Source organism: Vreelandella halophytica (assembly GCF_968193635.1).
This window is the reverse complement of sequence record NZ_OZ309107.1, coordinates 2,849,475-2,964,817: the sequence shown is the minus strand read 5'-3', so window position 1 is coordinate 2,964,817 and position 115,343 is coordinate 2,849,475. Positions and strand designations below refer to the sequence as shown.

Here is a 115,343-nt window from a genome sequence, read left to right as displayed (position 1 = left end):
ATCAAAAGAGCAGCGCGCGGTTGAGAAGAGGGTAAAACGCGGAGCGCCGAAGCGCCCCGCTTTTAAGCCTTACTCGCTCAGGCCCACCTTCTCCATAAACGCGCGCGCATGCACATCCACCGCCTTGATGGCGCTAACCACCTGCTGCGGCGTGAGTTCGTACGCCAGGTTGTGGCTCGACTCGCCTTCTTTCAGCGCGGCCTCGGCGACGCGGAATAAATCGTCGTCACTGGCTTCGTCGAGCTTGAGCGCCTTCAGCGTAACCGGAAGGCCCAGCGCTAGGTACAGGTCCAGGTACTCTTCCAGTTCTGCCTGCGGGGTCTGGTCGAGAATCAACTGCGCCATGGTGCCGTAGGCGACTTTTTCACCGTGGGTCAGGTCGTGGATCTCGCCGTGCAGGGCGGTAAAGCCGTTGTGAATGGCGTGGGCGCCTGCCAGGCCGCCGCTTTCGAAACCGAGACCGCTGAGCAGGGTGTTGGCTTCCACCACGGCCTCGAACGAGGGCGTGACGATCTGCGCCTGGTTTGCCTGGTAGGCGAGCATGGCGTGCTCGAAGAGGATCTCTTCGCACTTCTCGCCAATGGTCGCGCCCAGAAGCGTGGACTTGCCGCCGGCCATGTTGTTGGCGTTGGCACGAATGGCGGCGCGCGCCTCGACCCAAGTGGCCAGCGCATCGGCAATGCCGGAGGCTAAAAAGCGCGGCGGCGCCTTGCAGATGATGCCGGTGTCCACCAGCACCAGGTTGGGGTTCTTGTCGAAAAAGCGATAGGACTCGAACTCGCCTTCATCGTTGTAGATGACCGAGAGCGCACTGGTCGGCGCATCGGTAGACGCCGTGGTCGGCAGTACGGCACAGGCGGCTTTGAGCTCGTCGGCCACGCCCTTGGCGGTGTCGATCGTCTTACCGCCGCCGAAGCCGATAACGACCTGCGCTTGTTGCTGGCGGCCCAGCTCACTGATCCGCTCGATCTCGCGCGTGGAGGCCTCGCCCTCGAACACGACGCGCTCGAAACTCACGCCTTCGTTTTCCAGGCTCTCGCTTAATTGCTTACCGGCAATTTTCCAGACCACGTCGTCGGCGATGAGTAGGGCTTTTTTGCCCAGTGCCGAGACATAATGGCCGGCGCGGGCCGTTACACCTTCACCCTGAACGTAGCGGGCCGGGCTGATGAAGACTTTCTCGTTGGTCGCTTCCATGGTGAATAGTCCTGTACGTAGAGTGAGTTGCATGATCAGTGTAATCGTCTGTGACAGTGATGTACCCACTTCGTTTCGATTCAAAACCGATAGATTGACTCGGGTCATTTCATGGCGAATGGGCAGGCTCCAGGATAAGCTCGCTTTATTAAGTTTAGGTAAAGAGACGATGAACAAATACGCACAGATTGCACGAAAGGCGGTCGATCAATGCCGCTCCGGCGCGCCACCCGCCGAGGCCTGGGCCAAGGCAGCACTCACGATATTTCCCGAGCAAAAGGCCAGTAGAAAAAAGGGATGCCCGCGCTCGGCGTTTTTGGGACTTATAGAGAACGGTATGGTCAAGGGCGTTGCCGGGGAAAACCTGCTGCGTTCCAGCGTGAATAAAGATCATGCGATCGAGGCGGTTTACCTGCTCCGGGAGAGGCCAGCACTCGCGCAAGATGCCGGGGCGCTTTGGAAGCAAGTGATAAAAGGCACCCAAAAAAAGCATAACCAGCAAATGAACGTCGTGATCTCGCTATGGGAGCGCGGAGACCTGCTGGCTTAACCGCCGTGGTGCTTTAATAAGAGCCGTTCGATCTCACAATTAGCCGGTAAAAGGTGGCGCTTGGGAAAACGAAAAGTGAAGGACATTATGTGTTGCTTGGGCTGCCGAGGAAGTGCTGCCTGGGTACTGCCGTGGACGTTTAAAAACATCGTCATTATATTGCTGCGGTGGGCGCTTTTGGTCGGTGGATTCGGTACGTTAATGCTGCACGTATCCAGTACTCTTTTATATGTTCTGGGGGCGGCGCTTTTATTTACCTTCTTTGACCAGACCAAAAGGTTCTATAGAACACGACTGGTTTGCAAGCGTTGTGGGGCGCCCATTACTGACGAAAAATTGGCGTGGTCGCGGTACCGGCGTTTCCCTGGTTTGCTGAAAAACATTCCCTGTTGGCGGCGCATTCACGTCGCCACTGATACGGGTATCGCCGCAGGATTGATGCCTGCCAAATGGTTAAGAAAGATCAGAATCTCTCATCATCAGTTCCTGGCGGCGGGCTTTGAGAATCATGACGAAGCAAGAGCGGTTCGCCACCTTGAAGTGCTGGAAACGCTAGAAGGTGAAAGAGGCCTTATCGATCTAGGGTCCAGGTGCCTGGATGGCATAGGGGTGAAGGAGGACCATGAAAGAGCCTACCAATGTTTCGAGAAAGCGGCGGCCTTGAACGGCAAGTGGTTGATGTATGCAGAGTTCAACCTTGGTTGTATGCACATGGCGGGGCAGTTCGTTCCAGTGAACGATGTAAAGGCCGGCCAGTACTTCGAGAAAGCAGCCAATAAAGGACATCCGGCCGCCCAGTATAATTGGGGGTTGGCCTTGATCGATGGCTGGGCGGGCTACGAAGATTATGCGGCGGGGGCCGAATGGCTCGAGAAAGCGGCCGCTTCCGGCATACCCGAGGCTCAGGAAACACTGGCAATGTTCGAGAACGCTAACCATCACACGGGATCACCATGAACCTGCTTTTTCTTGGCACCTCTGCCGGCGTCCCCACCAAACAGCGCAACGTCTCCGCCGTTGCGCTTTGCGAGCGTAAGGGCAAGGGCTGGTATCTGATCGACTGCGGCGAGGGCACCCAGCAGCAGATCCTTTACACCCGCCTTTCGCTGAATGCGCTGCGCGCTATATTGATCACCCACGTGCACGGCGACCACTGCTACGGGCTGCCGGGGCTTTTGGCGAGCGCGGCGATGAACGGCCGCCAGGCGCCACTCATCGTGGTGGCGCCCGCCGGCATCCAGGCGTGGATGAAGGCAACGTTCGAGACCACGTCGCTCTCGCTGCCTTTTGCCGTGACGTTCATGGACGCCGACGCGCTGCCAGACGTCGAGTTCGAGAACATGGCGGTCGCCACCTCGCGTCTTTCTCACGGCGTGGCTTCCTACGCCTACAGCTTTACCGAAAAGCCCAAGCAGGATTTGAACGTCGAAGCATTGACCGCGCGGGGCATTCCGCGCGGCCCGCTCTGGGGCCAAATTCAGCAGGGCGTGGATATCGAGTGGGGCGGCGAGACGCTGAAAAGCGCGGACTATCGGGTGTTCAAAAACCCGCCCGGCAAGATAGTAATTGCCGGTGACAACGACAGCCCCGAGCTTCTCACAGAAGCGTGCGCGGATGCCCAAGTGCTAGTGCACGAAGCCACTTATACTGCCGCGATGGCCGAAAAAGCGAGTGAGGTAGGGCACAGCTATGCACAACAGGTGGCTGCGTTGGCCGAGGCGGCGGCGCTGCCTAATTTGGTGCTAACGCACTTTAGCCCGCGCTACCAGTCGCATACTCAGTCCTCGTCTTCGATCGAGGAGATCCGCGAGGAGGCCGAGCGTAATTACTTCGGCACGCTTTATCTGGCGCGGGATTTTGCCGAGTTCAGTTTGGATAAGGAAGGCGTGCTATCGCAGCACGGTCAGTCTTGACGATGTTCACCCGTTCGATTTCGAGGTGACCTAAACAGCGCTGGCGCTCAATCAAGCGCCAGCGAGTCAAGCTAAAACCCGTGGCTATCGCTGGCGTCCGTTATCGCCGTTTGAACGGATTCAACCCATTGGCCTGCATCATCATCATGCGCTTGGCAAAGGGCAGGCGCTCGGCCAGCTGCAGGCTAAAATCGCCCAGCTGGCGCAGCGGCTTGGCGCCGGTGAATAGATGATGGAAGCTGTCCGTGGCGGCAATCATCGCCTGGTTGGCCAGGCGGCGCTGCCACTCGTAGCGTTTGAGCGCGGCGCTGTCACCGGCATCGGTGTGGCCCAGAATCAGCTCGGCCAGGGCGTCGGCGTCGTGCAGGCCAATGTTCAGCCCCTGACCCGCCAGCGGGTGTACCACGTGGGCGGCGTCGCCCATTAGCGCCAGGCGTTTGGCGGTGTAGCTTCTGGCGTGCTGGCGTTTGATGGGGAAGCTTGCGCGGGCGACCACGCGGGTAATACCCCCCAGCCGCTTGGGGTACGCCGCTTCAATGGCGGTTTTAAGGGCGGCGTCGTCCATGGCCTCGCGGGCCTGGGTGGCGCCTTCCTGGTCGTACCACACAAGGGAGGCGCGGTGGCCGGGCAGCGGCAGCATGGCAAGCGGCCCGTTGGGCGTGAAGCACTGCCAGCTCACATCTTGCTGCGGAAGTACCGTCTCCACGTTGATGATCATCGCGCGCTGGTGGTAGTCGTGGGTGGCGATCTCGATACCGGCTAGCTCGCGCAGTTTGGAGTTCGCGCCGTCGGCACCGACCACCAGTTCGGCGCTCAGGGTCTGGCCGTTATCCAGCTCCACCATGCGGGTGCTTCCGCTTGCGTAGGTCGCCACCAGCGTGGTTTCGGTATAAAGCGTCACGCAGGCCATGCTTTCCAGGCGCTGCCACAGGGCGTGCTGAAGCGCGATGTTCTCGATGAACAGGCCAAAGCGCTCCATATCGCTGTCCTCGGCCGAAAACAGGCTGTGCCCGGCGCCTTCCTGGTTCCACACTTCGATATGGCGAAACGACGAGGTGCGCTCTAGCGGAAGGTTAGTGTGGCTTGCCTCGATGAAGTCGAGCGAGCGTTTGTTCAGCGACGAGATACGCAGGTCATAGTCGCCCTCGGGGGCCTTGGGGGGCGTGCTGTGTTCGATCAGCGCCACGCGGCGGCCGGCTTGCCCCAGCCGCGCGGCCAGTGCCGCGCCCACCATGCCGCCGCCAATGATGATGATATCGTGATCTCGCTGCATGAAAGGGCTCCTCGTTAGGCCGGGGCGGGCACGTTGTATGCACCGCCACTGTCTTACAGTATCGTTGAGATGTTAACCGCTTTCCTGGGGTGAAGTATTGACGCAGATAAAAAACCTGACGGATGTTGAGCAGGCGGGCGAAGAGTTGGCGGCGTTCATACTTCGCCACCCGCGGCTTTTCATCATTACCGGTGCCGGGGTCAGCACCGACAGCGGCATTCCCGATTACCGCGATGCCAACGGCCAGTGGAAACGCTCGCCGCCGGTGCAGCACGGTGACTTCATGGGAAGTGCCAGTGTGCGCAAGCGTTACTGGGCGCGGGCGCTGATCGGCTTCAAGGCGCTGGGCAGCGCCCAGGTGGGCGGTTCGCACCGGGTGCTGGCCGCGCTCGAAGCCAAGGGCATGGTGGAAATGCTGGTGACGCAAAACGTCGACCGGCTTCATCAGCGGGCGGGCTCAAAACGCGTGGTCGACCTGCATGGCCGGGCGGATACGGTGAGCTGCATGCGCTGCGGTTACAGCATCATGCGCTACGCCATGCACGCGGAAATGGCGCGCATGAACCCCCGCTTTGCGGCAATGGACGCCGCCCACGCCCCGGACGGCGACGCGGATCTGGAAGCCGATTTCTCGAGCTTCAAGGTGTACGACTGCCCACGCTGTAGCGGCATATTGAAGCCTGACGTGGTCTATTACGGCGACGTGGTGCCCATGGCGCGCCGGCTCGAAGCCGAGGCGGCGCTGGCCCGCTCTAGTGCGGTGCTGGCCGTGGGCACCTCGTTGATGGTGTTCTCCGGCTACCGCTTCTGCCGCGAGGCCCACGCCCGGGGCCTGCCGGTGGCGTCACTTTCGCTGGGCGTGACCCGGGCCGATCACCTGCTTACCCATCAGTGGCGCGCGCCGCTCACCCCGGTATTGGCTCACGCGTTGACCTGCCTGGAGCAAACGGGCACTAACGCGCTTTAGAGACCCAGGGGTTATCCACCACCCAAAGCCGCCAGGGTGCGTCGCGATCCGCCGGGGCGGCGTAGTCGATCCCCACACGCGGCCCGCTCGAAATACGCTCAACGGCCTTGCCCTGGGTGACCCAAAGCGTTTCCGGTTGGGTCATGTCTTCACCGTAAAGCGATTTGTCGATTTGCAGTGCCCGGGTGAGCTTGCCAGGACCGTTGCAGAGCGCCTTGCCCTGAATAGGGCGGTAGTAGCGCATGGCCTCTTCGTTGACCGCAGGTTCGACCGCGCGCACCAGCACCGCACAGGGGTTGCCTTCGGGCTGGGTAACGATATTCAAAAGCCAGTGCATGCCGTACACCAGGTACACGTAGGCGTGGCCGGGCGGGCCGAACATCGCCTCGGTGCGCGGCGTTTTGCGCCGGTGCGCGTGGCAGGCGGAGTCCGCAGCACCCCTGTACGCTTCGGTTTCCACGATGGTGGCGGCGACCAGCTCATCGCCCACCCGGCGCACCAGTTGGCAGCCCAAAAGCTCACGAGCGACCAGCAGGGTATCCCGGTCGTAAAAGCGCCGGGGCAGCGGGGTATGAATCGATGGTGAAAGAGGGCTGGAAGAGCGCATGATGTCGCCATAAACTTGAGCAAGATGCTAGGGTATTACCCCAGCCTGACTATTGAAAGTGGAGGCCTTAGTGCTGAACTTCGATCACGAGTACCAAACGCTTCCCGAGCCGCTATGGCGTGCCTGCGAGCCCGCGGGCGTTGCTGCCCCCTCTCTGATCGCCTTCAACGAGGCGCTCGCAAAGACGCTCGGCGCGCGCGCCGTGCCGGATCAAGCAACGCTTGCGCAGTGGTTCAGCGGTAACATAACGCCGGAAGGGGCGCGCCCCGTCGCGCTTGGCTACGCCGGGCATCAGTTCGGCAACTTCGTGCCCCAGCTGGGCGATGGCCGCGCGCTGCTGTTGGGCGAGGTAGTGGATAGTGAGGGCAAGCGCTGGGATGTCCAGCTCAAGGGCAGCGGGCGAACGCCGTTCTCCCGTGGCGGCGACGGTCGCTCGCCGCTCGGGCCGGTGCTGCGCGAATACCTGGTCAGCGAGTTCATGGCCGCTATCGGCGTGCCCACCACCCGAGCGCTGGCGGCGGTGGCCGCAGGCGAGCGCGTGGTGCGTCAAATGCCCGAGCCCGGCGCGGTGTTCACCCGGGTCGCCTCGAGCCACGTTCGCGTGGGCACCTTCCAGTTTGCCGCGCGTCAGGATCAGACCACTTTAAAAGCGCTGGCGGACTACGTCATCCAGCGCCATTACCCCGAGGTCATGACCGAAGACGACCCTTACCTGGCGCTACTCGAGTGCGTGACCCGCCGCCAGGCCAAGCTCGTCGCCCGCTGGATGAGCGTCGGGTTTATTCACGGCGTGATGAATACCGACAACACCAGTATCAGTGGCGAAACCATCGACTACGGCCCCTGCGCCTTCATGGAACAGTTCGACCCGGGTAAGGTGTACAGCTCGATCGACGAAGGCGGGCGCTACGCGTTTAATAACCAGCCCGCGGCGGCCCAGTGGAACCTGGCCCGCTTTGCCGAAACCTTGCTGCCCTTGATGAACGTGCAGGGCGAAGAGGGCGTCGAGCGCGCGGTAGAGGTGATTCGCGGTTTCGACACGCACTTCGATCATGCCCGGCGGCAGTTGCGTATTGCCAAGCTGGGGCTCGAAGAGGACGCGCCGGAGCTTGCCGACACCCTGATGGACGAGCTCGAAACGCTGATGCAGCAAGGGCGCATGGACATGACCGCCACCTTCGATGCGCTGACCCATTACGCCATCGACTTCGACGATGCCAGCCGCGAGGCGCTGCTGGCGCTCTCCCAAACGCCGAATGCACTGGATGGATGGCTCGAGACCTGGCGGGGCAGCGAGCTGGCCGAGCACGCCACGCGTCAGCACACCATGCGCCGCGCCAACCCGGTGGTCATCCCCCGCAACCACCGCGTGAAAGAGGTCATCGACGCCGCGCTTCAGGGGGATTTCGCGCCGTTTCATACGCTGCTGGCGGCGATAACCAACCCGTTCGATGAATCGACGAGCGCGCGCCGCTTGGCCGCCCCGGCTACCAGCAGCGAACAGGTACTGCGCACCTTCTGCGGTACCTAGCCGCTACACGCCATGGCATGGCGTGAGCGCGTCGGGGCTATGCTACACTGTGATTTTTTACAGTTAAGGCGGTGGCTTTTCACGTGGCCCTGCTTTTCGACACGGAGGTAAGCAGGGGCCCGTGCGCAAGATTATTCACTGTGACTGCGACTGCTTCTACGCAGCGGTCGAAATGCGCGATAACCCGGCGCTTGCGGATATTCCTATCGCCATTGGCGGTTCCGTGGAGCAGCGCGGCGTGGTCGCCACGTGCAACTACCCCGCGCGGGAGTACGGCATCCACTCCGCCATGCCCATGGGCCAGGCGCTCAAACGCTGCCCGCACCTCACCATCATTCGTGGCGACATGGCCAAGTACAAGGACGTGGCCCGCCAAGTGTTTGCCATCTACCGCGAGATGACCGAGCTGATCGAACCGCTGTCACTGGACGAAGCGTTTCTGGACGTCTCCCAGGTGACCCAGTTCAAAGGCAGCGCCACGCTGATGGCCCAGGCCATTCGCGAGAAAGTGCGCCGGGAGGTGGGCATTACCGTCTCCGCCGGCGTTGCCCCCAACAAGTTTTTAGCCAAGATCGCCAGCGACTGGAACAAGCCCGATGGCCTGTGCGTGATTCCGCCCGACGACGTCGAGCGCTTCGTCGAGGCGCTGCCGGTCAAAAAGATTCACGGCGTTGGCCCGCGCACGGCGGAAAAAATGGCCAGCCTCGATATCCACACCTGCGCGGACCTGCGCACCCGAGCGCTCACCGAGCTGATCGAGCACTTCGGGCGCTTTGGTAAACGTTTGTTTGATCTAAGCCGCGGCCATGACGAGCGCCCGGTCAAGACCCACCGCGAGCGTAAGTCGATCAGCACCGAACAAACCTACTCCCAGGATTTGCCCACGCTCGAGGCGTGCCGGGGCGAGCTTCCCGAGCTTTTGAGCGATTTGGAGCGGCGCTACGCACGACTGGACCCGCCCCCGGCGGTGAAGGGGCTGATGGTCAAGGTGAAGTTCAACGACTTTACCCAAACCACGGTCGAGCACGCCGACCCCGCGCCGAACATGGCGCAGTTCGAATCGCTTTTGAACGTTGGCTGGGCGCGTGGGGCGCGCCCGGTACGCCTGCTGGGAGTAGGCTACCGGCTGGCCGACGGCGCCCCGGACACCCAGCTTTCGCTGTTTTAAGGGCCCAGGGGCTTGGCCTTGACGCCGGTTCTGGCTTTGATTAAAACAGCTGTATGACCGATAGCGGCCTAATGGCTGCTGCGCCCCGGACCGCCGGACCGTACTATTTCTTATACTGCCAGAGCCTTTATTAAAAAGCCCTTATGACAGAGCCCTTATGACACCTTCACGTCCTCCCCTGGTCTTCGCCCACGCCAACGGCTTTACCGGCGACAGTTACAAAAGCCTGCTGGCGCCTCTGGCCGAGCACTTCGATCTTCAGCCTATCGACCGGGTCGGGCATCACCCGCGCTTCCCGGTGAATCGCAACTGGGCCAACCTGGTCGATGAGCTTTTACATTACCTGCCTACGCACACGAAGGTGCTGGGCGTGGGCCACTCGCTGGGCGGCACGCTGATGGCCATGGCCGCACTGCGCGAGCCCAAGCGCTTTTACGGTGTGGTCATGCTCGACCCGCCCTTGATGATGGGCATCGATGCCTGGGCGTTGAAAGCGGCCAAGCGCTTTGGCTTCGTCGACCGGATCACCCCAGCCGGCAAAACGCGCAACCGGCGAAGCGTGTGGCCCAGCCGCGAGGCGATGACCACTTCGCTCAAACGGCGTGGGCTTTTTCGCACCTTTACCCCGCAGGCGCTTAGCGACTATGTTGAAACAGGCACCCGGCTACTCGAGGATGGCCAGGCCGAGCTGGTGTTCGAACCCGGCGTCGAGGTCGCCATCTTTCGCAACCTGCCGGATCACCTTTCGTTCCGGCTGGCCCGGGTTCAGGTGCCAGTGGAAATCGTCGCCGGCGCGGGCTCTGACCTGATGACACCCAAGCGCATTTGCCGCCTGCAGCGTAAGGGGATGTCGGTCAACCGCGTGCCGGGCGGGCATATGTTCCCGATGGAACACCCGGAGGAGACCCGCACGGCGATCCTCGATGCCTGGCAGCGTATCCAGGCCCATTGAGGGCCTTAAGCCCTATTTATAATGACCAGGAGAGCGACCATGTATCTTTCCGTACAGCTAAGCTACTACCCGCTGACCGACGACTTCAAACCGGTGGTCAAGGAGGTCGTCCAGCGCCTGGAGCAAAGCGGGCTCGAGGTTCACCCCAACCGCATGAGCACCCAGGTGTTCGGCGAATTCGACGCGGTCATGGCCGCCCTTAACGATGTCATGAAATGGTCCTTCGAAACCCACGGCAAAGCGGTATTCACGGCGAATTTTCTCGAAGGGGATCGCCGGCCCAAGGATTAGAGGATTAAAAAAACGCCGCCCGATAGGGCGGCGTTTTTGCGTTCAGGCGGCGTTTGGCTCGGGGATCAGGTCAGCGAATCCAGGCAGGACTCGATGATGTCCAGGCCTTCGTTGAGCACATCGTCTTCGATGGTGATCGGCATCAAAAAGCGGATGGTGTTGCCGTACATACCGCAGGAGAGCAGGATCAGGCCTTTTTCGCGGGCTTTTTTGCAAAGCGCTCCGGCCAGGTCCGGGTTCGGTGCCTTTTTACCTTCTTTCTCGGTGACCAGCTCGAACGCGGCCATGGCGCCCAGATTGCGCACGTTATCGATGCAGTCGAACTTGTTCTGCCACTCGTGGAAACGTTTGACCAGCTTGTTACCCAGCGCCAGGCTCTGCTCGAGAATGTTCTCTTCCTCGAACACCTCGAGTACCGCCAGGGCCGCGGCGCAGGTGGTGGGGCTGCCGGTGTAGGTGCCGCCCAGCGAGTTGGGGCCAGAGGCGTCCATGATTTTATCGGTACCGACGATGGCCGAAATCGGCATGCCATCGGCCATGCTTTTCGCCATGGTCATGATGTCGGGCTCGACGTCGCTGTGCTCGATGGCAAAGAGCTTGCCGGTACGCCCGAAACCCGACTGCACTTCGTCGACGATCATCAGGATACCGAGCTCATCGCAGATGTCGCGAACGCGTTTGAGAAAGGAGGCCGGGGCGGCGTAGAAGCCGCCTTCGCCGAGCACGGGTTCGAGTACGATGGCGGCGGTGTTGGTCGGGCCGGCGTCGGTTTTCAGCGCCATCATCAAGCCACGAATCGCCTCGTCTTCGCTGATGCCGTGGTAGGGCACCGGATAAGGTGCACGGAAAACGGTCCCCGGCATCGGGCCGAAGTCGGTCTGGTAGGGTGCGACCTTACCGTTCATCGCCATGGTGTAGAAGGTACGCCCGTGATAGCCGCCGTCGAAGCAGACCACGTTGGGGCGGCCGGTAGCCGCGCGGGCGATCTTCACGGCATTTTCCAGCGCCTCGGCACCGGAGTTGGCCAGCATCACCTTGGCATGGCCGCGTACCGGCACGACCTGGCTGAGCTTTTCGGCCACCTTCACGTAGCCTTCATAGGGCATGACGGTCTGGCAGGTGTGCATCACCTTGTCGAGCTGTTCCTTGACCGCCGCGACGACCTTCGGGTGGCGGTGGCCAATGTTGAGTACGCCAATGCCGCCGGCAAAATCGATGAAGCGGTGGCCGTCGGCATCCCAAATCTCGGCGTTTTCGGCACGGGCGGCGAAGGCGGTGGCGGGGCTTGCCGCGCCGGCGGCCACGTATTTTTGCTTTAGCGCGTTAAGCTCGGCATTGGTCATGGCGGGTTCCTTTAGCGTTGGGCATGAATCACGGGTAGGGCATTAGCATAGTACGCCTACGCCGCTATTAAAATTCTTCGGATGTCTCTGGCTGAGCCACCACGATCTGGTTACGCCCTTGCTCCTTGGCGCGGTACATGCCTTGGTCGCCGCGCTCGATCAACTGCTCGGCGCAGGAGGCCGGGGTGCTGGCGACCCCGCCGGAGAGCGTGATCGTCAGTGCATGCTCGGTGAAGGTCTGTTCTTCTATGTGCGCGCGAAGGCGTTCGGCGGCGGTTTGGGCTTCGCTACTGCTGGTTTCGGGCATGATGACCAAAAACTCTTCGCCCCCTAAGCGCACCTGAACGTCGGTGTCGCGAAGCATATTATCGATCGCGGCGGAAAGCTCGGTCAGTACCGTATCCCCAGTCGCGTGGCCATAGGTGTCGTTGATGGTTTTGAAGCGATCCAGGTCGAACATCATGACGCTGAGATCGCCCCCATAGCGCCGGCAGCGTTTGAGTTCTTCGCTAAGATGGCAAATTCCAGCGCGGCGATTCAAAAGCCCGGTAAGGCCATCGTGGCTGGCCAGGTGGTCCAGGCGGTCGTTCGCCTCTCGAAGCCGTTCCTCCAGCTGTTTGCGCTCGGTGATGTCGATTACGAAGGTTACTTTGCGCGGGGTGCCATCATCGCCTTCTACCCGTGCGGCTTCGGCAATGATGGTGCGCAAGTCGCCGTTTTTACAAAAAACCTGCCACTCCTGACGCATCTCGGTCAGTTCCGTACCTTGCAGGAACTCATCGTGCAGGGCGCTGGCCTTTTCGCGATACTCCGGCGCTACCATGACGGTGAAGGGCTGACCGATGAGCTCTTTCTCGGTGTAACCGTAAAAGTTGCAGTAAGCTGGATTGACGAGCTCGAAGCAGCCCTGGTCATCGGTGACGCAGATTCCTATGGGCGCGCTAGTCAGTACACTCCACGCATTGCGTTTGGAGCGTTTTACCATTTCTTGTAATTGCTCGGCCGAAATATCAGGCATTCACCACTCCGGGATTTGAACGCGCGAGCGCTTCGTCTCGCAGTGCCACGAGCCGCGGCGTAAGGTCCTCACCCAATGAGTTGATAGCGGGCTTGGCGTAAAAGTAGCCTTGCTGGCGCATAATGCCAGCACGGGCTAGCCACAGCGCTTCGCTGTGGGTTTCGATGCCTTCGGCAATCACCGCGATGTCGAGTTCCTGGGCCAGCGAAACGACCGCTTTGAGCAGGGCCTGGCGGCGCGGGTCGCTATCGCAGTTCATGACGATTTCACGATCGATCTTAAGCTTGTCGGGGTTCAAATCGGTGAGTAGATCCAGATTGGCGTAGCCGTTGCCGAAATCGTCCAGGGCGGTCTGGAACCCCATGTTGCGATACGCATCGATGATATTGGCCAGGTGTTGGCGGTCCTCGACGCGCTCGGTTTCGGTAATTTCGAACACCAGGCGGCTGGCTGGCCAGCCAACGCGCCGGGAAACTTCCAGGGTCGCCTGTATGCAGGCGTGGGGTTCGTACACCGCGTTGGGTAGAAAGTTGATCGACAGGTTGGTCTGCATATTCAGCGCGCTTGCCATCTCGATGGCCTTGACCCGGCAGGCCTGGTCGAAGCGGTAGAGCAAGTCGTCGGTGACTTTGGAAATGATGCTCCAGGCGGACTCGCCGTTCACACCGCGCACGAGCGCTTCATAGGTGGTGACCTGCGCTTTCGATAGATCCACGATAGGTTGAAACGCCATAGTGAAATCGAAGGGGAGCTCGCCATCGCAGCGATTACACCGACCCTCTACCCGAGCGCAGTTACTCATGAAAAATCCTCTGTTAAGCCCTTGGTGTTTTTGAGTATTCAACGCGTCTTGGCGCGTTTTGTGACGTGTGACGTCAATATGACTCGTAGCAGTCTAGTAGCAGAGGGGGGTTGCGTACATGACGGGCGTTAAGGTCCACACGCCCTTTTAATTTATGTTGAAGAAGCTTTCGGGAAAGGGCGAAGTTGGCTTAAGCGCCCGTTGCGGGCGCTCAAGGCTGCGCTAAATGATGCCCGCCTTATAGAGCGCTTCGCGCTGGGCGGCGGTGATACCGATTTCCTCCAGCACGCTGTCGGTATGCTGGCCTAAAAGCGGAGGGGCGGTTTGGGCAGATACCGCGTGGCCGTCGATACGAACCGGGTTGGCCACCAGGTCGACGCTGCCCGCCGTGGGGTGGGGCAGGGTCTGCTTGAGCCCCCGCGCCTTGACGTGGGCATCCTCGAACACCCGGTCCAGGGTATTGATCGGCCCGCAGGGCACGCCGGCGTTTTCCAGCGTCGCAAGCCAATGGTCGATGGGCCTGAGGGCAATCGCCGCCTCTAAAAGCGGCACGAGCGCCTCGCGGTGGGCGACCCGGGCGCCGTTGGTGGCGAAACGGGCATCTTTACAAAGCGCAGGCTGGCCGATCGCTGCGCAAAAGCGCTTGAACTGGGCGTCGTTACCCACCGCGACGATGATATGCCCATCCTGGGTGGCAAACGCCTGGTAGGGCACGATATTGGGGTGGGCGTTACCCAGCCGCTTGGGCACCTGGTGGGAGGTCAGGTAGTTGGTGGCCTGATTGGCCAAAACCCCCACCTGAACATCCATCAGCGAAAGGTCGATATGGCAGCCTTCGCCGCTTTCGCGGCGTGCATAAAGCGCGGCGAGGATGGCGTTGGTGGCGTAAAGGCCGGTGAAAATATCGGTGATCGCCACGCCCACTTTCACCGGGCCGCCGCCGGGCACTTCGTCGGGTTGGCCGGTCAGGCTCATCAAGCCGCCCATGGCCTGGATCATGAAGTCGTAGCCGGCCCGGTGGGCGTAGGGGCTCTGCTGACCGAACCCGGTGATCGAGCAGTAAACGAGCCCCGGGTTGATCGTTTTTAGGCTCTCGAAGTCGAGCCCGTAGCGCTTGAGCCCCCCGACCTTGAAGTTCTCGAGCACCACGTCGGCGTCGCCGGCCAGGGTCTTGATCAGCGCCTGGCCTTCGGGTTTTGCCATATCCACCGTGACCGAACGCTTGCCGCGGTTGGCGCACAGGTAATAGGCGGACTCGAAACTTTCGCCAAGCCAGGGCGGGCCCCAGTGACGGGTGTCGTCGCCGCTACCCGGGCGCTCGATCTTGATGACATCGGCGCCCATGTCGGCCAGGGTCTGCCCGCACCAGGGGCCGGCCAGCACGCGGGAAAGGTCGAGCACCTTGATGCCCTTAAGCGGCGTTGGCGTATCGCTCATAATGGCTCCTTGGGCGCCGTGTAAGAACCTGGCGTGGGCTTAGAAAAACGCCTGTAGGCCGGTCTGGGCGCGGCCCAAAATCAAGGCATGGACATCGTGGGTGCCTTCGTAGGTGTTCACCGACTCCAGGTTCACCATGTGGCGAATGACGCCGTATTCATCGGAGACGCCGTTGCCGCCGTGCATGTCCCGGGAGACCCGCGCGATATCCAGCGCCTTGCCGCAGTTGTTGCGTTTGATCAGCGAGACCATCTCCGGTGTCCAGTTGCCGGTATCCATCAAACGGCCCACCTGCAGCGCGGCCTGAAGGCCGAGGGCGATCTCGGTTTGCATATCGGCGAGCTTTTTCTGGATCAGCTGGTTGGCGGCAAGCGGGCGGTTGAACTGCTTGCGATCCAGGGTGTATTGGCGCGCGGCGTGCCAGCAGAACTCCGCGGTGCCCATCACGCCCCAGGCAATGCCGTAGCGCGCCTTGTTCAAACAGCCGAACGGGCCTTTCAGCCCACTGACGTTAGGCAGCAGGTTCTCTTCGGGAACGAAGGTGCCATCGAGCACGATCTCGCCGGTGATCGAGGCGCGCAGCGACACCTTGCCTTCGATTTTCGGGGTGGAGAAGCCCTCGAACCCGCGCTCGACGATGAAGCCCTTGATCTGGTCGTCGTGAGCGGCGGATTTTGCCCAGACCACGGCGATATCGGCGATCGGGCTGTTGGTGATCCACATCTTGGCGCCGGTCAGCCGGTAGCCGCCGTCGACCTGCTCGGCACGGGTGATCATCGAACCCGGGTCGGAACCGTGGTCCGGCTCGGTCAGGCCAAAGCAGCCGACCATTTCGCCGCTGGCGAGTTTGGGCAGGTACTTCTGCTTTTGCTCCTCAGAGCCGTAGGCTTCGATGGGGTACATCACCAGCGACGACTGCACGCTCATCGCCGAACGGTAGCCGGAGTCGACCCGCTCTACCTCGCGGGCGATCAACCCGTAGGCCACGTTATTGACGCCCGCGCCGCCGTACTCCTCGGCAACGGTGGCGCCTAGAAGTCCCAGCTCGCCCATCTCGGACATGATCTCGCGATCGAAACGCTCCTCACGAAACGCGCTGAGCACGCGCGGCTGAAGATTTTGCTGGCAGTAGTCCCGCGCGGCGTCGCGGATCTGGCGTTCTTCGTCGGTAAGTTGCTGCTCGAGCAGCAGCGGGTCATCCCAGTTAAAGCGTGACATGGCGAAAGCCCTCTTGGTGAGTGCTTGCAATGTATCGCCGTTTAAAAGAAATATCTACATTTTTATAAAACGTCGACTTTAGTCGATGCCCCGCGCTCGTAGCACCTCGGTAATGACCGGTACCGGGGTCATCAGGTGCTCGCGCATCATGCCCGCGGCGCGGTTGCTTTCTCGGGCCAGAATCACCTCGACCAGCGCGCTGTGCTCCTGGTGCTTTTGGGCCAGCGCGCTGGCCGACATCACGGTTTCCTGCAACCAAAGGTGGCGGTAACGCTCGACCTGGTTGAACAGCGCATCGCGCATTTGCAGCAGGTGGGGGGAGTTGCAGCCGCTGGCAATGGCGGTATGGAAGGCCTGGTGGCGCTGGTCCCAGTTATCGAGAAGCTCATCCGGGCTGCTGACGTCGGTGACCTTGCCCAGCCGGTGGGCGGTGGCTAGCACGTCGGCTTCCCAGTCATCGTCGCCACGTTCGATCGCCAACCCCAGCACCAGGCCTTCGAGCTGGGCGCGGGCGTCGTAAATATCGCCCAGTTCGGCAAGCGACATGGGCGCGACGCGGTAGCCGCGCTGGCTAATGGCGACCACCAACCGGTCGGCCACCAGCTGGGAAAGCGCCTCTCGCAGCGGGCCGGTGCTTACCCCGTAATGCGTTTTCAAAAGGCTCATCAAGAGTTTCTCGCCCGGCGGGTAGCGCCCGCGAATGATATCCCGCTTCAAATCGCGGTAGGCGCTAATGGCCAGGTTGGGACGGGGTAGGGGCGGTTCCATCGAATCTCCTGGGGTGGGGGCAAAATAGGCGTCATTATTGCGTAATTTTGAAAATTTATCTCAAGTGACGCTATTTCGTGAAAGGACGCCGCCAGGCGTCGGCCGGTGAGCGCAGCAGGGGGCGAGCGCTTTTACGGCGCCGCAGCTATGGCACTATCGTCCCATTAACGTTTGTTTTGAAACCGTGCTAACGTCATTAAAGCGGCTTTCAAAAACCACAAAGCCGCGTTTACCTTGCGATTCCAATATCAATAACGCACCCATGAGAGAGACAACGCCCATGCGAACGCTAAAATACGCTGCCGCCACGACCATGTTAGCGCTGGCGCTACCCGCCAGCGCACAGCAGCTCTCGATTGCCACCGGGGGCACCGGGGGCGTCTACTATCCGATTGGTGGCGGTCTGGCCGAAATGATCAACAACCATATCGAAGGGGCGCAGGCGACCGCGGAAGTCACCGGCGCTTCGGTCGAGAACATGGGCCTGATCATGCGTGGCGACGCGGACATGGCCACCGCGTTGGCGGACACCGTCTACCAGGCCTATACCGGCACGGGCGACTTCGAAGGCCGTCAGGTCGAAAACACCCGGGCGCTGGCTTCGATCTACCCCAACGCCGTACAACTGGTCACGCTTGCGGAGTCCGATATCCAGAGCATTAGTGACCTGGCCGGTAAGCGGGTGTCCGTGGGCGCGCCGGGTAGCGGCACCGAGCTCAACGCCCGTGCGCTGCTCGAAGCCAACGGCATAAGCTACGACGACTTCACCGCCCAACGGTTGAATTTCAACGAAACCGCCGACGCCATCCGCGATGGCGACATCGACGCCGGGTTCTGGAGCGTGGGCCCGCCGACCAGCTCGATCATGAACCTGGCGGCCACCCGGGATATTCGTTTGATCGGCCTGTCCGATGAAGAGATCAGTAACGCTCAGCAAGAAGAGGAAGTGTTTGCGCGCTACGAGCTGGCTGCAGACCTCTACGACGGTATGGACGAAGCAGTGCAGACCATCGGCATTCCCAACGTCCTGGTGGTCAACGCGGATATGGACGAAGAGCTTGCCTACCAGCTCACCCAGGTGCTTTTCGAGCACACCGACGAGCTGATCGCCGTTCACCCGGCGGCCAACGACACCACCGTCGAGTTCACGATGGAGTCTACGCCGGTGCCGCTCCACCCGGGTGCCATCCGCTACTTCGAAGAGACCGGCGCCGAGATCCCCGATCGTCTGCGCCCTTAAGCCTACCCGAGGCGCTCGATCATGCAGTGGCTAGCTGCGCCGCTGATAGCGCTTTCACTGGTGGCGCTACAAAGCGCCGGTGCCTGGGGACAGGCGCCGGCGCGTTTGACGATTACCAGCGACGCCGGCGCCGTGCTGCTCGATCACCCCATTCCCGATGAAAGCCGCTGGTGCATGGCCTGGAACCACTCGGTGGCGCACTTTACCGTGCTCGACTGCTACCAAAACCGCGGTGGGCAGATGGTGCTGGAGCGTAGCCACCAGCCGGACTTCGCCGCGGGTCTTGGTCATATCGCCGGGCGCGGGGTGCAGGTTTCCGACGGCGAAGGCGGCTATTGGATCAACGCCATCGACGAGGCCGTGCCAGGCAATCGCTACCGGCTACGCGTAGGGGCACTCTCGGTGAACCATCGCATCAGCTGGCCCGATAGCGGCCATGAAACGGTGAGCCTGAGCGAGCGCGCCCCCGGTGAGCGGGTGATCGTCGAACTCACCGCGCCGTGAGCCGGTGTCTGCGGCTATCCCTTGACGTTAAAACTCTTTGCTTGCTAACCCTTTCGAGGACTCCATGAGCGAATCCACTCAACCTGCGGTGGTCATGCCGGGGGCAAACGCGGTGCAGCCCCGCCTGGCACTTTGGGCCATCACGATCGTGGCGGTTGCCCTTTCGCTTTTCCAGCTCTACTCGGCGGGCATTCAGCCGCTGGGGCTTTTCTATCAGCGCAGTATCCACCTGGCGCTGATCATGCTGCTGGCGTTTTTGATGTTTCCCGTGTTCGGCCCGACCCGCGCGCGCGGCGTGCTCGGCTGGGCCCTCGACGCGATCTTCTTTGCCGGCGCTTTGGTCACCGGCGGCTACCTGGTCTTCTTTTTGGATGAGATCATCAACCGGGCCGGGTTCTGGAACCAGACCGATATCACCGTAGCGATCATCGCCACGGTCACGGTGCTGGAAGCCAGCCGGCGGGCGGTGGGCTTTGGCATGACGATCATCGGCCTGATCGCGATCGTCTACGCGCTGGCCGGGCCCCGGGGGGAACTGGCCTGGCTTGGCGAGTGGTTGCCGGGTATTTTGTCCCACCGCGGCTATACGCTCGATCGTGTGGCGGGGCAGCTTTACCTTGGTCAGGAGGGCATTTTCGGCCTGCCGCTGGGGGTGGCGGCCACCTATATCTTCATTTTCGTGCTGTTCGGCGCCTTTTTGGAGAGCACCGGCGCGGGGCGGTTTTTCATCGACATGGCTTATGCGGCCACCGGGCGCCAGCGCGGCGGCCCGGCCAAGGCGGCGGTACTCGCCTCGGCGGGCATGGGCTCGATATCGGGTAGCGCCATTGCCAACGTGGTGACCACCGGCGCCTTTACCATTCCGCTCATGAAAAAGCTCGGCTATCAGCCCAAGCAGGCTGGCGGCATCGAGGCCGCGGCGTCGACCGGCGGGCAAATCATGCCGCCGCTGATGGGGGCCGGGGCGTTTTTGATCGCCGAGTACACCAACACGCCGTACCTGGACATCGTCAAGATCAGCATCCTGCCGGCCATCATGTACTTCGCCACGGTCTATCTCTTCGTGCATATCATCGCGCTAAAGCAAGGCATGCAGGGCATGCCGAGAAGCGAGCTGCCCAAAATGCGTCAGGTGATGAAGGATGGCTGGCACTTCTTGCTGCCGCTGGCGGTACTGGTCTGGCTGCTGGTCATGAACCTTTCGCCCATGCGGGTGGGCTACTACGCGGTGGTGACCATGGTCGCCGTGGCGGTGATTCGCTACGCGCTTTGGTACTTCTTCGTCGCCCCCGGCCAGGGCCAGCCGGTGACCTTCGAGCGCACCAAAAACGTGGTGTGGGCGGGGCTCATCAAGCTGGTCGAAGGGCTGGAGCTTGGCGCGCGCAACGCCGTGGCGGTGTCCATGGCCTGCGCGGTGGCGGGTATCATCGTCGGCGTAGTGGGGCTGACCGGGCTGGGGCTCAAGTTCTCCTCGATGATGCTCGCTTTTTCCGGCGGCAACCTGGTGCTTGCACTGGTCATGGTGCTGCTGGCGAGCCTGGTGCTGGGTATGGGGCTGCCGGTTACGGCGAGTTATATCGTGCTGATCGTGCTGGTCGGGCCGGCGCTCACCAGTGAATTCGGCGTGCCGCTGTTGATCGCGCATCTGGTGGTGTTCTGGTACTCCCAGGACTCCAACGTGACCCCGCCGATCGCGCTGGCCGGGTTTGCCGGGGCGGCGATTGCCGGCAGTAAACCCATGGAAACCGGCTTCCAGGCCTGGAAGTTTGCCAAGGGGCTCTACCTGATCCCGCTGTTCATGGTGTTCAACCCGGAGATCATCCTGGGCGGGCCGGTGCTGGTCGTGGCCTGGAACGCGGTGATCGCGATCTTTGCGCTGTGCGCCTTTGCCGCCTCGCTCGAGGGGTATCTGTTTACGCGCATGGCGTGGCTACCGCGCCTGGCGATAGGGGCGGCGATCTTTGGCGTCTTCTACCCAAGTCTTTGGACCGAAATAGCCGGCGTGGTGGTGATCGCGGCGGTGATCAGCGCCAACTACCTGGCCAGCCGCCGCGAGGTGACCGTCGTGAAGGCGTAACTCACGTATTATGGCCGCACATAAAAAAGCCCGGAACCATGTTCCGGGCTTTTTCGTTGGGCCTTGTCATCGCGGCCTGGCTAGAAGATCGATTCCGCCGCGCCCGAACCCTGGGAGCCGCTGGCCTCCTCGAGCTCGCGGCTAATGGTGCGCGCCTGGTAGGAGGGCAGGTGGCCCTCACGGAAAAGCTCCACGAGCCCGCCGGACTGGCTGTCGTACAAGCGGCGGCCGCTGTCCGGGTCGACCCGTGCGGTGACGATGGAGGCGGGGCGCTCCGGCAGGGCCGAAGGCGTGCCTTCCAGGGCGCCGCCCATGAAGTCGATCCAGATCGGCAGGGCGGCGCTGGCGCCGTATTCCGCGGTGGTTTCGTTGCTGTCCTTACCCACCCAGACCGTCGTGACCAGGTCGCTGTTGAAACCGGCGAACCAGGCATCGCGCTGGTTGTTGGTGGTACCGGTTTTACCCACGATGTCGTCGCGGTTCAGGCTGAGCGCGGCGCGCCCGGTGCCCGAGGTGATCACGTCGCGCAGCATGTCGCGCAGAATATATACTGCGCCGGCATCGGCGACGCGCCGGGCGACCGGATACTCCTTGCCGTCGATCTCGACGCTCTCCTGGCCTTCGGCGCAGCTCGGGCAGGCGATCTGCGGCGTGGCCTCGTCGAGGATCTCCCGGTCGTCGTCGCGGGTGACGCGCTCGATGAACCAGGGCGATACCTGGAAGCCGCCGTTGGCGATCACCGCGTAAGCGTTGGTCATCTCCATAGGCGTGAGGCTCGCGCTACCCAGCGCCAGGGAAAGCCCGCGGGGCAGCCGGTCGACCGAGAAGCCGAAGCCTTCCAGGTAGTTGATGGTCGGGTTGACGCCCATGGTCTGGAGTACGCGAATGGTGACCAGGTTGCGCGAACGTGCCAGCGCCGGGCGCAGGCGCATCGGCCCCTGGAAGTCGCGGCTGGAGTTCATCGGCCGCCACAGCGAGTTGCTGCCGTCGTCTACCACCAGGGGCGAGTCGTTGACCACGCTCGCCGCTGTCATGTCGCCGTCGTCGAGGGCGGCCAGGTAGATGAAGGGCTTGAAGATCGAGCCCGACTGACGCTGGGCCTGAATGGCGCGGTTGAACTTGCTGGCGTTGAAGTCGAAGCCGCCCTGCAGCGCCAGAATCGCGCCGGTGCGCGGGTCCTGAACCACCAGCGAACCTTCGACGTCCGGGCGCTGAGAAAGCCTGAGCGTGTCGTCGTCGTTCTCCACCACGCGGATCAGGTCTCCGCGCACGGCGATCTGGTCGGCACTTGACGGCTCGCCGCCGCGGCTGCGCGGGCTTTGGTAGGCGCGTGCCCAGTTCAGGCCGTCCCAGGCGATGGTTCTAAGTTCGCGGTCGCGGGTCAGCACCTGCATTTCCCGGCCGCTGCTCTGGACCACGATGGCCGGTTGCAAAAGGCCGTAGTTGGGCGTGCGCTCGAGTACCTGCAGCCAGTTGGAAACGTCGCCGTCGATGCCTTCGATCTCGGTCTGGCTGCGCTCCGCGGCCTGGCGCGCGGTCTGGCGAATTTCCGGCGACTCGGAAAGCTCCTCTTCAAGGCCTTGAGTATTGGTTTGCTCCTGGGCTTCGACGAGGCTTGCGGCGATGTCGCGCTGCTCCGCGCCGCGCCAGCCGTGGCGCCGGTCGTACTCGATCAAGCCGTTGGCCAGCGCATTGCGGGCGGCGGGTTGAAGCTCGCTGTCGATGGTGGTGTAGATCCGGTAGCCGCCGGTGTAGGCGGTGTCGCCAAAGCGCTCCACCGCGTACTGGCGCGCCATTTCCGAGACGTAGGAGGCGTCCACTTCGGTTTGGGTGTAGTGGCGACGCGCGGTCACCGGGTCCTGCACCGAGGCCTGGTAGGTATCGTTATCGATATAGCCAAGCTCGCGCATACGGAACAAAATCCAGTTGCGGCGAATCAGCGAGCGCTCGGAGTTGGCCAGCGGGTTGAATGCCGACGGCGCTTTGGGAAGCCCCGCGATCATTGCGGTTTCGGCAAGCGTTAGCTCGGCAAGCGGCCGGTCGTAGTAGGTTTCCGCGGCGGTGGCGATGCCGTAGGCGCGGTTACCCAAAAAGATCTTGTTGACATAAAGCTCGAAGATTTGCTCTTTGGAGAGCACTTGCTCCATCTGCAGCGCCAGCAGGATTTCACGAATCTTACGCGTGAAGGTTTGATCCAGCGTCAGCATATAGTTACGCGCGACCTGCATGGTGATGGTCGAGCCCCCGGACTGGATCGAGCCGCCGCTTCGGGCAAGCTCCACCGCCGCGCGGGCAAGCCCGCGCGGGTCGACCCCGGCGTGTTCGAAGTAGCTCGAATCCTCCGCGGCGACCAGCGCGTTGATCATGTCCTGGGGGATTTCGTCGAAATCGACCACCATGCGCCGCTCTTCACCGAACTCGCCGATCAATCGGCCGTCGTTGGTGAAGATACGTAGCGGGGTATGCAATTCGAAATTTTGCAGCTGGCGAACGTCGGGAAGTCCCGGAGAAAAGTAGATGGCAGCGCCTACCACGGCCAGCACGGCGGCGCCCACCAGGGCGGCAGCCATCGAAACCAGTGACAGGATAAGGGTTCGAAAAAACGTCATGAACAGAGGGCACCCGTGGAGATAAGATAAGTACGGCGTCCAACTGGCCGTATTGCGCAATTGGCGACCATTATAAGAAGCCAGGCCCTCGGCCACCAGTGTTGATATGCCATGATTGCCTCAACGTGTGGCGGCGCCAAAAATAAGGTAACCTCGGACGACGCTCGACAAGACGACAAAATCAACGGGACCACATGCGCCTACCAAAGTCTGGAAAGGGGTTGATCGGGGTCGATATCACCTCGGCCACCGTTAAGCTTTTAGAGCTCAAGCAGCTGGACGGCAATTTTCAGGTTCAGAGCTACGCCGTGCGCCCGCTCAAAGAGGGGGCCGTGGTGGAGCGCCGGATACGCGATATCAGCGATGTCGCCCGCGTGCTTCGAAACGCCGTCGAACACGCCAACCCCTCGACCCGTAAAGCCGCGGTCGCCGTTCCCGCCAGCGCCGCCATTAGCAAAACCCTGAGCTTTCCCGCTTCGCTGGGCGAAGACGAGATCGAGGCGCGGATAATCGAGGAGTACGACCGCCACATTCCTTTTCCGTTCAACGAGGTGGCCTTCGATTTTCAGCGTTTGGGGGTGGTGCCCGATGACGAAAGCCAGCAGCAGGTGGCGCTGGTGGCGTGTCGTCAGCGCGACGTCAGCCAACTGACCGATACGCTGGTACAGGCCGGGCTCGAACCCGCCGCGGTGGATGTCGAAACCTTCGCCGTCGAGCGCTCGTTTGGCGAGCTCCGGCGGGCGCTCAACGTCAGTGACGACCCCAGGGCATGCGTGGCCCTGGTGGATCTGGGCGCTAATATGAACGCGTTTCACGTGCTGCGCGACGGGCGCATTACCTACAGCCGCGACACGGTGTTTGGCGGGCGCCAGTTGACCGATGCCATTCGCGAACGGTTCGACCTGAGCAACGAAGAGGCCGGCCTTGCCAAAAAGCGCGGCGGCCTGCCCGAGGATTATCAGGCCAACGTGCTAACGCCTTTTATCGAAACCGTGGTGCAGCAGGTGGGCCGCTCGCTGCAGCTTTACTATACCGCCGGGCGCAAACAGCGGGTCGAGCACCTGGTACTGGCCGGCGGGTCGAGCGTGATCCCGGGGCTTGCCGAGCGTATCGCCGAAGAAAACGGCCTGGCGGTGACGCTGGCCAACCCCTTTCACCGGATGCACATCTATAAGCGGCTGAACGTCGAGGGCCTGACCAACGACGCGCCGGCCATGCTCACCGCCTGTGGGCTTGCCATGAAGGTGGGCCAATGAATATCAACATCAACCTGTTGGCCTGGCGGGATGCGCGCCGGGAAAAGCGCACCCGGCAGTTCTATAAAGTGCTGGCCCTGGCGCTGGTCGTGGGGGTGTTGATGGCGCTGGCTGTGGGGCTTGTGTATCAGCAAGAGCTCGATGGGCAAGAGATGCGCAACGCCTACATCACCCGCCATGTCGAGCAGTTGGAGCAAGAGATTGCCGACGTGAAGCGCTATCAGGCGGACGCGGCACAGCTCAGTACTCAGCTCGAGCTTTTCAAAACCCTGCAAAGCGAGCGCACCGATACCGTCGAGCTTTTCAACGCGCTTGCCGCGAGCCTGGCCGACGGCGTGGTCTACGAGCAGCTTAGCCGGGAAGGGGAGCGGGTCCGCCTCACCGCGACGGCCAGCGACGAGCGCCAGGTCTCCGAGCAGCTGCGCCGCATTGCGAGTATGTCAGGCTTTGCCGTGCCGGTACTTTCCGAGGTGACCAGCGCCCCGAACCAGCAAGGGCGGCGGTTTGGCTTCGAGGTCGTCCAGACGCTACACGATACAAGCTCTGACGCCGGTCAAGGGGAGGCCGCCCAGTGATGACGCGAGCCCGGGCGCGCCACGAGTGGCAGCGCCTCAAGGAAGTCGACGTACAAAGCCTGGATCTCAAGGAAGCGGGCAGTTGGCCGGTTTTTTTGAAAGCGCTTTGCGTGGTGCTGATGTTCGCGCTCGCCTTTGGTGGGCTAATGGCGTGGCAGGTCAGCGACAAACGCGCCAGATTGGCCGAGGCGCAGCGCGAAGAGGCGCGCCTTTTGAGCGAATACCGGGTCAAGGCCTCGGAAGTGGCGCTTTTGCCCAACGTGCAGAACCAGTTGAACACCCTCGGCGGGCAGATGGACCGGATGCGCGCCATGCTGCCCACCAGCGCCGAGATTCCCTCGCTTTTGGACAGCATCAGCGACGCCGCGGTGGATAACCGGCTGACCATCGAAGTCGTCCGGTTGCGTACGACCGTGAGCAACGAACACTACATCGAGCATCCGTTGGATATTCAGGTGCGCGGGGGGTATCACCAGCTGGGCCGCTTCGTGGCCGACATCAGCCAGCTCGCGCGTATCGTCACCCAGCACGACTTGACCATTACACCGGTCGAGCCGCAAAGCGACGTGCTCAGGCTCTCTTTGGTGGCGCGCACCTACAGCTATATCGACGACCCCGGCCACGAGGAGGCGGCGCCATGAGACAACGCCGCGTGTGCATGATGGCCCTGGTGGCGGCCCTGACCGGCTGCAGCGATGCCCGGCTGGACGAGCTGGACGCCACGCTTGCCGATATCCGCCGCGCCCCCAGTGGGCAGGCTTCCCTTGCAAGCGCGCCTTTTCCCGAGGCGGCATATTTAAACTACCAATATAGCGAGTCGCGCAGCCCGTTTTTGGCGCCTGAGCAGTTGGCGCGAAGTGAGACAATCTCGCCGCGAAACAGCGCCATGGCGCCGGATACCCAGCGCCCCCTGGAGCCGCTGGAAGCCTTTGCGCTTGCCTCGCTGCGCTTGGTCGGTACGCTGCAAATGGGGGGCCAGCGCGTAGCGCTGGTCGCCACGCCGGATGGCAGCGTCGTGAACGTGCGCGAAGGGAATCACATGGGATCCAACTACGGGGAGGTCACCCGTATTTCGCTAGAGGAAGTCACTCTGCTCGAGCGCGTATTCAGCGAGCAGGAGGGCTGGCAGGAGAGCCCGGCCGCGCTGTCACTCGACCCCTAGCCGGCTGTTACTACTTATCGCTTGATAGACGTTGATCCGGGACCCGTTGTTTATGCTCATCACTGCCCGCTATACCGCGCTTTTCCTGCTCGCCCTCTGGCCTGCCATGGCCAATGCCGTGCTGTTGACCGATCTTCAGGTGCGCGAGGCATCCCAAGGGGAGGTGGAGCTTTTGCTCTCCTTCGACGGCCCTCCCGCCGAGCTCACCGGCTACGCGCTGGAGTCGCCGCCGCGTTTGGCGCTGGATTTGCCGGATACCCAAAGCGGGCTCGAAAACCGTAACCTGGTGGTCGACCAGGCGGGGGTCGAGCGGATCACGACCATTGAAGGGGGCGGGCGCACGCGGTTGATCGTCGAGCTGCAGGGGGCGCATACGTTTCGCTCGGCGCCGTCCCCCAGCCGGCTAAGCGTTTTCCTGACTCCGACCGGCGGTACGCCCCCGGCCGCGACGGCTTCTGCATCTACTTCAACCTCTACTGCCCAGGCTGCGACAACGCCGCCGGCGGCCTCTGTTGCCAGCGCTTCAACCCCCGCCAGTGCCAGCGGACCCCAGGTCGAGAACATCGACTTTCGCCGTGGCGCCAACGGCGCCGGGCGGCTGCTGGTCACGTTTAGCCAAAGCGGCGTGAGCGCCACTGTCGAGGAAGCCGACCGCGGCGTCGTGCTGGCCAACCTGGAAGGCGTGACCTTGCCGGATTCGCTCGACCAGATCCTCGATGTCACCGACTTCGCCACGCCGATCAACCGCATCACGCCGCGCGCCACCGCACGGGGGGTGCAGTTGGAGCTTCAAACCCAGGGGGCTTTTGCGATGCTCTCTTCGCAGAGTGGGCGGGTGCTGACCGTGGACGTGGAGCCCGTCGCCGAATCCGAATCGCTTGCCCAGCGGGGCGAGGAGAGCTTCACCGGCGACCGGCTGAGCCTCAACTTTCAGGATATCGAGGTGCGTTCGGTGCTGGCCACGCTTGCCGAGTTCACCGGCCTGAACCTGGTGGCCAGCGACAGCGTGACCGGGCGGGTCACGCTCAACCTGAACGAAGTGCCCTGGGACCAGGCGCTGGCGCTGATTTTGCAAAGCCAGGGGCTCTCGAGTCGCGAACAGGGCAATGTGATCGTCATCGCACCGGCGGGGGAGCTTGCCGATATCGAGCGCCAGGAGATCGAGTCGCGCAATCAGCGCCAGACCCTCACGCCACTGGTCACCGAATTCATCGAAGTGCGCTACGCCCGCGCCGAGGATTTCGCCCAGCTTTTGCGCGGTGGCGACGGCTTCGGGCTTTTGACCGACCGCGGTCGGGTCACCGTCGACCAGCGCACCAATACGCTGTTGGTTCAGGACACCGCCGAGCAGATTCGCGAAATACTCGCCACCCTCGACCGTCTGGACATCGCCGTGCGCCAGGTGCAGATCGAGGCGCGCATCGTCATCGCCCGGGACACCGCCTCGCGCGAGCTGGGCATCAACTGGGGCGTTTCGAGCACCCGCGGTTTTCAGCTCAACGAAGATGGCACGACCTACGGCCGACGCAATATCAACCCGGATGGCATCAACCGCGCCCAGGGCGGGCTTGCCGTCGACCTGGGGGCCGGCGCGGTGGCCGGCACCGGGTTTAGCTTTGGTTATCTCTCCGGCGACGTGCTGCTGGATCTCGAACTCAGGGCGCTCGAAAGCGAAGGCAAGAGTCAGACGATCTCCCAGCCGCGCATCATCACCGCCAACCAGCGCACCGCGACTATCCGCCAGGGCGAGGAGCGCGCGTTTCAGAGCGTGGATGTGCAGGGCAATCCGGATACCCAGTTCAAGGAAGCCGAGCTTTCGTTGGAGGTCACCCCGCAGATCACCCCGGATAACCGCATCATCATGGATCTTGTGATCAAAAACGACAGCTTTCGGGAAAGCGAATTCGGCGGCGAGCCGCCCATCGATACCAATCAGATCGAAACCCAGGTGCTGGTCGACAATGGCCAAACCGTCGTGCTTGGCGGTATCTTAACCACTGAGCAGCTCAGCCAAATTGCCAAAACCCCGTTATTGGGCGATCTACCCTTCCTCGGGCGGCTATTTCGCTACACCCAGGAGAGCAATGAAAAGGTAGAGCTGTTAGTGTTTATAACTCCACGACTACTAGATGATGGTTTGGCGGTTCGCTGATGCAGGATTTACCCAGCCTTTTTTTGGTCGGCCCCATGGGCGCCGGCAAAAGTACGATCGGCCGCTTGTTGGCCGCAGAGCTTTCGCGCACCTTTTATGACAGTGACCACGTCATACAGGATCGCTGCGGTGCGGATATACCCTGGATTTTCGATGTCGAGGGTGAGCTTGGCTTTCGCCAGCGCGAAATGCAGATGATCGACGAGCTGACCCGCCTGCAAGGCGTGGTGTTGGCCACCGGCGGCGGCGCGGTACTACGCGAAGAGAACCGCCAGGCGCTGCGAGAACGTGGCACCGTGGTCTATCTGCTCACGACGGTCGAACAGCAGCTAAGGCGCACCAGCCGGGACAAAAACCGCCCGCTGTTGCAGTGCGCCAACCGCGAACAGGTGCTGCGGGACATGTTCACCGCCCGCGACCCGCTCTACCGCGCCACCTCGGATGTGACCGTGCGCACCGACCGACGAAGCCCGCGGTCGGTGGTCAACGATATTCTCCGCCGTGCCCAGCGCCTCAACGACCCGCTCGAAAGCGCCTACCCGACCGATTCCAAGGTATCGTCATGACGTCAAGCGCCAAGCGCACCCTGAACGTAGCTCTTGCCGAGCGCAGCTACCCTATTCACATCGGCGCTGGTTTGATTGCCGAGCCCGGTCTGCTCGCCCCTTATATTGCGGGTAGCCAGGTGCTCGTGGTGACCAACGAGACCATCGCGCCTTTATATCTCGACACGCTCTGCCAGGCCTTGCCCGAGGCGTGTAGCGTACGCACGCTGGTACTGCCCGACGGCGAGCAGTATAAACGTATCGAGCAGGTCGAGCGCATCTGGGATGCGCTGCTCGGCGCCGGCTTCAACCGGCGCTGTACGCTGGTGGCGCTCGGCGGTGGGGTAATCGGGGACATGGTCGGCTTCGCCGCCGCCGCCTACCAGCGGGGGGTCGCGTTCATCCAGGTGCCCACCACGCTGCTCTCTCAGGTGGACTCCTCGGTGGGCGGTAAAACCGGCGTCAATCATCCGCTTGGCAAGAACATGATCGGCGCGTTCTGGCAGCCTAAAGCGGTGCTGGTCGATACCGATACGCTGACGACACTGCCTGACCGCGAGCTCTCCGCCGGGCTTGCCGAGGTGATCAAGTACGGCCTGATTCGCGACGAGGCATTTTTGAGCTGGCTCGAAGCCAATATGGAGGCGCTTCGCCGCGTCGAGCCCGAGGCCATTAGCGAAGCGATCGCGCGAAGCTGTCAGACCAAGGCAGATATCGTCGCCGATGACGAAACCGAGCAGGGCGTGCGGGCGCTTTTGAACCTGGGGCATACCTTCGGCCACGCCATCGAGGCGCACCAGGGCTACGGTAACTGGCTGCACGGCGAGGCAGTGGGCGCCGGCATGGCCATGGCCGCCGCGCTTTCTCACACGCTTGGCATGCTCAGCGCCGGGGACCTGGCCCGTACCAAAGCGGTGATCGAAAGCGCCGGGCTGCCGCTTGCCGCCCCCGAAGGCATGCAGGTCGAAGACTTTTTGAGCCGTATGCGCCTGGACAAGAAAAACATCGATTCCCGGCTTCGCCTGATACTGCTCGAGGCCCTGGGCCAGGCGGTGATCAGCGACCAGACACCCCCCGCGACCCTCGAAGCGCTGCTCCAGCGCTACCCCCGAGCCGTCAATCAAGGCGCCGCCGACCCGCGTTAGTCGTCTGCTCCCATGTTCAGGACCCGCCAGGATGGCGGGTCTTGTCGTTTCAGGGGCCCCGAATCTGCATTACCCATGTTAATCGGTATGCCGTATGCGCTATCGGCATGGGTTGTTGTGCCATGGTTAGACTAAAGTCTATGCGCCATTTGAGGCTTGTAGAGCGGCGTCGCTTTTGGGGTTAAGTGATTGACCGGGCTATATTTTTTAGTCGGGTGTTAATGCAAATGCAGGATTTGGCAAGGGTTTTGAGAAATTTCAGGCGGTCGGGCGATTGCGCCGGATGGGGGCGAGTGGCTATGCTGAGCGGCCATTTTCCTGCGGCAGCGAACGCATCAGAGCAGGGGGCTCGGGCGGGAAATACGTAGCATAATAAAAAGAAAACCCGCTATTAAAGCATAGAGTCGCTGCCAGTAAAACACCTTGACTAGAGGCACGCCCATGAACAAAGGTCTTCATCAGCCTGGCGAGTTTCGTGATAACTGCGGCTTTGGGCTTATTGCTCATATGCAAGGGGACGCCAGTCACGATCTTTTAAAGACGGCCATCGAGTCGCTGACGTGCATGACGCACCGCGGCGGTATCGCCGCTGACGGCAAAACCGGCGATGGCTGTGGGCTGCTTTTAAAAATGCCCACCCGGTTCATGCGTGAAACCGCCAAAGAGGCGCTGGACGTCGAGCTTGGCGAACACTTTGCCGTGGGCGTGATCTTTCTACCCGTTGACGAAACACGCGCCCAGCGTGCCCGGGAAACCCTGGAACGCGAGCTCGACCAGCGCGGACTCAAGCGCCTTGGCTGGCGCGAAGTCCCCACCGACGCCAGCGTATGCGGTCCCATGGCGCTGGATTGTCTGCCGCGCATCGAGCAGGTTTTCATCGAGCCCGGCGATAGCAGCAATTTCGCCGTGGATCTCTTCATGGCCCGGCGCTACGCCGAGCAGGCGCTCAAGGGTGACGAGGACTTTTACGTCTCTTCGCTCTCCTCTGAGGTGGTCTCCTATAAAGGCCTGGTCATGCCGGAAGATCTGCCGGCGTTCTACAAGGACCTGAACGACCCGCGCCTGGAAACCGCTATCTGCGTCTTCCACCAACGCTTTTCGACCAACACCGCGCCGCGTTGGCCGCTGGCGCAGCCGTTTCGTCTGCTCGCCCACAACGGTGAAATCAACACCATCGAGGCCAACCGCGGCTGGGCCAACTCGCGCAAGGCCAACTTCTCAAGCGAGCACCTGCCGGACATCGCCGAGCTCGACGAAGTCGTCAACACGACCGGTTCCGACTCCTCGAGCATGGACAACATGCTCGAAGTACTGCTCACCGGTGGTATGGAGCTTCATCGCGCCGTGCGTATGATGGTGCCGCCGGCCTGGCAGAACGTCGAAACCATGGACGCGGAGCTGCGCGCCTTTTATGAGTACAACTCCATGCACATGGAGCCCTGGGACGGCCCGGCCGGCGTGGTCATGACCGATGGCCGCCAGGCCGTGTGCATGCTCGACCGTAACGGCCTGCGCCCGGCGCGCTGGGTGATGACCAAAAACGGCTACATTACGCTTGCCTCCGAAACCGGCACCTACGGCTACAAGCCCGAGGACGTGGTCGCCAAGGGGCGCGTGGGGCCGGGGCAGATGCTCGCCGTGGATACCCAAACCGGTGAAGTATTGCACACCGACGATATCGACAACCGCCTGAAGTCTGCCTACCCCTATAAGCGTTGGCTCAAAGAGCAGGCCAGCTACCTGGAGTCGGCGCTGACCGAGCTTGCACGTTTTCAGAGCATGGATGCCGATTCGCTCAACGTGCAGCAAAAGATGTTTCAGGTGACCAGTGAAGAGCGCGACCAGCTGCTGCGCCCGCTGGCCGAAAGCGGCCAGGAGGCGGTGGGCTCCATGGGTGACGACACCCCCATGGCGGTGCTTTCCAGCCGCCCGCGCCTGCTCACCGACTACTTCCGTCAGAAGTTTGCCCAGGTGACCAATCCGCCGATCGATCCGCTGCGTGAGGCGATCGTGATGTCGCTGGAAACCTGCTGCGGCGCGGAGCTCAACGTGTTCAAGGCCACCCCCGAGCACGCGCACCGTCTGATTCTGACCACGCCGATCCTCTCGCCGCGCAAGTTCACCGCGCTGGTCAGTCAGGACGATCCGGCCTTTGCCAGCTGCCCGTTGCCGCTTGGCTATAACCCGGAGGAAACGAGTCTCAAGCAGGCCGTGACCGCGCTTTGCCAAAAGGCCGAAGAGCAGGTCAAGGCGGGCTGCGTGCTGCTGGTGCTCTCGGATGCCGAGCTTCCCAAAGGCGAAGTACCGATCCAGGCGGCGTTGGCCGTCGGCGCGGTGCACAGCCACCTGGGAAGGCTGGCGCTGCGCCCCAACGCCAACATCATCGTGGAAACCGGCTACGCCCGGGACGCCCACCAGATGGCGGTGCTCTTTGGCGTGGGCGCCACGGCGGTTTACCCCTGGCTTGCCTACCAGGTCATGGCGGACATGCACCGGGTCGGCGAGCTGACCGGCAACCCCGCTGATGGTCGCGAAAACTACCGCAAGGGGCTTCAGAAAGGGTTGTTCAAAATCCTTTCCAAGATGGGAATTTCGACGCTCGCCTCCTACCGCGGCTCACAGCTGTTCGAAGCCGTCGGCCTGAATGACGAAGTGATGGACACCTGTTTCGTGGGCATGGCCTCGCGCATTCAGGGTGCGGGCTTTAATGAGCTGCAGATGCAGCAGACGCTGGTGGCCAAGGATGCCTGGACGCCGCGCAAGGGAATCTCCCAGGGCGGCCAGTTCAAGTACGTCCACGGGTTTGAGTACCACGCCTACAACCCGGACGTGGTCATGACCTTGCAAGCGGCGGTGCAGGAGGGCAGCTACGCCAAGTGGAAGAAGTTCGCCCAGCTGGTCAACGAGCGCCCGGTCGCGACCATTCGCGATTTGTTGAAGCTCAAGCTCACCGGCGATTCGATCGAACTCGACGAGGTAGAGTCTGTCGAGGGTCTACTGCCGCGCTTCGATAGCGCCGGTATGTCGCTGGGTGCGCTCTCGCCGGAGGCCCACGAGGCGCTCGCCCAGGCGATGAACGAAGCCGGCGGGCGCTCCAACTCCGGCGAAGGCGGCGAAGACCACGCCCGCTACGGCACCATCAGAAGCTCGAAAATCAAGCAGATCGCCTCGGGCCGTTTCGGCGTTACGCCCTCGTATCTGGTCAACGCCGAGGTGCTCCAGATCAAGGTGGCCCAGGGCGCCAAGCCCGGCGAGGGCGGCCAGCTGCCCGGCGGCAAGGTGAACGAACTCATCGCCCGGCTGCGCTACGCCGTGCCTGGTGTCACGCTGATTTCGCCGCCGCCGCACCACGATATCTACTCGATCGAGGATCTGGCGCAGCTGATTTTCGATCTCAAGCAGGTCAATCCCGAGGCTCAGGTGTCGGTCAAGCTGGTCTCCGAGCCGGGCATCGGTACCATCGCCACCGGCGTTGCCAAGGCCTACGCGGACCTGATTACCGTCTCCGGCTACGATGGCGGCACCGCGGCAAGCCCGGTCACCTCGATCAAGCACGCCGGTTCCCCCTGGGAGCTGGGCCTGCCGGAGGTGCATCAGGCGCTGCGCATCAACGGGCTGCGCGACAAGATCCGCCTGCAGACCGACGGCGGCTTGAAAACCGGTCTGGACGTCGTCAAGGCGGCGATTCTGGGCGCCGAGAGCTTTGGCTTTGGCACCGCGCCGATGGTCGCGCTGGGGTGTAAATACCTGCGTATTTGCCATCTCAATAACTGCGCCACCGGTGTCGCCACCCAGGACGACTACCTGCGCGGCGAGCACTTTCGCGGCACCGTCGACATGGTCAAAAACTACTTCCGCTTCATCGCCGAAGAGGTGCGCGAGCTGATGGCGCTGATCGGCGTGCGCAAGTTGACCGACCTGATCGGCCGTACGGATCTTTTGGAAGTGATCGAAGGGCGTACGCCCGCCCAGCGTCAGCTGGATTTGACGCCGCTTTTGAAAAACGACTACGTGCCCGCGGACGCGCCGCAGTTTTGCACGGTGAACCGCAACGAACCCCATGACCCGGGGGCCAAGAACCAGGAGGTTCTCGATGCGTTGGCGGAAGCGATCGAAAATCGCTCGGGTGGTGAGTTCAGCTTCGATATCACCAACTGCGACCGTAGTGTAGGCGCGCGCTCCTCCGGCGCCATTGCCAAGCGTTACGGCGAAGAGGGTCTCGAAGAGGCACCGGTCACCGCGCGCTTTACCGGCGTTGCCGGCCAAAGCTTTGGCGTATGGAACGCCCGAGGTCTCAACCTTTATCTGGAAGGTGATGCCAACGATTACGTGGGCAAGGGCATGAACGGCGGTCGCATCGTGATCGTGCCGCCCAGGGTGAGCGAGTTCGAAAGCCACAAGACCTCGATCGTCGGCAATACCTGCCTTTATGGCGCCACCGGCGGCACGCTGTATGCCGCGGGCGTGGCCGGCGAGCGCTTTGGCGTGCGCAACTCCGGCGCCATGGCGGTCATCGAGGGCGCGGGCGATCACTGCTGCGAATACATGACCGGCGGTATCGTCTGCGTACTGGGGGAAACCGGCGTGAACTTCGGCGCAGGCATGACCGGCGGCTTCGCCTATGTGCTCGACGAAGAGCGTAACTTCGTGGATAAGTACAATCATGAGCTGGTGGAAATCCACCGCGTGAACACCGAAGCGATGGAAGCGTACCGCCGCCACCTGCGTGAGATGATCGAGGCGTACGTTGCCGAGACCGGTTCAAAACGCGGCGCGGCCATTTTGGAAGACTTTAGCGACTATGCGCGCCACTTCTGGCTGGTGAAGCCGAAGGCGGCGAGCCTGGGTAGTTTGCTGGATCAATCTCGGCGTCAGCCGCAGTAATCCAATGTGTCCATCGCCGAGAGGAGAGAGATCATGCCCAACCGTTTGAACAACGATTTCCAGTTTATCGATGTGGGTCGTAAAGACCCGCAGAAAAAAGAGGCGTACACCCGCGCCAAAGAGTTCGCCGAAATCTACGAGCCGTTCAAGCCCGTGGACGCGGCAAGCCAGGCCCACCGCTGCCTGCACTGCGGTAACCCGTACTGCGAGTGGAAGTGCCCGGTGCACAACTACATTCCCAACTGGCTGCAGCTGGTGGTGGAAGGCAACATCATCGAAGCCGCCGAGCTTTCCCACAAGACCAATTCGCTGCCGGAAGTGTGCGGGCGGGTCTGCCCCCAGGACCGGCTCTGCGAAGGTGATTGCACGCTCAACGACGGTTTCGGCGCGGTGACCATCGGCTCGATCGAGAAGTACATCACCGATACCGCCTTTGCCATGGGCTGGCGCCCGGACATGTCCAAGGTGGTATGGACCGATAAAAAGGTCGCGATCATCGGCGCGGGCCCGGCGGGGCTCGGTGCGGCGGATGTTCTCGCGCGCAACGGCGTCAAACCCGTGGTATTCGACCGCCACCCGGAGATCGGCGGGCTTTTGACCTTCGGTATCCCCGAGTTCAAGCTCGAAAAGAACGTCATGGAGCGCCGCCGCTCGGTATTCGAGGAAATGGGCATCGAGTTTCGCCTGAACGTCGAAATCGGCGTGGACATCGAGTTCGATACGCTGGTGCAAGAGTATGACGCGGTCTTTCTAGGCATGGGCACCTACCAGTACATGGAAGGCGGCTTTCCCGGCGAAGACCTGCCCGGCGTTTACAAGGCGCTCGATTTTCTGATCGCCAACGTCAATCGCCGGCTGGGCTTCGAGAAAGACCCGGCGGACTACATTTCGATGGAAGGCAAGCGCGTGGTCGTACTCGGCGGCGGCGACACGGCGATGGACTGTAACCGCAGCTCGATTCGCCAGAACGCCGAAAGCGTGACCTGCGCCTACCGCCGGGACGAAGAGAACATGCCCGGCTCGCGGCGCGAGGTGGCCAACGCCCGCGAAGAAGGCGTCGAGTTTCTGTTCAACCGCCAGCCCGTCGCGGTGGTGGGGGACGAGCAGGTCGAGGGCGTGAAAGTCGTGCGCACGCGCCTGGGCGAGGCGGATGAAAACGGCCGCCGCCGCCCGGAAATCGTGCCCGGCTCCGAGGAAGTGATTCCCGCAGACGCCGTGGTCGTCGCCTTTGGTTTCCAGGCAAGCTCCATTCCCTGGTTCGAAGGCGCGAGTGTGGACGTCGACGAGCGCCGCCTGGTCAAGGCCCCGGAGCACGGCCAGTACGCCTTCCAGACCAGCAACGAAAAGATCTTTGCCGGCGGCGATATGGTGCGCGGCTCGGATCTGGTGGTCACCGCCATTTTTGAGGGCCGCCAGGCCGCCGAGGGGATGCTGGATTACCTGGGCGTTTGAGTTTGACGTTTTAGTGTGACCAAAAGCGGGCCGTGGCGACACGGGCCGCTTTTTTATGGTGTTTTGAAAATGGTGTCTTGAAAAGGGTGGCACGGCCGGGGAAGGCTGGCGCCTTCCATCGCCCAATGGAATTGGGCTCCTACAAGGACGGCGGTGGCACATTCATCGTGGTGGTCAGCGACCTGTTTGAGGCGGCGGGAGTCCCGCTGACCCGATAGTTCAAATTGAGCCTTTAGGCGTACTCTGTTATTCTGCCATCCCATCCTGGTGTGGCTTTCTGCAACACCCATTGATCACGTTCTTACAGGTTTTCCATGACACGATATATCTTCGTGACCGGCGGCGTTGTGTCCTCTCTTGGCAAGGGCATCGCGTCGGCCTCGCTGGCGGCGATTCTAGAGGCCCGCGGCCTTAAGGTCACCATGCTCAAGCTCGACCCGTACATTAACGTGGACCCGGGCACCATGAGTCCCTTCCAGCACGGCGAGGTGTTCGTCACCGAGGATGGCGCTGAAACCGATCTGGACCTTGGCCACTACGAGCGCTTCATTCGAACCAGGATGACCCAGGGCAACAACTTCACCACCGGCCGGGTCTACGAGCACGTGCTGCGCAAGGAGCGCCGCGGCGACTACCTGGGCGGTACGGTGCAGGTGATTCCGCATATCACCGACGAAATCAAACAGCGCGTCTACGACGGCGGTAAAGGCTTCGACGTGGCGCTGGTCGAGATCGGCGGCACCGTCGGCGATATCGAGTCGCTGCCGTTTTTGGAGTCGATTCGCCAGATCCGTAGCGAGCAGGGCGCCAACCGCGCGCTGTTCATGCACCTGACGCTGGTGCCCTACATCAAGACCGCCGGCGAGACCAAGACCAAGCCGACCCAGCACAGCGTGAAAGAGCTGCGCTCCATCGGTATCCAGCCGGATATCCTGATTTGTCGTAGCGAAGTCGAGCTCGAAGAGAGCGAGCGGCGCAAGATCGCGCTGTTCACCAACGTCGAAGAGCGCGCGGTCGTGCCGCTACAGGATGCCGATACCATCTATCGCATTCCGCTGATGCTTCACGAGCATGGCCTCGACGACATCGTCTGCGACAAGCTGCGCCTGGAAGCCGGGCCCGCCGATCTCACCGAGTGGGTGAAGGTGCTGGACGCCAAGCTCAACCCGCTGAAGTCGGTCAGCATTGCCATGGTCGGCAAGTACATGGAGCTGCTGGACGCCTACAAGTCGCTCAACGAAGCGCTGATTCACGCCGGTATCCAGGGGCGTATCAAGGTCAATATCGACTACATCGACTCCGAAGACATCGAGCGCCACGGCACCGAGCGTCTGGCGGGTAAAGACGCCATTTTGGTGCCCGGCGGCTTTGGCGAGCGCGGTGTGGAAGGCAAGATCAAGACCGCCCAGTTCGCCCGCGAAAACAACGTGCCGTATCTGGGGATTTGTCTCGGTATGCAGGTCGCGGTCATCGAATTCGCGCGCAACGTGGCGGGCTGGACGGATGCCAACTCTACCGAGTTCACCCACGACACCCAGCACCCGGTGGTCGGCTTGATTACCGAGTGGATCAACGCCGAGGGCAAGATCGAGCTGCGCGATGCGGCATCGGATCTTGGCGGCACCATGCGCCTGGGCGGGCAGGTATGCCACCTGGCGCCGAATAGCCGCGCCCGCGAGGCCTACGGCTCGGATGAAATCGTCGAGCGCCACCGCCACCGTTTCGAGGTGAATAACCAGTTCATCGACGAGCTGGAAAAAGCGGGCCTTGTGATCTCCGGCAAGAGCGTGGATCAGTCGCTGGTCGAGATGGTCGAGCTTTCTGACCACCCCTGGTACGTGGCGTGTCAGTTCCACCCGGAATTCACCTCCACCCCGCGGGACGGCCATCCGCTGTTCTCGGGCTTCGTGAACGCCGCGGTCGAACACAAGGCGCAACGTACGCGCGCTCACGCCGCGCCCCACGACCACGATTAAGGGACGATCATGACCTCACACGACTCTTCGCCGTCCACTTCCAGCGAGCGTCATATTTCCGTTGCCGGCCTAACCGCCGGCAATTCTTTGCCGCTGATGCTGTTGGGCGGCATGAACGTGCTGGAGTCTGCCGAGCTTGCCGATGAGGTGGCCGCCGCCTACGTTGAGGCCACCACGGCACTTGCCATGCCCTACGTGTTCAAGGCGAGTTTCGACAAGGCCAACCGTAGCTCCGTGCACTCCTACCGGGGGCCGGGGCTCGAGAAGGGCCTCCAGATCCTGGCCGATATCAAGGCGCGCTATAACGTGCCGATCATTACCGACGTGCACGAGCCCCACCAGGCCGCCGCCGCTGCACAAGTGGCTGATATCATCCAACTGCCCGCGTTTTTGGCTCGCCAGACCGATCTGGTCGTGGCCATGGCCGAAACCGGGGCGGCGATCAATATCAAAAAGCCGCAGTTTCTCGCCCCGCACGAGATGCGCCATATCATCACCAAGTTTCAGGAGGCCGGGAACGACCGCTTGATGCTTTGCGAGCGTGGTTCGAGCTTTGGCTACAACAACCTCGTGGTGGACATGCTCGGCTTTGGCGACATGAAACAGACCGGCTACCCGCTCTTTTTCGATGTCACCCATGCGCTGCAGCGCCCGGGCGGGCGTGCTGACAGCGCCGACGGGCGCCGCGCCCAGGTGGCGGAACTCGCCCGGGCCGGCGTTGCCGTAGGCTTGGCCGGGCTCTTTTTGGAAGCGCACCCGGACCCGGACAACGCCAAGTGCGACGGGCCCTGCGCGCTGCCGCTGGATCAACTCGCGCCGTTTTTGACCCAGCTTTCAAAGCTCGATGCGCTGGTGAAGGGCTTCGAGCCGCTCGCCATTCGCTAACCGGCCGGCCAGGCCCTGATATCAGGTTCGAGTACCTGAACTGACGCACGCGTGCGTCAACGGGAAACATCGCTATTCAGTAAACCGACAATCAAAGGACGCTGTCATGACCAAAATTGTGGATATCACCGCGCTTGAAGTGCTGGATTCCCGCGGTAACCCCACCGTAAGCGCCACGGTGCGTTTGGAAAGCGGCGCGATAGGCCAGGCGTGCGCCCCCAGCGGCGCTTCGACCGGCTCCCGCGAGGCGCTCGAGCTTCGCGACGGCGACAAAACGCGCTACCTGGGCAAGGGTGTTTTGAAAGCCGTGGGCGCGGTCAATGGCAGTATCCGCGAGGCACTCGTCGGTATGGACGCCCGGGATCAGCGCGGCCTGGACAACGCCATGCTGAAACTCGATGGCACCGACAACAAGGCGAACCTGGGCGCCAATGCGATTCTTGCGGTATCGCTGGCGGCGGCCAAGGCGGCGGCGAACGCCAAGGGCGTCGCGCTTTACGCTCACATTGCCGAGCTTTACGGCAAGCCTGGCCACTACAGCATGCCCGTGCCGATGATGAACATTCTCAATGGCGGCGAGCACGCGGATAACAACGTCGATATCCAGGAGTTCATGGTTCAGCCGGTGGGGGCTTCCAGCTTCTCCGAGGGGCTTAAGGTCGGCGCGGAAATCTTCCACGCGCTGAAAAAGGTGCTCGCCGCCAAGGGGCTTTCCACCTCCGTTGGCGACGAAGGCGGCTTCGCGCCAAATCTTTCCTCCAACGCCGAGGCGCTGGCGGTGATCAAGCAGGCGGTGAGTGATGCCGGCTACACCCTGGGCCAGGACGTCACTCTGGCACTGGACTGCGCCTCCTCCGAGTTTTACAAGGATGGCCAGTACAATCTTTCCGGCGAAGGCAAAAGCTTCGACGCCCAGGGCTTCACCGACTACCTGGCAGGGCTTTGCGATGACTACCCGATCGTCTCGATCGAAGACGGCATGGACGAGTCCGACTGGGACGGCTGGAAAGCGTTGACCGACAAGCTCGGCGACAAAATCCAGCTGGTCGGCGACGATTTGTTCGTAACCAACACGCGTATCCTCAAGCGCGGCATCGACGAGCAGATCGGCAACTCGATTTTGATCAAGTTCAACCAGATCGGCTCGCTCTCCGAGACCCTCGATGCGATCCAGATGGCCCAGGATGCCGGCTTTACCGCCGTGATCTCACACCGCTCCGGCGAAACCGAAGACACCACCATTGCGGACCTGGCCGTGGGCACCGCGGCGGGCCAGATCAAGACCGGCTCGCTTTGCCGCTCGGACCGGGTCGCCAAGTACAACCGGCTGCTGGCGATCGAAGCCGAGCTTGGCAATGTCGAGTACCCGGGCTTGAAAGCGATCAAAGGACAGTAAAGTCCAGGCCTCTGGTGTAAGCATTGTCTTAAGAATTTGTAAGAGATCGCTTACTTAGGCCGTCGATATCCGCTTATAAGCGTTAGGATCCGAGCGCTTTTATCGACCGCGATTTATCCAAGCATTTGAAATGTAAGTTTTTTGTCATTGAGGCGGGCCTGCGGGCTCGCTTTTTTTGGGCGGTTGGCGCTTTTTGTGCAGCGCTGAATCTCTGGCACACTGTGATCAGGACAAGGGGAGGCAAGGATGCTTTAGGCAGTATAGAGCGTAATGTTGAAGGTGCGCCGAGTGACCAGACGATCGTGGCCTCGGCAGGGAGAAGTACCCAGGAAGTTCGACACAGGGAGTGGTCAGAGAAAGTGCTTGGAGCGGGCGGCCTATGGGCCGCCTTTTTTATGCCCGTATGAGCACCGGCGGTAGGCTAATCGCTAAATCTATCAGTAGTTATAAGAAAAACGCATTGTTATTCCTTTCCTCTATTAATTACCATTGCGCGCCTGAATTAGCAGACTATCAATTTAGCGCTGCTTTCCCGGTGCGCTTTTGCACCGCACTCGCTATCAGGAGGCGGCTACTATGCCCTGGTTAGTTGTTATCAACGTATTGGTTTTGGCGTTAGCGATCGCGCTTTTGGCGCGCTGGCAGCGCCGCGGAGCGAGTCTTTCCCGTGTGGTGCTGGTGGGTCTGGTCGCGGGTGTCGTGCTGGGCGCCATTTTGCAGGCGCTTTTCGCCGATACCGCCACGCTGGCCGGCACCCTCGACTGGGTAAATCTGGTTGGCGGCGGCTATGTGCAGCTTTTGAAGATGATCATCATGCCGCTGGTACTGGTGACGATCCTTTCGGCGGTCACGCGCCTTCACGACGCAAGCTCGCTTGGCAAGATCAGCTTCGGGGTGCTGGCCGTTTTGATGCTGACCACCGCGATTTCAGCGGTGATCGGTATCGGCATGACGCAGCTGTTCGGCCTTTCCGCGGAAGGTCTGGTGCAGGGCGCGCGGGAACTCGAGCGCGGCCAGGACATCATCGAGCGCAGCGCCCAGGTGTCGGATCTCACCGTGCCGCAGCTGCTGCTGTCGTTCATTCCCAGTAACCCGTTCCAGGACCTGGCCGGCGCGCGGCCCACCTCGATCATTAGCGTGGTGATCTTCGCGACCTTTTTGGGCCTGGCCGCACTGGGCATCAAGCGCGAAAACGCCGCGCTCGGCGACAAGCTGATCGAGGGCATCGACGTGGTGCAGAAGTGGATCATGCGCCTGGTACGTATGGTGATTCGCCTCACGCCTTATGGGGTCATGGCGCTGATGACCCGAGTGGTGGCGACCTCGAATCTCGACGACATCCTGGGCTTGCTCGGTTTCGTGGTGGCCTCCTACGTGGGCCTGGCACTCATTTTGGTCATGCACGCGCTCTTTTTGTCCGGGGCGGGCGTCAACCCGCTGCGCTACTTCAAGAAAGTATGGCCGGTGCTCACCTTCGCGTTCACCTCGCGCTCGAGTGCTGCGACCATTCCGCTCAATATCGAAGCCCAGGTGGACCGCATCGGCGTGCCGCCGGCGATTGCCAACTTCGCCGCCTCCTTCGGCGCGACCATCGGCCAGAACGGCTGCGCGGGTCTTTATCCTGCGATGCTCGCCATGATGATCGCCCCTACGGTCGGGGTCGATCCACTCTCGCTCGAGTTTTTGGGTACCCTGGTGCTGGTGGTAACGCTTGCTTCCTTCGGCATTGCCGGGGTCGGCGGCGGGGCGACCTTTGCCGCGATCATCGTGCTCTCGACGCTGGATCTGCCCATTGCGCTGGCCGGGCTTTTGATCTCCATCGAGCCGCTGATCGACATGGGCCGCACGGCGATCAACGTCAACGGTTCGATGACCGCGGGCACGGTCACCAGCCGCCTGCTCAAGCAGCACGACGGCGCGGTCTTCGCCGCGGACTCCGAGGAGCTTGGCGAGCCCAAGGCGGTCTAAAGCGCTTTCTTTTAGGCCCAAAAAAGCCACCCTCGGGTGGCTTTTTTTATGGGCGATACTCGAACCTAGCGCTCGAGCTTGTCCATCTTGCCGGTTTTGCCGTCCCACTCTTCGGCGTCCGGCAGCGGGTCTTTCTTCTCGCTGATATTGGGCCAGACATCGGCAAGCTCGGCGTTGATCTCGATGAACGGTTGCTGACCCTCCGGAAGCTCGTCTTCCGAGAAGATCGCCTCGGCGGGGCACTCCGGCTCACACAGCGCGCAGTCGATGCACTCGTCCGGATGAATCACCAAAAAGTTCGGACCTTCGTAAAAGCAGTCGACCGGGCAGACTTCTACGCAGTCGGTATATTTGCACTGAATGCAGTTTTCGGTAACGACAAACGTCATCGGTTTATCCCTCTTGCATGGCCACCGCACGGTATGGCCATGGCGTGTCGTGAATGATAGTTAATCGTGAATGGTTATAAATCAGCCGTTTTTTAGAAGCTAAAAAATATGGGCCGTATTCTAGAGGTGCCTATGCCCCGCGGCAAGCGCCAACTGCACCGCTTATAGAAGCTCGCGCCACTGATACAAAAGCTCGAGGGCCTCGCGGGGCGACAGCGCGTCGACCTCCATGCCCTTGAGCGCTTCCACGACCGGGTGCGGCGCACTGGCGAACAGGTCGTTTTGCTGGGGCGTTTGGCTGGCAGCGGGCTGGCGCTCGCCCCCATCAACCGGTTGCCCCTGCACGTTTCGTTGCGGCTCACCTGTATCGCGTTGCTGCTCGTCTATATCGCGTTGCTCAAGGGCCACGAGCTTTTGCCGCGCCCGGGCAATCACCCCGGCGGGCACACCGGCCAGCTGGGCGACCTGCAGGCCGTAGCTTTGGCTGGCCGGGCCGGCCTCGATGCGGTGCATGAACACGATGCTGTCGCCGTGTTCGGTGGCGGTCAGGTGGATGTTGGCCACGCCCTGGGTCTGGTCGGTTAGCCCGGTCATCTCGAAATAGTGGGTGGCAAAGAGCGTCAGCGCTTTGGTCGCGGCCAGCTGCTCGGCGCTTGCCCAGGCAAGGGACAGCCCGTCGAAGGTGCTGGTGCCACGGCCGATCTCGTCCATCAACACCAGACTCTGCTCGGTGGCGTTGTGCAAGATATTGGCGGTTTCGGTCATCTCCACCATGAAGGTGGAGCGCCCGCCGGCCAGGTCATCCGAGGAGCCGATACGCGTGAAGATGCGATCCAGCGGGCCGATTTCCGCGGATTGGGCGGGCACGAAGCTGCCGCTATGAGCGAGCAGTGCGATCAGCGCGGTCTGGCGCATGTAGGTCGATTTACCGCCCATGTTGGGGCCGGTAATGATCAGCATGTGCCGTTGGGGGGAGAGGTCGATATCGTTGGGCACGAAGGGCGCCTGGCTTACGTGCTCGACCACCGGGTGGCGCCCGGCGCTTACGTGAATGCCGGTGTGGGCCGTGAGCGTCGGGCGTACCCAGTCCAGCGCCTCGGCGCGCTCGGCAAAGGCGCACAGCACGTCGAGTTCCGCCAGCGCCTGGGAGGTGCCCTGGAGCTCGTGGAGCAGAGTGTTGAGCTCGCCCAGCAGCCGCTCGTAGAGCCATTTTTCTCGCGAGAGCGCCCGAGACTTGGCCGATAGCGCCTTGTCCTCGAACTCCTTGAGCTCGGGGATGATGAAGCGCTCGGCGTTTTTCAGCGTCTGGCGGCGAATGTACTCCGCCGGGGCCTGTTGGGCCTGGGCGCGGGGTAGTTCGATGAAGTAGCCGTGAACCCGGTTGTAGCCCACCTTCAGGTGGGAAAGGCCGGTGCGTTCGCGCTCGCGCCGTTCGAGCTCGATCAAATAATCACCGGCGTTCTCGGCAAGCCCCCGGTGCTCGTCGAGCTCGCTATCGAAGCCCTGGGCGATGACACCGCCGTCGCGAATCACCACCGGCGGGTTGGTGATGATCGCCCGGCTCAACGTATCGGCCATCTCCGGGTAGGGGCGAATATGCGGCTTGAGGCTATCGATGGCGCTGCCGCTCTCGACTTCTTCTAAAAGCCCCTGCAGCGTGGGCAGGGCATTGAGCGCGTCGCGCAGCTTGGCCAGATCGCGGGGGCGGGCGCTGTAGAGCGCCACGCGGGCCAAAATACGCTCGATATCCCCTAGTTCGGAAAGCGCTTCGCGCAGCGCCATATAGGCGCCGTCCAGGGTAAGCAGTGCCACGCCCGCCTGGCGGGCCTGAACGACTTGGGTTTGGCGCAGCGGGCGGTTGAGCCAGCGCTTTAAAAGCCGCGAACCCATGGCGGTGGCGCAGGTGTCCAGAACGCTTGCCAGGGTATTATCGGTGCTGCCGCCCAGATTGAGGTCGATTTCCAGATTGCGCCGGCTGGCGGCGTCGATCACCACCGCGTCGTCCCGGTTTTCCACGGTAATGGCGGTCACGTGGGGCAGGCGCGAGCGCTGGGTGTCCCGGGCGTAGTCGACCAGCACGCCGGCGGCGACCAGCGCGGTGGTCAGGTGGGCGCAGCCGAAGCCGCGCAGATCCTGCACCTCGAACTGATCACAAAGGCTGCGCGTGGCGCTTTCCAGATCGAAAAGCCACTCGCCCTGGCGGCGCAGGCTGCGCTTTTGCGACCACGCCTCGGGCAGGGTCAGGTTCTCCGGCACTAAAAGCTCCGCCGGCGCCAGGCGGGTCAACTCGGCCAGCATCTCCGCTTCGCTTTCGACTTCGAGCACGTTGAAGCGCCCGCTGGAGAGCTCGAGCCAGGCCAGGCCAAAGCGCTCCTTGCCCGGGCACAGCGCGACCAGCACGTTGTCGCGGCGGGCATCGAGCAGCGCTTCGTCGTGCAGCGTGCCGGGGGTGACGATGCGCACCACCTGGCGCTCCACCGGGCCCTTGCTGGTGGCCGGGTCGCCGATCTGCTCGCAGATCGCGACCGATTCGCCAGCGCTTACCAGTCGGGCCAAATAGCCTTCGGCGCTGTGGTAGGGTACACCGGCCATGGGAATCGGCTTGCCGCCGCTTTGGCCGCGGGCGGTCAGGGTGATATCCAAAAGCGTGGCGGCACGCTTGGCATCGTCGAAGAAGAGCTCGTAGAAATCCCCCATCCGGTAAAAAAGCAGGACCTCGGGGTGTTCGCGTTTGATTTTGAGGTATTGCGCCATCATTGGCGTGTGCGCGGGGCTGGCCTGTGACATGGGCGTCCTGATTGAGCGTGGCGCAAACGTATTGCGCCATGTTCTATGGGCAAGTGAAACGCAGTATTCTACGCTGAACGGAGCGCTTACATGAAGGAGTCTGCATGGCCGCTGACGCGTCTGGTTTGAAAAATCTCGATCTGGCGCTTCTTTCGAAGCGCCTGGGCAGGCTTTGCCTTGCTCGAAACGTTACGCTGACCACCGCGGAGTCCTGCACCGGCGGTGGGATTGCTACGGCGATTACCGCCGCGCCAGGTAGCTCCGGCTACTTTGAAACCGGCGTGGTCACCTACTCCAACGCCGCCAAGACCCGCCTTCTGGGTGTCGCAGAAGAGACCCTTGGCGCCCACGGCGCGGTGAGCGAGGTGGTGGTCAATGAAATGGTCAAGGGGGCGTGCCGGGAAAGCGGTGCAAGCCTTGGCGTGGCGGTGAGCGGCGTGGCAGGCCCGGGGGGTGGCAGCACCGATAAGCCCGTCGGGCTCGTCTGGCTTAGCGTGGGCGATGAAGCCCGCCAACACGCCCAACGCTTCGTCTTTCCCGGTAGCCGTCAGGCGGTGCGCGAGCAGGCGGTACGCGAGGCGCTGGTGGCCCTGATTTTGCGCCTATCGGACTAACGAAGCGGTCATCGAAAGGCGCTGGAAGTACCCAACATGGCATGGTTTGGCGTAAATAAATAGCGTGTCAGGGATAGGTTTTAGCGCTATTATTTGGCATAATACTGGCTAATTATACAGGTTGTTACGAGGACGCTTTAAATGGCTCAAGATGAAAACCGCACAAAAGCACTGAACGCCGCGCTCGGCCAGATCGATCGTCAGTTCGGCAAGGGCACCGTCATGCGTTTGGGCGATGCGCCGCGGGTGGTCATGCCATCGGTATCGACCGGCTCGCTCGGCCTCGATATCGCCCTCGGCATCGGCGGGCTTCCTTATGGGCGCGTGGTGGAAATCTTCGGGCCGGAGTCCTCGGGTAAAACGACGCTGACGCTGTCGGTCATTGCGCAGGCGCAAAAGCAGGGCAAGGTGTGTGCCTTCGTGGACGCCGAGCACGCCCTCGACCCAAGCTACGCGGAAAAGCTGGGTATCAACCTGGACGACCTGCTGGTGTCCCAGCCGGATACCGGTGAGCAGGCGCTCGAAATCACCGACATGCTGGTACGCTCCGGCGGCGTCGACGTCATCATCATCGACTCCGTGGCCGCCCTTACGCCGCGCGCCGAGATCGAAGGCGAAATGGGCGACACTCACGTGGGCCTTCAAGCCCGCTTGATGTCCCAGGCGCTGCGTAAGATCACCGGCAACATCAAAAACGCCAACTGTCTGGTGGTGTTCATCAATCAGATCCGCATGAAAATCGGCGTGATGTTCGGCAGCCCCGAAACCACCACCGGCGGTAACGCGCTGAAGTTCTACTCCAGCGTACGTTTGGATATTCGCCGTACCGGCTCGGTGAAGTCCGGCGACGAAGTCACCGGTAACGAAACCCGCGTCAAGGTCGTGAAGAACAAGGTCGCGCCGCCTTTCCGCCAGGCCGAGTTCCAGATTCTTTACGGCAAGGGGATCTACCACGCCGGCGAGGTGATCGACCTGGGCGTGCAGTGCAACCTGGTGGATAAAGCCGGCGCCTGGTACAGCTACAAGGGCAGCAAAATCGGCCAGGGTAAAGCCAACGCTTCCCAGTACCTGGAAGAGCATCCGGAGATCATGGAAGAGATCGAAAGCCAGATTCGCGAGCAGCTTCTTGCCAAGCCCGACCCGAAAAAAGAGGAAGAGGTTGCGGCACCGGCGGAAGCCGATGCCGACGGCGAAGATAGCCTGATCTAAGTGCTGGCAATGCAAAGCTTCGGAGACGTCCGTGTTTGGCACTAAAAACGCGACCCCGCGCGGGGTCGCCATGGATCTTCTGGCGCGGCGCGAGTACTCTCGCGCCGAGCTTTTCGAGAAACTCACCCAAAAGAGTTTCGAGGACGGGGAGATCGAAAGCTGTCTGGACGCCCTGCAGGAGCAGGGGCTTCAAAGCGACAGCCGTTTCGCCGAAAGTTTCGTGCGCTCACGCATTCTGCGCGGGCAGGGTCCGGTGCGTATCAAAATGGAGCTTAGGCGCCGCGGTGTGGAAAGCGACCTTCAAGCGGAGGCTTTCGAATCCGTTCAGACCCAGGAACGAATCGACTGGTTCGAGCTTGCCTTCGAGACGCTTTCAAGGCGCTTCAGCGATTCCGGGGCGCCGGCCGGTGAATCGTTCGTTCCCCCTAAAGAGCGCGCCAAACGCGAACGCTTTCTCGCCAATCGTGGCTTCGACTTCGATCAAATTCGCTACGCGCTGTCCCGGCTGGACACTTGAAGCGCGCATTCAGTCCCTCTGTCTTTCCCTAATTCCCTCTGGTTTTCGCCTAATTCCCTCTGTTTGACCCGGCCACGCCCATCGTGGCTTTAGTCGTGGGGCAACTTCGTTATAATAGATGTTTTGCGTGCCCCAGGGTGGTGGCGACAGCGCCCCGAGGCATCACGTTTTATTGTCACGGAACCCCTATGAAAAGCGCAGAGATCAGGCAGGCCTTTCTAACCTATTTCGAGGAGCACGGACATACCGTGGTTCCCTCGAGCTCGCTGGTACCGGGCAACGACCCGACGCTGTTGTTCACCAACGCGGGCATGGTGCCGTTCAAGGACGTGTTTCTGGGTCGTGACCCGCGCCCCTACGTGCGCGCCACCTCGGCCCAGCGCTGCGTGCGCGCCGGCGGCAAGCACAACGACCTGGATAACGTCGGCTACACCGCGCGCCACCACACCTTTTTCGAAATGCTGGGTAACTTCAGCTTCGGCGACTACTTCAAGCGAGACGCCATCCGCTTTGCCTGGCGCTTTTTGACCGAGACCCTGGGGCTGCCCAAAGAGAAACTTTGGGTCACCGTGCACATAAGCGATGAAGAAGCCGAACGGATCTGGAAAGACGAGATCGGCATCGACCCGGCGCGTTTCTCGCGCCTCGACGAAGACAACTTCTGGCAGATGGGCGATACCGGCCCCTGTGGCCCGAGCTCGGAGATCTTCTTCGATCACGGTGCTGACGTATGGGGTGGCCCGCCGGGAAGTCCGGAAGAGGACGGCGACCGCTACATCGAGATCTGGAACCTGGTCTTCATGCAGTTCGACCGTGACGCCCAGGGCACGCTAAACCCGCTACCCAAGCCGTCGATCGACACCGGCATGGGCCTCGAGCGCGTGGCGGCGGTGATGCAGGGCGTGCACTCCAACTACGAGATCGACCTGTTCCAAAACCTGCTCAAGGCGGCGGCCAAGGCCACCGGCTACAGCGACTTGGAAGCGCCGTCGCTGCGCGTCATTGCCGACCATATCCGCTCCTGCGCGTTTTTGATCGCTGACGGCGTACTGCCGTCTAACGAGGGCCGCGGTTACGTATTGCGCCGGATCATCCGCCGCGCGGTGCGCCATGGTCACAAGCTAGGCGCGACCGGCGCGTTTTTCCATACGCTGGTCGCCGCCCTCGACGCCGAGATGGGGGACGCCTACCCGGAGCTTCGCGAATCCAGCGATCAAATCGCCCGGGTACTGCTCAAGGAAGAAGAGCAGTTCGCGCGCACCCTGGATCACGGTATGGGTCTCTTGAATGAGGCGCTCGAGTCTTTACAAGGCGATACGCTGCCCGGCGAGACGGTCTTCAAGCTTTACGATACCTACGGCTTTCCCTTCGATTTGACCGCCGACGTGTGCCGCGAGCGTGGCGTCAAACTCGACGAAGAGGGCTTTCAGCAGGCGCTTGAAGCCCAGCGCGAACGTGCCCGGGCCGCGAGCCAGTTCGGCGCCGATTACAGCGCCAATATCGAGCTCGACGGCACCACGGACTTCACCGGCTACGAGCTTTTGGCCGATGACGCCAAAGTCACCGCGCTGGTGGATAGCGAAGGCAACGCGCTCGCCGCGCTCGAGGCAGGCCAGAAAGGCATCGTGGTGCTGGACCGCACGCCGTTTTACGGCGAGTCCGGCGGCCAGGTAGGCGATACCGGCTACTTGCATGTCGAGGGCGGGCGTTTTCAGGTCAACGATACGCAAAAGCAAAGTGGTCACCATCTGCATCAAGGTGTGATGGTCGAAGGCACGCTCAGCGTGGGGGCGGATGTGCGCGGCGAGGTCGACACTGGCCTGCGTGCTGCCACCGTGCGTAACCACTCTGCCACTCACCTGCTGCACGAAGCGCTGCGTATGGTGCTGGGCGACCACGTCCAGCAGAAGGGGTCGCTGGTTAACGCCGAGCGGCTGCGCTTCGACTTCAGCCACTTCGAAGCGTTGACGGCGGAGCAGCTCAAGGAAGTCGAGCGGCTGGTCAATGAGCAGGTGCTGGCCAACGCGCCGACCAAAACCGAGCAGATGAGCCTCGAGGAGGCGAAAGCCAAAGGGGCTGCGGCCCTGTTCGAGGCGAAGTACGCCGATAACGTCCGCGTGTTGACCATCGGCGCTGACGATTTCTCCATCGAGCTCTGCGGCGGCACCCACGTGGCGCGAAGCGGTGATATCGGCTGCTTCCATATCGTGACGGAGGCGGGCACCGCCGCCGGCGTTCGCCGTATCGAGGCGATCACGGGCGAAAACGCGCTGGCGTACTTCTACCAGCAAGAGGCCGCCCTGGAGCGGCTGGGGGCGCGGCTCAAGACCAAGCCCGAGCAGGTCGAATCCCGCATCGAATCGCTTTTCGAGCGCAACCGCACCCTCGAAAAAGAGCTCGAGCAGCTCAAGGCGAAGCTGGCAAGCTCGGCGGGCAGCGATATGTTGAGCCAGGCGCAGGAAGTCGGCGGCGTGAAGCTGCTGGCCACCCAGCTCGAAGGCGTTTCCGGTAAGGATCTACGCGGTATGCTCGACCAGCTCAAGAACAAGCTGGGTTCCGGGGTGATCCTTTTGGCGGTGGCCGACCAGGCGGCGGGCAAGGTGAGCCTGATCGCCGGTGTCACCGACGACTTGACCCACCGCGTGAAAGCCGGCGAGCTCGTCAATCACGTGGCCGCCCAGGTAGGCGGCAAAGGCGGCGGACGGGCCGATATGGCCCAGGCCGGGGGTAGCCAACCCGATGCCTTGCCGGGGGCGCTTGAAAGCGTACCGGCCTGGTTGGAAAGCGTGCTCTAAGCAAGGGGCCGGTGGCAGCGTTGCCACCGGCCTTTTTTATATTCATCGGCGTAGTAGCTGGCGCGGGTTTCCAACGCCAATGCCGGGCTAGTCTACTATTACTCTTTTACTCCGAACCCATAGGGAAAATGGCATATGGCACTATACGTACAAAAGTTCGGCGGTACGTCGGTCGGCTCGGTCGACCGTATCAAGGCCGTGGCGGAAAAAGTAAAAGGCTTTCGCGACCAGGGCCACCAGGTCGTCGTGGTCGTTTCTGCCATGAGCGGCGAGACCAACCGTCTCACCGAGATGGCCCAGGCCTTGAACGACGACCCGACGCCGCGGGAAATGGATATGCTGCTCTCCACCGGCGAGCAGGTGACCATCTCGCTGCTTGCCATGGCGCTTCAGCAGTTGGGTGTCCCGGCGACGTCGCACACCGGCGCCCAGGTCGGTATCCATACCGATAGCGCCTATACCAAGGCGCGCATTCAGCGCATCGAAACCGACGACCTGAAAAGCGATCTCGATGCCGGCAAGGTGGTGGTCGTGGCCGGTTTTCAGGGGGTGGACGACGAGGGCAATATCACCACCCTGGGCCGCGGTGGCTCGGACACCACCGGGGTGGCGCTGGCGGCCGCGCTCGGCGCCGACGAGTGCCAGATCTATACCGACGTCGATGGCGTTTACACCACCGACCCCCGCGTATGCTCCCGCGCACAGCGCCTTGAAAGCATCACCGTCGAAGAGATGCTGGAGCTTGCAAGCCTGGGCTCCAAGGTGCTGCAGATCCGCGCGGTGGAGTTTGCCGGCAAGTACAACGTTCCGCTACGGGTGCTCTCGAGCTTCGAGGACGGCCCCGGTACCCTGATTATTGCAGATGCTGACCAAGACGAGGATTCCATGGAAGAACCGCTGATCTCCGGTATTGCCTTTACCAAAAACGAAGCCAAGCTGACCCTTTTGCACACCCCGGACGTTCCCGGTGTTGCCTCGCGCATTCTCGGCCCCATTGCCGATGCCAATATCGAAGTCGATATGATCGTGCAGAACGTGGCGCCGGCCGGCGACTACACCGATTTCACCTTTACCGTGGCCAAGGGCGATTACAAGGCGACCAAAAGGCTTTTGGAAGAGACCGTGATCCCGGACCTCGGCGGCGGCGAGCTGCGCGGCGATGACAATATCGCCAAGGTGTCGCTGGTCGGTGTGGGTATGCGCTCCCACGCTGGGGTGGCCTCGAAAATGTTTCGTGTGCTGGCCGACGAGAACGTCAATATCCGTATGGTCTCCACCTCGGAGATCAAAATTTCGGTGGTCATTGACGAAAAGCACATGGAACTGGCGGTCAACGCACTGCATAAGGCGTTCGGGCTGGATAATGCAAATGTAGAATCCGAATAACATTTGTGCTCCAAACCTTCTACGCTAAGAGGTAACTTGCTACCGTAGGTGGTGAGCTTTCTTGCAACGGAAGTTCAAGTGTCATGGAGCCAGAGGCATCAGTCGTTGGTGACTGGTGCCGCTTTGCCGCATAATGGCGGCGTTGACGCCTCTGGCGGACACGAACCGTTGTACAAACGTCTGAGAAGGAGATCAGCCATGCTCATCCTAACGCGCCGCGTAGGCGAGACACTGATGATAGGTGATGAGATCACCGTCACGGTGTTAGGTGTAAAAGGTAATCAAGTTAGAATTGGTGTTAACGCCCCCAAGGATGTCGCCGTACATCGCGAAGAGATTTATCAGCGAATCCAGCGCGAGCGCGATACTGAAAGCGAACCCGAATAAATGGCGCCTTATACCACGTCCACTAAAGGGCGTTTAAGCGCTAACCCAAAGCCGGCGCGAAAAAATTTCTGCTTAAGTCTGGACAAGCCTCAGTATTATCGGTAATATTCGCGCCGTGCCGTTGAGGAGAGGTGGCCGAGTGGCTGAAGGCGCTCCCCTGCTAAGGGAGTATAGGGTTTATAGCCCTATCGAGGGTTCGAATCCCTCTCTCTCCGCCAACCGCATAACCCGTAACATGATTGCTTGAAGAGCAGTTGCTTTAAGATAAGCGCCCGTAGCTCAGCTGGATAGAGTATCTGACTACGAATCAGAGGGTCGGAGGTTCGAATCCTCCCGGGCGCGCCATCTTGTAAGTCTTCAGGGCTTTTAGTTCGATGTTCTGTTCTAACAAGCCTTTCGTTGCCAAGTGATTGATGTTACAATGTTTTTCGTCGATTAACGACAATCAAGCGCCCGTAGCTCAGCTGGATAGAGTATCTGACTACGAATCAGAGGGTCGGAGGTTCGAATCCTCCCGGGCGCGCCAGATTCCAGGAAAACCCGCCTTTTCAAAGGCGGGTTTTCTGCGTTGGTGCCTTGAGTCAGTGCGCGTAACGCGGCTGCTTGGGCGCCGGGTATCGAGTCGGTTCAAAAGGATGGAACCTGACGCAAGAGGGCGGCCCGCGCTCTCTGCGGTCGTTTAAAACGCCTGCCACTTTATGTGGTCAGGCGTTTTTTTTGGCCGGGCGCTTTTGGGTTAGGCGGGGGTGGGGTCGGTGGGTTGTGGCGTCGCCGGGGCGAGCTCGCGCAAGAGCGTATCGAGTTCGGTCACCCGCTTTAAGCGCTGAAAGTGCTGATCGGCCTCGTGGCTTGATTGGCGCATTTGAGCAAGCCACTGCTTCACCAGCGATACGACAACACGGTCCGGTAGCGCTTCGCGCTGGCGCCTGGCGTAGTCGGCAATGACGCCGGCGCGCATCGCCCAGGTCGTCTCGCCCAGGCGCTCCCCGGTGTCGAGCCAGTGGCGAATGCGCGGCGCAAGCCAGGGGTCCGCCAGGGCGCTGCGCCCCAGCATCACATCCTGGCAGCCCGAGAGCGTGCGCGCTTTCCAGTAATCTTCCAGCGTCCAGATATCGCCGTTGGCAACGACGGGGATGCCCAGGCGTGCGCGAATTTTGCCAATCCACTCCCAGTGGGCCGGTGGGCGATAGCCTTCGTCGCGGGTGCGCCCGTGTACGACCAGCCGCGAGGCCCCACCTGCCTCGGCGGCCTGGCCGCAGGCAACGGCCAGGCGCCGGTCCGAAAAGCCCAGACGAATCTTCGCCGTCACCGGTATTTGCCCTTCGAGCGCCTGGTAGACCGCATCGACGGCCTGATAGACGCGCTCGGGGCGGCGCAATAGCGAGGCACCGCCATCGTGGCGGTTGACCAGTTTGGCCGGGCAGCCGAAGTTTAGATCCACGCTGACTGCGCCCAACGAAGCCGCCTGGCGCGCGTTTTCGGCCAGCGCCTCGGGGCTGGATCCCAAAAGCTGCAGATGGACCGGCACGCCGCTGGGCGTGGCCACGTGCTCGAGCTCGAGTTCGGGGCAGTGCTTGTAAAACACGCGGGAAGGCAGGCGGGCATCCACCACGCGGACAAACTCGGTGACCGTCCAGTCGAAACCGGGCTGGCGCGTCAGTAGATCGCGGGTGAGGGCGTCGATCACACCTTCCATCGGCGCCAGGCCGATCTCCCCCTTTTGTAGTAAATTAACAACCATGGCTTCCACTTTAGCGTCATTGCATTCTATTCTGAATGTGGCAGGTTAGAGGATTGTCCTCACTGCGCCAAGCGCCTTTAGAGGCGTTTGGTGTGCCACTCAATGACATGACCAGGCGGGGGAAGTATGCAAGAAGGAGAATTGCTCCAGGAAGGGCTGGCCCTAATGGCGATGGGGATGGGGTTCGTCTTTGTTTTTCTTACCATCCTGGTGATCAGCGTCACGCTGATGTCGGCGGTCATACGGCGCTTTCAGCCCGCCCCACAAGCCGCCACCCAACCCGCCGGGCGCGCGGCCCCACCGGAGCCTGTGGGTCAGGATGACGAAACCCTGGCCGTTATCTCGGCTGCCGTGCATCGTTACCGCACATCAAGTACTCGGTAACGACAGGAAGCCCTAGCGAACTTTACAAAAGCGCAGCGCTGTATTTTGTTAAGTTTACTAACACAACACCCTTTTTTGAGATATAGAGCATGAACGAGAACAAACGCCCTCTAGGGGTTACCGATGTCGTCCTTCGCGATGCCCACCAGTCGCTGTTCGCTACTCGCCTGCGCCTGGACGACATGCTCCCCATCGCCGAAAAACTCGACAACATCGGCTTCTGGTCGCTCGAAACCTGGGGTGGGGCGACGTTTGATTCGTGTATCCGCTACCTGGGAGAAGACCCCTGGGAGCGCATTCGCGCGCTGAAAGAGGCGATGCCCAACACGCCTCAGGCAATGCTGTTGCGCGGCCAGAACCTGCTGGGCTATCGCCACTACGCCGATGACGTGGTCGACAAATTCGTCGAGCGGGCCAAAACCAACGGCGTCGACGTGTTTCGCGTTTTCGATGCGATGAACGACCCGCGCAACCTGGAGCGCGCGATCAAGGCTGTGCGGAAGGTTGGCGGCCACGCCCAGGGCACCATCTCCTACACGGTGAGCCCGGTCCACACCCTGGACAGTTGGGTCGAGCTTGCCAGCACCATCGCGGACATGGGCGCCGACTCGCTGGCGATCAAGGACATGGCCGGGCTTTTGACGCCCTATACCGCTTTTGATTTGGTCACACGACTCAAAAAGACGCTCTCGATTCCCGTGCATTTGCACTGCCACGCGACCACCGGACTTTCGACGTCGACCATTTTGAAGGCGGTCGAAGCGGGCGTGGATAACGTCGATACCGCGATCTCGTCGATGTCGATGACCTACGGTCATAGTCCGACGGAGTCCGTGGTCGCCATGCTCAAGGATACCGACCGCGACACGGGGCTGGATCTGGAAGCGCTCGAGGATATCGCGGGCTATTTCCGTCAGGTACGCAAAAAGTACGCGGCGTTCGAGGGCTCGCTCCGGGGGATCGACTCGCGAATTCTGGTCGCCCAGGTGCCCGGCGGTATGCTGACCAATATGGAAGGCCAGCTAAAAGAGCAGGGCGCCGGCGACAAGCTCGACGACGTGCTCAGCGAAATTCCGCGGGTGCGTGAAGATCTCGGTTTCATTCCGCTGGTCACCCCGACCTCGCAGATCGTGGGCACCCAGGCGGTGATGAACGTGATGATGGGAGAGCGCTACAAGTCGATCTCCAAAGAGGTGCAGGCGCTACTCAAAGGCGAGTACGGTGCTGCCCCCGCGCCGTTTAGCTCGGAGCTGCAAAAGCGCGTGTTGGACGGCGGTGAGCCGATCACCTGCCGCCCGGCGGACAACCTCGCCCCGGAGATGGAGCGCCTGGCCAGTGAGCTTGAAGAAAAAGCCCAGGCCGAGAACATCCGCCTGGCCGAAGGTGAGTCGCGTATCGACGACGTGTTGACCTATGCGCTGTTCCCGCAGATCGGCCTCAAGTTTTTGAAAAACCGCGACAACCCGGACGTCTTCGAGCCCGCCCCCCAGGCCGACCCGCAAAGCGTGGCCGTAAGCGAAGAAAAAACCAAAGCGCCGGCCAAAGGCGCCCCCGCCCAGGGGCCCGAGACCTACACCGTCAAGCTCAACGGCAAGGCCTACGTGGTCGAGGTCGCCGAAGGCGGCGATATCAGCCAGGTAAGCGAAACGCCGGCCAGTGGCGCGCCAGCCGAGCAGCCTGCCAGCCAACCCGCCGCGCCCAGCGGCGAGGGGATCGATGCGCCGCTTGCGGGTAACATCTTCAAGGTCAACGTGAAGGTGGGCGACCAGGTCGCGGAAGGCGACGTGGTGGTGATTCTTGAAGCCATGAAGATGGAGACCGAAGTGCGCGCCCAAAGCGCCGGCACGGTGTCCAGTGTCAACGTAAGCGAGGGCGATAGCGTCGCCGTTGGTGACTCCCTGGTCGAGCTTTAAGGGCATACGGTAATGGATAAATTAATCACCCTATGGGAGGGCTCGGGGCTTTATAACCTCGCGCTCGGCCAGGCCGTCATGATCCTGGTGGCGCTGGTGCTTTTGTATCTCGCCATCTACAAGAAGTTCGAGCCGCTTTTGCTGGTGCCCATCGGCTTTGGCGGCATTTTGGCCAACATCCCCGAGGCGGGCCTTGCGATCTCCGCGCTCGACCAGGCGATCGAAGTAGCGCGTCCGGCGATTTTGCAGCAAATCGGTGCGGCACTTGGCGTGGCGCTCGACCCGGTTGCCGGGGCGGAGGCCTGGCGGGAAGCGCTCAAAGCGGTGGCGCATAACGCCGCGCCAGAGCAGATGCGTGCCGCCCGCGATATTGCCGTGGGGGCGGGTTACAGCAACGGCGTGCTGTATAACTTCTACAGCGTGGCCATTGGCTCGGGCATCGCGCCACTGGTCATCTTCATGGGCGTGGGCGCGATGACCGATTTCGGTCCTTTGCTTGCCAACCCGCGTACGCTGTTTCTGGGCGCGGCGGCGCAGTTCGGCATTTTCGCCACGCTCTTTGGGGCGGTCCTGCTCACCTCGATGGGGGTGATGGACTTCTCGCTCAATCAGGCGGCGGCGATCGGGATCATCGGCGGAGCGGACGGGCCGACCTCGATCTACGTCTCGAGCGTGCTGGCCCCCGAATTATTGGGCGCGATTGCCGTGGCGGCCTACGCCTACATGGCGCTGGTACCGTTGATCCAGCCGCCGATCATGCGTCTTCTGACCACCGATAAAGAGCGCAAGATCGCCATGACGCAGCTGCGCCCGGTCTCGAAACTCGAGAAGATCGTGTTTCCGCTCATGCTGTTGATTCTGGTGGCGCTGTTTCTACCGGACGCCGCGCCGCTTTTGGGCATGTTCTGCTTTGGTAACCTGATGCGCGAGTGCGGCGTGGTCGAGCGCCTGGCGGATACCGCCCAGAACGCCTTGATCAATATCGTCACCATCGTGCTGGGGCTCTCGGTGGGCTCCAAGCTGATGGCCGAAAGCTTTCTGGCCTTCGAGACGCTGGGCATTCTGGGCCTTGGTATCGTGGCCTTCGGGATCGGCACCGCCGCGGGGGTATTGATGGCCAAGCTGATGAACCTGGTCAGCAAAATGCCGATCAACCCGTTGATTGGCGCCGCCGGGGTCTCAGCGGTGCCGATGGCGGCGCGGGTGGCCAACCGGGTGGGGCTCGAGTCCAACCCGCACAACTTCCTCTTGATGCACGCCATGGGGCCGAACGTGGCCGGCGTGATCGGCTCGGCGGTGGCCGCCGGGGTGATGATCAAGTATTTGGGATAGGCGCTGTTAGTAATCAAAACGCCCCGCATGAGCGGGGCGTTTTGGTTTGTCCATGTCTGAAATTTCCACGGTCTCGAGTAGCCCGTAGCGAGGGTCTTTCGCCAGGGATGGCGAAAGTAGCGTACAAGGAGGTATTTACAGCGCCCTCGCGTAGGGCTGCTCGAGACCAGCCCACCTGCTGGCCCATTCAGCTTTAACGCTTTTGAATATCCAGCGTGCTTTTAAGCCGGTTCTCAAGCGTCGTGAAGTCCGCGGCCTCGTCTTTGGGCCAGGCCACGGTGAGCGTGACGCCCTGGCCGTCGTAGTCGGCGGCGGCAATCGGCGCGCGCTGCTCTTCGAAATAGGCGCGGGCCTGGGCTTCCTGGGCGAAAGCGACTTTCAAAAGGTAGTGTTCACGCTCGACGATTTCCCGGGTGGGTAGGGTTTCGAGCGCCTTGTTCACGGCCTGGGCGTAGGCGCGGGCGAGCCCGCCGGTGCCAAGCTTGGTGCCGCCAAAGTAGCGAATCACCACGCAACCGACTTCGCCCAGAGCACTCCCCAGAAGCGCCTGGTACATCGGCCGGCCTGCGGTGCCGCCGGGTTCGCCGTCGTCAGAAAAACCAATCGCGGTTTGCTCGCCGGGCGGGCCGGCAATGAAGGCAGTGCAGTGGTGGCTGGCACCAGGGTGGGCGGCGCGGGCGGTTTTTAGAAGCGCTTCGAACGCATCCGGCGTCGGGGCGTGGCAAAGCCAGGTGATGAACTGGCTTTTTTCGACGACGATCTCGGCCTCGAAGTGCGTGTCCGGGGAAAGATTCGGGGCTCGGTAGCGCAAACGGGGCTCCTGAAGGCGATTAGTGGCGCTTCTCGGCAGCGGCGGGGCTTTTGCCCATTACCATGCCCAGCACCTGGATATCGCCATTATGCAGGAAAACCGCCGGCATCGCCTGGTCCTCGGGGCACAGATGCACGCCGAGCCTGTTGATCGAGAGTTCCTTGAGCACCACTTCGTGCTGGTTGATGGTGGCCGTGGCGGTTTCCCGGTGGGGGCCGCGCTGGTGGCGGTGGATCACGATCACGTCACCGTCGAACAGGTTGTACTGCTGCATGCGATTGCCGCGAACGCGCAGCGCATAGGTATTGCGCCGGGTCACGTCGCGCTCGGTGCTGGCGGCGCGGGGCGTAGCGTACTCTCTGGTGCTCGGGGCGTTGGGGCGCAGAGCGTTCGAGGTCTCAAGCGGTCGTGATGCGATCATTTGTTTCTCTCCAGCAATCGCCCGCTCCCTGGGCGTGAACAAGTGAAAAGCGACGCGGGTGCATGTCTTTTCATACAGTGGTTGGAGTATAAACCTGTTTTTGCATACAGTGCTAGCCCTATATGCAGACTTCTGTGTCGTATCGCGCTCTTCTTTTTGGCAGGGCCCCGTGGCTGTGGGCTTTAGTAAAGGGGGTGATGCTCGAGGCGGCGCTACGCTGGCGAAAAAATGCCTTTTTGTGTAGAGTGCGCGCGATATCCACGCCTTGGGAGACCGCTTTGAGCCTGCGCCTTCAAGCCCGAAAGCTTGCCTGCGAGCGCGATGACCGCTTTCTATTCAAGGGGCTCGATGTCGAGATCAACGCAGGTGAGCTTCTGCGTGTCGAAGGCCCCAACGGCAGCGGCAAAACCACGCTTTTAAAGATACTGGCGGGCCAGCTCAACGATTACGAGGGCACGCTCTATTTCAACGAAAAGCCGCTGGGCCAATGCCGCGATGATTTTCTCGCCAATCTGGTGTATCTGGGCCACGCGCCGGGCGTCAAAGCGGGGCTGACGCCATTGGAAAACCTTGCCTGGTACCAGGCGTTGGATGGCGGGCCGGTAAGCGAGGCGGCCTGCGAGCGCGCGCTGGGTGACATCGGCCTGGCCGGATTCGAAGACGTGCCGGTGGGGCAGCTGTCCGCAGGCCAAGGGCGGCGCGTAGCGCTTGCCCGACTGAATCTGACACCCCGGGCGCTTTGGATACTCGATGAGCCGTTCACCGCGATCGACCGGGAAGGGGTAAAGGCGCTGGAGCAAACACTTTGGGCCCACGCCGACAAAGGCGGCAGCGTGGTGATCACGACCCACCACGCCCTGGCGGAACAAACCCGGGTGCGGCGTATTACGCTTGGCGAGAGGGTGGAACGTGACGCCGGCTGATCAAAAGACGTTACTTCGAGCCGCCCCTGGCGGCGCTTTTCGGGCGTTCAAGGCGACGTTTACCCGGGATCTCACCCTGGCCTTTCGCCGTCGCGGCGAGGCGCTCAATCCCCTGGTGTTTTACGCGCTGGTGATCACGCTGTTCCCAATCGGTATTTCGCCGGACCCCGCGCTTTTATCGGTGATAGCCCCCGGGCTTTTGTGGGTAGCGGCGCTGTTGGCGGCGTTACTCTCGCTCGATACGCTTTTTCGCAGCGATTTCGAGGATGGCAGTCTCGAGCAACTGCTGATCGCCCCGCAGCCGCTACTGGCGCAGGTGCTGGCCAAGGTGGGCGTACACTGGCTTTTAACCGGGCTGCCGCTTGCGCTCATGGCGCCGGTGCTGGGCGCGATGCTGGCACTCCCGGCGGGAAGCTATGCGGTGCTTGCGCTTTCACTACTGCTGGGCAGCGCTACGCTGAGCCTTGTGGGCGCGATTGGCGCCGCGCTAACGGTGGGTCTGGCACGGGGCGGCGTGCTGACCTCGCTTTTGATTCTGCCGCTTTATATTCCGGTGCTGGTGTTTGGGACCGGCGCGGTGCAGACCGCCATCGCACTCGAAAGCGCCGCGCCACAGCTTGCCATGTTAGGGGCGCTGCTGGCGGTGGCGCTTTTGCTGGCGCCGCCGGCGATTGTCGCCTCGCTTCGTATCAGTATCAACGGCTAAGGATGCGCGCCATGTGGGCTTTCATTCATAAGTTTGGTTCACCCAAGTGGTTTTATCGCCTGAGCACCCGGCTCGAGCCCTGGTGCTGGGCGCTTGCGGCGCTCGCGCTTGTCACAGGCTCAGTATGGGGGTTGGCGGTGGCGCCAGCGGACTACCAGCAGGGCGAGAGCTTTCGCATCATTTATGTTCACGTGCCCGCTGCGCTGCTGGCCCAGTCGGTGTTCGTTTCCATGGCGCTGGCAAGCCTGGTGTTCATGGTGTGGAAGATCAAGGTGGCCGACATGGCCGCCAAGGTGATGGCGCCGTTCGGCGCGGCCATGACGTTTACGGCGCTGTTTTCCGGCGCGGTGTGGGGCGTACCTACCTGGGGGACCTGGTGGGAGTGGGACGCGCGGCTGACCTCGATGCTGATTCTGCTTTTTTTGTACCTGGGCGTGATCGCTCTGCGCGGTGCGTTCAATCGCCGGGACAGCGGCGCCCGGGCCGCGGCGCTTCTCGCCATGGTCGGCGTGATCAATATTCCGATCATCAAGTACTCGGTCGAGTGGTGGTACACCCTGCACCAGTCCGCCACCTTTACGCTGACCTCGCGCCCGGCGATGCCGGCGGCCATGTGGCTGCCGCTGCTCGTCATGCTGGTCGGTTTTTATAGCTTTTTCGCCGCGATTACGCTTGCGCGCACGCGCAGCGAAATTCTGCGCCGGGAAGGCGACAAGCGCTGGGTACGCGCGCTCCTAAGCGGAGAGAGATGATGGCGTTCACCTCGCTGACGGAATTTTTCGCGATGGGCGGCCACGGCGTTTACGTTTGGTCGGCCTGGGGCGTCACTGCCTTGCTGCTATTACTGTGCCTTTTACAGGCGCGCCTGGAGCGCCGCGGGCTGGTCAAAGCAGTGAGGCGCCGCGCCCGCCGCGAGCGGGCCCGCGCGCAAAACGGCCCGCGCTCTTCTTCACACCCTGGGGGTAATGATGACGCCTAAACGCAAGCAGCGGCTTTTCGCGCTCATTGGCGTAGTGGCGCTGGCGGGCGTGGCCGTGGGGCTGACCCTCTTTGCGCTGCGCGCCAACATCAATTTGTTCTTTAGTCCGGTGCAAATCGCCCAGGGCCAGGCACCCCTGGAGCGCCAGATCCGCGCCGGCGGGCTGGTCAAGGCGGGTTCCGTCGCTCGCGACCCGCAAAGTCTGGACGTCGCCTTCGTGGTCACAGACTACGTGGACGAGGTGAGCGTTTACTACAGCGGTATCCTGCCGGATTTGTTTCGCGAAGGCCAAGGCGTGGTCGTGGTCGGCGAGTTGCAGGCCGACGGACGCCTGAGAGCGGACAAGGTGCTGGCGCGTCACGATGAAAACTACATGCCACCTGAGGTCGCCCAGGCGCTTGAGGAGGCGGGCTACTCACCGGCGGACTATCAGCAAAAGGCCGAACGGGTCGTCAAACAGTTGGAAGGGCCGGGCCGCCCTCAAACGGACGGGAATTAACGTATGTGGGTAAAGATGATTCCCGAAGTGGGCCATTTCGCGCTGATTCTGGCGCTGATGCTGGCGCTGGTTCAGGCCACGCTGCCACTGGCGGGCACGCTAAGTCGCCGCCCGCTCTGGATGGCCTATGGTGGCCCCATGGCGGCGGGGCAGTTTCTGTTCGTCGGTCTTGCCTACGCCTGCCTGAGCGCAAGCTACCTGCTCGACGACTTCAGCGTGGCCAACGTGGCCAACAACTCCAACTCGATGCTGCCCTGGTACTACAAGGCCAGCGCCGTTTGGGGTAATCACGAAGGTTCGGTGCTGCTTTGGAGCTTGATGCTGGCCGGCTGGGGCTTTGCCGCTTCCCACTTTTCGAAGCCGCTGCCCCGGGATATGGCCGCCCGGGTGCAGAGCGTGATGGGCATGATCAGCGTTGGCTTTTTGGCCTTCATCCTGCTCACCTCCAACCCTTTCGAGCGCCTGTTGCTCAATATGCCAAGCGACGGCGCCGATCTGAACCCGCTCTTGCAGGATTTTGGCCTGGTGATCCACCCGCCCATGCTCTACATGGGCTACGTCGGTTTTTCGGTGGTCTTCGCCTTCGCCATCGCCGCGCTGATCGGCGGGCGGCTGGACGCGGCCTGGACCCGTTGGGCGCGCCCCTGGGCGAATATCGCCTGGGCGTTTTTGACGGTCGGCATTGCGCTGGGCAGCTGGTGGGCTTACTACGAGCTTGGCTGGGGCGGCTGGTGGTTCTGGGACCCGGTCGAGAACGCCTCGCTTTTGCCTTGGCTGACCGGCACCGCGCTTTTGCACTCCCTGGCCGTGACCGAAAAGCGGGGCTCGTTCAAAAGCTGGACGGTGCTTTTGGCCATCACCACTTTTTCGCTGTCGCTGATGGGCACGTTTTTGGTGCGCTCCGGCGTGCTGACCTCGGTGCACGCCTTCGCCAACGACCCGGCCCGCGGATTTTTCATTTTGGTGCTTCTAAGCGTGACGGTGACGCTGTCGCTTCTACTGTTTGCGCTGCGCGCCCCGCGGGTCAGCCACCAGGTCGGCTTTGGCTGGCTATCCCGGGATTCGCTGTTGCTGGTCAACAATTTGCTGCTGGTGATCATGACCGTCACCGTGCTGCTCGGTACCGTTTATCCCTTGATTCTCGATTCGCTGAATCTGGGCAAAATCAGCGTGGGCCCGCCGTATTTCAACGCGCTGTTCGTGCCGCTGACCGTTTTGCTGTGCCTGTTCATGGGCCTTGGCCCGCTGGCGCGCTGGAAGCACATGGGCGCGGGGGAGCTCAAGGCGAAGCTTTGGCTTTCGGGGCTGGCCGCCCTGGTCATTAGCGCGGTGGCGCCGCTTTTGTACGCGGGCGAGTGGAACCTGTGGGTGAGCCTGGGGCTTTTGGCCGCGCTCTGGATCGTGCTGCCGCTGGCCCGGGATGTCTTCGATACCTGCCGCCGGTCAAGTTCGGTCACCCGCGGGCTTGGCAAGCTCTCGCTCGCCTACTGGGGCATGGTGCTGGGCCACGTCGGCATGGCGGTCACGATCATCGGCGTCACGGTGGTCTCGAACTACAACATCGAGCGTAACGTGCGCATGGCGCCGGACACCACGGTCGAGGTGGCGGGTTATCAGTTCACCATGCAGGAACTGATCAGCCGGCGCGGGGCGAATTTTCTGGCCGACACCTCGCTGATCGAGGTGCGCAAGGGCGACGACGGCCGGGCGTTCATGATGCAACCGGAGAAGCGCCTTTACATCGCCACCCGTATGCCGATGACCCAGGTCGCGCTGCGTCCGGGGCTCTTTCGCGACCTTTACGTGGCGATGGGCGAAGACCTGGAGGACGGCAGCTACGCCATGCGCATTCAGTACAAGCCCTTCGTACGTTGGCTTTGGCTGGGGGCGCTGTTGATGGCGGCGGGGGCGGTGCTGGCGGTGATCGACAAGCGCTACCGGCGATCCAAAACACGCCCCCACGCCCTCGACACTCCTGTGGAGGCGCTATCATGAGACGCTGGCTGTTGCTGCTGTTACCGCTTGGTTTTGTCGGTATTGCGCTTTTCTTCTACCAGGGCCTTTCCCGCGACCCCACCCAGCGCGACTCGGCGCTGATGGCCCGGCCGTTCCCCGCGTTCGAAGCGAGCACGCTGCGCGACCCGGCATCCCAGGTGGATGAATCGCTTTTGCGCGGCAAGCTCACGCTGGTCAACGTCTGGGGGGAATGGTGTCCGGCCTGCAAGCAGGAGATGCCCCAGCTCTTGACGCTGGCCGAGCACGGCATTCGCATGGTCGGCGTGAACTACCGCGACACTCGGGAAAAGGGTGGGCAGTTTTTGAGCGAGTACGGCGACCCTTTCGAGGTAAACATTTTCGACCCGGAGGGCCGTTTGGGATTCGACCTTGGCGTTTACGGCGCCCCGGAAACCTTTCTGGTCGACCGCGACGGCGTGATCCGCTATCACCACAAGGGCTACATCGGCCCCGACGATGTCGATGCGCGCATTCTACCGGAGGTCGAGAAATGGCGTTGAGGTCTCTGTTCGTTCTGATGCTGTTACTGGTGAGCCCTTTAGTGCTGGCGGCTATCGAGGTGCGCGAGTTCGACGACCCGGTGCTCGCGCAGCGTTATGCGGACCTGACCGCCTCCATGCGCTGCCCGCTGTGCGAAAACCAGGCCATCGACGATTCCAACGCGCCGATCGCCGCCGACATGCGCCAGCGCGTGTTCGAGCTTCTCCACCAGGGCCAGTCGGACAGCGAAATCGTCAACCATATGGTGGCCCGCTTTGGTGAGTACATTCTTTATAACCCGCGTCTGGAAAACCGCACCTACTTGCTTTGGGGGGTGCCCATTGCGCTGGTGCTGCTGGCGATGGTGATTCTGGCGCTGATCGTGCGCGCCCGGCGCCAGGCCTCGAGCCAGGCGCTGAGCGCGGCGGAGCGCGAACGGCTGGACACGTTGATCAACCGCGAGAGGTCCCCATGACGCCGCTTTGGATTGCGATTGCGCTCGCCGCACTCCCCGCGCTTTGGCTGCTGCTCGCCCCGCTTTGGCGAGCCCGGGCGCTCCATGAGGCCCAGCGCCGCTTCGAGGAAGCCGACGGCGCCAACCAGCAGAACGTGGCCATTTTCAAACGCCGCCTCGCCTCGCTCGAAAACGCGCAGGCGAATGGCGACATCGACCAGGCGCGCTTTGACGAGGCCAAACTCGAGCTCGAGCGCAGCCTGCTCGACGACACCGCTGCAACGCCCCGGCGCGCGCTCAAGGCCCCGGGTTCGGGGCGCTTGGCCATTCCCGTGGTGGTGGTCGCGGCACTGGCGGCGGGGGTTTTTATCTATCAACAAAACGGCGCCGAGGGTGACCTTGCTCTCTACGCGCTGCAGCAGTCGGTGGAAAACGACCCCAACCCCTCCATGGAGCGCTACCTCGAGCGTTTGAAGGGCGAGGCCGAACGCCAGCCTGAAAACGCCAACGTGTGGGGTATGCTGTTTAGCTTTTACCGCCAAAGCGGCGAGCTCGAAAAAGCGGATGAGGCACTGACCCGGCTCATCGAGATCGACGGACGCGCCCCGGCGCTTTTGGGCGAGCTCGCCGAGCTTCGCTTTTTCATGGCCGGGCGCAGGCTCACCCCAAATGTTCGGGCGCTGGCCGACGAAGCCCTGGCGGCCGACCCGCGCCAGCCCAAGGTGCTGAGCCTTCTCGGCGTTCACGCCTTCGACGAAGGCGACTACGCGCTCGCCATCGACCGCTGGCGCCGGGCACTGGCGAGTCTGGAGGACAGCGAAACGGTGGAGGCGCTGCGTGAGGGGATTCGCACGGCAAGCGCCCGGCTGGAGGACGCCGATAGCGCTAACGTTTCGACCGACGGTGTGTTTGAATAGCCCGCTCGATTTTTATCTGCTTTATAAAGAGCCGCAATGCGCTTAACGTCCATACGCCTTACCGGGTTCAAGTCCTTCGTCGACCCCATTACGGTGCCCTTCGATGGCAACATGACCGCGATCGTCGGGCCCAACGGCTGCGGCAAATCCAATATCATCGACGCGGTGCGCTGGGTGATGGGCGAGTCCTCGGCCAAGACGCTGCGCGGTGAGTCGATGGCGGACGTCATCTTCAACGGCTCCACCGGGCGCAAGCCGGTCGGCCAGGCGGCGATCGAATTAAAGTTCGATAACCGCGACGGCAGTATGGGCGGCGCCTACGCCCAGTACGCGGAAATCGTCGTCAAGCGTTTGGTCACCCGGGACGGCCAGTCCAACTACTTTTTCAACGGCCAAAAGTGTCGCCGCCGGGATATCGCGGATCTCTTCATGGGTACCGGGCTTGGCCCGCGCTCCTACGCGCTGATCGGCCAGGGCATGATCTCGCGGCTGATCGAGGCGCGCCCGGACGACCTGCGCGCGACCCTGGAAGAAGCGGCGGGGATCTCCAAATACAAGGAGCGCCGTCGCGAGACCGAAAACCGCATGCGCCGCACCCAGGAGAATCTGGAGCGCCTCGACGATATCCGCGAAGAGCTCGACAAGCAGCTCGAACGCTTGAAGCGCCAGGCCGAGTCCGCCAAGCGCTACCAGACCTTGAAAGCCCAGGAGTACCAGCTCAAGGGCGAGCTTGCGCTGATTCGCGGCCGCGCCTTGCGCGCTGAGCAGACCCGCCAGGAGAGCCGGGTGCGCGAGCTCGAAATCAGCGTCGAAAAAGACGTTTTCGGCGTGCGCGCCTGCGAAACCCGCCTCGAGCAGGCCCGCGCTCAGCACGATGAGCTCTCTGAGGTACTCGAGCGTCATCAGCAGCAGTTTTTCGAAACCACCACGCGCATTGCGCGCCTCGAGCAGGATCAGGCCCACCGCAAAAGCCGCGAAAGCCAGTTAGCAAACGACATCGACACCGCCCGGCGCGACCTTGACGAGCAGCGCCGGGTCAGTGAAGGCGACCAGACCCGCCTTGCCGAGATCGAGGCGCGTTGGGAGACATTACTGCCCGAGCTCGAAGCTCAACAGGAGCAGCTCGAAGTGCTCGAAGAGACGCTGGCGCAAGCCGCCCCGGCGCTCGAGGCCGCCGAGCAGCGCTTCGCCGATATCGATGCGCGCTGGCGCGATGTCAGCCGCGACGCCGAGCGCTGCCAGGACCAGATCGTCGATCTGGAACAGCGTATCAAGCGCCAGCAGGCCGAACGGGCTCGCCGCGAGCAGCAGCGCGGTGAGCTCGACGACACCGCTTCGCTGCAAAAAGAACATGCCCAGAGCCTGGCCGAGCTGCAGGAGGCCGAGCGCCGCGCCGAACACTTTCAAACCGAACGCGAACAGCGCCAGGCCCGCTACAGCGAGGTGCGCACCGCCCATCAAAGTGCTCTGAGCGTGCGCGAAGAAAAGCGCGGCGAGCTCAGCCAGTGCCAGGGCGAGCTCGCCTCGCTCAAGGCGTTGATCGACGCAGCGCTTGCCGACCATGACCCGGATCTGCACACCCACCTCGAAGCCCTGGGGCTCGAAAACGCCCCGCGCCTTGGCGAGACGCTCAGCGCCTCGCCTGGTTGGGAGCCGGTGGTGTCCTGGCTGCTCGCGCCCTGGCTCAATGCCCGCATGGTCAGTGGCGCTACGCTCAAGGCGCTGCCCGAGGCGCTGGCCACCGACTGGTGTTTGATTCAAAGCGAGGCGAGCACCGCCGCGAGCGACGCCCGGCTCGACTGCCTGGTCAGCGGCGCCGGAGCGCTGGGGGAGTGGCTTTCGCGCATTCACTTTGTCGAGAGCGACGACCAGGCCCAGGCACAAGTGGCGCACCTCGCCCCGGGCGAGAGCGTGGTTAGCCGTTCGGGCCTTTGGTGCGGGCGCGGCTGGCTGCATCAAAAGGCCAGTGGTGAAGGCGTCGATGCGCTGTTGATGACCCGGCGACGCTTTGACGAGCTAAGCCAGCAGCGCGAGGCCGTCGAGCAGGCGTTGGCGGAACTCGACGAGCGCTGCGAGACGCTGGCCCGAACCCTCGAAACGCTCGAGAGCGAGCGCGAGCAGCGTGGCGAAGAGGAGCGCGAGCACGGTAGCCTTCGCCAGCAACTGGCGGTGAAGGAGCAGCGCCTGGCCCAGCGTCTGGAGCACCTGCAGGGCCGCGCCGCGGAGATCGACGAAGAGCTTGCCACGCTAAGAGAGGACGAGGAGAGCCTTGCCTTGACCCTCGAGGAGCAGCGCGAGCGCTGGGGTGAAGCGATGACGCGCCTGGAGGAGGCGGCCACCGCCCGGGAAGAGAGCGTCGAGCAGCGCACCCGCGCACGGGAAGAGTCTGACCGCCTAACCCGGGAGCAAGCGCCGCTCAAGGCGAGCCAGCAGGCGCTTGCGTTGGAGCGCGAGCGGCTCAACACCGAGCGCGATAGCCTGCGCGCCCAGCAGAGCCGCTCGAGCGAAAGCGAAGAGCGCTTGAAGCTACGTATCGAAGAGCTCGAAGAGGCGCGCGAAACACTTTTGGAGCCCGACGAGCTGGCCGCCGAAGAGCTCGAGGAGCTTCTCCACGAGCGTGAGCAGCGCCAGGCACGGCTGAGCGAAACCCGAGAGCAAGCCCAGGTGATCTCCGAGCAGCTCAAAAACGACGAGCTCGCTCGGCAAAATCACGAGCGCACCCTCGAGCAAAGCCGGGAGCAGCTGCAAACCCTGCGTATGGAGGTTCAAGCGCTGGCGCTCAAGGCCACCACCCAGGACGAGGCGCTTGCGGAGCTTGGCCACGACGCCGAGGCGCTGGCCGCCGGACTTGCCGATGATGCCGAGGAGTCGCGCTGGCAGTCGCTGTTGGAAGGCACGACCGAGAAGATACGCCGTCTTGGCGCGATCAATCTCGCCGCGATCGAGGAGTACGACCAGCAGGCCGAGCGGCGCGACTATTTAGAGGCGCAGCATGCCGAGCTTACCGAGGCGCTGGAAACCCTGGACCGGGCGATCAAGCGTATCGATCAGGAGACGCGGGTGCGTTTTCGCGAAACCTTCGATCAGGTCAACGCCGGGCTACAGGCGCTTTTCCCGCGGGTATTCGGCGGCGGCGCGGCGTGGCTGACGCTGACCGGCGACGACCTGCTGGAAACCGGCGTTGCCATCATGGCGCGCCCGCCGGGCAAGAAAAACAGCACCATTCACCTGCTTTCCGGAGGCGAGAAGGCGCTAACGGCGCTGTCGCTGGTGTTCGCGATCTTCCAGCTCAATCCGGCGCCGTTTTGTATGCTCGACGAAGTCGACGCGCCGCTGGACGACGCCAACGTCGGCCGCTACGCAAAGCTCGTCAAGGAAATGTCCGAGAGCGTGCAGTTTATCTACATCACCCACAACAAGATCGCCATGGAGGCCGCCGAGCGCCTGATGGGCGTGACCATGCAGGAGCCTGGCGTTTCGCGGCTGGTGTCCGTGGGTATCGAAGAGGCCACCGCGCTAGTCGACTGACCCGTTAATACGAGATCGACCGTTGGCGGCTATTACGCATTGTTCATGATTTTAGCCCGGCGAAGATAAGTGCTCTATGCATCCCTGGGCTTGAATAAGTGTTAGCCAAGCGTGAAATGGGCGCTCTTTTGTCAGTAATCCGGCGCAAAAGGGGCTACAACGCTTGCCGTTGATCGATTAATCGCCGCCTCTTGCTATTCGTTTCAGCGCGACACTTCATAAGCAGCTGGCCGGCGGGCTTCGAGCCGGCCAGGTTCAACCGCCAAAGTCACGCAGGCGCAGTCGAAAGTCTTTGATAACAGGGGATTGCAAACGGGTTATTGGGTCCCGTTACGATTAAGGGGAGCGCTCGACTACTGGAAATACATATAGTAAAAACATTAATGCCACAGTAGAAAACGAAGAGTGTTGTGTGTTCAAACTCGCAAGAACTAACGAACTCCTGTTGCGATAATGCTTAGTTGTGCTTGTTTAATGATCGAATATGGTTGTAAGATTTTGTCATCTAGCGTTAATGCTTCTACAATTGTCGCACTAGTAAGCTTTTCGGCGAACTTTACTTCATTGCTAGCCTAGGGCGTTAGCCATGAATAAAGAAGCGCTGAAGCAAAAGTAAAAGGGCGTTGTTGCACGAAGGTGGCCGACCCAATCAAGCGCCAGGATGGCACTTTTGGCCGTTGGGCTTGTCGAAAAGCGGGGCTTGCTACGTCGATGGCTGGCGAGTAGCGGGGTAAGCTTTATTAGATAGAGCAGCAGGTTGCCCTTTTTTGTAGCAGACGCACTATGCCTGGTGGTAAATATAGCGTTTGGATGGACGCGGATATCATCAGGGGTAGCGCCTTAAATCGGTTAAAATGACCCGTGGAATGCTCGACATGGAATTAAGAGAGTGGTTAATCATTCTAGGATTGGCGTTGGTGTCGCTTATCGTGGTCGATGGAGTGCGAAGGCTCCAGCGTCAGCGTCGGGTACCGCGTCTTGACCAGGCGGTCGACAACCTGCCCAAGGCATCGGTGAACGAGCTCGATGACGAGGCCAAAGAGGCCGAGCTAAGCTGGGAGCTGCCCAACGGCGGTGCCCGGGTCGTCAAGCCCGCCGACTACAGCGGTTTGGGTAAAAAGCCCAAGCTCGAGCGTCAGGACCATCCCGGCCCCTCCAGGGTACTCTCCGATTTCAAACGCTCGTTTTCCAAAGTGGCGGCCCGCTCGAAAAGCGCGGCCACCGGCCAGCGCTTCGCCTATCAGGGCGGTTTCAGCGAGCGTGAAGAAGAAAGCCCCGACGCTTCCCGCGCTGCCCCTAAAGCGAGCGCCCCGACAAGCACCGCCGAACCAGCCCGCCCAGCGAACCCGAGCGAGCGCCCGGCTGGTCAGAGCCCCGTTAAACATGCCCCCGTTGAAGAGCGTCGCGAGCCGAGCCTTTTTGCCGATGAAGCACCGGTCAGTGAAGCGCCTTCGGCGGCCGAGCCTACCAGCGGCGGCGCATCCACACCGTCAGCACCCCGCGATACGCCACCCTCGCCTGGCGTGACGCCCACCGAACTTGGCTTTTCTACTCAGGCGGTTGGCCCTGAACCAGTGGAAGCCGCAGCGCCTAATGAGAGCGAAAAAGGCGATACCGCGACCGACGAGCCCGTGCTGCGCGCCGAGCCCGAAGACGCCGCCTTTGCCAAAACCAGCGAGTCGCGTCAGCGGCGCCAGCTGCGCTCCAACACCGCCGGTGAGCTCGATGACGACGCCATAGACGAGTACCGTCTGGTCGATTTCGAGGGCATGGGCCGCTCCTTCAAGCGCCGCCTGATCGAGCGTCGTCAGGAGCGCGCGCGTAAAAAGGCGGAAAAAGCCGAACGCGTCAAGGCGCTTGCCAAGCAGAAAGCCGAGCGTAAGGCACTGGAAGCCGAGCAGCGCCGCGAGGCCCGGGAAGCCGCCGAAGCCGAAAAGGCGCGTATTGCCCAGGAGCACGCCCGGGCCCGCGAAACCGAGGCCGCCCACGCAACGGCGCAGTACAATGACGACGACCTTTATAGCGCCGAGCCTTCGATGGGGGCGCTGCGCGGCCAAAGCGCGAGAAACGCGCGCTTCGACGAAGACGAGGCAGCGTTCGATGAGGCCTACGATGCACCGGCTTTTGACGAAAACGTCGTTCGCCCCCACCCGGCGCTCGAAAAAGCGCTGCGCCACGATGTATCGGGCGCTCGCGCCAAAGAGACGCTGACCGATGCCTCGGAAATGGTGGTGATCAGCGTGCTCTCGCGGGACGAAGAGGGCTTTGACGGCGGCAAGCTTTTGGAACTGATGATGGCCTGCGGATTGCGCTTTAGCCGCGAAATGGGCGTTTTTCACCGCTTCGAAACCGAAAGTCCGGACAGTGAGCTGCAGTTCTCCATGGTGAACGTGGTCAAGCCCGGCACCTTCCCCATCGAAGAGATGGACGAGTTTGCCACCCCGGGTATCTCGTTTTTGATGCCGCTGCCCGGGGCGCTCGATAGCTCCGCTGCGTTCGAAGCGATGGTCGAGACCGCCATGGTGGTCGTACGTCACATGGGCGGCGAGCTCAAGGACGAAAACCACAGCGTCATGACGGCGCAGACCATCGAGTTTGCTCGCCAGCGCGTGCACGAGTTCGAGCGCCGCCACCGCCTGCAGCGCCACACCGCCCGCTAATCGGCTTTTTAAGCGTCTCAAAACACCCGCCTCGCCAGGCGGGTGTTTTTGTTACTAGAGCCTAACGCCGCCAGGCTTTAGGATAGCGCCACTACGTACTGTTTTACGGAACCCTATTGCATGAGCCAGCCTTCCCCCCAGGTGCGTGAGGAAATCGCCGCGCTGCGCGCCGAGCTCGACGACGCCAACCACCGCTACTACGTACTCGACGAGCCCGCACTGACCGATGCCGACTACGACCGCAAGCTCCAGGCGCTCAAAAACATCGAAGCGGACTACCCGGAACTGGTGACGGTCGATTCGCCCACCCAGCGCGTCGGCGCTGCCCCGGCGGAGGGCTTTCCCGCGGTGACCCACGCGCTACCCATGCTCTCGCTGGACAACGCGTTCAATCGCGACGACGTCGTCGCTTTCGCCGAGCGCGTGGCCGAGCGTTTGGAGCGAACCCCTGACGAGCTCGAGTTCAGTTGCGAGCCCAAGCTCGACGGCGCGGCGGTGTCGCTGGTCTATGAGCAGGGCGTATTGGTAAGCGGCGCCACCCGGGGCGACGGGCGCACCGGCGAAGGCATTACGTCGAATTTGCGCACGCTGCGCTCGGTGCCGCTCAAATTGCGCGGCGACCATGTTCCCGAGCTTTTGGAAGTGCGTGGCGAAGTCATCATGCAGCACAAAGGCTTCGAGGCGCTCAACGAGCGCGCCCGGGAAGAGGAGAGCCGCGTGTTCGCCAACCCGCGCAACGCCGCCGCCGGGAGTCTTCGTCAGCTCGACCCGCGGATTACCGCCAAGCGCCCGCTGGAGTTTCACGGCTATCAGGTGGCCAGGTTAGAGCCGGATAGCGGCGATACCACCCACAGCGCGCTGATGGAGCGGCTGAAAACGCTCGGGTTTCGCTCGAGCGCGGAGCTTGCCACGCTCAAGGGCCCCCAGGCGGTCGCCGACTACTGCGAACGGCTCGGCGAGAAGCGCCTGACCCTGGGGTTTGATATCGACGGCGTGGTGATCAAGGTCAACGATCTGCGCGCCCAGCGTGAGCTTGGCTTCGTGGCTCGCGCCCCGCGCTGGGCGGTGGCGTTCAAGTTTCCGGCCCAGGAGGAGATCACGACCCTCAACGACGTCGAGTTCCAGGTCGGGCGCACCGGCGCCATTACGCCGGTTGCGCGGCTTGAACCGGTCACGGTGGCTGGCGTGACGGTCTCCAACGCGACGCTACACAACGCCGATGAAATCACTCGGCTGGGCGTCATGATCGGCGACACCGTGGCGATTCGCCGGGCCGGCGATGTCATCCCCCAGGTGGTTCGGGTGGATACCGACAAGCGCCCGACCTCGGCGAAAGCGATCGTGTTTCCCGACGCCTGCCCGGTATGCGGCTCACAGATCGAGCGCGTCGAGGGCGAGGCGGTCGCGCGCTGCTCCGGCGGGCTCTTTTGCCCCGCCCAGCGCAAGGAGGCGCTCAAGCACTTTGCCAGCCGCAAGGCGCTGGACATCGACGGCCTGGGCGTGAAAATCATCGACCAACTGGTCGAGCGCGACTGGGTGCAGACCCCCGCGAATCTTTTCGAAATCGGCGTCGAGCGGCTGGCAACGCTGCCGCGCATGGCGCAAAAGTCCTCGGAAAACCTGGTGCAGTCGCTCGAAAAGGCTAAAAGCACCACCTTCGCGCGCTTTATCTATGCCCTCGGCATTCGCGAGGTGGGCGAGGCCACCGCCGCCAACCTGGCGAGCCACTTCGGCACGCTACAGGCGCTGGCGGGCGCCGAGCAGGCCGCGCTCGAGGCGGTCAAAGATGTCGGCCCGATCGTCGCCGCCCACGTACATACGTTTTTCAAGCAGCCGCATAACCAGAACACCATCGCCGACTTGATCCGGGTGGGCGTTTCTTGGCAAGAGGTGGAAGTCACCCAGGGCCCCAGGCCGCTCGAAGGTCAGACCTGGGTACTGACCGGCAGTTTGGAAACCATGACCCGCGACGAGGGCAAGGCGCGCCTGCAAGCGCTGGGCGCCAAGGTCGCGGGTAGCGTGTCCAAAAAGACCACCGGCGTGGTCGCCGGCGAGGCCGCGGGCAGCAAGCTCGCCAAAGCCGAGGAGCTAGGGGTGGACGTACTCAGTGAGGACGTCTTTATTCAACGACTTGCCGATTGGGAGCAAATGTCATGAGCCGATTCATCGAAGTACCCGCACGGATGCTGCCACCGGAGACCCTCGACGCGCTGCTTCAGACGTTCGTGACCCGCCAGGGCTACGACACCACCGACACCAGCGGTGAAGGCATGCACGGCTGGGTCATCGAGCTCAAGCGCCAGCTCGAGCGCGGCGAGCTCTTGATCGCCCACGATATCGAGCTCGAGCAGACCGAGGTCATGACGCTTGCCCAGTGGCGCGCCTTTGGGCGCGATATCGCCGATGACGAAGAAGAAGGCGACTACTAAGTCACGCGGACTGGGCGCGGATCAGCTCGCTGATCAGTCGCCTTCCCGGGTGTAGATGATCGACGAGCGTATACTCCAGCGGCCGCGGCTCATCGCACATGCTCGAGGCGATCACCTCGGCGCAAAGCGGCGTGCTTGCAAGCCCACGGCTGCCGTGGGCGGCGGTGATCCAAAGCCCCGGGTGGTGGGCACCGGGAATTGGCGCTACGCGGCAGGCGTCCTTGGTGAGCGCGGCGTAGTCGCGGCGCCACTGCTCGAACACCGGCACGGGCCCGGCGTAGGGGGTTTTGTCCGGGCTCGCCGCGCGTACCGCCGCGCGCCCGGTAAGGCGTTCCGGCGTAAGCGGTCCGCTCATTCGTTCGAGTTCATCGACCCACTCGGGCAGGGCCGCGCGTAGCTCATCGATATTGCGCTGGTGATCCGCCAGGCGAATGTCGCGCTCGCCGTCGTTGGGGATGAAACTCGCCCCGAAGGTGAGCACGCCGTCCGCCGGCGGGCAGAGGTAGCCGCCGGCGCACACCACCCGCGTCGGCGCGTTGACGCCGTCGGGCAGCGCCAACGAACTCACCTGGCCACGCACCTGCTGAAAGGGAAGTGTGCGGGTTTGTTCCAGTGCATTGGCCAGGTGGGCGTTGGCGATGACCACCTGGTCGGCCTCGACGCTCGTGGCGTTATCGAGGGCAAGCTGCCAGCCGCCGGGGGTCGGGGTCAGCGCCGTGACCTGGGCCTGGCGGTACTCGATACCCGGGTGCGCCAGTAGCGCCTGACAAAGCGCTGCAGGGCGTACCCAGCCCGCCTGCGGGTAAACCAGGGCGTGCTCGACGCTGCCCGGCACGTCCGTAAGTCCTGCTAGAGGCCCCTCGTGCGCCTTCACCACCGCCTCGCCCAGCGGGTGGCGCTTCAAAAAGCGCCGCTGGCGGCCCGCTTCCTTGTCGCTTTGCGCAATCTGCACCACGCCACAGGGCGCCCAAAACGCGTCGTTTTTGGGCAGCCCGCCCAACCAGCGCGCGCTGTACAAAAGCCCGGCTAAATAAAAACGGCTCTGGTCGTTGGTCTCGGCGGCGAGTTTGACGTAAAGCGCGCCCTGGCGGTTACCCGAGCCGCCAGCGCCGGGCGCCTCGGTCTCGTATACCGTCACCTCCACCCCGCGCCGGGCAAGTGCTGCCGCGACGCTCGTTCCGGCAAGCCCTGCGCCAATCACCGCGACCCGCTCGGCTTTTTGTACCGCGGGCGGGGTAAACCAGGGCGTCGCGGCGCGGCGGTTATCCACCGGGGGGGAGGCGATCTCACCGGCCAGCATCTCGCGCTTACGCCCAAAGCCTGGCACCTTTCTGATCGTAAACCCGGCGGCCTTCAGCCCGCGCTTGACGATGCCGGCGCAGGTAAAAGTGGCAAAGGTCGCGTTGGGGCGCGAGCGCGCCGCCATGGCCTCGAAAAGCGCGGGTTGCCACATTGCCTCGTTTTTCGATGGGGCGAAGCCGTCGAGAAACCAGGCGTCGACCTGGCCATCCAGCAGCGCCAGCCGCTCGGTGGTGTCGCCAAAGTGCAGGTCGAGGGTGACGCGCTCAGACAGGTGCAGCCGGTGGATACCGCTGACCGGCTCGGGCCACTGGGCGCAAAGCACCTTTGCGTGGCGCGCAAGCGAGGGCCAGGCGCTTAGCGCCCGCTCGAGCGCCTCGCGCTCGAGCGGGTACATTTCTGTGGATAACAGATGAAGCCGAGCATTGGGGGCGGCGTGTTCTTCGAAGCAGGCCCAGGCGCAGAGCATGTTGAGCCCGGTGCCAAAGCCGGTTTCGCCGATCACGAAGGGACGACCCGGCGCCCAGCAAGCGAAGCGCTCCGGCAGGCGGTTGGCGTTCAAAAAGACATGCTCGGTCTCGGCGCGGCCATCCTCGCGAGAGAAGTAGACGTCGTCAAAGCGCGTGGAGTGCGGGGCGGCGTCGTCCCAGGTGAGCTGGGGAGCGGTTAACGCTTTTAGGGGTGGTAGAGCAGGGTGGCGCTGGGTCACACGGGTATCCGTTGTCGGGGCGTAGGGGAAAGCGATTAAAAAATGACCAATTTGTTAATACGGGCGTTATCTCTCGCTTTAAGAAAAGCGTCCGCCATGTTTTCACAGAGTTTTCCACAGCCTCTGTGCAAAACCCGGCGTTGCCGCATAGCTGCCTTTGAAAATCAAGGTAATACTTTTTTGAAAGGCTTCACCGTCACGGTAGCGTAGACGCCGGCATCCACGTAGGGGTCTTGATCCGCCCAGGTTTGGGCATCGTCGAGGCTTTCGAACTCGGCAACGACCAGGCTTCCGCTAAAGCCGGTATCCCCCGGGGTTTCGCTGTCGATGGACGGGTGGGGGCCGGCCAGTACCAAACGCCCCTCGTCGCGCAGCGCTTCCAGGCGGGCAAGGTGGTCCGGGCGCGCCGTCAGGCGCTTTTCCAGACTCTCGGACACGTCTTGACTGATAATGGCATATAGCATGGGGCTTCCTTGGACGTAAGCGAATGGGCTGGTTTTCGACCAGGCCTTGATGGATGGGCCCGTTGACCGGGCGGGGCCAAGCGCTCACTATAGCGCGCTTGTAAGCCGCGAACGGGGCACGGCGGCGGGTCGTATGACCGCTGCGCGCCGTGTAACATGCGCTGTGTGAACGCTGCACACGTACTTATACGTGAAGCGCCCCTATTCTGACAAACTCCCCCTGCGACGTCATGCCTATGCCTCGACTGCCCGTCACCGTGCTGCCCACTACCTTCGATGCCGATCACCGCTACCCGGTCGATTTGCACATGCACTCCACCGCCTCCGACGGGGCGCTATCGCCCTCCGAGCTGGTGGCGCTGTGCGCAAGTCGCGGGCTCTCCTTCATGTCGCTGACCGACCACGACACCATGGACGGGGTCGACGAGGCCGCCCGCGCCGCCGAGCGTGAAGGCCTCTGCCTGGTCGCGGGTTGCGAGCTTTCCACCCGCTGGCAGGGCATCAATATTCACGTGGTAGCGCTGATGCCCGGCGGCGTTCAGGGGCCGCTGGTCGAGGGGCTCGAATTTCAGCGCCGGGCGCGCATCAAGCGCGCCGAGGTGATCGCCGAGCGCCTCGAAAAGCTTGGCCTGCGTGACGCCCTGGCCAAGGCCCAGGCCCAGGCCGGAAGCGACCGGCCGCTGGGACGGCCGGACTTTGCCCGGGCGCTGGTGGCCGAGGGCCTGGCGCCGGACTGGGCCGGAGCGTTCAAGCGCTACCTGGGCAGCGGCAAAAAGGGCGACGTCAAAGCGCACTGGCCAGAGATTGGTGAAGCGGTGGAGTGGGTCGTGGCCTCCGGTGGCGTGGCGGCGATCGCCCACCCGCTGCGTTACGGGCTGACCCGGCGCAAGCGCGGCCAGTTGATGGATACGTTTACCGCCGCCGGCGGGCAGGCCGTGGAGCTGGTCAGCGGCCAACAGAACCCGGACAGCACCCGGGATCTGGCCCGCCAGCTCGACGAGCGTGGACTTTACGCCTCGCTCGGCAGCGATTTTCACTTTCCCGGCAGCCACTCTGCCCCCGGCAGCATGAGCGAAATTCCGCGTACCGCGGCGCTACCCATCTGGCAGCACCCCCGGCTTGTCCACATGCACCAGGCGCCCGGCGGGCTGCTCGGCGCAAGCCAGTAGCGTCATCCAGAGCGTAAGGCCTCACTAACCGCTATGCTTGAGGTAGGCCCATCCGGGCATTTCAACAGCCAAGGAGCGAGTAATGAGTCAGTACTTTCAGATACATCCGGAAAATCCGCAAAAGCGCTTGATCGACCAGGCGGTCGAGATCATTCGAAAAGGCGGCGTCGTTGCCTACCCGACGGACTCCGGGTATGCGCTGGGTTGTCACCTGGGCGAGAAAAAGGCGATCGAGAAGATCAAGTGGCTGCGCTCGCTCGATGACAAGCATAATTTTACGCTGATGTGCTCGGATCTCTCCGAGATAGGCACCTACGCCAAGGTGGATAACGCGGTGTTTCGCCTTCTAAAGGCGCACACGCCCGGCCCCTACACCTATATTCTGGAAGCCACCACCGAGGTGCCCCGGCTTTTGCTGCATCCCAAACGACGCTCGATCGGCGTGCGCGTGCCGGATCACCAGATCACCCACGCGCTGCTCGAGGCGCTTGGTGAGCCCATGATGAGCGTAACGCTCATTCCGGTGGACGAAGCGCTCCCGCTGAACGAGCCCGAGGAGATTCGTGAGCGCTACAGTGCCCACCTGGATTTGATCATCGATGGCGGGGCCTGCCACCTGGACCCGACCAGCGTGATCGACCTGCGCGAGCTGCCACCGAAGATCGTGCGGGAAGGGCGCGGCGACACGACCCCCTTTGAAAGCTAGGGTCGGTCGGCCCTGACGAGGGGCGCCGAGCGTTAGGTCCCGGCGCCGTCCTCGTCCCCGTCTCCATTTTCATCTCCATTGCTATCCTTTGCTGGCTCATCGCCCTCACGGTCAGCGTCCTGATGCGCCTTGTCCTTTTTGCGCTTTTTCTCCTCTTTTTCCTCGCGGGGGTCCTCGCTGAATTCGTCGAGCCAGGTGCCGCAGCGCAGACAATAACGGGCGCGCTTTTCGTGGCGGTCGTGGCCGCAGCCCGGGCAGGCCTCTTCCGAGTAGCGGTCCTCACGAATCGAGCGGATCACCTGGGCGGAGAACACCCCGGTGGGCACGGCGATCACCGAGTAGCCGATCAGCATCAAAATCATGGTGATCGTCTTACCCACCGGGGTGACCGGCACGATGTCGCCGTAGCCCACCGTGGTCATGCTCACGATGGCCCAGTACATCGCGATCGGAATGCTGGTAAAACCCGCCTCTTCGGATTCGATGGTGTACATCAGCGCGGCGAAGAGCGTGACCACCATCAGGATGCTGCTGAAAAACAAAAGGATCTGGCGCAGGCTGCGGTGCAGCGCCTCCAAGAGCATACGCCCCTCGCCGACGAACTCCATCAGTCGCAGAATACGGAAAATCCGCAGCACCCGTAAAAGCCGCACGATGACCAGCGCGTGGGCGCCGGGCACCAATAGCACAAGCCAAGTGGGCAAAATGGCGACCAAATCCACTATGCCGTAAAAGCTCTTGATATAGACCGTTGGGCGTTCCAGACAGTAAAGGCGCACCAAAAGCTCGATGCTAAAGGCGGCGGTGAAGCACCACTCCATGTAGAGGAAGATATCGCCATAGCGCTGGGCGTAACCCTCGACGCTGCCGAGCAAAATCACCGAGACGCTCATCAGGATCATGACGATCAGCACCAGGTCGAAGGCCTTGGCGGCGGGCGTGTCGGATTCGAAAATAATGTGGAAAAGCTGCGAGCGGATGCCTTCCGGTCCCGGCGCGAGATGAAAACTCATGGCGATATCCTTAAGTAACGAGCCCGCTTAGCTTAGCGCGCTTTCAAGGGCCAGGCGATGCGCCAGACTCAGCGCGTTATAGCCAAACGTAATGCTGGGCACGTTGGGATCGAGCGCCCGGTAAAGCGCCGCGGCGGTCGGGCGAAGCGTCTCGTCCAGGTCCTTGTGATCGGCCAGGGTTTTGTAGGCGTGCGCGGCGCTTTCGAAATGCTGGCTTTGCCCGCTGTCCTTGTAGGCGTCCAGGGCAACGGTGGCGCGGTGAAGCCACTCGCCGGGCGTTTCGGCTTCGGGGAGCGACCACTGCCCGTGGCCCAACGCATTGCCCCGGGCGGCCTTGCTCGAATCGCTCGGGCGAAGCGCGGTTTGAGCCGAAAGCGACAGCGCCAGCGACCAAAGCGCTGAGGGCGAGCCCGCCTTGAGTTCGAGCTCGACTTCGCAAATGGTGGCGCCGGCGCCGTTGCACTCGATTTGGCCTTCATCGAGCACCAGCTCGATGCGGCTATCGCTCCAGTCGATCAACCAGCTGCGCCGGTCGAAGTCGGTACTCAAGCTCGGTGTCAGCGCAGAAAGCGCCTCGCCCAGTGGGCCTTCGAAAGGGGGAAGGGCCGCAAGCGCCTGGGTATCCAGCCCGTTTTCCACGGCCATCTCCCACTCGTTGCGCGTCGAGAGCCCGCCACCACCGTGGCCCTTGGTTTTCACCGTTTGAAGGGTTTGGGTATCACTCTGGCGAAGCCGCAACGCGATCCCGGCGCCAGCCAAATCCCCTTTGGGGGTATCGAAGTAGGTATTCTTGAGCTTTTTTTTCACCGGCTCCTGGGAAAGGGCCGGAAAGCTTAGAAGGGCATCGATGGACGCCGCAGGCAGCGCTAGCTTAAGCTCGACTTCAAGCGGGGCGTGATTTTCCATGACAATAGCTACCTTGCTTTTGTGAACATTGCGTTAAATTTTGACGTCTTTTATGAACTTTTCATGACGGGGGCGGGCGCACTCTTTATACTGGCGCCGCCATTTTCAGGCTTTCCACACTCAGGATGAAAGGCACTATGGTTACCTCCAATCCTTTTTCCGCCATGTTTGGCCGCTCGCCATTCCAGCCGCTTTTGGCCCATATCGTTAAAGCCAACGAGTGCGCCGACCAACTGTTGCCCTTTTTCGAGGCCTCGCTTGTCGGTGACTGGGAAACGGCCGCCACCCTTCGCGAAAAGGTTACCTGCCTCGAGCACGACGCGGATACGTTGAAAACCGAGCTGCGGCTCAACCTGCCCAACACCATGTTCCTGCCGGTCTCGCGCTCGGATCTACTCGATCTGATCAGCGTGCAGGATAAGATCGCCAACAAGGTGCGTGACATTACCGGCATTATGCTGGGACGTAAAATGCGCGTGCCCGACGAGCTGGCCACGCCCATGCGTGACTACATGATGACCAGCGTTGCCTGCGTGGCCCAGGCACGCCAGGCCCTCGAAGAGCTCAAGGAGCTTTTGGAGTCCGGCTTTGGGCGCAACGTGTCGGATGTAATGCACACCATGATTCGTGAGCTGCATACCCTGGAACACCAGGCGGACGATCAGCAGGTGGCGATCCGTCGCCAGCTTTTCGAGCTCGAAAGCCAGCTTCCCCCGGTCGATGTGATCTTTCTCTACAAGATCATCGAGTGGGTGGGCGAAGTATCGGACCGCGCGGAACGCGTGGGTAGCCGACTGCAGATTTTGACCGCGCGTTAAGGGGACCGCATGCAGATTATTGCCCAATATGGCGATGTATTTATCATTCTCGCCTGTGTTTTTGGCTTTTTCATGGCCTGGGGGGTCGGTGCCAACGATGTCGCCAATGCCATGGGAACCTCGGTGGGGTCCAAGGCGATCACCATCAAGCAGGCCATCATCATCGCCGTGATTTTCGAGTTTTTGGGCGCCTGGCTTGCCGGTGGTGAGGTGACCTCCACCATTCGCGGCGGCATCATCGACCCGAACCTTTTGGAGGCGAATCCGCAGTTTTTGGTTTACGGCATGCTCTCGGCGCTTTTGGCCGCGGGTATCTGGCTAATGGTCGCCTCGGCCCGGGGCTGGCCGGTCTCCACCACCCACTCGATCGTCGGCGCGATCGTCGGCTTCGCCGCGGTGGGCCTGGGGGTGGACGCAGTGGCCTGGGGCAAGGTGGGCCAGATCGCCTCGAGCTGGGTGGTCTCGCCGCTTTTGGCCGGTACCATCGGCTATGTGCTGTTCAAGTCCGTTCATCACCTGATTTTTGAAAACAGCGACCCCTTCACCGCGGCCAAACGCTACGTGCCAGGCTACGTGTTTTTGGTCGGCTTTATCGTCGCCATGGTGACGCTCACCAAGGGGCTTTCCCACGTGGGGCTCGATTTGAGCTTTAGCCAAAGCCTGCTGCTTTCGATTCTGATCGGCGCGCTGATCATGGGCCTGGGGGTCTTGATGCAGCGACGCATCAAGTTCGAGCAAAGTGCCAGCGACCACTTCGGCTACGCCAACGTCGAGCGGGTGTTCGGCGTGCTGATGATCTTTACCGCCTGCGCCATGGCCTTCGCCCATGGCTCCAACGACGTGGCCAACGCGGTGGGTCCGCTTGCCGCGGTGATCAGCGTGGTCAGAAGCCAGGGCGTGATCGACAGCGCCGCGCTGGTGCCCTGGTGGGTGCTGGTACTCGGCGGCGGCGGCATCGTGTTTGGCCTGGTGACCTACGGCCACCGGGTGATCGCAACCGTGGGGACCGGTATTACCGAGCTCACCCCGAGCCGCGGCTTTGCGGCAACACTTGCCGCGGCGAGTACCGTGGTACTGGCCTCCGCCACCGGTCTTCCCATCTCGACCACCCATACGCTGGTGGGCGCGGTGCTCGGCGTGGGCCTGGCCCGCGGTATGGCCGCCCTCAACCTGCGCGTTATCGGCACCATCGTGATCTCCTGGCTCATCACGCTGCCCGCCGGTGCGGGTTTGGCCATATTGTTCTTCTTCACGTTCAAGGGCATGTTCGGCTAAAAGGGCCCCACCCTCTAGCGCGGCACCGTTTTGCCTATCTTGCCCTGCGGCAAGATAGGCAAAACGGTGCCGCGCTTTTTGGGCTCTGGTAAAGTAAGTCCTTTGTCGTGACGCAAGCTTCCCATTCACCTGCTGCCGGAGAGCGGCCCCTTGGATACACGCTTCCCCTTTGTCGACTGGTTCCGCAACGCCTCGCCCTACATCAACGCTCACCGAGGGCGAACCTTCGTTATCCTGGTCGAAGGCGATGCCATGGCCTCCAGTCGCGGCGAGCAGCTGATCCAGGACCTGGCGCTTTTGCACACTCTTGGCGTTCGGCTGGTGGTGGTGTTCGGTGTGCGCCCCCAGGTGCAAAAGGCGCTGAGAGAGAGCGGCATCGAGCCGGTGCACGTGGGCGGGCGCTGGGTCGCCGACCGCGCGGTGATGGCCCAGGTGGAGCAGGTGGCGTCGCACCAGCGGCTTTGGCTGGAGGCGCGCTTGTCGCTTGGTTTGCCAAGCTCGCCGCTGCACGGCGTGGAACTGAGCGTGGTATCCGGCAACCTGGTCACCGCCAAGCCCCTGGGCGTGCGCGAGGGCGTGGATTTCGATCACAGCGGCGAGGTGCGCCGGGTGCGCGGCGGGGCCATCGAGGAGCTTTTGGCCCAAGGGTCGCTGGTGTTGTTGCCGCCGCTGGGGTTTTCCAGCACCGGCGAGGTGTTCGACCTGGACGCCTCGGAAATCGCCCAGCACGCCGCGGTCGCGCTCAATGCCGACAAACTGATTTTATTGGGCGACTCCGAAGGGCTCAAGGACGAGCAGGGCGGCCTTTTGCGCCAGTTAAGCCCGGACGAGGCCGCGCCGCGCTTCGAGAGCGCCGCGCCGGGAAGCGAGCTTGCCCGCCATTTGAGCGCGGCGTGCAGCGCAGCGCGCAAGGGCGTGGCGCGCACCCACCTGCTCTGCTGGCACGACCAGGACGCGTTGCTGGGCGAGCTCTTCACCCGGGATGGCGTGGGCACGATGATTACCGAACAGCACTACGAGCAACTGCGCCCGGCGACGCTTAACGACGTGGGGGGGCTTTTAGAGCTTTTGGAACCGCTTGAGCGGCGCGGCATGCTGGTGGCGCGCTCCCGCGAGCGCCTCGAGCACGAGATCGACGACTACCAGGTGATCGAGCGCGACGGCATGGTGATCGGCTGCGCGGCGCTGCACGTCTTTGCCGATGCGGCGATTGGCGAGCTGGCCTGCGTGGCGGTGCACGAAAACTACCGCGGCGGCGAGCGCGGCGAGCGGCTGGTCGAAGCCGCCGAGCAGCGCGCGCGCCGGCGTCTGCTGGCCTCGATTTTCGTGCTCACCACGCATACCGCCCACTGGTTCGTCGAGCGCGGCTTTCAGAGCGCAAGCCTCGAGGATCTGCCGCCGCTCAAGCGCGACGCCTACAACCACGCCCGCAAATCCAAGGTGCTGATCAAAACACTCACTTAACGCAGGCAAGACGGGGCGGACGAAAAACTGGATAATGGGCGCCATCGCCCAGCCTCGTAAATCGAGTAGGGCACACTCATTGATTCGGACGTCCCCCCATGGAAATCAAAGTTAACTACCTCGATAACCTGCGCCTCGAGGCGAAGTTCGACGACTTTAGCGTCGTCTCCGACCAGCCCATTCGCTACAAGGGGGACGGCTCCGCCCCGGGGCCGTTCGATTACTTTCTGGCCTCGTCCGCCATGTGCGCGGCGTATTTCGTGAAGGTGTACTGCAACGCGCGCAATATCCCCACTGACAACATTCGCCTGTCTCAGAACAACATCGTCGACCCGGAGAACCGCTACAAGCAGATCTTCAAGATCCAGGTCGAGCTTCCCGAGGATATCTCCGAAAAAGACCGCGAGGGCATGCTGCGCTCCATCGACCGCTGCACGGTGAAAAAGGTCGTGCAGACTGGCCCGGAGTTTCAAATCGAGGTGGTCGAGAACATCGACGAGGACGCCCAGGCCCTGCTGATGGGCGCCCCTGAAGGCGGCGAGACGTTCATCGAAGGCAAGGATGCGCCGCTGGAGCAGACCATTGCCCGCATGAGCGGCATTCTCAGTGATCTCGGCATGAAGATCGAGATCGCCTCCTGGCGCAACATCGTGCCCCACGTTTGGTCGCTGCACATTCGCGACGCCGCCGCGCCCATGTGCTTCACCAATGGCAAGGGCGCGACCAAAGAGAGCGCACTCTGCTCGGCGCTTGGTGAGTTCATCGAGCGTTTGTCGTGCAACTTCTTCTACAACGACCAGTTCTTCGGCGAAGAGATCGCGGGCAGCGAGTTCGTCCACTACCCCAATGAAAAGTGGTTCCAGCCGGGCCCGGACGACACGCTACCCGAGGAGATCCTCGACGCGCATACCCTGGCGATCTACAACCCGGAAGGCGAGCTTGCCGGCTCGCACCTTTATGACACCAACTCCGGACGCGTGGATCGCGGCATCGTCTCCTTGCCCTTTACACGTCAAAGCGACGGCGAGACGGTCTATTTCCCGTCGAATTTGATCGAGAACCTGTTTTTAAGCAACGGCATGAGCGCGGGCAACACCCTAGCGGAAGCCCAGGTGCAGTGTCTTTCCGAGATTTTCGAGCGAGCGGTCAAGCGCGACATTCTGGAGCAGGAACTGGCACTGCCGGACGTGCCGCAAGAGGTAATCGCGAAGTACCCGGGCATCAAGGAAGGCATCGCCGCACTCGAAGCCCAGGGCTTCCCGGTGCTGGTCAAGGATGCCTCGATGGGCGGCCAGTTCCCGGTAATGTGCGTCACATTGATGAACCCGCGCACCGGCGGCGTGTTCGCTTCTTTCGGCGCGCACCCGCGCTTCGAGGTGGCGCTGGAGCGAAGCTTGACCGAACTTCTGCAGGGCCGCAGTTTCGAAGGCCTGAATGATCTGCCGCTGCCGACCTTCAACTCCCAGACCGTGGCCGAGCCCAACAACTTCGTCGAGCACTTCATCGACTCCGTGGGCGTGGTGTCCTGGCGCTTTTTCAGCGCCCAGTCGAACTTCGAGTTCGTCGAGTGGGACTTTTCTGAGGGCGGCAGCAAAACCTCGCAACAGGAGGCCGACACGCTTCTCGCTATCTTTGCCGAGCTCGACGCCGAAGTCTACATGGCGGTGCACGAAGATTTGGGCGCGCCGGTGTGTCGTATTCTGGTGCCGGGCTACTCCGAGGTGTACCCGATCGAGGATCTCATCTGGGACAACACCAACAAGGCGCTGGACTACCGCGAGGACATCCTCAACCTGCACCGCCTGGATGACGCGCAGCTGACGGATCTGGTCGAGCGTCTGGAAGAGAGCCAGATGGACGATCACGCCGATATCATCACGCTGATCGGCATCGAGTTCGACGAGAACACGGTCTGGGGCCAGCTCACTATTTTAGAGCTCAAGCTTTTGATCTTTTTGGCGCTGGGCCGCTTTGAAGAGGCGCTGGACTGCGTGGAGATGTTCCAGCAGTACAACGACAACACCGTCGAGCGCGGGCTCTTCTATCAGGCCCTCAACGCCGTGCTCGAAATCGAGCTCGACGACGAGCTGGAACGCGACAACTACCTGCCCAATCTGACCCGCATGTTCGGCGAAGAGACCATGGCGGCGGTGGTTGGGTCGATAACCGGCGATGTACGCTTTTATGGCCTCACGCCGACCAACCTGCAGCTCGACGGTCTCGAGCGCCACCAGCGCCTGATCGAAAGCTACAAGAAACTTCACGCCGCCCGCGCGCGTCGGGCCTCTTGAACCTTATTCACTGACCGGAAATGCCATGACACCGATGAGCCTGACTTCAATCGCTGCCGCCCTGACGCTGGTCTCCGGCGCGAGCTTCGCCCAAAGCGCCGAGCAGAGCCAAAGCGAGGTGCGAAAGCTCTACAGCGGCCAAATGATGCCCGATGAGCAGGTAGAGCTTTCGCGCCATATCGACCGGCTATTCCCGACCCGTACGGTGAAGGCGGCAAGCTCCCCGCATCAGTTCGGCCAGCGCGACGCCTCGTTAGAGAACTTCTCGCTGACCCATGAAGGCGTCACCTACGATATTTATGACTTCATGGCGCTCAACCGGGTGAGCGGCCTGATGGCGGTGCACGACAACGACGTGGTGTTCGAACAGTACGCCCTGGGCAACAGCGCCGAGACGGCCTGGATGTCGATGTCGATCGCCAAGTCGATCTCCTCGACGCTGATCGGCGCCGCCCTCAAGGATGGCCATATCGAAAGCCTCGATGACGCGGTCAGTACCTACGTGCCCGAACTCGTCGGCAGTGTCTACGACGATGTCAGCGTCGAGCATATTCTGCTCATGGCCTCCGGGGTGGCCTGGGATGAAACCTACGCCGACCCGAACTCGGAGCGGCGCCACATGCTCGAGCTACAGCTCGAACAGCGCCCCGGTGCACTGCTGGATTTCATGGGCGGTTTAGAGCGGGCGGGGCCGCCCGGCGAGGTGTGGAACTACAGCACCGGCGAAACCCAGCTGCTCTCGGCGATCATCAACGGCGCGGTGGGTAAAAGCGCCTCCGAATATCTGTCCGAGAAAATCTGGGCCGATTACGGCATGGAGACGGATGCCAAGTGGTGGCTCGATAGCGAAGACGGCCAGGAAATTGGCGGCAGTGGGCTTTTGATCACGCTTGCCGACTACGCTCGCTTTGGCCAGTTCGTGCTGGATGAATATAACGCGCCCAACGTGCTGCCCGAAGGCTGGGTCGCAGAGTCGGCACGGCCCCATGAGATCGGCGGTGAAGAGATTGAATACGGCTACTCCTGGTGGCCGGAAGGCGAGGGCGCGTTTTCGGCGGTGGGGATATTTGGCCAGTGGATCTTCATCGACCCGGACAACGACATGGTGATCAGTATGACCAGCGCCCAGCCCAAGGCGGAAGCCATGGAAATCGTACCGATCACCGAATTCTTCCACGCGCTGAGCGATCATCTGGCCGGCGAGTAGAGTAATCTGGTTGCAACGCCTGGCCCGCTGGGCGAGGCGCAAGCCAGGTAGTTCAACCCACCCGTTCATCCCAAGGAGGCTCCATGTTCATCAAGGAGCAGCAGTTGGAAGGCCAGCACATCGTGCTCGAGCCACTCAATGCCGGTCATATCGAAGGGCTTGCGCGCGCGGTCAGCGACGGCGAGGCCTGGAAACTCTGGTACGCAAGCGTGCCCCACCCGGACGATATGGCCGCCTTTGTGGAGCGCGGGATGGACGCGGCGGCGGCGGGCAACCTCGCCTACGCCGTGCGCCATATTGCCAGCGGTGACATCGTCGGCACCACGCGGTTCTACGAGGTCGATGCCGCCAACCGCCGGGCGATGCTGGGCTACACCTGGTACGCCCAAAGCGTGCGGCGTACGCCGGTGAATACCGAATGCAAGTTGTTGATGCTGGCCAACCTGTTCGAGGCATCGAATGCGGTGGCCGCGGAGTTTCGCACCCACTTTTTCAACCACGCCTCCCGCGCGGCCATCGAGCGTCTGGGCGCCAAGCAGGACGGCATTTTGAGATCCCACCAGATCATGCCGGATGGCTCGCTGCGCGACACCGTGGTCTACTCGATCATCGCCGCCGAGTGGCTGGCGGTGCGCCGCCATCTCGAAAGCAAGCTGGCGCACTTCGCGCCGGCGTAACGAATCGGCCCCGAGCTGGCTTTATCCGCCCAACGAGGCCTTTATCGGGCCAAGCGCGATTTTAGATGCGAACGCGCTCAGACCCTGCCGGACTCAGTACCAGTACCGAAAGCGGCGGCAGGGTGAGTGCAAGGCTCGCGCTCTGGCCGTGCAGCGGCGCATCATCGGCAACGATATGGCCCAGGTTGCCCAGGTTGGAGCCGCCGTAGCACTCGGCGTCGCTGTTGAGCCGCTCTTCCCAGCGACCCGCGACCGGCACGCCCAAACGATAGCCGTGGTGGGGGACGGGGGTCATGTTGGCCACCACCAGCACCGGCTCGCCGCCGGCGCTGGTGCGAAGCCAGGCGAAGACGCTATGGGTCTCGTCGTTGCTCATCACCCAGGTGAAGCCGCGCGGCTCGCTGTCCTGCTCGTGAAGGGCGGGGAGCGTCGCGTAGAGGCGGTTGAGATCGCCCACCAGGCGATGAATGCCGGCGTGTCGTGGCTCATCCAGCAGTGCCCAATCCAGCTCACGGTCGTGGCTCCACTCGCGCCACTGGCCGAACTCGCAGCCCATGAACAAAAGCTTCTTGCCCGGCTGCGACCACATGAGTGATAGATAGGCACGCAGGTTGGCGAACTGTTGCCACTCGTCGCCGGGCATCTTGCCGATCAGCGAGCCCTTGCCGTGCACCACTTCGTCGTGGGAAATCGGCAGCACGTAGTGCTCGGAGAACGCGTACACCATGGGAAAGGTCATCTCATGATGGGCGTGAGAGCGATAGATCGGATCCTTGGCGATATAGGTCAGGGTGTCGTGCATCCAGCCCATGTTCCACTTGTAGGCAAACCCCAGCCCGCCTTCCGCAGTCGGCTGGGTCACCCCCGGCCAGGCGGTGGACTCTTCGGCGATCACGATGGTACCGGGCGCTTCTTCGCTGACCACATCGTTGAGATGGCGCAGGAAATCGATGGTTTCGAGATTCTCCTGGCCGCCGTGGCGGTTGGGGATCCACTCGCCTTCGTTGCGCGAGTAGTTGCGATAAAGCATGGAAGCCACCGCATCCACGCGCAGCGCATCGATATGAAAGTGCTTCAGCCAATGAAGCGCCGAGGCCAGCATGAAACCGTGCACTTCCCGCCGACCCAGGTTGTAGATGTAGGTGTTCCAGTCCTGATGAAACCCTTCAAAGGGGTGTTCGTACTCATACAGGGCGGTACCGTCAAAGCGTGCCAGGCCATGGGGGTCGGTGGGGAAGTGCGCCGGCACCCAGTCAAGAATCACGCCAAGCCCGGCACGGTGGCACGCATCGACGAAGTAGGCGAAGTCGGCGGGTGTGCCAAAGCGGGCGCTGGGGGCAAACTGGCCAAGCGGCTGGTAACCCCAGGAGCCGCCGAAAGGATGCTCCATGATGGGCAGCAGCTCGACGTGGGTAAAACCCAGCTCGAGCACGTAGGGGATCAGGTGCTCGGCCAAGTCCCGCCAGCTGTAAAGTTCGCCGTTGTCGCCACCGTGCTTGCGCCAGGAGGCGGCATGCACCTCATAAATACTCATGGGGGCAGAGGGCGCGTGCGCCTTTTCCCGCTTTTCGATCCACTCATCGTCATGCCAGGTAAACGGCGTGGTATCGGCGACCACCGAGGCGGTGGAGGGCGGGGCTTCGGTGGCCAGCGCCACCGGGTCCGCGCGCAGGCCAAGCGCGCCATGGGCCTCCAGAATCTCGTATTTGTACGCCTCCCCCGGGCCCAGGCGTGGAATGAACAGCTCCCACACCCCGGCTGGGTGGCGCAGGCGCATTGCGTGGCGCCGGCCATCCCAGCTGTTGAAGTGACCCACCACCGAGACCCGCCTTGCATTCGGCGCCCAGACGGCAAAGCGCACGCCCTGGATGTCCTCTACCGTCATGGGCTGGGCGCCCAGGCAGTGCCCCAGGTTGCGATGGTTGCCTTCGCCCAGCAGGTAAAGATCCGTCTCACCCAGGAGCAGGTCGAAGCTGTACGGATCCTCGGTGATCTGCTCGCCCTGGGGCCAGCGGATGTGCAACTGATAGGGCGCGGCGTGGGGCAGCCGCGCGGCGAACAGGCCGGGGATCTGCAGGCCCGTCAGGCAGCAGCGCACGCCGCCATCCCGGTCCAGCACATCCACCCCGACAGCGCCGGGCAGGTAGACCCGCAGGTATTCGCCCTGTTCGTCGGTATGCATCCCCAATACCGAAAAAGGATCGCGGTGGGTGCCTTCGACCAGGGCAGTGGCGTCGTCTTCACTCAGCCGCAGCGTGTCATCCAGCACGGGCCGGGTAGTCGTAACATCATTCATGGGGCTCTCCTGGGCTTAGCTGGTCAACAATGGCCGCCAGGCCGCGCAGCGGCACGCCAAGCCAGGTCGGGCGGTTAGCGGCTTCGTAGGCGATTTCGTAGGCAGTCTTTTCGAGCACGAACAGGTCAACGGCCGCCGCGGCGCCGTTGGCTTTCTGCCACGCGTGGGGAAGCTCCAGCGTGGCCTGCCAGTAGGCATTCAAGAACACCTGGCGCCCTTTAAGCAGATACTGCTCCACCACCTGATGACCCTTGCCGGCGCTGTCGGCTTCACTGTGGCCCCCCTGGGCCTCTTCGATCCTGGCGTAGGCGTAATCGAAGGAGCGCAGCATACCGGCCACATCGCGCAGCGGGCTGTCCTTGGCGCGGCGCTCTTCAAGCGGCCTTGCCGGCTCACCCTCGAAATCGATGATATAGGCATCGTCGTGGGCCACCAGTACCTGGCCAAGATGCAGGTCGCCATGGATACGGGTGACGAGGCTTCCCTCGGCAAGCGCGGCCATGTAGTCGATGGAAGAGAGGAGTTCGTCACGCTTGGCCAGAACGCTTGCGGCAAGCTGCTGGTCGGCAGCATCGGCGGCGCCCATGTGCCGTTCAAGCAGCGCCAGCGCTTCTTCGACGCGCTGCGTCACGCGCTCTTTCCAGTGTGTAACCTGGGCGGGCCCGGCTACTTCGCTGGCAAACGCCGGGTCATCGGTAGGCAGCGCCAGCACCCTATGCAGCTCGCCCAGGCGCTGGCCCAGGGTGGCGGCAAAGGCTTCCAGCTCATCGAACGCGCCGTAGCGCGCCTTGTCCTTCACGAGTTCATGGGACTGCTCGTCCGCCAGAGCCTCGCGAATCGCGCGTTCGAGGGTCGAGCGGGTCCATGACCACGCATCACCCTGGTTATCGATAAACCCTTGCACAATCATCAGGGTCTGCGGCGTGCCCTGCTCATCGACCTGGGTCACTTCCCCCAGTAGCGGGGCGGTGTTGATAAAGCCCCGCTCGGTCAGGTAACGGCCGATCTCGGCTTCCGGGTGAACGCCGGATTCCAGACGACGAAACAGCTTGAGCACCAGTTGATGGTTGATCACCACTGAGCTATTGGACTGCTCGGCGCCCTGCTGGGCAATCTCCGGGTGCTCGGGCAGCGAAAGCTCGACAAGCGCCGGCGTTGGCAGAAAGTGGATAGCGCCTCTCGCGCTTGGCAGCACCACGGACTGACGCAGGGCATCCAGAACGGCCAGGGTAAAGGCGTCCAGCGTCAGCGCATCGGTGAGCAAACCCACTTCATGGAAGCGGCGTACCCGCGCCATGGCAAGCTGTTGGGCAAGAGGACTGCTCTGCTCATCCTCAGCCAGAAACGCCAGCGGTAGCTGATAGCGCTCGCTGCCCTGGGCATGGGTGATCTCAAGCTCGCTGAGCAGCAGGGTATGGCCGCTGTGCGCAAGGCTTGCAAGCGCGTGCAGATGAATCGCCTCGACGCGCGCCTGCTTGGCCGCAAACCAGCGCCGCTTGGTCAGGTAGTGCGGCAAGGTCTCGCGCTCGAGCAACTGCCTTGAGGCGCCTTCGAAAATCTCCTCGAGACGCTTTTTGATGATCAGGGTGACGAAATCCGGCATCGGCGCGGGTACCGGCGTATGCCACTCGGGCATGGCGGTCGCCGGGGCCAGCAGGAACCAGAAGAAGCCGTAGGGTGGCAGTGTAAGCAGATAAGGCAGGCTGCCCACCGGCGGGAACGCACTGCCGCCGACCATCTCTACCGGCACTTGCCCTGCAAAAGCGGAAAGATCGAGCTCGACCGCCTGGGCGGTACTGGCCACGTTGGCCACGCACAGCAGGGTTTCGGACTCGCCGTTATCCAGGGTCATCTCGCGCAGGTAGGCGAGAATATGCCGGTTGGCCGGATAGAGCGGGCGCATGGCGCCGCGGCTGAAAGCCCGGTGCTGGCTGCGCACCGCCAGCAGGCGGCGCTGGTTGTTGAGCAGCGAGTGCGCATCGCGAGTCTGGGCCTCGACATTGACGGTTTGATAGCCGTAGAGCGGGTCCATGACCGGGGGAAGTACCAGTTGGGCCGGGTCGGCGCGGGAGAAGCCGCCGTTGCGGTCGACCGACCACTGCATCGGTGTGCGTACGCCGTCACGATCGCCCAGGTAGATATTGTCACCCATGCCGATCTCGTCGCCGTAATACAGCACCGGCGTACCCGGCATTGAAAGCAGCAAGCTGTTGAGCAGCTCAATGCGCCGCCGGTCACGTTGTAAAAGCGGTGCCAGGCGCCGCCGAATCCCCAGGTTGATACGCGCCCGGCGGTCAGAGGCGTAGTGATTCCACAGGTAGTCACGCTCCTTGTCGGTCACCATTTCAAGCGTTAGCTCGTCGTGGTTGCGCAAGAAAATCGCCCACTGACAGTTGGCCGGAATGTCCGGCGTCTGGCGCAGGATGTCGGTGATCGGGAAGCGATCCTCCTGGGCCAGCGCCATGTACATGCGCGGCATCAGCGGGAAGTGAAACGCCATGTGGCACTCGTCGCCATCGCCAAAATAAGGGCGGGTGTCCTCGGGCCACTGGTTGGCCTCGGCGAGCAGCATACGGTCCGGGTAGCGCTCGTCGAGCACCGCACGGATCTTCTTGAGCACCACGTGGGTTTCCGGAAGGTTTTCGTTATTGGTGCCTTCGCGCTCGACAAGATAAGGAATGGCATCCAAACGCAGGCCGTCGACCCCCAGGTCCAGCCAGTACGCCATGACCTTGAGAATCTCGTCGAGTACCACGGGGTTGTCGAAGTTGAGATCCGGCTGGTGGGAGTAGAAACGGTGCCAGAAGTAGGCGCCGGCCACCGGGTCCCAGGTCCAGTTGGAGGATTCGGTGTCCAGAAAGATGATGCGTGTGCCTTGGTAGGCTTGATCCGTGTCCGACCAGACGTAGAAGTCGCGCTCCGGCGAGCCGGCCGGGGCGTTGCGCGCACGCTGGAACCACTCGTGCTGGTCGGAAGTATGGTTGATGACCAGCTCGGTAATCACGCGCAGCCCGCGCTGGTGCGCCTGTTCGATGAAGCGCTTGGCATCGTCGAGGGTGCCGTAGTCGGGGCTGACGCCGGTATATTCGGCGATATCGTAGCCGTCGTCGCGCCGGGGCGACGGGTAGAACGGCAGTATCCAGATCGTGTTGACGCCCAGGCTTACGATATAGTCGAGCTTCTGGATCAGACCTTCAAAATCGCCGATGCCGTCGTCGTTGGCGTCAAAGAACGACTTGACGTGCACCTGATAGATCACGGCGTCCTTGTACCAGAGTGGGTCATCGAGGAAATCCATCGCCTCGACGGCGTGTGTTTCGCTACTGGCATCCATCATTGGCTTACCCTCTCCGCTGTCATCAATGTGTATAAATCAATAAGAAATCTCCGGCTTCCAGACGGCTAGTCCGCCGCACGGATGCGCCAGATGGCGAACGGCAGCACCGCTGGGTCGAGTCGAATCGACTGCCACTTGCCCTGCCAGGTCCAGCGCCGGCCGCTCATCAGGTCTTCGACATGAAGGGCGGCATCGTCGCTCAGGCCGAGTAACGCCAGCGGCAGTTCAAGGGCGCCCTCCTGAGACTCGAACGGGTCCAGATTGACGGCCACTAGAATGACGTTATCAAGCGCGTCGGTGTGCTTGCTGAAAAGCAGCACGCGGTCGTTAAGAACGCTATGAACCTCGAGGTTCAGGTGGGTATGCAGGGCCGGATTTTCGCGCCGAATCCGATTGAGCTGAGTAATCTCGTAGACGATATTGCCGGGCGCCTGGTAATCCCGTGGGCGAACCTCGTACTTCTCGGAATCGAGATACTCTTCCTTGCCGGGCACCGGGGCGCCTTCGCACAGCTCGAACCCTGAATACATGCCCCAAAGCCCCGAACCCATGGTGGCAAGCGCTGCACGCTGCAGAAAGCCAGGACGTCCGGACGACTGCAGGAAGTAGGGGTTGATATCCGGCGTATTGACGAAGAAGTTGGGGCGGTAACCGTCACGCTGCGGTGCTTCATTGAGCTCGGTGAAATATTCGGTCAGTTCGGCCTTGGTGTGACGCCAGGTAAAGTAGGTGTAGCTCTGGGTAAAACCGAGCTTGCCCAGGCGCAGCATCATGGTCGGGCGAGTAAAGGCTTCCGCCAGGAACATCACGTCGGGGTCGCGGGCGCGGATATCGGCGATCAGCCACTCCCAAAAGGGCAGCGGTTTGGTGTGCGGGTTATCGACGCGAAAGATCTTCACGCCTTCATCGACCCACGCCTGGACCACGTCACGCAGCTCGCGCCAAAGCCCGGGCACCGCGTCCTCGGCGTAGAAGTCGACGTTGACGATGTCCTGATACTTTTTGGGCGGGTTCTCGGCGTAGCGAATCGTGCCGTCGGGCCGCCAGGAGAACCAACCCGGATGCTCGGCAAGCCAGGGGTGATCCGGGGAGCACTGAATGGCAAAGTCGAGCGCGATCTCCAGGCCGTGTAGGCTCGCCGCGCGCACCAGTTCGCGGAAATCCTCACGGCTGCCAAGCTCCGGATGAATGGCCTCGTGGCCGCCCTCGTCGCTTCCGATTGCGTAGGGGCTGCCCGGATCCGTCGGCCCGGCCTCGAGGCTGTTGTTGGGCCCTTTACGATGCTTTCGCCCGATAGGATGAATGGGCGGGAAGTAGAGCACATCGAAGCCCATGTCGCGGATCAACGGCAAGCGCCGGTGCACGTCCTTGAACGTGCCGTGGCGGCCGGCATCCGACGTCTCCGAGCGTGGAAAAAGCTCGTACCAGCTGGCGAAGCGTGCCCGCAGGCGCTCCACCTCTATAGGGTAGTCGGCATGGGTGCGGGTCAGGTGGGGGCGCGGGTCGGCATCGTTCATCAGCCGCGCGGTATCGCGTTCGAGCAGCAGCGCCACCCGGGCGCCTTCGTCCGCCGCCTGGGCCAGCGCGTCCAGGCGCTGCTCGAGGGCTTGGCGTAGCGGAACGCTTGCCCGGGCGGCGGCGCGCTCGAGCAGCAGGCGGCCCTCCTTGAGCTCCAGGGCGATGGGCACGCCGGCGGCGTGCTTTTTGGAAAGCTCATAGCGGTAGGTGGCGAAAACGTCCCACCAGGCTTCGATATAAAAGACGTGGCGGCCTACCCGAGTGGGGGTGAAGTGGCCCTCCCAGCGGTCGAGCCCCAGGGGTTTGGCGAGCTGCATCGGGGCACGCTGCTCCTGGCCCTGATCGTCGACCCAGCCGATTTCGGCGGCCAGCACGTCGTGGCCGTCGGCAAAGATGGTCGCCGAGACGCGTACCGGCTCATCGACGGTGGCCTTGGCGGCGAAACGGCCATCCTCCAGGGCCGGGGCGACGGCCTCGATGGCGATGCGCGGTGCGTGAACGGCCCGGGACAGCGCATCGCTTTCGCGGGGGACGTCATGATGTATCGAAGCCATAGCGTAGCTCTCCTTGCTCAAAGGCATGTCGGATGGACCTAACGGCCAGGCGCGCGGGGGCCGGTGGCGCTGACGAGTTCCAGAAGCGCCAGCGAATGGCTGGCCAGGGCAAACGCCTCGTCGGGGGCGTCGAGTTCCAGATCATCCGGTCGGGCATTGTCCAGACGGCAGTGCCAGCGGCCCTGGGCTGGCTCGGGCAGGGTGAAACGCACGTCCTCATCGCCGGCGTTGAACAGCAGCAAAAGGGTGTCATCGGCCCCGGCCCGGCGGATACCGCTTGGCTGGGCGCGGCCGTCGAGCAGAAGCCCCAGCACGCGCAGGCTCGGGTCTTCCCAGCGCTCCACGCTCATCTCGTCGCCGTCCGCGGCAAGCCAGGTCACTTCCTTGAGACCGAGCTCCTCGTTGTACTCGCCGCTGAGAAAGCGGCCGCGACGTAGAATCGGGTAGCGAAGGCGAAGGGCACTCACTCGACGGACGTACTCGATCATGGCGTGGGCGTCGCCTTCGAGGTTCCAGTCGAGCCAGCTGATCTCGTTGTCCTGGCAGTAGGCGTTATTGTTGCCCTGTTGGGTGCGCAGCAGTTCGTCGCCGGCCAGCAGCATCGGCGTGCCCTGGGAAAACAGCGTCGTGGCGATCATGTTGCGGATTTGGCGCAGGCGCAGCGCCTTGATCTCGCTATCCTCGGTGGGACCTTCCTCGCCGTGGTTGAAGGAGATGTTGTGGCCGTGGCCATCCTGATTGTTTTCGCCGTTGGCGTCGTTGTGCTTGTCGTTGTAGGCCACCAGGTCGTACAGGGTGTAGCCATCGTGGGCGGTGACGAAATTCACCGAGGCGAACGGACGCCGCCCCCGGCGCTTGAAGATATCCGCCGAGCCCATCAGCCTGGCGGCAAGCTCTTGAAGCTGGCCTTCGTCGCCGCGCCAGAAGGCGCGCACGCAGTCGCGGTAACGGTCGTTCCACTCCGCCCAGCCCGGGGGAAAGCCGCCAACCTGATAGCCGCCGGGGCCGCAGTCCCAGGGCTCGGCGATCAGCTTCACCCGGCCGAGCACCGGGTCCTGGCGGCAGGCGTCTAGAAAGCCGCCGCCTTCGTCGAAGCCATGGGGCTCGCGGCCCAAAATCGTGGCCAGGTCGAAGCGAAAACCGTCCACGCGCATTTCGGTGGCCCAGTAGCGCAGCGAGTCGGTGACCATTTGCAGCACGCGCTGATGGCTCAGATTCAGGGTGTTGCCGGTACCGGTGTCGTCGATGTAGTAGCGCGACTCTTCCGGCATCAGCCGGTAGTAGGAGGCGTTATCGATCCCCTTGAGCGAAAGCGTCGGGCCGAGCTGGTTGCCTTCGGCGGTGTGGTTGTAGACCACATCGAGAATCACTTCCATGTCGGCGGCGTGGAAACGGGCCACCATCTCCTTGAACTCGTTGACACTCTCGCCGGAGAGATAGCGCGAGTGGGGGGCGAAGAACCCCAGGGTGTTGTAACCCCAGAAGTTGTGCAGCCCCTGCTCCTGCAGGCGCTGATCGTCGACGAAAGCATGGATGGGCAAAAGCTCGATCGATGAGACGCCCAGCGAACGGATGTAGCCCACTACGTCATTGACCATCAACCCGGCGAAGGTACCGCGCAGTGCCTCGGGCACGGCGGGGTGGCGCATGGTGTAGCCCCGCACGTGGGTCTCATAGACGATGGTGTGATCCCAGGGCAGCTGTACTTCTCGCGAGCGCCCCCAGGTGAAGGCCGGGTCGACCACTTTACAGCGGGGCATGAACGGGGCGCTGTCGCGCTCGTCGAAGCTCAGATCCGCGTCTTCGTGGCCGATGGTGTAGCCAAATAGCGCGTCATCCCACTGGATTTCGCCGACGATCTGCTTGGCGTAAGGGTCGAGCAAGAGCTTGTGATGGTTGAAGCGGTGGCCCTGTTGCGGCGCGTAGGGGCCATACACCCGATAGCCGTAAAGCAGACCCGGGCGCGCGTCCGGTAGATAGCCGTGCCATACCTCGTCGGTGTACTCGGGAAGCTCGATGCGCTCGATCTCGTGCTCGCCGCTGGCGTCGAACAGGCAAAGCTCTACCCGGGTGGCATGGGCGGAGAAAAGCGCGAAATTCACTCCCAGCCCATCCCAGGTCGCGCCCAGCGGAAAAGACCACCCTTCGTGCACGCGGGAGCGGCGTATCACGCTAGGCGATTCATCGGCGGCTACGGTGCTGTCGCCATCCCGCGGCGTCTGGCTTATCGTCATCGTCTTCATTCCTTGAGCCCTGGTGGCTCGCAGGGGGCGGCTTACACCGCCCCGGCCCAACACGGGGAAAGTGGCTATTTTTCAGTTTTAGGCGAGCGCTTACGCGGCGCCGCCTTTTTGGCCGGCGGTGTCGCTCCGGCTTTGTCACTCTGTTTGGCCCCGGCACTCACGCGCGAGCGCTCCGGGGCGGGCACTGGCTCGACGCCCGGGGCGTGGCCACGATCCTGAACCGGCAGGTCGTCGCTGACTTCGTTTAAGCGGGCCTCGTCCTGGGGGGAGATGGCATCGAAATCGTCTTCCGGCTCATCCAGCGGCAGACGACTTTCTTCGATGCCGCGCTCGTCTTCCTCCAGGGGCAGGTCCTCTTCCATGATCGGCGGCTCGTCCAGGGGGGCGAGCAGCTCGTCCTGGGCATCGCTTTCGGCGTGTTGTTCGGCGGCGACGATCTTTCGCGCCCGCTCCCAGTGCTGTTGTTGCTGGCCCTCCGGGCGTCCTTCGGCTTCCCAGATGCTGTAGGCCAGTTGCCGGACACGTTCTTCATCGATCATTTCAACTCTCCCTGCGCCTTGCGCGCTGTCATTGCTCATCGGGGGTGAAAGCGTTCGCGTCGCCGTCACTCCCCGAACTGTCTTCATTTAGAAATACCCCCACCGGCAGCGTGGACAGCAGCTCACCAAGCGGGATCGCCTCGCCCTGGGATGCCACGCTTGCCATGGTCAGTACGCTACGCCAGCGCCCCGGCACGCCCTCGAGGCGCGTGTCGCCCCAGTGCGGCAGGGGCTGGTCGCTCGAATCCAGCAGCGCCGCGCTCAGGCGCGGGACCACCACCAGCAGCGTTTGCCCGTTATAGCGGCGAAGAAACGCCACCACGCGCTCGGCGTGCTCGCCGCTGGCTGAAAGGGGCTGATAGCTACCCTTTAAAAACAGCGCCGGATAGCGGCCTCGAAGGGCCAAAAGCCTGGCCGTCACCAACTGCTTGATGTGCCCGTCCGGCCAGCTTTCCAGCGCCTGCTCTAGAGCCGGGGCGCTTGAAAGCGCGGCCTGTCGCGCGGCGTAATCCACCGGGCGGCGGTTGTCCGGGTCGACCAGGCTGTAATCCCAGAAATCGTTGCCCTGATAAAGGTCGGCGACGCCGGGCACGCTCAGGCGCAGCGCCGTTTGTGTCAGGCCGTTAACCGCGCCGGGCAGATCGAGCATTCGCGCCGCGCGGTGAAGGCCGTCGCGCAGTGCAGGCGTGGTGAGAAGCCCCTCCAAAAAGCGCCGGCACGCCTGCTCGTAGGCGTCGTTGGGCCAGAGCCAGTGGCTTTTAAGCTTCGCCTCGCGCAGCGCCTTTTGCTGCCACTCGCCCAGGCGCTGGATGAACGTCGCCATGGCCTGGGTATCCTGTGTGTTCTGGGTGTCCCGGGGGGCGAGGGTGGGCGGCCAGGCGGCGACAATGATCTGGTAAAGCAGCAGTTCATCGCCGGGCGAAGGCGCCACACCGTCCGCAAGCGTCTGGCGCAAGGGCGCGGCCAGGGCGCGCCATTCGCCCACAAGACGCGTGAAGCGCGGGGCGTGTTCGCTCAAGGCAGCAAGCCGGGCGCGAACGTCCTCGCCGCGCTTGTGGTCGTGGGTGGCGGTGGTCACCATGGCAGAGGGAAACGCCTGGGCGCGCTGGGCGTTGGCGGCGTGAAAGCGCGCCGGCGTATGGTGGAAGTGTTCGCCGTCGAAACCCACGTCGTTTCGCGATAGCAGCGCGGCGCTGCGATACCCCGCCGTATCCTCCACCGCCTTGGCGGCCACCGGCGAGGTGAGCTGTTGAAAGCGCACGATGGCGCGGTTTCTGAGCGCGCGCTCGGCCTTGTCGGTGCAGCCTCGGGGTGCTTCGCCCCCCAGCCAGCGCGCCAGCGCCTCGAGGGTGTCGCGATCCGGCGGGCTCAGCGCGCGTCTGGCCCCGGCCATCGCCTCCTGAAAAAACGCCTCGTCCGCCGGGGGGCGGCCGCTGTCATCGGCGTAGCTGCGGTAGATGGGAAAGTGCACCACCAGGGCGTACAGCGCCCGGCGGATAGAGCCCAGCGTGATGTCGCGGTGCGAAAGACCGGCGCGGGCCACCGCGTGAAGCGCCCGGGCGCAGGCGGCGTATTCGCTTGCCAGCAACGAGGTGAGGATTTCGCCCCGGGCCTGGCGTACTTCCTCCATGAACGTAAGCGCGCGGCCGCTGACGTCGCGCCACAATGCGCGAAAGGGCTGCTCCCCCGCCGGGTCGTGCATGAGCCCCGACACCTCGTTCATGAACTCGTAGCCGCTGGTGCCGTCCACGCCCCAATCCGTATGCAGCGTTTCACCGACGCCGAGAATTTTCTCGACATACAGCGCCACCCGCCGCGGCGCCTCGGTGGGTCGGCTCGCCTCCAGCGCGTCCAGCCGGCTGCGCAGGCGCAGGCAGTAGCCTCGCGGGTCGGCCAGCCCGTCGACGTGGTCGATGCGCAGGCCATCCACCCAGCCTTCTTTTACCAGGCGAAGCGGCAGGGCGTGCACGGCGTCGAAGATCCCGGGGTTTTCGATGCGTAGCCCGCCAAGCTCGGTAACATCGAAAAAGCGCCGCCAGTTGATCTCGTCGCTGGCGGTGCGCCAGTAGGCCAGCCGGTAGTGCTGGCGCGAAAGCAGCGCGTGCAGCCGGGTCATGCCATGCGGGTCGCTTGCCTTGAATAACGCCAGTACGCCCTCGAGACAGGCGCGGGCGTCCGGCGCGTCGAGCACCTGGTTCAACTGGGCACAGGCCTGGCCCGCCTGCATGGCCGGGGGCGCCTTATGGGCCAGGGAGTCGAAAAACGCGGCCTGCTCATGAAGCGCGCTGTGCTCGGCGAAGCGCAGGATGTCGCCGTAATGGCGCGGGTCGATGGGAAAGCGGTGCTCGTGGTAGGCAACGTGAAAGCCGCCCTGGTCAAAGCGCAGGCAAAGCTCGCCGGCGGCCAGCGTCTGTTGGTAGGGTGCGCCCAGAAACGGCGCCAGCAGCTTGCCTTTCAACAGCGGGTCGGGGGAATCCCAGTCGATATCGAAAAACCCGGCATAGGCGCTCTGCTCACCCCAGGTCAGCACGTCCTGCCACCAGGGGTTTTCCGAGCCGCCCACGGCGAGGTGATTGGGCACGATATCCAGTACCAGCCCCATCTGGTGGGCGCGAAGCGTCTCGACCAGCGCCTTGAGCGCCGCTTCACCACCGACTTCGTCGTCGATACGCGTGGGGTCGACGCCGTCGTAGCCGTGTGGCGAGCCCGCCCGCGAGGCCTGAAGCGGCGAGGCGTAGAGGTGGCTCACCCCGAGCGCGGCGAAGTGCGCCACCAAACGCTCGGCATCCCAAAGCGTGAAGCCCTTGTGAAACTGGAGCCGAAGCGTTGCGCGAATCTCATTCATGGAAAGGCCCCTTGCTGGGCGCGGTTTTAGGCTCGGCTTCGGACGCCGGCGAATCGATGGGGCGCTGGCGCCTGGCCTGGGCAAAACGCTCGAGACGCTGGCGTGTTTGCAGGCAGGAGAAAAGCGACGGGCTGTCGGCGGCCAGGCGGCGGCGCCAGTTGGGGTGCTGCTCGCCGCTGTTGGGCAGGTTCGGCTGCTCCTCCAGACCCAGAATGTCCTCGATGGGAATCAGCACCAGCGGTGCCGAGGTGGCGGCCAGGTGGTCAAGGCAGGCATCGATCACCCGCGAGGCGGGAATGTCGGCGGCGGCAAGCGCGTCAGGGGCGGACGAGGCGCTGAGAAGCCCGATAGTGCTCGCCAGGCGCCCTCGCTCCTGTTTGCGGGCAGCCTCTTCGGTTGCGCTGCTCTGGTCGGGCTTCAAGAGCCCGAGCTTACTTCGCCACTGGATGTCGCGGCCCGCCCACCAGCCCGCCACCGTTGGCAGGTCGTGGGTCGTGGTGGTGGCAAGCGCGGCGTCGGACCACTGGTCAGCGCTCAGAAAGCGCTGCTGGTCGTCCTGCTCGAACCAAAGCACCTGCATGCCGAGAATGCCCCGGGCGGCGAGGGCCTCGCGAAAGTCCGGTGCCACGGTGCCCAAATCCTCGCCGATGACGATCGCCTGGTGGCGAAAGGACTCCAGCGCGACCAGGCGCAGCAGATCCTTTAGCGGGTAGCGCAGATAGCCACCGGCGCCTGGTGAAGCACCCGCGGGCACCAGCCACAGGCGCTGCAGGCCCAAAACGTGATCGATTCTGAGCCCGCCGGCGTGGGCGAAACCGCAGCGCAGCATGTCGATGAAGCTTTGAAAGCCCGAGTGCACGAGCCCCCAGGGCGAGAAGGCCGCAAGGCCCCAGTCCTGCCCGTCGGCGTTGAACAGATCCGGCGGCGCGCCGATCGAAAGGCCGTCGAGCATCTCGCCCGGGCGGCTCCAGGTCTGGCTGCCCGCCGGGTCGACGCCGACCGCCAGATCGGCGATCAGCCCGACCCTCATGCCCGCTTGCCGGGCGCTTTGATGCGCGCGCTCGAGCCCTTCGGCGGTGAGCCACTGGAGAAAGGCGTGAAAGCCGATCTCGAGGGTATGGCGTTGGGCGAAGGCCGTGACCGCTTCGCTTTGCGGATCGCGCAAGGCCTCTGTCCAGGCGTGCCAGTCGCCGGGGCCGTTGATCTGTTGAAGGGCCTCGAAGCGGCAGTGATGTTCGAGCGCCTCGCCGCCGGCCTGGCGAAACGCCTGCAACTGGTCGCGCCATTGCCGCGCTTGCGGGTCATCGCCGTTGATGACGTCATCGTACAGAAAACGCAGCCAGCCAAGCTTGGCCCGGGCCGCCTCCGGCCAGTTAACGAACGCCTCGGCTTCGAGGGCGGCAAGTTTCTGCTGCGTGTGACCATGCGCCTTGGCGCGTGCGACCGCGGTCTCGCCCAGCAGCGTCTCCGGGGCGCAGTGAAGCACGTTGTAAAGCAGCCGGCTGGAGGGGGAGTAGGGGCTGTAGTGATGCACATTGGCGCTGAACATGGCGTGGGTGGGGCTGATCGCCAGGGCGTCCGCCCCCAGCTCCCCAAGCTGAGCAGCACTTTGGGCGAGCGCCTCGAGATCCCCGATCCCGCCGTCGCCGGGCCGGCGCAGTGCGTAGAGCTGAACCGCCGCACCCCAAAGCCGTGGCGGTGCGCTTTGGGCCGCATCCGCCGGGGTGAAGCAGCGCGGCGGCGCTACGGCCAGGGTGAGCGTGGCGCGCTCGATCGTCAGCCGGTGGTAGCCCGGCGCGTCGATGGCGGGCACGCGAGAGGCCTCATCGAGTGTCCCCTCACGGCGCTCCCCGCTTTCCAGAACGAGGGCGAACGGTGTGCCCGGGGCAAGCGGCGAAGGGAGCGGGGTGGGGGCGTCGACATCTGCGGTAATCAGCGCCGGCCAGTCATCCGGGCTTCGCCAGGCACTCATTCGAGCCAGGCGTTGGTGGCTTTCGGCGATCGCGGCGGCGGAGTCGGTGGCAAAGCCAAGACTATCGAGCAGACGGTGCTGGGCATCCAGGGAGAGCCGGCAGGCGGCGCCATCGCTGTCCTCCCACTCGAGCAGCAGCCCGGCTGCCTGAGCAAGATCCTGAAGGGGAGTATTCATGGCGTGTCTCCGTGTTCGCCGGTCATCAGCCACGCCGCCGCCGAGCGCGGGGGCAGCCGGCCCGTCTCGGCGGTGCTTGCCACGCCGTCGCGGCTTTCGCATAAATGCGTTTCCAGGCGCAGCGACTGGCTTTCAAGCATTGTGCTCTCCACGTCGGTCTCGCCCAGGTTGATCGCGATCACCAGCTGTGCGCCGTCGCCCAGACGCCAGCGGGCGAGTACGGCTTTGTCGCCCAAAACATCCGCCCCCAGCGATCTTGCCCCTTCCAGGCGCGGTACGACCTGGAGATGGCGCAGGGATAAAAGCGTGCGGTAGCGCTCGAGGATGGCATGGTGGGGCGCTAGCGTTCGCGCCTGGAAATCCGGCAGCGAGGCATCGAAGGTGTCGGGGGCGTTGGGGTCGGGGATGTGCTCGCGAGCCTTGGCGTCCTTGAACGCGGCGAAGTCGGCGAACTCCGCCCGGCGCCCTTCGCGCACCGCCTCGGCCAGGGTTTCGTTGTGATCGGTGAAAAAGAGAAACGGGCGCTTCGAGCCCCACTCTTCGCCCATGAACAAAAGCGGCACCATGGGCGAGAGCAGCAGCAAGAGGGTGGCCGCGGCCAGCGCATCCGGGTCGGCGAGCACGCTCAGGCGCTCGCCCAGCGCCCGGTTACCGGTCTGGTCGTGGTTTTGCAAAAACGCCACGAACGCGGTGGGGGTAAGGTGAGCGCTGGGCTCGCCGCGGGGCCGCCCGTGGCGCGAGGCCGCGCCCTGGTAGATGAACCCCTCGTTCAAACAACGCGCAAGGCGCTGAGTGGGCGCCTCGGTGAAGTCGCCGTAATAGCCCTCGCTTTCGCCGGTTAGCAAAACGTGCATCACGTTGTGCCAGTCGTCGTTCCACTGCGCGGTGAATAGCGGCGCTTCGAGCAGCGAGGCGCTGTTGGCCTCGTTTTCGAGCACCAGGTGCACGTGGCGATCAGTGGGGATCACTCGGCGAATCGTCTCGGCGAGTTCCACCAGAAAATCCTGCTCGCCGATGGCGTGCACGGCGTCGAAGCGCAGCCCGTCCAGGCGGTACTCCGTGAGCCACATCAGGGCGTTGTCGATGAAAAAGCGGCGCACCATGGGCGCGCGAAAGTCGATGGCGGGGCCCCAGGGGGTGTCGACGTCGTCGCGAAAGAAGCCGGCGGCGTAGTGGGCCAGGTAGTTGCCGTCCGGGCCGAAGTGGTTGTACACCACGTCGAGAAAGACCGAGAGCCCCAGGCCGTGGGCCTCATCGATCAGCGCTTTCAACTCGTCGGGTGTGCCGTAGCTTGCCTGAACCGCGTAGGGCAGCACGCCGTCATATCCCCAGTTGCGCGTGCCGGGGTAAGCGGCCACCGGCATCAGCTCGATGGCGGTGACGCCCAACGTCTGCAGGTGGCCCAGGTGCGCGCGCACGCCGTCGAACCCACCGAGTGCGCCCGCATGAAGCTCGTAAAGCACGGTTTCTCGCCAGGGCCGGCCCCGCCATTGTGTGTGGCGCCAGACATAGTGGGCCGGGTCGATCACCACGCTCGGCCCATGAATATCTCCTGCCTGAGCCCGGGCGGCCGGGTCGGGGACGTTCAGCGTGCCTTCCGGCGTGACGACCCGGTAGCTATAGCGCGCGCCGTGGCCACAGGCAAGCTCGGCGCTGACGCAACCATTGGCCTCTTTTGCCATGGTGACCCGCTCGAATCCTTGTACCTCGAGTTCGACCTGTTCGGCATCCGGTGCCCACAGAACGAACCGCGTTCGACCGTCGTCGAGCACGTTGGCCCCCAGGGCGGGGCGCTGACTGCGTTCTTGCATCGCTTCGACTCCTTCAAAGACGCTGCGTCGTGATGCGTTCGGCCTCGATGGCCTGCTGATAGAGCCTGGTGTAGGGAATGATGGACTGGCGCCAGTGGTAGCGTCCGGTCATGGCGGCGCCGCGCATGGCGTTAAAAAGGTCCGTGCATTTATGTACGGCGAAGGCGCGCTGGATGGCGCGCATGTAGCTTCCGAACTGCATGTCGTCGAACAGAAAACCGGTCACCCCGTCCTCGATGGTATCGGCAAGCCCGCCGGTGCGGTGGGCGATGGGCAGCGAGCCAAAGCGCTGGGCGTACATCTGGCTCAACCCGCAGGGTTCGAAGCGCGAAGGCATGAGCAGAAAATCGCTGCCGGCGAAGAGGCAGCGCGCCTGGTACTCGTCGAAGCCGATATAGGCGGCCACGGCGCCTTGATAGCGCCGCGCCAGCGCGCGAAGCGCCTGCTCCACGTCATGCTCACCGCAGCCCATGAAAACGATTTGCCCCCCGGCCTCGACGATCGCCTTGGTGGCCTCGATGGTCAGGTCCAGCCCCTTTTGATGAACCAGGCGCGAGATCACCACGAACAGCGGCCCGGCACCCGGTAATAACCCGTAGCGCAGGCGTACGTAATCGGCGTTGGCGCGCTTTCCGCGCCAATCGTTGGAGGAGAACGCCTGAATCAGATGGCTGTCGGTGCGCGGGTCCCAGGAGTCGTCGATACCGTTGGGGATACCGCTCAAGCGCCCCTGGTCGGCCTTGCAACGAAGAAGGCCGTCCAGCCCGCAGCCGAATTGGGGCGTGGTGATCTCCTGGGCGTAGGTGGCACTCACCGTGGTGACGCGGGAGGCGTAGTTGATACCGGCTTTCATGAAGGAGAGATCGCCGTAATACTCGACGCCATCGATATTGAAGGCGTGCTCTGGAATGCCCAGCGCCGCCCGCCGGGAGCCGTCGAAAAGCCCTTGATAGGCCAGGTTGTGAATCGTAAAGATGCAGGGCATCGGCGCGTTCTGCCAATGCAGATAAGCCGGGGCGAGGCCGCAGGCCCAGTCGTTCAGGTGCAACAGTTTGGGCTGCCAATCGAGCCCCGCCAGGCCCTGGGCAATATCCGCCGCTGCCTTGGAGAGCCGGGCGAAGCGGATGTCGTTATCCGCCCAGCCGGTGTCTTGGCCATCGCCGTAGCCGCTGGAGCCGCGCCCGTAGGGCGTGCCTTCGCGATCGAAGAGTTCCGGGCAGAGCAGGACGTAGACGATCAGACCGTCGCGGCAAGTGATCTGGCCGATCTTGCACGCTGGCAAGTCGGCGAAGGCGGCAAGCTCGCCGACCGGCGTGATCACGACATCGGCGGTGAGGATATCGCGGTAACCCGGAATCAGTACGCGGACATCGTGATGTGCCGATAGGGCCCGAGGGAGGGCCGAGGAAACGTCACCCAGCCCACCCACCTTGACGAAGTCGCTCATCTCGGTGGTAACGAAAAGTACTGATTTGGAGGGCGAATCGTCAAACGGTGGGCGGCGAGTAATCGAAGTGTTATCTGAAGTTGTCCGATGTCGTCCGATGACGTTTTTTTCTGAGTTATAACGCGTCGTCTTCAAGCGGGCATTCAAGGAAGTGTTTATTTTATAAGATGTTGGCGTTTTATAGTTTATTTTTGAACTCACTTGAGAATCGGCTTTATGACTGCTTTTATTGCCCAATACCCCCTCGTCCATGCTCAACCTCCCCGGTTATCATGGTAGATACTGTTGGATTAGATAACTCATTATCTCGGCGACGTTCCTGTCGACCGCCCGCGCCAAGCACTGTGGCGGGTTTTCTCTATTACTTTAGTCGAAAAAAATAATAAAGCTGTAAGCTTTTGGCTATCCATAACGTTGGTTAACCAATATTTTTATTGTTTTGTTGATTTATACTTAGCAATCTCTTGGGTTGAGTTAAAACAAATGCTTTTAATGCATGACGTTAGAGTGCTTTTTATAACACCGGTTAGCATTCGATAGAGGCTGAAGTTTTTGTTTTTTTAAATCGAGAACAAAATGATTCGAGGGTAGAAAGGAAAGTAAGAGAGTTAAGCAGGGCGTTGATTTGCAATGTTCGATGGGAAGGTCTGATGCGAAAAGCTCGATTTGAAAGATACCGAGGCTTTGACACACGGCGGCGGGGCGCCGTGTGTCACAGACCCTAAGGGGATAGCGAGAGAAAAAAGAGTATCAGGGGAGGGGACAGAAGCGACAAAATGAATCCGCTGACCACCGCGACCGGCACGCAGGCCACGCCGCCGTGCTGCTGGATGACCGGCAGAGTGAAGTCCATCGAGGTGGCGCCGCCGAACCCGATGGCCAGGGCGGCGTGGCGGTGGATGATCAGTGGAATCAAGATAAACGCCAGAAGCTCCCGGGCCAGGTCGTTGAAAAATGCAACGCCGCCGAGCAGGGGCCCCAGCTGGTCGCCGATCAAAATGGCGGACAGCGAATACCAGCCAAACCCCGAGGCCAGGGCCAGGCCTTCGCTCACGCTTAGCGAGAGAAGCGGCGCGGCGACAGCGCCGGCCAGCAGCGAGCTTGCGGCAAGCGTCACCGCGATGGCAAGCCCCAGCCGGTTGAGCAGAATTTGCTTGAGCGCCATGCCGGAGTTGCGCAGTTGGCAGCCAATCAGCGCAAGCAGCGCGTAAAGCGCCCACTCGGCCAGCGTATCCGCCGTGGCAAATACGCCGCGGCCCAGAACCGGGGCGAGCAAAAGCCCGGCGGCCACCCCGGCCACCACCGTGACCAGCAACAACAGCGACCCTTGCATAGCGGCAAGCTTGCTGGCCGGCGCATCCTTGACCACCGGTGAGGTGCCGGCCTTGAGGGCCATCCGGCGTGATAGCCACCCCAGGGCTGCCAGGTTGAACACGGCGGTAAGGCTGAAAAGTATCAGGGCACTTGCGCCCAGGCGCGAAAGCTCGCCGGCCAGGTTTTCGAGCCCGGCCAGGCTTACGCCCATCAGCAGCAAAATGAGATACACCGAAGCGCTAACGCCCCGGTTGATCAGGTGCTGGAGGTAGGGTGAGCGAACGCGCACCAGATAGCCCCCGATCAGGGGCAGTAGAACGATCAATAAACCCGTGAGCATTTAGGGGGCGGCGCCATCGCTTGGGGTGAACTCGGTCAACGTGATCGCGGTATCCCGGCGGCCGTCCTTGAAGTACTCCACCGAGAGAATCAGCCCGGGCCACTCGGGGGCGAAGCTGATTTCCATATGGCGGTCGGGTTTCTCGACATCCGTAAGCGTCACGCTCTGGGTATCGAACTCGCCGGCGGGTACGTCAACGGTGGCGGTATCGTTGGTATAGTACTGAAAATGTTCGTCGCGGCCGCGATGATCGAGAAACTCGAGTTCGCAGGGCGCCCGTTGGGTGCACTCTTCAGAACCGGCGCGGCGGGAAAGGTCGAACAGTGCGGCCTGGCGGTCGAGTGCCGTGAGTTCACTTTCACCCAGTTGGTAGCTATCGCCCACGCCGAACAGCGAGTAGCTGCTCGAGTACAAAAGCGAACGGGTGGTGTCATCGTCGACGGTAAAGCGGCTTCGCTCCTCGCCTTTGGCAACGGCGACGGAGAAGCGCATGCTGCTCAACCAGTGGCTTCCTTCCTGGCTCAGCGTATGGCGCACCGTAGCGCCGGGCCAGTTGCGAACCTCGAGGCGGTAGCGCGCTTCAAAAGGGCGCGGATCGTTGAAGCCCGTCTCTTCGCTGGAGACGGCGGTAGGGGCACTTCCCATCCCCAGGGCGGCGAGCAGCAACGCGCCGAGTCGTCGGGGTTTGGACATCGCTTTCAAAATACGGGGCACAGGTTCCACTCCTTTGTGTGCAAATCGTCCCTAAGAGCCTCGAACCAGGCACTTCGTTCACGTCAGGCCTTTCATTATGGGCATCTGGCGTGCGCTAGTAGCCGTTTTCCGGGTTGACCGTGGCAAGTGACTCTCCATCCTCGAAGGCGTGAAGGTAGGAGATGACCTGGTCGATGGCATCCACAAGCGGCGTGGGGGCCGCCATATGCGGCGTAATAATAACACGCGGATGTTGCCACAGGGCATGCTCGGCGGGCAGCGGCTCCTGCTCGAACACATCGAGTAGCGCTCCGCGTAAATGCCCCGGCGCCTGGCCATCGCCCAGCGCCTCGATCAGCGCGTTTTCGTCGATCAAGCTGCCCCGGCCCGGGTTGATCACGCTGGCGCCTTTTGGCAGTCGATGAAGACGCTCGGCGTTTAAAATATGCCGGGTCGCCGGGGTGTCCGGCAAAATGGTCACCACGCTGCGTACCTGGCTTAAAAGCTCATCGAGGCCCGCCTCGCCGTGCAGGCAGCGAACGTTTTTCAACTCCTTTGGCGAACGGCTCCAGCCGAGCACCGGAAAGCCCGACTGATAAAGCGCCGCCGCCACCGAGCGGCCGATTGCCCCCAGGCCCAAAACGCCGACCGGCCACTGGGATTTCTCCACGACTTCCTGGGTTTGCCACTGCGCGCTGGGCTGCTGGGCCGCGTAGCGGTCCATGCTGCGGTAAAAGTGCAGCACCCCGTAAAGCACGTAGTCGGCCATCAGCTCGCCCATGCCGGCATCGCGCAGTTTGACGATCGGCACATTGGCGGGGCGCTCGGGGGTGTTCAAAAGATGATCTACGCCGGCGCCCAGGTTGATGATGCCCTTGAGCGCCGTTTGCTCGGCCAGTAAATAGCCCGGCGCTTTCCAGACCGCCAGATAGTCGGCGCCCAGCCGATCCGCCTTTGGGGCGTCGCTTGTGAGCACGGTGGCCTTCGGGAACGCCTCTAAAAGGGCGGCTTGCCACTGCTGGGCCTGGTCGGTATGTACCACTATTTTCATGAAGCGCTCCTCGAAATCGCATGTTGCGGGTTACCAGCTATCATGGGTTAAGTGGGGTAAGGGCTGCAAGGAGGCGGCCGTGCCCCGGCGCGCGCTCAAAGGCGCGCTTTCGCCATCGGGAAAGGAGATCCAGCATGACGACCAGCGCCCAAGTAGTCACCCGCCAACGCAGTGGCAAGGGCTTTACCTACCGCACCGAAGACGGTGAAACGCTCAAGGACACCCAGTGGCGCGAGTGGATCAAATCGCTTGCCATTCCACCGGCCTGGCGGGACGTCGAGATCACGCTCGATAAGCGCCATCACATTTACGCCACCGGCCGCGACGACGCCGGTCGCAAGCAGTACGTTTACAACCCCAAGTGGCGCGAGAAGCGCGAGGCGAAGAAATTCGATCGGATGATCGCCTTCGCCCAAAAGCTTACGCCGATGCGCCGGGTGACCGGCCAGCACCTGCGCCAAAAGGCCTTCCCCGGGAGAAAGTCTTGGCCTGCATGGTGCGCCTGATCGACAGCGCCTACTTCCGCCCGGGCAGCGAGCGCTACCGTCAGCAAAACGACTCATATGGACTCACCACCATGCGCTCCAAGCACTTGACCATCGATGGCGACGAGCTGATTTTCGACTACCGGGGTAAAAGTGGCCAAAACCAGCACCGGGTAGTCGAGGACGCGCGCCTGGCAAGCGTGGTGGCCGAGCTCGACGACACGCCAGGCTATGAAATCTTCAAATACTTCGACGAAAACGGCAACAAGGTGCGCGTGGATAGCCAGGATCTCAACGACTATATCCACGAGGTGATGGGCGAAGCCTTTAGCGCCAAGGATTTTCGCACCTGGGCGGGCACCTCGATTGCCGCCCTGGCGCTCGAGGAGCTGGGCTTCGACGACGATGAAAAGATCAGCGAAAAGAACGTGCGCCAGGCCGTCGAAAAGGTCGCCAAGTCGCTGGGCAATACGCCGAGTATCGCCAAGGCGAGCTATATCGACCCGCGGGTCGTGGAGAGCTACCTGGACGGCCAGACGCTGGAAAACTTTCGTCAGCTGGTCGACGTCGAGCTCGAACACGACGATCTGACCGGCCCGGACGAGCGCGCCGTACTCGAACTTTTGAGAAGCCGCCTTGCGCGTAAAAAGTAGCGCCAGGCGGTGGATGTCTTCTCTAACCCCCTGGTGGGCATCGATTCGCGCCCCAAAGGGGTTTTTGATAAAGGCTTTGACCAGTAGCCAAGGGTGGGTGCTAGTATCGGCTAAAGACGACGTTTTGGCGGCGCTCGCGCCAAAGCGTCGCTGCATTGGCCCAGCAAGCTGGTTTTTAGTGATTTTTAAGGGCGAGTTACTCGATGAATGAGGTTTCCCTGCCTTTCACTCGCGAAGAGTATGCCAATCGCCTTTGGAAGGTGCGTGCAGAAATGGCCGGCCGCGGCATCGACGTGCTGATCGTCAGCGACCCCTCCAATATGGCCTGGCTAACCGGCTATGACGGCTGGTCGTTCTACGTGCATCAGTGCGTGCTGGTGGGCCTGGAAGGGGAGCCGGTCTGGTTCGGGCGCCGTATGGACGCCAACGGGGCGCTTCGCACCTGCTGGATCGACCCGGACAACATCACCTATTACCCCGACTACTACGTGCAAAACCCGGACATGCACCCGATGGAGTATCTAGCCCAATCGGTGATGCCCGGGCGCGGCTGGCACACTGGCGTGGTGGGTATGGAGATGGACAACTACTACTTCTCCGCCAAAGCGTACCAGAGCCTTTTACGCGAGCTGCCCCACGCGCGTTTCATGGACGCCAACGCGCTGGTCAACTGGTGTCGGGCCATCAAATCCCCCCAGGAAATCGCCTACATGCGCGTGGCGGGTAAAATCGTCGAGGGCATGCACTCGCGGATCATCGAAGTCGTCGAGCCCGGGCTTCCCAAAAGCAAGCTGGTCTCCGAAATCTATCGGGTGGGTATCGAAGGGTTCGTGGACGAAACCGGCAAGGTCTTCGGCGGTGACTACCCGGCCATCGTGCCGATGCTGCCCACCGGCAAGGACGCCGCCGCCCCGCACCTGACCTGGGACGACACGCCGTTTCGTAAAGGCGAGGGCACCTTTTTCGAGATCGCCGGGGTGTTCAAGCGCTACCACGCGCCGATGTCGCGCACCGTGTTTCTGGGCACACCGCCGACGGATTTCATCCGCGCCGAATCCGCGCTTTTGGAAGGAATCGAAAACGGCCTGGCGGTGGCCAAACCCGGCAACCGCACCGCGGATATCGCGATGGCGCTGGGGGCGGCGATGGACAAGTACGGCTTCGACCGGGGCGGGGCGCGCTGCGGCTACTCGATCGGGCTCTCCTACCCGCCGGACTGGGGTGAGCGCACCATGAGCCTGCGCCCCTCTGACGATACGATTCTCAAGCCCGGCATGACGTTTCACTTCATGCCCGGTCTCTGGGTCGACGAGTGGGGCCTGGAGATCACCGAAAGCATTCTGATTACCGAAACCGGCTGCGAGACACTGGCGAACTTCCCTCGCCAGCTGTTCGTCAAGTAACGCCGCCGATGAACGAATCGACCAAGGATACAGTGATGAGCTCTGAGACGAACACGCAACGGCCAAGCCCGGTTTCCGCCACCGTCGACTTCGAGGCCGACGGCGTTCAGCACGGTTTTTTGAAGCTGCCTATTTCGACGGACGTCTCGGCCTGGGGGGCGGTGATGATCCCGGTGACCGTGGTGAAAAACGGGGATGGCCCCACCGCGCTTTTGACCGGCGGTAACCACGGCGACGAATACGAAGGCATTACCTCGCTGCTCAAGCTTTCCAGCGCGCTGAAAGCGCAAGACGTCACCGGCCGGGTCATCATCGTGCCCTGCATGAATACGCCGGCGGTGATGGCGGGCACGCGGACCTCGCCGATGGACAAGGGGAACCTGAACCGAAGCTTCCCCGGCAATCCGGATGGTAGCGTGACCGCGCAAATTGCCGACTACTTTACCCGGGTGCTGGTGCCGATGAGCGACGTGGTGTTGGACCTGCACTCTGGCGGGCGCACGCTGGACATTCTGCCCTTCGCCGCCTCCCACGTGCTGGATGACAAAGCGCAGCAGCAGGTGGCACTCGAGGGCGCCAAGGCGTTTGGCGCGCCCTACGCCATGGTGATGTTCGAGCTCGACGCCGAGAAACTCTTCGATACCGCCTGCGAGCGCCAGGGCAAAACGTTCGTGGCCACCGAACTGGGCGGCGGCGGCACCTCGACCCCGCAGAGCATGGCGATCACCGAGCAGGGCGTGCGCAACTTTCTGATTCACTACGGGTTGGTGTCGGGCGAGGTCGCCATGCCCAAAGATGGCCAGGTCTATCTCGATATGCCCGATGCGAGCTGCTACGTACAGAGCCAGCATGAAGGCGTGTTGGAGCTGACCGTGGCGCTGGGCGACGCCGTGAAAAAAGGCCAAACCATCGCTTACGTTTACGATATGGCGCGAAGCGGTACCGAGCCCGTGGCCTACCAGGCCGAGCGCGACGGCATTTTGATGGCCCGGCGCGCCCCGTCGCTGATCCATATGGGAGACACGCTGGCGGTGATCGCCGATGTCGTCGACCGTTTGGAGGCGTGAGTAACCGCGTGCTAAAACTCGACCGCTTCGATTTGAAAATCCTCGATATCCTCGGCCGGGATGGGCGCATCACCAAGTCCAAACTGGCCGAGGCGATCAATCTTTCGATCAGCCCCTGCTGGGAGCGGGTCAAGCGCCTGGAGCAGGCGGGGGTGATCGAGGGCTATACCGCGCGCATCAACCCGGACGTGCTGGTGCCGCGCAATACGGTCTGGGTGCAGATCGAGCTAAAAGCGCATAACGCGGAGAGCTTTACGCGCTTCGAGGCGCTGGTGCAGGAAACCCCGGAGGCCACCGAGTGTGTCGCGGTGGGCGGCGGCGTCGATTACCTGGTGAAATTCGAGGCGCGCTCGATCGATAGCTACCAGCGGCTGATGGATCGATGGCTGGTCTCCGATGCCGGTATCGAGCGCTACTTTACCTACATCGTCACCAAGACGGTGAAGAAAAGCGCGGTCGAGA

At 62.6% G+C, this 115,343-nt stretch carries 91 protein-coding genes and 3 tRNA genes (2 of these 94 cut by a window edge); 63 read left to right on the top strand and 31 right to left on the bottom strand.

The genetic code is table 11. The features are described from left to right. On the top strand, nt 1–24 hold the 3' portion of the coding sequence (locus ACWHXT_RS13640) for a GNAT family N-acetyltransferase (RefSeq protein WP_447956235.1). It extends 465 nt beyond the left edge of the window; the window shows 24 of its 489 coding nt (coding positions 466–489); its start codon lies off the left edge, out of view; the stop codon is at nt 22–24. Between the two features lie 45 nt (nt 25–69). Here the strand turns inward: ACWHXT_RS13640 and ACWHXT_RS13635 are convergent, their stop codons facing one another. After that, nucleotides 70–1,197 carry a glycerol dehydrogenase gene (locus tag ACWHXT_RS13635; protein WP_447926799.1) on the bottom strand — a complete coding sequence of 376 codons (1,128 nt, stop codon included), beginning with the start codon at nt 1,195–1,197 and terminating at the stop codon, nt 70–72. 31 nt (nt 1,198–1,228) lie between these two features. On the opposite strand from ACWHXT_RS13635, the gene ACWHXT_RS13630 reads away from it, so the two are divergent. From ACWHXT_RS13630 to ACWHXT_RS13620, 3 genes are all read left to right on the top strand, one after another. Beyond that, nucleotides 1,229–1,747 (top strand): DUF6979 family protein, encoded by a 519-nt coding sequence (locus ACWHXT_RS13630; protein WP_447956234.1) that lies wholly within the window; start codon nt 1,229–1,231, stop codon nt 1,745–1,747. Nucleotides 1,748–1,822: 75 nt separating this feature from the next. After that, nucleotides 1,823–2,704 carry a tetratricopeptide repeat protein gene (locus ACWHXT_RS13625; protein WP_447956233.1) on the top strand — a complete coding sequence of 294 codons (882 nt, stop codon included), beginning with the start codon at nt 1,823–1,825 and terminating at the stop codon, nt 2,702–2,704. Next, nucleotides 2,701–3,660 (top strand): ribonuclease Z, encoded by a 960-nt coding sequence (locus ACWHXT_RS13620; RefSeq protein ID WP_447956232.1) that lies wholly within the window; start codon nt 2,701–2,703, stop codon nt 3,658–3,660. The genes ACWHXT_RS13625 and ACWHXT_RS13620 overlap by 4 nt, the downstream gene beginning before the upstream one ends. Nucleotides 3,661–3,760: 100 nt before the next feature. Here the strand turns inward: ACWHXT_RS13620 and ACWHXT_RS13615 are convergent, their stop codons facing one another. Then, nucleotides 3,761–4,933 carry an FAD-dependent monooxygenase gene (locus ACWHXT_RS13615; RefSeq protein ID WP_447956231.1) on the bottom strand — a complete coding sequence of 391 codons (1,173 nt, stop codon included), beginning with the start codon at nt 4,931–4,933 and terminating at the stop codon, nt 3,761–3,763. A gap of 97 nt (nt 4,934–5,030) precedes the next feature. Between ACWHXT_RS13615 and ACWHXT_RS13610 the strand changes: the two genes are divergently transcribed. Then, the gene (locus ACWHXT_RS13610; protein ID WP_447956230.1) at nt 5,031–5,900 is read left to right on the top strand and encodes an NAD-dependent protein deacetylase; all 870 of its coding nucleotides are present in this window, start codon (nt 5,031–5,033) and stop codon (nt 5,898–5,900) included. Here the strand turns inward: ACWHXT_RS13610 and ACWHXT_RS13605 are convergent. After that, nucleotides 5,887–6,507: a DNA-3-methyladenine glycosylase gene (locus ACWHXT_RS13605; RefSeq protein WP_447956229.1), complete on the bottom strand. Its 621-nt coding sequence runs from the start codon at nt 6,505–6,507 to the stop codon at nt 5,887–5,889. The two genes, ACWHXT_RS13610 and ACWHXT_RS13605, sit on opposite strands and share 14 nt — an antisense overlap. 70 nt (nt 6,508–6,577) lie before the next feature. Between ACWHXT_RS13605 and ACWHXT_RS13600 the strand changes: the two genes are divergently transcribed. The 4 genes from ACWHXT_RS13600 (at nt 6,578) to ACWHXT_RS13585 (ending at nt 10,449) form a co-directional block, all read left to right on the top strand. Then, the gene (locus tag ACWHXT_RS13600) at nt 6,578–8,038 is read left to right on the top strand and encodes a protein adenylyltransferase SelO (RefSeq protein WP_447956228.1); all 1,461 of its coding nucleotides are present in this window, start codon (nt 6,578–6,580) and stop codon (nt 8,036–8,038) included. Nucleotides 8,039–8,159: 121 nt separating this feature from the next. Then, entirely contained in the window at nt 8,160–9,206 is a 1,047-nt protein-coding gene (gene dinB / locus ACWHXT_RS13595) for a DNA polymerase IV (RefSeq protein ID WP_447894083.1), read from the top strand. Nucleotides 9,207–9,363: 157 nt separating this feature from the next. Beyond that, complete coding sequence (locus ACWHXT_RS13590) at nt 9,364–10,158, top strand: alpha/beta fold hydrolase (protein WP_447956227.1); 795 nt, start codon at nt 9,364–9,366, stop codon at nt 10,156–10,158. A 39-nt stretch (nt 10,159–10,197) separates the two neighbouring features. After that, on the top strand, nt 10,198–10,449 hold the full coding sequence (locus tag ACWHXT_RS13585) for a YkoF family thiamine/hydroxymethylpyrimidine-binding protein (RefSeq protein WP_447956226.1): 252 nt from the start codon (nt 10,198–10,200) through the stop codon (nt 10,447–10,449). A 65-nt stretch (nt 10,450–10,514) separates the two neighbouring features. Here ACWHXT_RS13585 and gabT read toward each other — a convergent pair whose 3' ends face one another. The 6 genes from gabT to csiR form a co-directional block, all read right to left on the bottom strand. Further along, the gene (gabT, locus tag ACWHXT_RS13580; RefSeq protein ID WP_447956225.1) at nt 10,515–11,792 is read right to left on the bottom strand and encodes a 4-aminobutyrate--2-oxoglutarate transaminase; all 1,278 of its coding nucleotides are present in this window, start codon (nt 11,790–11,792) and stop codon (nt 10,515–10,517) included. Nucleotides 11,793–11,859: 67 nt separating this feature from the next. Beyond that, on the bottom strand, nt 11,860–12,810 hold the full coding sequence (locus ACWHXT_RS13575) for a sensor domain-containing diguanylate cyclase (RefSeq protein WP_447956224.1): 951 nt from the start codon (nt 12,808–12,810) through the stop codon (nt 11,860–11,862). Then, the gene (locus ACWHXT_RS13570) at nt 12,803–13,612 is read right to left on the bottom strand and encodes an EAL domain-containing protein (RefSeq protein ID WP_447926787.1); all 810 of its coding nucleotides are present in this window, start codon (nt 13,610–13,612) and stop codon (nt 12,803–12,805) included. Before ACWHXT_RS13570 ends, ACWHXT_RS13575 begins: the two co-directional genes overlap by 8 nt. A gap of 222 nt (nt 13,613–13,834) precedes the next feature. Then, complete coding sequence (locus ACWHXT_RS13565) at nt 13,835–15,049, bottom strand: CaiB/BaiF CoA transferase family protein (protein WP_447956223.1); 1,215 nt, start codon at nt 15,047–15,049, stop codon at nt 13,835–13,837. Nucleotides 15,050–15,088: 39 nt separating this feature from the next. Further along, nucleotides 15,089–16,267 (bottom strand): acyl-CoA dehydrogenase, encoded by a 1,179-nt coding sequence (locus ACWHXT_RS13560; protein WP_447926785.1) that lies wholly within the window; start codon nt 16,265–16,267, stop codon nt 15,089–15,091. Between the two features lie 78 nt (nt 16,268–16,345). Further along, entirely contained in the window at nt 16,346–17,035 is a 690-nt protein-coding gene (gene csiR, locus ACWHXT_RS13555) for a DNA-binding transcriptional regulator CsiR (protein ID WP_447956222.1), read from the bottom strand. A 280-nt stretch (nt 17,036–17,315) separates the two neighbouring features. On the opposite strand from csiR, the gene ACWHXT_RS13550 reads away from it, so the two are divergent. The 3 genes from ACWHXT_RS13550 (at nt 17,316) to ACWHXT_RS13540 (ending at nt 20,856) form a co-directional block, all read left to right on the top strand. Then, nucleotides 17,316–18,275 carry a TAXI family TRAP transporter solute-binding subunit gene (locus ACWHXT_RS13550; RefSeq protein WP_447956221.1) on the top strand — a complete coding sequence of 320 codons (960 nt, stop codon included), beginning with the start codon at nt 17,316–17,318 and terminating at the stop codon, nt 18,273–18,275. Nucleotides 18,276–18,296: 21 nt separating this feature from the next. After that, on the top strand, nt 18,297–18,779 hold the full coding sequence (locus ACWHXT_RS13545; protein WP_447956220.1) for a DUF1850 domain-containing protein: 483 nt from the start codon (nt 18,297–18,299) through the stop codon (nt 18,777–18,779). A gap of 64 nt (nt 18,780–18,843) precedes the next feature. Then, the gene (locus ACWHXT_RS13540; protein WP_447956219.1) at nt 18,844–20,856 is read left to right on the top strand and encodes a TRAP transporter permease; all 2,013 of its coding nucleotides are present in this window, start codon (nt 18,844–18,846) and stop codon (nt 20,854–20,856) included. A gap of 80 nt (nt 20,857–20,936) precedes the next feature. Here ACWHXT_RS13540 and ACWHXT_RS13535 read toward each other — a convergent pair whose 3' ends face one another. After that, nucleotides 20,937–23,465, bottom strand: a complete 2,529-nt coding sequence (locus ACWHXT_RS13535; protein ID WP_447894076.1) for a penicillin-binding protein 1A — start codon at nt 23,463–23,465, stop codon at nt 20,937–20,939. Nucleotides 23,466–23,659: 194 nt separating this feature from the next. On the opposite strand from ACWHXT_RS13535, the gene pilM reads away from it, so the two are divergent. The 13 genes from pilM to ACWHXT_RS13470 all read left to right on the top strand — a co-directional run bounded on the left by pilM (nt 23,660) and on the right by ACWHXT_RS13470 (nt 42,861). Beyond that, nucleotides 23,660–24,721: a type IV pilus assembly protein PilM gene (pilM, locus tag ACWHXT_RS13530; RefSeq protein ID WP_447529659.1), complete on the top strand. Its 1,062-nt coding sequence runs from the start codon at nt 23,660–23,662 to the stop codon at nt 24,719–24,721. Further along, nucleotides 24,718–25,296 (top strand): PilN domain-containing protein, encoded by a 579-nt coding sequence (locus ACWHXT_RS13525; protein ID WP_447956218.1) that lies wholly within the window; start codon nt 24,718–24,720, stop codon nt 25,294–25,296. The genes pilM and ACWHXT_RS13525 overlap by 4 nt, the downstream gene beginning before the upstream one ends. After that, complete coding sequence (locus ACWHXT_RS13520) at nt 25,296–25,937, top strand: type 4a pilus biogenesis protein PilO (protein ID WP_447956217.1); 642 nt, start codon at nt 25,296–25,298, stop codon at nt 25,935–25,937. Before ACWHXT_RS13525 ends, ACWHXT_RS13520 begins: the two co-directional genes overlap by 1 nt. After that, nucleotides 25,934–26,458 (top strand): pilus assembly protein PilP, encoded by a 525-nt coding sequence (locus tag ACWHXT_RS13515; protein WP_447956216.1) that lies wholly within the window; start codon nt 25,934–25,936, stop codon nt 26,456–26,458. Before ACWHXT_RS13520 ends, ACWHXT_RS13515 begins: the two co-directional genes overlap by 4 nt. 52 nt (nt 26,459–26,510) lie before the next feature. After that, nucleotides 26,511–28,610: a type IV pilus secretin PilQ gene (pilQ, locus tag ACWHXT_RS13510; protein WP_447956215.1), complete on the top strand. Its 2,100-nt coding sequence runs from the start codon at nt 26,511–26,513 to the stop codon at nt 28,608–28,610. Next, a complete protein-coding gene (gene aroK, locus ACWHXT_RS13505) occupies nt 28,610–29,176 on the top strand; it encodes a shikimate kinase AroK (protein ID WP_447926776.1) in 567 nt (188 codons plus the stop codon). Before pilQ ends, aroK begins: the two co-directional genes overlap by 1 nt. Continuing rightward, nucleotides 29,173–30,300, top strand: coding sequence for a 3-dehydroquinate synthase (aroB, locus tag ACWHXT_RS13500; RefSeq protein WP_447956214.1), 1,128 nt, complete (start codon nt 29,173–29,175; stop codon nt 30,298–30,300). The genes aroK and aroB overlap by 4 nt, the downstream gene beginning before the upstream one ends. A gap of 441 nt (nt 30,301–30,741) precedes the next feature. Further along, the gene (gltB, locus tag ACWHXT_RS13495; protein WP_447956213.1) at nt 30,742–35,184 is read left to right on the top strand and encodes a glutamate synthase large subunit; all 4,443 of its coding nucleotides are present in this window, start codon (nt 30,742–30,744) and stop codon (nt 35,182–35,184) included. A gap of 33 nt (nt 35,185–35,217) precedes the next feature. Continuing rightward, on the top strand, nt 35,218–36,636 hold the full coding sequence (locus ACWHXT_RS13490; RefSeq protein WP_447956212.1) for an FAD-dependent oxidoreductase: 1,419 nt from the start codon (nt 35,218–35,220) through the stop codon (nt 36,634–36,636). 314 nt (nt 36,637–36,950) lie between these two features. Continuing rightward, nucleotides 36,951–38,612, top strand: a complete 1,662-nt coding sequence (locus ACWHXT_RS13485; protein WP_447894070.1) for a CTP synthase — start codon at nt 36,951–36,953, stop codon at nt 38,610–38,612. Nucleotides 38,613–38,621: 9 nt separating this feature from the next. Then, the gene (gene kdsA / locus ACWHXT_RS13480; protein ID WP_447926771.1) at nt 38,622–39,497 is read left to right on the top strand and encodes a 3-deoxy-8-phosphooctulonate synthase; all 876 of its coding nucleotides are present in this window, start codon (nt 38,622–38,624) and stop codon (nt 39,495–39,497) included. Nucleotides 39,498–39,603: 106 nt separating this feature from the next. Continuing rightward, the gene (eno, locus tag ACWHXT_RS13475) at nt 39,604–40,893 is read left to right on the top strand and encodes a phosphopyruvate hydratase (RefSeq protein ID WP_447956211.1); all 1,290 of its coding nucleotides are present in this window, start codon (nt 39,604–39,606) and stop codon (nt 40,891–40,893) included. A 576-nt stretch (nt 40,894–41,469) separates the two neighbouring features. Beyond that, nucleotides 41,470–42,861, top strand: coding sequence for an L-cystine transporter (locus ACWHXT_RS13470; RefSeq protein ID WP_447956210.1), 1,392 nt, complete (start codon nt 41,470–41,472; stop codon nt 42,859–42,861). Between the two features lie 65 nt (nt 42,862–42,926). On the opposite strand, the gene fdxA is transcribed toward ACWHXT_RS13470, so the two are convergent. Together fdxA and mutS are read right to left on the bottom strand one after the other, a co-directional pair. Further along, nucleotides 42,927–43,250, bottom strand: coding sequence for a ferredoxin FdxA (fdxA, locus tag ACWHXT_RS13465; protein ID WP_447529646.1), 324 nt, complete (start codon nt 43,248–43,250; stop codon nt 42,927–42,929). 162 nt (nt 43,251–43,412) lie between these two features. After that, entirely contained in the window at nt 43,413–46,037 is a 2,625-nt protein-coding gene (mutS, locus tag ACWHXT_RS13460; RefSeq protein WP_447956209.1) for a DNA mismatch repair protein MutS, read from the bottom strand. 104 nt (nt 46,038–46,141) lie between these two features. On the opposite strand from mutS, the gene ACWHXT_RS13455 reads away from it, so the two are divergent. The 9 genes from ACWHXT_RS13455 (at nt 46,142) to ACWHXT_RS13415 (ending at nt 53,471) form a co-directional block, all read left to right on the top strand. Beyond that, complete coding sequence (locus ACWHXT_RS13455) at nt 46,142–46,651, top strand: CinA family protein (protein WP_447956208.1); 510 nt, start codon at nt 46,142–46,144, stop codon at nt 46,649–46,651. Nucleotides 46,652–46,792: 141 nt separating this feature from the next. Continuing rightward, nucleotides 46,793–47,860 (top strand): recombinase RecA, encoded by a 1,068-nt coding sequence (gene recA / locus ACWHXT_RS13450; protein WP_447926765.1) that lies wholly within the window; start codon nt 46,793–46,795, stop codon nt 47,858–47,860. A 70-nt stretch (nt 47,861–47,930) separates the two neighbouring features. Further along, nucleotides 47,931–48,377 (top strand): regulatory protein RecX, encoded by a 447-nt coding sequence (locus ACWHXT_RS13445; protein WP_447958051.1) that lies wholly within the window; start codon nt 47,931–47,933, stop codon nt 48,375–48,377. A 188-nt stretch (nt 48,378–48,565) separates the two neighbouring features. Next, nucleotides 48,566–51,172, top strand: a complete 2,607-nt coding sequence (gene alaS, locus ACWHXT_RS13440; protein WP_447956207.1) for an alanine--tRNA ligase — start codon at nt 48,566–48,568, stop codon at nt 51,170–51,172. A 135-nt stretch (nt 51,173–51,307) separates the two neighbouring features. Further along, nucleotides 51,308–52,558, top strand: a complete 1,251-nt coding sequence (locus ACWHXT_RS13435) for an aspartate kinase (protein ID WP_447926763.1) — start codon at nt 51,308–51,310, stop codon at nt 52,556–52,558. 198 nt (nt 52,559–52,756) lie between these two features. Beyond that, nucleotides 52,757–52,945: a carbon storage regulator CsrA gene (csrA, locus tag ACWHXT_RS13430; protein ID WP_252106858.1), complete on the top strand. Its 189-nt coding sequence runs from the start codon at nt 52,757–52,759 to the stop codon at nt 52,943–52,945. Nucleotides 52,946–53,070: 125 nt separating this feature from the next. Continuing rightward, nucleotides 53,071–53,163 (top strand) — tRNA-Ser (locus ACWHXT_RS13425). Nucleotides 53,164–53,213: 50 nt separating this feature from the next. Continuing rightward, nucleotides 53,214–53,290 (top strand) — tRNA-Arg (locus ACWHXT_RS13420). A 104-nt stretch (nt 53,291–53,394) separates the two neighbouring features. After that, a tRNA-Arg gene (locus ACWHXT_RS13415) sits at nt 53,395–53,471 on the top strand. A 210-nt stretch (nt 53,472–53,681) separates the two neighbouring features. Here ACWHXT_RS13415 and ACWHXT_RS13410 read toward each other — a convergent pair. Then, entirely contained in the window at nt 53,682–54,686 is a 1,005-nt protein-coding gene (locus tag ACWHXT_RS13410; protein ID WP_447956206.1) for a tRNA dihydrouridine synthase, read from the bottom strand. A 126-nt stretch (nt 54,687–54,812) separates the two neighbouring features. Here ACWHXT_RS13410 and ACWHXT_RS13405 point away from each other — a divergent pair, with 126 nt between their 5' ends. The 3 genes from ACWHXT_RS13405 (at nt 54,813) to ACWHXT_RS13395 (ending at nt 58,315) form a co-directional block, all read left to right on the top strand. Next, nucleotides 54,813–55,070 carry an OadG family protein gene (locus ACWHXT_RS13405; RefSeq protein ID WP_447956205.1) on the top strand — a complete coding sequence of 86 codons (258 nt, stop codon included), beginning with the start codon at nt 54,813–54,815 and terminating at the stop codon, nt 55,068–55,070. Between the two features lie 89 nt (nt 55,071–55,159). Beyond that, on the top strand, nt 55,160–56,983 hold the full coding sequence (gene oadA, locus ACWHXT_RS13400) for a sodium-extruding oxaloacetate decarboxylase subunit alpha (protein WP_447956204.1): 1,824 nt from the start codon (nt 55,160–55,162) through the stop codon (nt 56,981–56,983). 12 nt (nt 56,984–56,995) lie between these two features. After that, complete coding sequence (locus tag ACWHXT_RS13395) at nt 56,996–58,315, top strand: sodium ion-translocating decarboxylase subunit beta (protein ID WP_447926759.1); 1,320 nt, start codon at nt 56,996–56,998, stop codon at nt 58,313–58,315. 193 nt (nt 58,316–58,508) lie between these two features. Here the strand turns inward: ACWHXT_RS13395 and ACWHXT_RS13390 are convergent, their stop codons facing one another. Then, the gene (locus ACWHXT_RS13390) at nt 58,509–59,126 is read right to left on the bottom strand and encodes an IMPACT family protein (protein ID WP_447956203.1); all 618 of its coding nucleotides are present in this window, start codon (nt 59,124–59,126) and stop codon (nt 58,509–58,511) included. A gap of 19 nt (nt 59,127–59,145) precedes the next feature. Continuing rightward, the gene (locus tag ACWHXT_RS13385; RefSeq protein WP_447956202.1) at nt 59,146–59,547 is read right to left on the bottom strand and encodes a LexA family protein; all 402 of its coding nucleotides are present in this window, start codon (nt 59,545–59,547) and stop codon (nt 59,146–59,148) included. Nucleotides 59,548–59,825: 278 nt separating this feature from the next. On the opposite strand from ACWHXT_RS13385, the gene ccmA reads away from it, so the two are divergent. The 13 genes from ccmA to ACWHXT_RS13320 all read left to right on the top strand — a co-directional run bounded on the left by ccmA (nt 59,826) and on the right by ACWHXT_RS13320 (nt 75,138). Further along, nucleotides 59,826–60,470, top strand: a complete 645-nt coding sequence (ccmA, locus tag ACWHXT_RS13380) for a cytochrome c biogenesis heme-transporting ATPase CcmA (RefSeq protein ID WP_447956201.1) — start codon at nt 59,826–59,828, stop codon at nt 60,468–60,470. Further along, nucleotides 60,457–61,176 carry a heme exporter protein CcmB gene (ccmB, locus tag ACWHXT_RS13375; RefSeq protein ID WP_447956200.1) on the top strand — a complete coding sequence of 240 codons (720 nt, stop codon included), beginning with the start codon at nt 60,457–60,459 and terminating at the stop codon, nt 61,174–61,176. The genes ccmA and ccmB overlap by 14 nt, the downstream gene beginning before the upstream one ends. A gap of 11 nt (nt 61,177–61,187) precedes the next feature. Next, complete coding sequence (locus ACWHXT_RS13370; RefSeq protein ID WP_447956199.1) at nt 61,188–61,928, top strand: heme ABC transporter permease; 741 nt, start codon at nt 61,188–61,190, stop codon at nt 61,926–61,928. After that, on the top strand, nt 61,925–62,155 hold the full coding sequence (gene ccmD, locus ACWHXT_RS13365) for a heme exporter protein CcmD (protein ID WP_447529632.1): 231 nt from the start codon (nt 61,925–61,927) through the stop codon (nt 62,153–62,155). Before ACWHXT_RS13370 ends, ccmD begins: the two co-directional genes overlap by 4 nt. Then, nucleotides 62,145–62,654, top strand: a complete 510-nt coding sequence (gene ccmE / locus ACWHXT_RS13360) for a cytochrome c maturation protein CcmE (RefSeq protein WP_447529631.1) — start codon at nt 62,145–62,147, stop codon at nt 62,652–62,654. Before ccmD ends, ccmE begins: the two co-directional genes overlap by 11 nt. 3 nt (nt 62,655–62,657) lie before the next feature. Then, entirely contained in the window at nt 62,658–64,649 is a 1,992-nt protein-coding gene (locus tag ACWHXT_RS13355; protein ID WP_447956198.1) for a heme lyase CcmF/NrfE family subunit, read from the top strand. Continuing rightward, nucleotides 64,643–65,170 carry a DsbE family thiol:disulfide interchange protein gene (locus ACWHXT_RS13350; protein WP_447958050.1) on the top strand — a complete coding sequence of 176 codons (528 nt, stop codon included), beginning with the start codon at nt 64,643–64,645 and terminating at the stop codon, nt 65,168–65,170. Before ACWHXT_RS13355 ends, ACWHXT_RS13350 begins: the two co-directional genes overlap by 7 nt. After that, nucleotides 65,161–65,625 carry a cytochrome c-type biogenesis protein gene (locus tag ACWHXT_RS13345; protein WP_447529629.1) on the top strand — a complete coding sequence of 155 codons (465 nt, stop codon included), beginning with the start codon at nt 65,161–65,163 and terminating at the stop codon, nt 65,623–65,625. Before ACWHXT_RS13350 ends, ACWHXT_RS13345 begins: the two co-directional genes overlap by 10 nt. Beyond that, complete coding sequence (ccmI, locus tag ACWHXT_RS13340; RefSeq protein WP_447956197.1) at nt 65,622–66,521, top strand: c-type cytochrome biogenesis protein CcmI; 900 nt, start codon at nt 65,622–65,624, stop codon at nt 66,519–66,521. Before ACWHXT_RS13345 ends, ccmI begins: the two co-directional genes overlap by 4 nt. A gap of 36 nt (nt 66,522–66,557) precedes the next feature. Further along, the gene (smc, locus tag ACWHXT_RS13335; protein WP_447956196.1) at nt 66,558–70,049 is read left to right on the top strand and encodes a chromosome segregation protein SMC; all 3,492 of its coding nucleotides are present in this window, start codon (nt 66,558–66,560) and stop codon (nt 70,047–70,049) included. A gap of 875 nt (nt 70,050–70,924) precedes the next feature. Continuing rightward, nucleotides 70,925–72,709, top strand: a complete 1,785-nt coding sequence (gene zipA / locus ACWHXT_RS13330; RefSeq protein WP_447958049.1) for a cell division protein ZipA — start codon at nt 70,925–70,927, stop codon at nt 72,707–72,709. Between the two features lie 120 nt (nt 72,710–72,829). Then, on the top strand, nt 72,830–74,866 hold the full coding sequence (ligA, locus tag ACWHXT_RS13325; RefSeq protein ID WP_447956195.1) for an NAD-dependent DNA ligase LigA: 2,037 nt from the start codon (nt 72,830–72,832) through the stop codon (nt 74,864–74,866). Next, nucleotides 74,863–75,138 (top strand): YheU family protein, encoded by a 276-nt coding sequence (locus ACWHXT_RS13320; RefSeq protein WP_447956194.1) that lies wholly within the window; start codon nt 74,863–74,865, stop codon nt 75,136–75,138. Before ligA ends, ACWHXT_RS13320 begins: the two co-directional genes overlap by 4 nt. A 1-nt stretch (nt 75,139) precedes the next feature. Here ACWHXT_RS13320 and mnmC read toward each other — a convergent pair whose 3' ends face one another. After that, a complete protein-coding gene (gene mnmC, locus ACWHXT_RS13315) occupies nt 75,140–77,146 on the bottom strand; it encodes a bifunctional tRNA (5-methylaminomethyl-2-thiouridine)(34)-methyltransferase MnmD/FAD-dependent 5-carboxymethylaminomethyl-2-thiouridine(34) oxidoreductase MnmC (RefSeq protein WP_447956193.1) in 2,007 nt (668 codons plus the stop codon). A 164-nt stretch (nt 77,147–77,310) separates the two neighbouring features. Next, nucleotides 77,311–77,610, bottom strand: coding sequence for a YciI family protein (locus tag ACWHXT_RS13310; RefSeq protein ID WP_447926748.1), 300 nt, complete (start codon nt 77,608–77,610; stop codon nt 77,311–77,313). Between the two features lie 236 nt (nt 77,611–77,846). Between ACWHXT_RS13310 and ACWHXT_RS13305 the strand changes: the two genes are divergently transcribed. Together ACWHXT_RS13305 and ACWHXT_RS13300 are read left to right on the top strand one after the other, a co-directional pair. After that, nucleotides 77,847–78,779, top strand: a complete 933-nt coding sequence (locus ACWHXT_RS13305; RefSeq protein WP_447958048.1) for a PHP domain-containing protein — start codon at nt 77,847–77,849, stop codon at nt 78,777–78,779. Between the two features lie 82 nt (nt 78,780–78,861). Further along, nucleotides 78,862–79,485, top strand: a complete 624-nt coding sequence (locus ACWHXT_RS13300) for an L-threonylcarbamoyladenylate synthase (RefSeq protein WP_447926747.1) — start codon at nt 78,862–78,864, stop codon at nt 79,483–79,485. A 32-nt stretch (nt 79,486–79,517) separates the two neighbouring features. Here the strand turns inward: ACWHXT_RS13300 and ACWHXT_RS13295 are convergent, their stop codons facing one another. Both ACWHXT_RS13295 and ACWHXT_RS13290 read right to left on the bottom strand, forming a co-directional pair. Then, on the bottom strand, nt 79,518–80,498 hold the full coding sequence (locus ACWHXT_RS13295) for an ion transporter (RefSeq protein WP_447956192.1): 981 nt from the start codon (nt 80,496–80,498) through the stop codon (nt 79,518–79,520). Nucleotides 80,499–80,525: 27 nt separating this feature from the next. Next, the gene (locus ACWHXT_RS13290) at nt 80,526–81,404 is read right to left on the bottom strand and encodes a CYTH domain-containing protein (RefSeq protein ID WP_447956191.1); all 879 of its coding nucleotides are present in this window, start codon (nt 81,402–81,404) and stop codon (nt 80,526–80,528) included. A 137-nt stretch (nt 81,405–81,541) separates the two neighbouring features. Here ACWHXT_RS13290 and ACWHXT_RS13285 point away from each other — a divergent pair, with 137 nt between their 5' ends. The 6 genes from ACWHXT_RS13285 to ACWHXT_RS13260 all read left to right on the top strand — a co-directional run bounded on the left by ACWHXT_RS13285 (nt 81,542) and on the right by ACWHXT_RS13260 (nt 89,136). Then, nucleotides 81,542–82,222, top strand: coding sequence for a TIGR00153 family protein (locus ACWHXT_RS13285; RefSeq protein ID WP_447956190.1), 681 nt, complete (start codon nt 81,542–81,544; stop codon nt 82,220–82,222). A 9-nt stretch (nt 82,223–82,231) separates the two neighbouring features. Beyond that, entirely contained in the window at nt 82,232–83,497 is a 1,266-nt protein-coding gene (locus ACWHXT_RS13280; RefSeq protein WP_447926743.1) for an inorganic phosphate transporter, read from the top strand. A 150-nt stretch (nt 83,498–83,647) separates the two neighbouring features. Then, nucleotides 83,648–84,961 (top strand): amino-acid N-acetyltransferase, encoded by a 1,314-nt coding sequence (argA, locus tag ACWHXT_RS13275; protein WP_447956189.1) that lies wholly within the window; start codon nt 83,648–83,650, stop codon nt 84,959–84,961. A gap of 98 nt (nt 84,962–85,059) precedes the next feature. Then, nucleotides 85,060–87,252 (top strand): OsmC domain/YcaO domain-containing protein, encoded by a 2,193-nt coding sequence (locus tag ACWHXT_RS13270; protein WP_447956188.1) that lies wholly within the window; start codon nt 85,060–85,062, stop codon nt 87,250–87,252. A 25-nt stretch (nt 87,253–87,277) separates the two neighbouring features. Continuing rightward, nucleotides 87,278–88,459 (top strand): serine hydrolase domain-containing protein, encoded by a 1,182-nt coding sequence (locus tag ACWHXT_RS13265; RefSeq protein ID WP_447956187.1) that lies wholly within the window; start codon nt 87,278–87,280, stop codon nt 88,457–88,459. Between the two features lie 83 nt (nt 88,460–88,542). Next, nucleotides 88,543–89,136: a GNAT family N-acetyltransferase gene (locus ACWHXT_RS13260; protein ID WP_447956186.1), complete on the top strand. Its 594-nt coding sequence runs from the start codon at nt 88,543–88,545 to the stop codon at nt 89,134–89,136. A 61-nt stretch (nt 89,137–89,197) separates the two neighbouring features. Here the strand turns inward: ACWHXT_RS13260 and glgB are convergent, their stop codons facing one another. From glgB to ACWHXT_RS13200, 12 genes are all read right to left on the bottom strand, one after another. Next, on the bottom strand, nt 89,198–91,432 hold the full coding sequence (gene glgB / locus ACWHXT_RS13255) for a 1,4-alpha-glucan branching protein GlgB (protein ID WP_447956185.1): 2,235 nt from the start codon (nt 91,430–91,432) through the stop codon (nt 89,198–89,200). Beyond that, entirely contained in the window at nt 91,425–94,769 is a 3,345-nt protein-coding gene (gene treS / locus ACWHXT_RS13250) for a maltose alpha-D-glucosyltransferase (RefSeq protein ID WP_447956184.1), read from the bottom strand. The genes glgB and treS overlap by 8 nt, the downstream gene beginning before the upstream one ends. A gap of 65 nt (nt 94,770–94,834) precedes the next feature. After that, entirely contained in the window at nt 94,835–96,841 is a 2,007-nt protein-coding gene (locus ACWHXT_RS13245; protein WP_447956183.1) for an alpha-1,4-glucan--maltose-1-phosphate maltosyltransferase, read from the bottom strand. 38 nt (nt 96,842–96,879) lie between these two features. Then, nucleotides 96,880–99,075 (bottom strand): glycogen debranching protein GlgX, encoded by a 2,196-nt coding sequence (gene glgX, locus ACWHXT_RS13240; RefSeq protein ID WP_447956182.1) that lies wholly within the window; start codon nt 99,073–99,075, stop codon nt 96,880–96,882. 74 nt (nt 99,076–99,149) lie between these two features. Beyond that, a complete protein-coding gene (locus tag ACWHXT_RS13235; RefSeq protein WP_447956181.1) occupies nt 99,150–99,623 on the bottom strand; it encodes a DUF2934 domain-containing protein in 474 nt (157 codons plus the stop codon). A gap of 28 nt (nt 99,624–99,651) precedes the next feature. Then, nucleotides 99,652–102,468, bottom strand: coding sequence for a malto-oligosyltrehalose synthase (treY, locus tag ACWHXT_RS13230; protein ID WP_447956180.1), 2,817 nt, complete (start codon nt 102,466–102,468; stop codon nt 99,652–99,654). Next, nucleotides 102,461–104,617 carry a 4-alpha-glucanotransferase gene (malQ, locus tag ACWHXT_RS13225; RefSeq protein WP_447956179.1) on the bottom strand — a complete coding sequence of 719 codons (2,157 nt, stop codon included), beginning with the start codon at nt 104,615–104,617 and terminating at the stop codon, nt 102,461–102,463. The genes treY and malQ overlap by 8 nt, the downstream gene beginning before the upstream one ends. After that, the gene (gene treZ / locus ACWHXT_RS13220) at nt 104,614–106,428 is read right to left on the bottom strand and encodes a malto-oligosyltrehalose trehalohydrolase (protein WP_447956178.1); all 1,815 of its coding nucleotides are present in this window, start codon (nt 106,426–106,428) and stop codon (nt 104,614–104,616) included. Before treZ ends, malQ begins: the two co-directional genes overlap by 4 nt. Before the next feature lie 13 nt (nt 106,429–106,441). Then, the gene (glgA, locus tag ACWHXT_RS13215; RefSeq protein WP_447956177.1) at nt 106,442–108,127 is read right to left on the bottom strand and encodes a glycogen synthase GlgA; all 1,686 of its coding nucleotides are present in this window, start codon (nt 108,125–108,127) and stop codon (nt 106,442–106,444) included. A gap of 469 nt (nt 108,128–108,596) precedes the next feature. Further along, nucleotides 108,597–109,529 carry a lysine exporter LysO family protein gene (locus ACWHXT_RS13210; protein ID WP_447956176.1) on the bottom strand — a complete coding sequence of 311 codons (933 nt, stop codon included), beginning with the start codon at nt 109,527–109,529 and terminating at the stop codon, nt 108,597–108,599. Continuing rightward, on the bottom strand, nt 109,530–110,243 hold the full coding sequence (locus tag ACWHXT_RS13205) for a hypothetical protein (protein WP_447956175.1): 714 nt from the start codon (nt 110,241–110,243) through the stop codon (nt 109,530–109,532). Between the two features lie 94 nt (nt 110,244–110,337). Next, nucleotides 110,338–111,273: a 2-hydroxyacid dehydrogenase gene (locus ACWHXT_RS13200; RefSeq protein ID WP_447956174.1), complete on the bottom strand. Its 936-nt coding sequence runs from the start codon at nt 111,271–111,273 to the stop codon at nt 110,338–110,340. 134 nt (nt 111,274–111,407) lie between these two features. Here ACWHXT_RS13200 and ACWHXT_RS13195 point away from each other — a divergent pair, with 134 nt between their 5' ends. The 5 genes from ACWHXT_RS13195 to ACWHXT_RS13175 all read left to right on the top strand — a co-directional run. Further along, a complete protein-coding gene (locus ACWHXT_RS13195) occupies nt 111,408–111,779 on the top strand; it encodes a hypothetical protein (RefSeq protein WP_447956173.1) in 372 nt (123 codons plus the stop codon). Continuing rightward, nucleotides 111,767–112,411, top strand: coding sequence for a DNA topoisomerase IB (locus ACWHXT_RS13190; protein WP_447958047.1), 645 nt, complete (start codon nt 111,767–111,769; stop codon nt 112,409–112,411). The genes ACWHXT_RS13195 and ACWHXT_RS13190 overlap by 13 nt, the downstream gene beginning before the upstream one ends. Before the next feature lie 203 nt (nt 112,412–112,614). After that, nucleotides 112,615–113,814, top strand: a complete 1,200-nt coding sequence (gene doeA, locus ACWHXT_RS13185; RefSeq protein ID WP_447956172.1) for an ectoine hydrolase DoeA — start codon at nt 112,615–112,617, stop codon at nt 113,812–113,814. 35 nt (nt 113,815–113,849) lie between these two features. Further along, nucleotides 113,850–114,881: a N(2)-acetyl-L-2,4-diaminobutanoate deacetylase DoeB gene (gene doeB / locus ACWHXT_RS13180; RefSeq protein WP_447956171.1), complete on the top strand. Its 1,032-nt coding sequence runs from the start codon at nt 113,850–113,852 to the stop codon at nt 114,879–114,881. An 8-nt stretch (nt 114,882–114,889) separates the two neighbouring features. After that, nucleotides 114,890–115,343 carry the 5' portion of an Lrp/AsnC family transcriptional regulator gene (locus ACWHXT_RS13175; protein WP_447956170.1) on the top strand. 23 nt of this gene lie beyond the right edge of the window, so 454 of the gene's 477 nt are visible here — the first part of the coding sequence; its start codon is at nt 114,890–114,892; its stop codon lies off the right edge, out of view.

Coding starts and splice junctions, on each gene's coding strand:
- ACWHXT_RS13635 (WP_447926799.1), bottom strand. CDS start 1,197: ATGGAAGCGACCAACGAGAAAGTCTTCATCAGCCCGGCCCGCTACGTT.
- ACWHXT_RS13630 (WP_447956234.1), top strand. CDS start 1,229: ATGATCAGTGTAATCGTCTGTGACAGTGATGTACCCACTTCGTTTCGA.
- ACWHXT_RS13620 (WP_447956232.1), top strand. CDS start 2,701: ATGAACCTGCTTTTTCTTGGCACCTCTGCCGGCGTCCCCACCAAACAG.
- ACWHXT_RS13615 (WP_447956231.1), bottom strand. CDS start 4,933: ATGCAGCGAGATCACGATATCATCATCATTGGCGGCGGCATGGTGGGC.
- ACWHXT_RS13605 (WP_447956229.1), bottom strand. CDS start 6,507: ATGCGCTCTTCCAGCCCTCTTTCACCATCGATTCATACCCCGCTGCCC.
- ACWHXT_RS13590 (WP_447956227.1), top strand. CDS start 9,364: ATGACACCTTCACGTCCTCCCCTGGTCTTCGCCCACGCCAACGGCTTT.
- ACWHXT_RS13585 (WP_447956226.1), top strand. CDS start 10,198: ATGTATCTTTCCGTACAGCTAAGCTACTACCCGCTGACCGACGACTTC.
- gabT (WP_447956225.1), bottom strand. CDS start 11,792: ATGACCAATGCCGAGCTTAACGCGCTAAAGCAAAAATACGTGGCCGCC.
- ACWHXT_RS13575 (WP_447956224.1), bottom strand. CDS start 12,810: ATGCCTGATATTTCGGCCGAGCAATTACAAGAAATGGTAAAACGCTCC.
- ACWHXT_RS13570 (WP_447926787.1), bottom strand. CDS start 13,612: ATGAGTAACTGCGCTCGGGTAGAGGGTCGGTGTAATCGCTGCGATGGC.
- ACWHXT_RS13565 (WP_447956223.1), bottom strand. CDS start 15,049: ATGAGCGATACGCCAACGCCGCTTAAGGGCATCAAGGTGCTCGACCTT.
- ACWHXT_RS13560 (WP_447926785.1), bottom strand. CDS start 16,267: ATGTCACGCTTTAACTGGGATGACCCGCTGCTGCTCGAGCAGCAACTT.
- csiR (WP_447956222.1), bottom strand. CDS start 17,035: ATGGAACCGCCCCTACCCCGTCCCAACCTGGCCATTAGCGCCTACCGC.
- ACWHXT_RS13550 (WP_447956221.1), top strand. CDS start 17,316: ATGCGAACGCTAAAATACGCTGCCGCCACGACCATGTTAGCGCTGGCG.
- ACWHXT_RS13545 (WP_447956220.1), top strand. CDS start 18,297: ATGCAGTGGCTAGCTGCGCCGCTGATAGCGCTTTCACTGGTGGCGCTA.
- ACWHXT_RS13540 (WP_447956219.1), top strand. CDS start 18,844: ATGAGCGAATCCACTCAACCTGCGGTGGTCATGCCGGGGGCAAACGCG.
- ACWHXT_RS13535 (WP_447894076.1), bottom strand. CDS start 23,465: ATGACGTTTTTTCGAACCCTTATCCTGTCACTGGTTTCGATGGCTGCC.
- pilM (WP_447529659.1), top strand. CDS start 23,660: ATGCGCCTACCAAAGTCTGGAAAGGGGTTGATCGGGGTCGATATCACC.
- ACWHXT_RS13525 (WP_447956218.1), top strand. CDS start 24,718: ATGAATATCAACATCAACCTGTTGGCCTGGCGGGATGCGCGCCGGGAA.
- ACWHXT_RS13520 (WP_447956217.1), top strand. CDS start 25,296: ATGACGCGAGCCCGGGCGCGCCACGAGTGGCAGCGCCTCAAGGAAGTC.
- ACWHXT_RS13515 (WP_447956216.1), top strand. CDS start 25,934: ATGAGACAACGCCGCGTGTGCATGATGGCCCTGGTGGCGGCCCTGACC.
- pilQ (WP_447956215.1), top strand. CDS start 26,511: ATGCTCATCACTGCCCGCTATACCGCGCTTTTCCTGCTCGCCCTCTGG.
- aroK (WP_447926776.1), top strand. CDS start 28,610: ATGCAGGATTTACCCAGCCTTTTTTTGGTCGGCCCCATGGGCGCCGGC.
- aroB (WP_447956214.1), top strand. CDS start 29,173: ATGACGTCAAGCGCCAAGCGCACCCTGAACGTAGCTCTTGCCGAGCGC.
- gltB (WP_447956213.1), top strand. CDS start 30,742: ATGAACAAAGGTCTTCATCAGCCTGGCGAGTTTCGTGATAACTGCGGC.
- ACWHXT_RS13490 (WP_447956212.1), top strand. CDS start 35,218: ATGCCCAACCGTTTGAACAACGATTTCCAGTTTATCGATGTGGGTCGT.
- ACWHXT_RS13485 (WP_447894070.1), top strand. CDS start 36,951: ATGACACGATATATCTTCGTGACCGGCGGCGTTGTGTCCTCTCTTGGC.
- kdsA (WP_447926771.1), top strand. CDS start 38,622: ATGACCTCACACGACTCTTCGCCGTCCACTTCCAGCGAGCGTCATATT.
- eno (WP_447956211.1), top strand. CDS start 39,604: ATGACCAAAATTGTGGATATCACCGCGCTTGAAGTGCTGGATTCCCGC.
- ACWHXT_RS13470 (WP_447956210.1), top strand. CDS start 41,470: ATGCCCTGGTTAGTTGTTATCAACGTATTGGTTTTGGCGTTAGCGATC.
- fdxA (WP_447529646.1), bottom strand. CDS start 43,250: ATGACGTTTGTCGTTACCGAAAACTGCATTCAGTGCAAATATACCGAC.
- mutS (WP_447956209.1), bottom strand. CDS start 46,037: ATGTCACAGGCCAGCCCCGCGCACACGCCAATGATGGCGCAATACCTC.
- ACWHXT_RS13455 (WP_447956208.1), top strand. CDS start 46,142: ATGGCCGCTGACGCGTCTGGTTTGAAAAATCTCGATCTGGCGCTTCTT.
- recA (WP_447926765.1), top strand. CDS start 46,793: ATGGCTCAAGATGAAAACCGCACAAAAGCACTGAACGCCGCGCTCGGC.
- ACWHXT_RS13445 (WP_447958051.1), top strand. CDS start 47,931: ATGGATCTTCTGGCGCGGCGCGAGTACTCTCGCGCCGAGCTTTTCGAG.
- alaS (WP_447956207.1), top strand. CDS start 48,566: ATGAAAAGCGCAGAGATCAGGCAGGCCTTTCTAACCTATTTCGAGGAG.
- ACWHXT_RS13435 (WP_447926763.1), top strand. CDS start 51,308: ATGGCACTATACGTACAAAAGTTCGGCGGTACGTCGGTCGGCTCGGTC.
- csrA (WP_252106858.1), top strand. CDS start 52,757: ATGCTCATCCTAACGCGCCGCGTAGGCGAGACACTGATGATAGGTGAT.
- ACWHXT_RS13410 (WP_447956206.1), bottom strand. CDS start 54,686: ATGGTTGTTAATTTACTACAAAAGGGGGAGATCGGCCTGGCGCCGATG.
- ACWHXT_RS13405 (WP_447956205.1), top strand. CDS start 54,813: ATGCAAGAAGGAGAATTGCTCCAGGAAGGGCTGGCCCTAATGGCGATG.
- oadA (WP_447956204.1), top strand. CDS start 55,160: ATGAACGAGAACAAACGCCCTCTAGGGGTTACCGATGTCGTCCTTCGC.
- ACWHXT_RS13395 (WP_447926759.1), top strand. CDS start 56,996: ATGGATAAATTAATCACCCTATGGGAGGGCTCGGGGCTTTATAACCTC.
- ACWHXT_RS13385 (WP_447956202.1), bottom strand. CDS start 59,547: ATGATCGCATCACGACCGCTTGAGACCTCGAACGCTCTGCGCCCCAAC.
- ACWHXT_RS13370 (WP_447956199.1), top strand. CDS start 61,188: ATGTGGGCTTTCATTCATAAGTTTGGTTCACCCAAGTGGTTTTATCGC.
- ccmD (WP_447529632.1), top strand. CDS start 61,925: ATGATGGCGTTCACCTCGCTGACGGAATTTTTCGCGATGGGCGGCCAC.
- ccmE (WP_447529631.1), top strand. CDS start 62,145: ATGACGCCTAAACGCAAGCAGCGGCTTTTCGCGCTCATTGGCGTAGTG.
- ACWHXT_RS13355 (WP_447956198.1), top strand. CDS start 62,658: ATGTGGGTAAAGATGATTCCCGAAGTGGGCCATTTCGCGCTGATTCTG.
- ACWHXT_RS13345 (WP_447529629.1), top strand. CDS start 65,161: ATGGCGTTGAGGTCTCTGTTCGTTCTGATGCTGTTACTGGTGAGCCCT.
- ccmI (WP_447956197.1), top strand. CDS start 65,622: ATGACGCCGCTTTGGATTGCGATTGCGCTCGCCGCACTCCCCGCGCTT.
- smc (WP_447956196.1), top strand. CDS start 66,558: ATGCGCTTAACGTCCATACGCCTTACCGGGTTCAAGTCCTTCGTCGAC.
- zipA (WP_447958049.1), top strand. CDS start 70,925: ATGGAATTAAGAGAGTGGTTAATCATTCTAGGATTGGCGTTGGTGTCG.
- ligA (WP_447956195.1), top strand. CDS start 72,830: ATGAGCCAGCCTTCCCCCCAGGTGCGTGAGGAAATCGCCGCGCTGCGC.
- ACWHXT_RS13320 (WP_447956194.1), top strand. CDS start 74,863: ATGAGCCGATTCATCGAAGTACCCGCACGGATGCTGCCACCGGAGACC.
- ACWHXT_RS13310 (WP_447926748.1), bottom strand. CDS start 77,610: ATGCTATATGCCATTATCAGTCAAGACGTGTCCGAGAGTCTGGAAAAG.
- ACWHXT_RS13305 (WP_447958048.1), top strand. CDS start 77,847: ATGCCTCGACTGCCCGTCACCGTGCTGCCCACTACCTTCGATGCCGAT.
- ACWHXT_RS13300 (WP_447926747.1), top strand. CDS start 78,862: ATGAGTCAGTACTTTCAGATACATCCGGAAAATCCGCAAAAGCGCTTG.
- ACWHXT_RS13295 (WP_447956192.1), bottom strand. CDS start 80,498: ATGAGTTTTCATCTCGCGCCGGGACCGGAAGGCATCCGCTCGCAGCTT.
- ACWHXT_RS13290 (WP_447956191.1), bottom strand. CDS start 81,404: ATGGAAAATCACGCCCCGCTTGAAGTCGAGCTTAAGCTAGCGCTGCCT.
- ACWHXT_RS13285 (WP_447956190.1), top strand. CDS start 81,542: ATGGTTACCTCCAATCCTTTTTCCGCCATGTTTGGCCGCTCGCCATTC.
- ACWHXT_RS13280 (WP_447926743.1), top strand. CDS start 82,232: ATGCAGATTATTGCCCAATATGGCGATGTATTTATCATTCTCGCCTGT.
- ACWHXT_RS13270 (WP_447956188.1), top strand. CDS start 85,060: ATGGAAATCAAAGTTAACTACCTCGATAACCTGCGCCTCGAGGCGAAG.
- ACWHXT_RS13265 (WP_447956187.1), top strand. CDS start 87,278: ATGACACCGATGAGCCTGACTTCAATCGCTGCCGCCCTGACGCTGGTC.
- ACWHXT_RS13260 (WP_447956186.1), top strand. CDS start 88,543: ATGTTCATCAAGGAGCAGCAGTTGGAAGGCCAGCACATCGTGCTCGAG.
- glgB (WP_447956185.1), bottom strand. CDS start 91,432: ATGAATGATGTTACGACTACCCGGCCCGTGCTGGATGACACGCTGCGG.
- treS (WP_447956184.1), bottom strand. CDS start 94,769: ATGATGGATGCCAGTAGCGAAACACACGCCGTCGAGGCGATGGATTTC.
- ACWHXT_RS13245 (WP_447956183.1), bottom strand. CDS start 96,841: ATGGCTTCGATACATCATGACGTCCCCCGCGAAAGCGATGCGCTGTCC.
- glgX (WP_447956182.1), bottom strand. CDS start 99,075: ATGACGATAAGCCAGACGCCGCGGGATGGCGACAGCACCGTAGCCGCC.
- ACWHXT_RS13235 (WP_447956181.1), bottom strand. CDS start 99,623: ATGATCGATGAAGAACGTGTCCGGCAACTGGCCTACAGCATCTGGGAA.
- treY (WP_447956180.1), bottom strand. CDS start 102,468: ATGAATGAGATTCGCGCAACGCTTCGGCTCCAGTTTCACAAGGGCTTC.
- malQ (WP_447956179.1), bottom strand. CDS start 104,617: ATGAATACTCCCCTTCAGGATCTTGCTCAGGCAGCCGGGCTGCTGCTC.
- treZ (WP_447956178.1), bottom strand. CDS start 106,428: ATGCAAGAACGCAGTCAGCGCCCCGCCCTGGGGGCCAACGTGCTCGAC.
- glgA (WP_447956177.1), bottom strand. CDS start 108,127: ATGGACGAGGGGGTATTGGGCAATAAAAGCAGTCATAAAGCCGATTCT.
- ACWHXT_RS13210 (WP_447956176.1), bottom strand. CDS start 109,529: ATGCTCACGGGTTTATTGATCGTTCTACTGCCCCTGATCGGGGGCTAT.
- ACWHXT_RS13200 (WP_447956174.1), bottom strand. CDS start 111,273: ATGAAAATAGTGGTACATACCGACCAGGCCCAGCAGTGGCAAGCCGCC.
- ACWHXT_RS13195 (WP_447956173.1), top strand. CDS start 111,408: ATGACGACCAGCGCCCAAGTAGTCACCCGCCAACGCAGTGGCAAGGGC.
- ACWHXT_RS13190 (WP_447958047.1), top strand. CDS start 111,767: ATGGTGCGCCTGATCGACAGCGCCTACTTCCGCCCGGGCAGCGAGCGC.
- doeA (WP_447956172.1), top strand. CDS start 112,615: ATGAATGAGGTTTCCCTGCCTTTCACTCGCGAAGAGTATGCCAATCGC.
- doeB (WP_447956171.1), top strand. CDS start 113,850: ATGAGCTCTGAGACGAACACGCAACGGCCAAGCCCGGTTTCCGCCACC.